The organism is Chlorobaculum sp. MV4-Y (assembly GCF_025244685.1).
Lineage (GTDB): Bacteria > Bacteroidota > Chlorobiia > Chlorobiales > Chlorobiaceae > Chlorobaculum.
Window position 1 is genome coordinate 1,785,542 of record NZ_CP104202.1, and the last position, 115,343, is coordinate 1,900,884.

Here is a 115,343-nt window from a genome sequence, read left to right on the forward strand (position 1 = left end):
GCTGGGTGAAAACATCAGGATCGAAGAGTTCAGCGCATCCTCGTCCATGTGGCAACCGGAAGAGCTGAACATTGTGTATCTCGGTCACCAGGAGTCCGACTCCCACGCCAACCCGACCGGGCAGAAACGAGCACGCTATTTCCTCGACGATGACGGCCAGCTCAGCAACGATTTTTCGCACATCCAGATCGTCAAAAAACCGGCACTCTATCTCTATCCCGTCAGAACTGCGAAAATCGAGGTGCGCCTGTCGCCGGAAGGCAAGCTCATCCGGACGATTCCCGACTACAACAACCGCTGGCGCGTCACGGTACAGAAAGACGGCATGATCGACAGCGGTTATCACTATCTCTTCTACGAGGTAGCGCTCGACAAAAAGATCGAACTGCCCCGCCACGGCTGGTCGGTCCGATATGATAATCTCAGCGGCTGGTTCGACACAAATCTGCGCGAGATGGGACTCAACCAGGCGGAAGCCGAGGATATGAAAGAGTACTGGCTCAAAAATCTTCCGGAAAGCCCGTGTTACACTATCAAGCTGATTGAGCCTGACGTCGTGAACAAGCGTCTCGGCCTGAAGATACAACCGAAACCGGACAGCCTGCTCAGGGTTCTGCTCAATTTCACTCCAACCGAAAACCCGAAAAAATCAAGGCGCCAAAGCTCACCGGCTTCCGCAGAAAGGGCTTCACTGCCGTCGAATGGGGAGGTATTCTCGACGATGGACACATGGCTGACAAAGTGCACTGACCGGCATTGTCCTTGATCCGTAGCTGCCGCGACGGCTCCATGGATATTTCGACATCAGGACAGCGGAAGGATCGCTATATTGCGGAACGAATGTGCAACGCCAGAACTGGCCGCGCCGTTACTGACAGGTAATTTTTGAGCTGAATGTTATGGGTTCGATACTGAGCTGTACCAATCTGAAGAAGGTTTACAACAAACGCGAGGTGGTCAAAAGCGCGACTCTTGAGGTGAAACAGGGCGAGATTGTAGGTCTGCTCGGCCCGAACGGTGCGGGCAAGACCACCACGTTTTACATGATTGTCGGCCTGGTCAAACCCGATGCGGGACAAGTGCTGCTTGACCAGGAGAATATTACCGACCTGCCGATGTACAAGCGGGCGCGCAAAGGCATCGGCTACCTGCCGCAGGAAGCGTCGGTGTTCCGCAAACTGACCGTCGAGGAGAACATCCTCGGCGTGCTCGAATTCACCTCGCTCTCCAAAGCCGAGCGGCACGAAAAGGCCGAGCAGATGCTCGAAGACCTGAACATCGCCAATATCCGCAAAAGCATGGGCTACGCACTTTCGGGCGGCGAAAGGCGCCGGACGGAGATCGCCCGCGCGCTGGCGCTCGACCCGCGCTTCATCCTGCTCGACGAGCCGTTCGCAGGCGTCGATCCGATTGCCGTCGAGGACATCCAGCAGATCGTCGAAGGGCTGGTGAAGCGCAACATCGGTGTGCTCATCACCGACCACAACGTGCACGAAACGCTCTCGATTACCGACCATGCCTACCTGCTCTTCGACGGTAGCATCTTCATGCACGGCACGCCTGAAGAGATCGCCGAAAACACCGAAGCCCGCAAGGTCTATCTCGGCGAAAAATTCTCGCTCGACCGCTACTAAGCGGCAAGAAAACAAACATGTCAACGCACGGACTGTTTATTCTGAAACTATGAGGGATACCCAAAAGTTGTAGTAAAGACTTGCCGTTTTTTTCATGCCGCTCAGATGTATAACGCTCGTTTATTGCCGGAGGCAATGATCCGATGAATATTCTTCTTCTCTATCCCGAGTTTCCAGACACATTCTGGAGCTTCAAGCACGCTCTCAAGTTCGTCAAAAAAAAGGCATCGCTTCCGCCGCTCGGCCTGCTGACCGTGGCGTCCATGCTTCCACCCGCCTGGCAGCGGCGGCTGGTCGATCTCAACGTTCGCAAGCTTCTCGGCGAAGACCTTGCATGGGCTGATATCGTTTTCATCAGCGCTATGGCGGTGCAACAGGATTCCGCTCGCGAGGTGATCGCGCGCTGCAAGGCTGCCGGATTGCCGGTGGTAGCCGGTGGCCCGCTCTTCACCACCGGTTATGCCGAATTTCCCGAGGTTGACTATTTCGTGCTGAACGAGGCGGAGCTCACCCTTCCACGCTTCATCGCCGATCTCGAAAACGGAGTTCCGGAGCGCTACTACACCGCCAATGAGTTCCCGGCGCTTGATTGCACGCCGGTACCGGAGTGGACGCTGCTCGATATGAAACAGTACGCATCAATGGCCATCCAGTTTTCGCGCGGCTGCCCATACCGCTGCGATTTCTGCAACGTCACGACCCTGTTCGGCCACAAAATCCGCACCAAAACCAGCTCACAGATCATCGCCGAGCTGGAGGGACTTCGACGACACGGCTGGCAGGATAGCGTTTTTTTCGTGGACGACAACTTCATCGCCCACCGCGCCTACCTCAAAAAAGAGCTGCTTCCAGCGCTGATCGAATGGCGAAAGTCGAAAGGCGTGACCAACAAGTTCTACACGGAGTGCTCAATCAATCTGGCCGATGATGCCGAACTGATGGAGCTGATGGTAAACGCGGGCTTCAACCAGGTGTTCATCGGCATCGAAACGCCGGAAGTCACCGCTTTACAGGCCTGCGGCAAACAGCACAACACCTCGCGCGACATGCTCGACAACGTCCGCAGAATCCAGAATGCAGGCATCGAGGTGCAGGGAGGCTTCATCGTGGGCTTCGACAGCGACACGCCATCGATCTTCCAGAAACAGATCGAGTTCATCCAGAAAAGCGGCATAGTCACCGCGATGGTCGGAATTTTGCAGGCCCTGCCTGGCACAAAGCTTTATGAGCGACTGAAAAACGAGGGACGCCTGCTGCCCCATTCGAGTGGCGACAATGCGGACAGCAACACCAATATCGTACCGATGATGGACCCCGAAATCCTGCGCAAGGGGTACAGGGAGATGATGAACCACCTCTATGCTCCGAAATACTACTACCAGCGCATCCGCACGCTGCTGGAGGAGTACCGGGTGCCACAACTGAAAAGTCGTTTCAGGATGAGCCAGTTCATGGCTTTCATGCGTTCGACAGTAATGCTTGGCGTTATTGGCAGAGAACGTTTCCAGTACTGGAAAATGCTCGCCTGGACGGCCGTCAACCGTCAGCAGGCACTACCGCTGGCTGTAACGCTTGCCATCTATGGCCACCATTTCCGGAAGGTCTGCGCCCTGCATCTAAAAGAGCGGCAACATAGAAGTATATGAACTTCAAATCATCACGGATTTGTATGTTTACACAATAAAGAGTAATATCAGGTTTCTGGACAACGGTTGGGCCAGAGGCTTTCAAGTGATTTGTGCTTTTGATTATTTGGCAGCTTTTCTCTTTCTATCAAAGCACTAAGACCTTTAAAAAGCATGAACATCTACATCGGCAATCTCGACTATAACGTCACCGAAGCAGACCTGAGCGGCGCATTTGGCGAATTCGGTACGGTTTCCAAAGCAAACGTCATCATCGACAAGTTCACCGGCCGTTCAAAAGGATTCGGATTCGTTGAAATGCCTGACGACGCAGAGGCAAACGAAGCGATTTCCCAGCTGAACGAAAGCAGCCTCAACGGCAGAAAAATCAGGGTTAACGAAGCAAAGCCGCGTGAAGAGCGCCCGGCTGCCCGCCCCAGGTACTGAGCACTGACCGGAATACAAGCCAAAAGCTGCTGTCGAAAACAGCAGCTTTTTTATTGCCCTGCGATTCCCGACCCGTGATGTCTTGCCGAGGGAAGAGCTCGTGCGTATCTTGCTCGAGACACTTTCAACCATCCCCTCCATCATGATCGCCGAGCCGTTTCTTTTCCACTCCGAAGGCGGGTTTATCCGCATTCCCATATGGGGCCACATCCCGCTGAGCGCGCCGCTCAAGAAAATTCTCGCCCACCCGTCGTTTTTGCGGCTCAAGGGCATCCGGCAGCTTTCGTTCGCCCAGCAGGTCTACCCCGGCGCGAACCACACGCGCTTCGAACACTCGATCGGCGTCTATCACCTGATGAAGATGATTTTGCAGCGCATGGTGAGCAATCCCCTGACGCTCGAATTGCAAAGCGAGCAGTTGCAGTTCGACGACGAGACCTGCCGCACGCTACTGGCCACTTGCCTGTTGCATGATATAGGGCACTATCCCCACGCCCATGTACTTGAGGAGATCACCCCGGCAGGCGACAACTCCGCCGTGTTCACGCACCACGAATCGCTGACCGGCCAGTTTCTGAACGAGGAGCATCGCAACACCCCCTCCATCGCGGCTATCCTGCACAACGACTGGCAAGTCGATCCCGGCGTCGTGACGGAGATCATCGCGGGCAAGACGGCGCACCGGCTCGGCAAGCTGGTGAGCGGCACGCTCGATCCCGACAAGATGGACTACCTCATGCGTGACGCGCACCACTGCAACATTCCGTACGGCAGTATCGACATCGAGCGGCTCATCGAATCGTTTGTGCCCGACCCGGAACGCCAGCGCCTCGCGATCACCGAAAAAGGGATCGCGCCGCTCGAAAGCCTGCTGTTTGCCAAGTACATGATGATGCGCAACGTTTACTGGCACCACACGAGCCGCACCTTCTCGACCATGCTCCGGCGGTTCCTGCAGGATATCGCCGACGAGAGCGCCCTGCCAGCGGAGACCTTGCGCGAACTCTTCTATTTCAACTCCGACGACCGGGTACTTTTCGAGCTTGAGCGGGCAATTCGCGGGCTTGGCTTGCCAGCCTCAGAGCTGCTCGACGCAATTCTGGAGCGTCGCGTTTACAAACGCGCCATGACCATCCGGCCCTATCACGAACCATCAATGGAGATCGATCCGGTATGGTTCGCCTACAACACCAGCCACCGCCGCCGCAAAGAGAAAGAGCTGGAAATCTGCGCCATGCTTGCAAAAAAAACCGGCAAAAGACTTGCGGGCCACGAAGTGCTGATCGATGCGCCGCCATCGAAGGATGTGTTCGACTACGCGGACTTCCGCGAACTGCGCATCTGGCCGACCAAAAGCGAGCACCGGCACCTGGTGCAGCCCACGGACTCGAACGGATACGTCCGGTTCGAGGATTTCCGGGAATCGGTGTTTGGCTCCAACTTCATCCTCTCGTTCGAACATTACACCAAGAAGTTCAGGATACTGTGCCGTCACGACCTCGTCGATACGCTCTCCAGCCTCGAAGAGGAGGTGGTGGAAATCCTGCAGCGCTGATTTTTGTTATATTTCTTTTTTACAACGAAATCCCGAGATCATGGAAAATCAGGACAAATACTACAAGGGACTCTTTTTCGGAGCCGTGCTCGGCGCCGCAGTCGGCACCATCATGGGTCTCCTCTTTGCTCCGCGCAAAGGCGAGGACACCCAGATGATCATCAGCGGCAAGCTCAAACGCGCCATTGACCGCGCAACGGAATTGTACGAAGGTTCGGAACGCGATGCGGCGTACAGCAACGAGGCAAAGCACCGCTCACAGGAGATTATCGACAGCGCCCGTGACGAGGCCCGCAAGATTCTCGATGAGGCCAACACCATCATCCGCGACATTCGCGGCAACCAGGCCAAAGCGCAGGAGAACTGAGCCATGCTGACTTTCACTGGAGCAGCAGGTGGCGAAACCGGCAATGTGTTGCTTTTGCACGCATTCCCGGTTTCGTCGCAGATGTGGGAGCCGCAGCTTGCGCCGCTGGCCGAGTCGGGCTACCGGGTAATCGCCCCCGTCGTGTACGGCTTCGAGTCAACGCCGTCGCGCCCCGGATGGAGCATGGATGATTACGCCCGCGACCTCGCCCGCCTCATCGAGGCGCTTGGCTGGAAGAGCGCGACCATCGTCGGCCTCTCGATGGGCGGCTATCAGGCAATGGCTTTCTACCGGCTCTACCCCGAGCTGACCGCTTCGCTGGTGCTCTGCGACACACGCGCCAACGCCGACACACCCGAAGCCTTCTCCGTTCGGCAGGAGTTCAGGAAAGCGGTGATGGAAAAAGGAGCGGAAGAGGCCGCGGCGAGAATGCTACCGAACTTTTTTGCGAAGGAGACTTACGAAACGAACCCGTCGCTCGTCGAAAAAACGCGAGCGAGCATTGTCAGACAGAGCCCGGAGGACATCAGCGAAGCGATGCGAGCCATCGCCGAGCGCGAGGATTCAACGGAGCTACTGACCGAAATCACCTGCCCAACGCTCATCATCTGCGGCATGGAGGACACCGTCACCACGCCGGAGACCGCCGCCGGAATGCACGCCCTCATCCCCGGCTCAAAGCTCGAACTGATCCCCGAAGCAGGCCACCTCTCAAACCTCGACCAACCCGCGATGTTCAACGGAATATTGCTGGAACATTTGCGGAGTTTGTAAACAGTAAACCCCCAACCGGTGTGAACTGGTTGGGGGTTTGTTCTTTGATTTTTGTGACGCTCTTTTCGCCGCCTGTTCTCTGCTGCCGTAGCTTGGCGGTCAACATATGTGCAGACAACCTTTTCACGCTAATAAAAACTTATTTTTTATAACGGCCGAGTGTATGTGCCGTAAGGGATAGCGGAGCAGTTTCCTGTCCACCGGCACGAAAGTTTGAGCGGGATACAACGCTTGAATACCCACTGAAACCCTTATGGCATATACACTTTGTTGTGCGTTCGGTGTTCTTGTTTTGTCTCGATTGTCTGCCAGTTGTGCGCAGGAACAGACACACTCTTTGCCAAGTTTTGGCTTGTGTGTTGGCTTGTGCGACTTGGCAATGTGTGTGGCTGTTGAGTTGGCTCATTTTCTCGACATTATTATATCAACTTCTCCTGGCTTCATTGTCTTGTCCCCGAAGAGTTTTGTTTGAGTTTTTGTGTCCTTTGTCAAAGGTTTTTCGACAATCTTAACTGAATGATTTGGGAAATGCCTTTTCAGTATTTCAATTGTAGAGTTGAAAGTAAATTCTCTCTTGTCTGTCCGAACATAAACAGTGCTTTCTCTTTTCATCATTTTGGCACAAAGTCCAAAAACTTTGTCCAGTAAGTCATAATATTCTTGTTTATTTACAAATCGACCTTTATGCTTATCTTTTAGTGATTGAGGATTTTCTGAGCCACCTAAAAGCCACAGTCGCAACCACTGGTCTGCGTGATAGTCAGTAATCGAGTAATAGGGTGGTGAAGTAAACAGCAAAGAAAACTTTATATCATTGTTTATTGCTCTTTCTGCAATGTTTATTAATTTATTTGAACTATCACCGAACACAATGGCACTCTCAGAAACTTTTGGTTTACCTTTCTCGTAACGCCATTCGATTTTTTTGAGAATGAAATCACAGGGGTTTATTTCAGGCGGTGTGGTCATATTGTTTTTCTTCCACCATTGCACAGAGTAATTCATCCCCATTGATTTAGTCATTCTCATTTGATTGGAAAGTCCTTCGCCAATTTTTGCGTGTAGGTAAATCAGAAGTATTGACATCAAAGTCGCATCAACTTTATTGTTTCTCCAATCTAAATGAGTTCGGGCGGCTAACAGGAATTTAAGAACTTCGTCACAGTAACAAATGCGATAAAATTCGGGCATTTTTTGGATTGCTCGGTTGTAATAGTTTCTCTTACTGTAAATTTCAAGTAGACGGTCAATGACTTCTTCTTTTTCTGCTGGTTGCAGTTTTACAGTTCCATACAACCAACCCACAGGGTTAATTTCTAATCCTAAACTATTTCTTCCTAAAACGCCACCAGCATATATACTACTGCATCTACCCGCAAAAGGGTCAATTATATAATCACCATTCTTTGAGTATTTCTCAACTACATCAAATGCAAATTCCAAAGGAAACATTGCATAGTATGGTCCAAACCTTGCCCAACGTGCTTCGGCAGTTTCAAAACCTTTCAATATTTTTTCCTTTGCTATCATTCTTTTGATTTCTCTCTTATTTCTCTTGCTATGTCTTCAAAAATTCGCTTGCCTAAGTTCAAAGGAATTGCTGTTTCTGCGTGTGCTGAAACTAACGGAGAAACAGAATTCGGGTATCTGCTTGAAACAAGTTGGTCTAGTAAATTCATAACATCTGCTAATCTTGTAAATTGGTCAGGATTTGCTGTATCAAGATTTCTTTGATACTCGTTGAAACAAGCTACGACAGGAACAATTTTTTGACCTGATGCCGCTTTGTAGAAAAGTTTTCTTCCAAAATAAGTGTCTTGACCGTAAGGTTTGATACTCTCAGAAAAAATGATATTTCGTTTTATGTAGCCGTCATTTAAGAGTAAGGCAGATTGTTTTGGAAATTTATCAGTTACGCCATCTTTGGTAGTGTCTATATCAATGAAGTGATTGAAGAATGTTCCTGATTTTTCAATTCCAATGATTAAAAGGTCTTGACCATTTATTTTCCGTTGAAGGTCATTCAGCCGAGTTAATTCGTGACTTATAACTTTTGTTAACCATGATGAAGTGCTAAATACAGCTAAAGGTCCATCCATTATAAAAGCAACTCTGCGAAGTGTTGCTAACCAACCTTTGCGTTCAAATGCTCTTAGAATGTGAACAAGCCAAAGTTTTTCAAGAGTGGACATTATTTGCCCAAACATTTCACCATTGCTCCCGCCTGGGTTCATAAGTTCGTGTAAACGCAAAGCATCAGTTGAGAAAAGCGGCTCGCCTGAATGAGGACAAGTATATTCCCCAAAGTCATAAGTCATTTCTTCTTCAACTCCTTCAATTGGGCTTCTTGGTAAATTTCTTTCTTGAAAATGTTCACGTTTTATTCTAAAAAGATGCTCGTAGGTGTCAAGCAAACTTTCCCCATCTGAAAAAATGGTGTTGCTGCGTAACTCTTCAAATAAAGCTCTCCGTAAGGAAGACTTAGCATTTTTTTCTGTATCGAGAATTACATTACAACCGGGAAAAACGCTTTCAATGGTTGATGCTTTTTCGGTTTCACGAAATTTCTTTGGTTCAACAAATTCCTTTTTTTCTAACTCTCCAATTAATTTCAAGTCAATTAAAACGGAAGCAATGGTAATGTAACCAAATTCAGCACCAGGAAATCCGTTTTCTGCTTTTGCCGCTAAATTGCTTCCATCAATTGCAAGAACTAAATCAGGTTGTAAGGTACTTTCGGTCAAATCAGATTTTTTGACTATTGAACCTTCAAAGTCTTCTGTTTCTTCTTCCTGTTGCCTTATTTTAAGTCGGTTTTGAAGTGATTTGACTTTTTCACTATCAAGTAACCGTCTTAAAGGCTCGTAACTGGCAAATTCCCCTTCAAAACTCATATGATAGTGTGTTAAACTTCAAACCTGTCCACTTGAACAGGAATGACAAATAGGTTACTTAAAGTTTTTACTCTTAAAAACCCTTTATCTTGGGCTCGTCTTATGGATGGTTCAAAGTCTGCAAAGTCGTAATACTTGCAAAGTTCTTTTGTCTCATCGGTATTGTTCAAATGGCTAATAAACCAATTGGCAGTGTTTTTAAGAATGTTCTTTTGAATGCTGCTTACTTCTTGCGTGGCGTATACCATTCCGATGCGATATTTAGAACCTTCTTTTGCAGTCCTTACCCAAATGTCTGATAAATCTAAATCATTACCTGCAGGCAAAATATTGTGGGCTTCTTCAACATAAACTAAAATTTCAGGAATGTTTGTTTCGCCTTGAACAAATTTTCTTTGATTTTCTTTGAAAATCTTTGTCATTATTCTGGTCGCAGAAGATTTGTTGAGTTCGGGTTCTCCACTTGATTGGTCAATTATTACCAATTTACCTTGAACAAGGTGGTTGTAAATATCTTCTGCATAATCACTTGTTGTGTCGGCACTATGTTGTTCTGCCGCTTTGCCGATTTTTCTAGTTCCGTTGGGATATTGAAAAATGCCAATGATTTTTTTCAAATCTTCATCAGCCCATCTGTCGCCTGAGCCATTAGGACGACTTACATAAGCATTTTCAAATGTCGTGTAATTACTGCTGCTGTCTCGAATGAATTTATCTAATGCTTCAAAAGCGTTAGCAAGTTGACCCCAAGCAGGATTTGGGTTTGAGAATACTTGTGCTGCTGAAACATATTCAGGGGTTGGCGGATTATTATTTCTTCCCGTTTGAAGGGCGGTAATCAAGTCTTGATTAAAAAGACCCCTTGTGCTTGCCCTTAAACTTGGTGGAACTTGAAAACCTGCTCTGGCTAATACTGAACGATAGGCTAATAATCGTCTGTTATAACGTGTAGTTGCACTTCGGTCATTTGGGTCAGGTTCATCAAAGCTTACTTGGCAGAATTGTTTGATGTAATTAGTGCTATCTTCTGATAGGATGCTATCAATTATACTTTTTCCAATCTGCGTATTACTTGTTTCAAAGAAGTTTAGAAGCATTAAGGTTCTTTCAGGGTCATTTGGATGTCTTGTAATTCCATAGGTAATAACTTCGTTTGCCTTTACACCATTTGGCAAAAGTTGCCAAACATTTTTAAGAGCGGAATTATTGTCCTGAACATTTTCATTTGCATACTCACCATTTGGGTCAAAAATAATTTGCCCTATTCGTAGCGGTCTGTCATTAGGATTTTCATTTTTTCTTAATTCAAATACTGATTTGGCGATAATTTTAGTGGTGTTTGATTTACCCGTTCTTGTCATACCGAACAATGCAGATTTTTGAGATAGCAAGTCCGCAGGATATATATAAACTGGAACATCATCTACTTGCTGATATTTACGATTTGTTGAAGCATAGCGAACAAATCCAAGTTTCACTCTCTCTGTGTTTCCGTATTTCTCTGTGTGAGCCTGAATACTTGTAGGGTCTGCGTAATTTACGATTTGTTCAAGTGCTTTTCCGTTTGGCTTATAAACTTTCAAGCCCCTGTTTGGGTAGTAATTAGAAATATCGCTACCAAATTTCAGATTAAGAGGGGCGTCACCATTATGACCGTTTTCTTCAAGAAAGAATGTTCCAATAATTCGGCATTGAACACCAGCAAATCCAAGAATGTTTTTTGTTCGCAAGTCCATTGAACCTGCATCATCCCAATGTTTTTCAGTTTCTCCGCTTATTCTTTGAGCCGTTTCAACTCTAATTCTTTCTGCTTCTTTGTCTTGTGGTAAAGTTGCTGCATCCATTACTCGTAAAAGAACAAATGAAGCATCTTCCTTTTTAAAGTCAATATCTGTTTTACTTGGGTCAACTCGTGTCGCAATTAGAAAACTTAAACTTGGTATTCCACCAACTTTCTCTCTGTAAAAGTCGTGAATGATTACTCTTGCTGTCTCATAGTTGATAGAGTAAATGTCACCAACATACTGGTCTGCTTGAATAAGCTTTTGAAACCATTGTTGGCTTTCAACTTGTTTGTCGTTTTCTCGTCTTGAGTTAAGTCCCTGTTCTATACTCATATTGTCAAATTATTAGTTGTCAAATTTATTAATTTCTGTCGGTGCGTTGGCAAAAAAATGGCTCTTTTGGTTTTTTGAGTTTTGGCTCGTGTGTCGGCAAAAACCAAATGTGCCATTTGCGTGTCGGCTGTCTTTTTTACACTGACGCACAACGTTTTGCGGCTTTGCGTAGTGGCGGATTTCGGAGCACAAAACTGTCAACATACCACAAAAGCTGATGCGAGGTAGAATGTTCAATTAACCACTGAACCCGCCATTACGCAAAACCGCTGTTGGGTGCTGGCCTTCTATCTTTGTCAGAACATTTTGATTTGTTCACCGTGTTCAAATTCAAATTCTTTATGTCCGTCTAATACTTCTAATGCTTCTCTAACTTTTAAAGCAATTTTCTTTGCAAATATCACGGGAACTGCGTTTCCAATTTGGAGTTGTAATTCTCTTTTGTTGTTTCCGTAAAAAATCCAATCATCTGGAAAAGTCTGCAATCTCGCATATTCCCTTGCTGTAAAAGGTCTGATTTTACTTGCTTTTATTCTCCAAAGTTTTGCAGTCGACTCAGGGTTTCTTACATACATTGCATTGTCTCTGTCCTTGTCAATTCTTTCTGCTACAACATTGCCAATAGCCCAACCCCAAACGGTTGCTGTGTCAATTGCTGGAAAAGGAGAGTCAAAATCTCTGATTGGGTTTCCTTCTGATGCCGTTCTACTAAGTCTAACAGGAATTACAATTTCAGATTCGTCATATGGTAGCCCTGTTTCTGTATGAGCATAGCTTTTAAAGCCCCATTCAGGATTATGATTTGGTAATTCAATGTTTAAATTTTGTCCTAGTTCGTATATGAATTTCCTTATTCCTGTTTCCTTTTCTGCTCTTGGAAATTTGAAGTGTTTTAATGTGTCATCCTTGTAAGCGATAAAAACAAAACGTCTTCTTGTTTGAGGAACTCCGTGTTCTGAAACTCTAAAAAAATCAAATTCTGTAGTATACCCGATTGAAGCAAGTTCATCTGAAATCTGTTGTGCAAAAGGTTTGCCTGTTTCAGGGTGGGTCATTGTCCTAAGATTAAGAACATTTTCCATTACAATCACTCTGGGTTGCATTATACTCGCAATCCTGACAACTTCACGGTATAAAGTATTTCTTTCGTCATTTTCATCCCTGTTGCCACCAAGTGAAAATCCTTGACAAGGAAACCCTGCTAATAAAACATCTAGGCCACTCTTAAATGAGGGAGTATATTCTCGAACGTCTCCATGTATTATATCCCAATTTGGTCTGTTAGATTGTAAAGTATTGACTGCATAATCTAAAATTTCATTTGATTCTGTATGTTCAAACCCTGCTAACTCAAAACCTAAGTCAAGTCCACCCGCACCTGTAAAAAGGCCGAGAAACGTATAGTTTGTTTTGGTTTCCTTCTTTAACTGATTCATTGCTTATTTGGTTAAAGGTGGAATAATAGGAATGGAGGCTGTTCTCTCTTTTGGAGAACGCAGTTTGCAAGCATCAAAAATATCTGTGAGTGTGGCTAAACTCCCTTTTGACTTACCTGCTGATTTTGTTTCATCTTTCAGATAATAGTAAAATGAATTGCCGTATTTATCGGTTCTGATGATTTGTTCGCTAACAAAATCAGTAGATTTTATTTTTTCTAAATCAGACTTTTTTGCAACGAGAATTTGTCGAAGGTGAAATTCAGATATTTTGGAATTTAATGGATTTGGGTAGGTGTACATTTTTCTGTGTCGTACCGAACCTTCTCCATAAGGGCCGTGATTATATTCTGTGTAGTTTGAATATTTTGACTCTTTATGCAATTCAAAATCATAGTTCAAAAAGTCTCCGTCTATCAGTATCAGAGTAACTATGTTTTTGCTGTCATTGTCAAGAAGTGCGAAAAGGTAAAAGCAAGGAATTATTATTGTTTCTGCACCAACTTTGATTAGTGTCGAGCCACAAGGCAAACTACTATTGTAGTCAATTGTCAAGCCCCTTGAATCGCTTCCGTTAGGTTTTTGGATTAATTTTTTAATTTCTAAACCAACAACTGTCCCTGATTTCGTATCTCTAACAACTAAGTCAGGGGTTGTCAATGAGCCTGAATGGTAAATTTCAAAAGATTTTGGTAATGCCTTTTTTATTTCTGCTTCAATCCAATTGTCAAATGGGTCGTCTTGAACTGTCCCAACTATTGACTTTGCTCTCATATCAACAGGGATTCCGTTGCTCCCAATTTTGGAAATCAACTCTCGGTATATTCGTAAAATTATTTCTAGTTCTGTCATATTTCTTTAATGGTCAAAGTTACAAAATTCAGGTCTGCTATCTCCATTTTAGCCCTGTCATTTTACTTGGTGGTCGTCTTTTAGGCTTGCACCCAACTTGCTTATCTGCGCTACTCTATAGCGCCTTACATGCCATATTAGACAAATAAGCGCGACAAAGTAGCGTGTTATTGTCCGGCGTGGTCTTGTTACAGTTATTACAAATCATCGAATGGACTTTTAATCTGCTGTAAACTTTTTTTGCTGACATGGGTATAGATTTCGGTGGTCTTGCTGCTTTTGTGCCCCAGAAGTTCCTGAATATACCTGAGGTCGGTTCCCGATTCCAGCAGATGAGTGGCATAACTGTGCCGTAACCAGTGCAGCGTTACCGGTTTTGTAATGGAAGCTTTTTTCAATGCATGTTTCAATACCTGTTCAAGACTTCTTGCGCTGTATTGGGTATCGGGAAATTGCCCTTCGAAAAGCCATTGCTTTGGTTTGCAGGCCTTATAGTATTCACGCAACATTCCAATCACTTTGTTTGAAATTGGCGCTACCCTGTCTTTGTGGCCCTTGGCATCTTTTATGATGAGAAGGCCACGTTTGGAATCCACATGTTCGGGTCTAAGGTTCAGCAGCTCACTGCGCCTGAGTCCACAGGCGTAGATCAGGCTGAGCATTGTTCGGTGTTTCAGATTTGTGGGCGCTTCCAGAATCTCTTTTACCTCTTCTTTGCTCAGCACATTCGGCAGTTTGTGCTGTGAACGAGGACGTTGCAGTTTTTCTGGCCAGAGCGTTGCGTCATGTATAACTCTGAAAAAAAGCTTTGCTGCATTAACTACCTGGTTTTGATATGCATAACTTAATCCATTGGGCAAGATGTATTCGTTGACAAAACGCACCATATCCTCGCTGGTTATCTCGTTGGCTTGTTTCGGACTGATGAATCTCAGGAATACTTCGAGAACCTGCAGGTAGGTTTTGACGGTAGAATCGCTATAGCGCTTGTGCAGCAGCCACTGCCTGAACGTATGAAGCTCTTGAAGCAATTGCGGCGAAAGCGTGGCCTGTATTATGGTCTTTTGCTGAGCAGATGTGGTTCTGTTGCCTCGGGTTGCCAGGTGCTTTTCTCTGAAAGCAGAATAATCTACCCAAGCTTTGCCCTTGAACTGCTTGAGCATCAGATCGATCACCTCGTCCGATTCAGGAATATACCAACGGTTACAACTGCTACTCCAGCGTACGCCCTTTAACTGCTTCACCTCAGCAGTCAGGGCTTCATCGTATGGAAACTCAAGCACCACCCGCTTTTCACCCCTGTGCTCAAAGGGCGTAATCCGTATGACGGTGCTTGCATGAGGCATTTGCTGTGGGGGAAAGGTGATGCTACCTTATTATTCAGCCAACACATTTTATTAAAATAAATAAAATGTACTGACACGCAAACAAATGCGGGAAACTTGCCACAGGATTTCCCTCTTCATCCCACCTCCAGAAACGCGAAAAAACCCCGACCGCTTTGCACCAGCCGAGGTTTCACGTTGTTGCTCCGGCAGTGATGCTCATAAAAGTCACCGAAACAAGAAATTAGGCTAAAGCCCTGAATTATTTTGCCTTATCCATCAACCCCGGACTAAAGTCCGGGGCAACTGAAGAAAATGTAAGCATTGAATGTCCGTCGGGCTGAAGCCTTCCTGAATACGAAACCTACTGCCTCAGCGACTCGATCAGGCTGAAGAAGTTCGGGAACGACACGCCTGCCACTTCGCGATCCGAGAGGCGTAGCGACGCGCCTGCGGCTTCGGCGGCAATGGCAAAGCTCATGGCGATGCGGTGGTCATCGAAGCACTCGATCTCCACCTCTTCGCGGTTGACCGTCGGGCGCCCCTTGACCACGAAGCCGTCAGGATACTGCTCGCACTCGAAGCCGAGGCGCTCCAGATTCACGACCAGCGCGTCGATGCGGTCGCTCTCCTTGGTGCGCAGTTCGGCAGCGTTGTGCAGCTCGAACTCGCCCGAGGCGAATGCCGAAAGCACGGCGAGCATCGGCAGTTCGTCGATCACGCCCGCCACGACGCCGTGATCGCTGATGCGCAGCGGCTTCAAGCCGGAGCAGCTCCGGACGGCGATGTCACCCACCGGCTCGCCGCCCTCCGAGCGCACATTCTCGATGCCGAGACCCGCACCCGCCTCCTGAAGCACATCAATGTAGGCCACGCGCGTCGGGTTGAGGCAGACGTCGCGCAGCACGACTTCCGAGCGCTTGCCGAGCAGGCCGAGCGCGATCATAAAGCAGGCCGCCGACGGATCGGCAGGCACGCTGAATGGCTTGGCGGCAATCGGCTTGCGCCCGTCGATAATGATCTCGCGGACGCCGTCGGGGCGGTCGATGGTTTCGAGGCCAAGCATCAACTCGGTGTGGTCGCGCGAACGGATCGGCTCGATGATCTTCGACTGGCCGTCGGCGTGCAGCGCCGCGAAGGCCACGAGCGACTTCACCTGCGCGGAAGGCACCGGGAGATGGTACTCGATCGTCTTCAGCGCTTTGGAGCCGTGGATGACGACCGGCGCGGTTCCGGCGTCGGAGAGCGAAATCTTCGCACCCATCTGGCGCAGCGGGTCGGCGACGCGCTTCATCGGACGCTTCATCAGCGAAGCGTCGCCCACCAGCTCACTCCGGAAAGGCTGCGCGGCAAGAATACCCGCCATCATGCGCATGGTGCTGCCGGAGTTGTTGCACATCAGCGGCACGGAAGGCTCGCGGAAGCTCCACAGGCCATTTGACTTGATCACGACATGGCGGACGATCCGCCAGTCACCGCCGGAAAGCTCCTCCTGTCGAATGGAAATACCGGCATCCCTCAGCACCGACAGGGTTGACTGGTTGTCGTATCCACCCGAAAAGTTGGAAATCTCGGTCGTGCCTTCGGCGAGCGCGCCGATAAGCGCGGCGCGATGCGAAATCGATTTGTCCGGCGGAAGGGTCGTCACCTCGCCCTGAAAAATGCTCATTGCTGGCTGTTTTTGAGTTCGATAAAAAAAGCAGCCCCAAGGGAGCTGCTTTTCAATACTGAATTCCTGAAAAATCAGGAGTTGCGCTCTTCGTTCGCGCGCTGTGCGCGACGCTTGCTTCTTGAACGCTTCAGACGGTTGTCGATTGAAGGCTTCACGAAGTACGCCTTTTTACGAAACTCCTTCAGAACACCTGCTCTCTCGTATTTCTTTTTGAAACGTTTGAGCATCTTGTCAATCGATTCATTTTCATTTACCTGAACGCTGACCAATGAAATTCACCCCCTTACCTGTGATTCGACTCTTAACGCCGTAATTTGAGTTTGATAATATCCGTAACCGACTCGATGCTTTTCGGCTTGCCCTGGTTGAGCTGCACGTTTTCGAGAAGCTGCTTCCGGCCGCTTTTGCAAAATTCCACGATGATGACATGCGCGCCGCTTCCGGTCACCTGCTTTTCACGAACCACCCCCACTTCATCAAGGGATTTGTGATACAATGCATCCCCCTGCGCATAGATTCCATGAGGAGTATAGAGCTGGCAATCCTCGGGCTTCAGCTCGTTGGGACTCAGATCCTTGTCGATCTGTATCTGCCACTCATTGAGAAGATGCACCTGGTTGCAGGAGGTGCACCGGATCCAGTACTGGTTCTCGGCGGCCGAAGCCTCCTCTTCCGCGACCGGATTCTTCTCCTTCGACTTTTTATCGGACAATCCGAAAAGCGGATCCTCATCCTTGGGCTTGTCGCTCGGCTTCCATTCGCCGACAAACACCTGCACGGTGACACAGCCACAGCCGTCGCAAAAGCCAGGCTTGATCTTGCCTTCGAGTATGTACTGCCTTTTTCTTGACTCTACCTTCATAAATGTCGCTGTTGTTGGAGTGCATATCCCTGCACTCTGTCATGCGTTTGCACAAGGTTCGGAAGTACTTTCCTGAACAGGTTCCGGGGACGTTACCCGATTCAGGCCATCGATCGTGCCTCATGCCCAAGGAAATGTGGCTTCAGCAGGCAGGCATGCCGGAACCATAGCTGATGATAGTTCCGTAAAACTCTCTGCTCAGGAGTGCTTAGATAAGTAAATCACCCAAAAAAACAACCATATAATTCAAGCAGACTTCACTTGTGAGTCAGCACGTCGATAAGGTCTGATTTGTTAATCAGTTGCAGGCGACCATCGCTGAGGCTGATAAGCACGCCGGATGCATTTGCCTGTAATTTTTCCGACAGCTCGGAAATGGTTGCATCGGGCTGGCAGACCGGGAACGGCTTTTCCATGAAGGCAACCACCTTGGCGTTCATGGCCGAATCGTTCTCGATGAGAATGGAGAGAATCCTGTTTTCACTGATGCTGCCGATGGGGGCGCCGAACGAAACAATGGGCATCTGGGAGACGTCATTCTGCTTCATTGTTTCGAAAACCTCGGCAAGCGTCTGCTCGGGCTGGGCGAAAATGAGGTCTTTGCGGGCCTTGCGCTGGAGGATGTCGTCCGCCGTGATCTGGTCGAGCGCGGTTTTGGCTTTGCGGTAAAATCCCTGACGCCGCATCCAGTCGTCGTTGTACATGCGCGACAGGTCATAGCCGCCGAAATCGGTCATCATCACCACCACCAGCGCGTCATCGCCGTACGACTCGCCCTCGCGAAGAGCGGCGGCCATCGCCGCGCCGGAGGCTCCGCCCGCGAAGACCACTTCGGCACGCAGCAGCTCACGCCCGCAGTTGAAGGCGTCGGCATCGCTCACCTGCACGATCCGGTCGATCACCTCGGGGTCCCAGAAGGAGGTCGGCTTCACCGCGCCAATATCTTCGAGCTGAAACGCCGATGGACAGCCCTGGCTTTTGCCGCCGTGAAGATCGCCGTAAACCGAACCCACCGGCTCGACGCCGATGATCTGAACCTCCGGATTGACCGACTTGAAGTAGCGTCCGATCCCTGAGATCATCGCACCGGAGGCCATAGGCACGAAGATGTGCGTCACCTTGCCCTCGGTCTGCCGGAAGATCTCAGGCCCAGTACCATCCTGATGCACCTGACGGCTGACCGGATTTTGGTACATGTTGGCGAACCAGGCGTTTGGCAGCGTGCGGACGAGGTTCTCGGCTACATCGACGCAGCTTTGCAGATCGCCGGGCAGCGCCTCGGACGGGGTGAGCACCAGCTCCGCGCCCAGCGCCCGAAGTACCTCCTGCTTCTCGCGGCAGATGCTCTCCGGCGCGGCAAGCAACACTTTGTAGCCCCGGCTGACGGCGGCCATCGCCAGAGCAATGCCGCTGCTGCCAAAGGTCCAGTCCACGAGCGTCATGCCGGGATGAATCGCCCCACGCTCCTCGGCATCACGCACGATGGCCCCCGAAACCCGGCAATAGTGCGAAAAGCAGGGGTTCATGTATTCGAGCTTCGCCATGAACCGTGCACGCTTCTGCCGGGTAAGCTGCTTCATGAGAACCAGCGGAGTGTTGTCCGAGATGTCAAAAATGTCGTTGGTCATGGCGCTCGATACTCTGATAATGGTTTTTTCGTGAATAATAATACATATAACAATAATTGTCCATTTCCGTCAGTTGATCGCCATTGTTTTGAAAATCATGGGCAAAAAGCGTTTTTTAGAGCATGTCCGGCTTCCGGCCTGAACCTCAACCATAAAAACCCTTGTGAGCGCCAGTCACGAACAGAACTCCGCCGCCGCACCGAACGACCCTAACCTCTCGGAAGCGCTCATTTCACTCGGCAATCTCCGCCACAACCTCGCCTGCATCCGAGCCATCACCGGGCCGCAATGCCGTGTCATGGGCATCGTCAAGGCCAACGCTTATGGCCATGGTGCCACGAAGGTCACTGCGACGCTTGAAGAGGAGGGGGTGCGGGATTTCGGCGTAGCCAACATTTACGAAGCGATCGAGCTTCGTCAGGAGCACCTGATGCTGCCGGACTCGCGCATCCTCGCTTTCGCCTCGCCTCTCACCAGACATATCGATCTGTATCTGCAACACGGCGTGGAAATGACCATCTGCGACCACGAAACTGCCCGAACGGCCGAATCGATTGCCGCCGCGAGCGGTGGACGGCTCCGGGTACAGCTCAAGGTCGATACCGGTATGGGGCGGCTCGGCGTCACCCCCGAAGAAGCAGCGGGACTGCTGGAACTGATCGAGGCCTGCCCGAACCTTGAGCTGACCGGCATCTACACCCACTTCGCTGAAAACGACAAGCCTGAAGGATTCACGGCCCGGCAACTCGAACGTTTCCTGCAGGTAACCGGTGCTTACGAGCACCGAACGGGCAAAACCGTGACGAAGCACGCTGCAAACAGCGGAGCCATTATCTCGATGCCCGACGCACGGCTCGACATGGTGCGCCCCGGCATTCTGCTCTATGGCTGCCACCCGGCTGACGCCGCACCGTCGCCCGTGCCCGTCAGGCCGGTGATGCAGTTCCAGAGCCGGGTGATCTTCGTCAAAAAGGTACCCGCAGGCACGGCTGTCAGCTACAACCGCACGTGGAGCGCGCCTGAAGCAACACGAATCGCGACGATCTCCGCCGGATATGCCGACGGCTTCCACCGCGCGCTTTCCAACCGGACGCGGGTGAGCATCGGCGGAAAAAGCTTCCCACAAGTCGGCACGGTCACAATGGACCAGACAATGATCGATCTCGGTAGCGACCGCTCGGTCAAGGTCGGCGACACGGCGGTGCTCTTCGGCTGGGATGGCCCGACGGCTGGCGAACAGGCCATTGCCGCCGGAACGATCAGCTACGAACTGCTCTGCTCCGTCTCGCGCCGGGTGCGAAGGATTTTTGTGTGAACAACATCGCGCTTGCGATGAGCTGAAAATACCCCTTACAACAACAGAACTTTCAACCCCTATGAAAATTCTGGACAACCTCGCCGTGAAACTCGGCGTCACCAGGGCGGAGATGACCGCCGTCACGCTGCTCACCTTTTTCCTGCTGCTCGGCGGAGCGCTGAAGTACAGCGGCTCGGTGCAGGATGCCGACAAGGCGATCGCGAAAGCCGAAACGGCCCGCTACTCCGAAGCCGAGGTGGACAGCCTGCTCGCGCTGGCCATGAAGCCCGACGATGCGGTGGCCGCCGAACCGCCCGGCGTTGCCGCGAACGACGCGGAGCCGGAAGAGTCCGCGACAAAATCGTCGGCAAGGCGTACATCGAAAAAACAGTTTTCCGGAACTATCGTCTTCCGCACGGCGTCGGCCTCACAACTCCAGATGATCCCAGGCGTTGGCCCGGTGATGGCCAAGCGCCTTATCGAGTTCCGAAAACAGAATGGGGGAAAAGTCGAACATTTTAACGATTTTCTGAAAGTCAAAGGAGTCGGAAAGAAGAAGCTCGAACTCCTCCAAAAGCATCTTACCCTCAACTGATGAGCCGAAGCCAGACAGCCTGTGCGTTCGACGCGAGCAGCACCACCATAACGCGAGTCAAATCGACCGGTCACGGCTCGTTTACGATGACCATGTGCCGCACCATCAATGGAGGGCTTGACGATCTGGGCGGCCCGAGAGGCTCCAGGCTCGCCGGAAAGCTCCTCTCAGCGCTCAAAGAGTGGCGAAACGAACCGATCGCTCTCAGCTTTTCCCCCGCAGGACTCATGACCCTCCCTGCCTGGTTCCCGTCCGGAAGCTCTGCCGAATACTGCGACAGCCTGTGCAAGATCGAGGCAGGCTATTTCCTCGACGAGGCCGATAAATGGCAGTGGCACAATATGGCGCTGGAGCCAGGCCCTGACCAGCCCTCCGGACTGGATCGGCGGATGCTGCTCTTCTATCCGGTCAAACCGGCGCAATTCATTGAAAACGAGCTGTTGAAGCATGGTAACGTTGGCTGGCGGGGAGTGCATGTCGAAGCAGTGGCCCGGCTCTCCGGCGTGACAGGCGAAACGCTGGCTGTGCTGGAACTCGAAGAGCACTACGCGGCGCTGTACATTTCGACGAACGGTAAAATCAGCTATTTCCAGTACTGGCCGGTGAAGGATGGAAGTGAACGGGAGTACTTTGCCGTCACGGAGCTGACCTCCGCCCCCCTCAACGGAGCGCCCGTCAGAGTAACCGGCTCGGCGGCGAGCGCAAAAGTCATCGAACGCATCAGCCGCGAAACCTCGCGGGCCATAGAGCCCCTTGAGCTGCACCCTTGGGTATCAGCGGAAAAAGGAGCCAACAAAGGGAAATCACCGACTGCCACCATCCGCGCCGTCAGCACAGCAATTCTGGCGCTGAACAGCGCCGCAAACTGAGGGGTTCACACTCTTCTTTCCATTGCCATCCCTGCTTTTCTTGCCGTCCTTTTTGTCCCTTTCACGTTCTGCCCCTCACTTGTAGAGGCAGGCCTTGCGCCTGCCCTTCCCCGACTACACAATTCATCGGAAAAAGAAAGGGCAGCCACAAGAGCCGCCCCTACAATGAATTCACGCCCTAAAGCAAATCCTCACAGATTCCCCACCAGCAGCTCGGCGATCTGCACGGCGTTGGTGGCGGCGCCTTTGCGGAGGTTGTCGGCGACGATCCAGAGGTTCAGCGTGCGCGGGTGCCAGTAGTCCGGGCGCAGGCGGCCCACGAACACCTCGTCACGCTCGTAGGCGGTCATCGGCATCGGATAGAGGCGGGCCGAAGGGTCGTCCTGCATAACGATGCCCGGCGAGCCAGCGAGCAAGGCGCGCACCTCGTCGATGTCGAAGTCGCTCTTCAGCTCGACGTTCAGCGATTCGCCGTGGCCGCCGTAAACCGGAATGCGCACGGTGGTCGGCGAGACCTGGATGGTGTCGTCGTCCATGATCTTCTTGGTCTCGTTGACCATCTTCATCTCCTCCTTCGTGTAACCGTTCTCGGTGAAGGCGTCGATCTGCGGCACGGCGTTGAAGGCGATCTGGTGAAAGTGGGTGAACTCGTCGGGGATGTTGCCCGCCAGCTCGCTTTCGAGCGCGTCGCGCCCGGCCTTGCCTTTACCGGTCACCGACTGGTAGGTCGAAACCACCACGCGCCTGATGCCATAGGCGTCGTAGAGCGGCTTGAGCGCCACCACCATCTGGATGGTCGAGCAGTTGGGATTGGCGATGATCGAGGCCGCCTTGCCTTCACGGTCAAAGATCGATTCGGGATTGACCTCCGGCACGACGAGCGGAATGCCCTCGTCCATGCGGAAGGCCGAGGAGTTGTCGATCACGATCGCGCCTGCCTCGGCGGCCACGGGTGCCCACTCCTTGCTGGCCGATGCGCCCGCCGAAAAGAGTGCAATGTCAACGCCCTGGAAAATCTCCGCCGACGGCACTTCGGTGACGAATTCGCGCCCATTGAAGGTGATCACTTCGCCCCGGCTGCGCGGCGAGGCGAGCGGCACCAGCTCGCTGACCGGAAAATTGCGCTCTTCGAGCACCTTGATCATGGTTCTGCCAACCAGGCCGGTTGCGCCAAGGACGGCTACTCGATAGCCTGCTTCACTGCTCATAAACGTAAGAATGGATGATGGTTTAGTAATTCAGAATCAGTCTGGGCGAATGATCGTTCAAATTTTCACCTCCCTCCTTCAGCAGCCCCTCGCGGTCAAGCGCTTCGCACGTTGCCTCGAACTCGCGGAGCAGCTCGACGATCACCGCCGGATCGGGTTCGCGCACCAGCAGGTTGCGAACTTTCGAGACACCGGGAAGTCCTTTAAGATACGTGGAATAGTGCCGACGCATTTCGAGCACGCCATGTTTCTCGCCCTTGTACTCCAGCGACAGGCGTAAATGCTCGCGCGCGGCTTCGATACGGTCGCGGTATGACGGAGCTGGAAGATGCACGCCCTCTTTGACCAGACTTTTCGCCTGCGCGAAGATGAAGGGATTGCCGATCGAAGCGCGCCCGATCATGATGCCGTCCGCGCCGGTTTCGGCGAACATCGCCACGGCGTCGTCCGCGCTCCAGACGTCGCCGTTGGCGATCAGCGGAATCGAGCACGCCTGCTTCGCTTTGGCGATACGCCCCCAGTCGGCCCGCCCCTTGTACATGTCGCTGCGCGTGCGCCCGTGCACCGCGACCGCCTGGATGCCAGCATCTTCGAGCCGCCTAACGGTGTCGGTGATATTGATCGAGTCGTGATCCCACCCGATGCGCGTTTTCGCTGTCACCGGCAGGCTGACGGCATTGACCACCGCCGAAGCGATCTCCGAAAGCTTCTCCGGCTCCTTCAGCAAGGCCGCGCCCGCGCCGCGCCCGGCCACCTTTTTCACCGGGCAACCAAAGTTGATGTCGAGATAGTCCGGCTCGTAGGTTTCGGCAATCGCCGCCGCCTCAACCATCGACTCGACCGTGCTGCCGAAAATCTGCACCGCGACCGGCCGTTCGTGGGCGTCCACGGTGAGCTTGCGGATCGACTTCTCCGCGCCGCGCCGGAGCGCTTCGGCACTGATGAATTCGGTGTAGACGATGTCCGCCCCGTGCTGCTTGCAGAGCTGCCGGAAGGCCCGGTCGGTCACATCCTCCATGGGCGCGAGGATAACGGGACGGTCGATGTCGATCTGTCCGATGCGCATGGCGCTTTGTCCCATTTATGCGGTTGGCATTCCGGTAAGCGTATCGCGAACCTGCTGGCGAATCGTGTTGCGCAGCGTCTCGTCCTCCTTCAGCAGCTTCTTGACATTCTCGCGCCCCTGACCGAGCTTTTCAGTGCCATAACTGAACCACGCACCTGATTTCTTGATGATGCCGAACTCGACAGCCAGATCGATGAGCTCACCCAGCACCGAGATGCCTTCACCATAGAGAATGTCGAACTCGGCAGTCTTGAAGGGCGGAGCGACCTTGTTCTTGACCACCTTGACCTTGGTACGGTTGCCAACCAACTCTTCGCCATCCTTGATCTGCGCAATCTTGCGGATGTCGAGCCGGACTGATGAGTAGAACTTCAGCGCCTTGCCTCCAGTGGTGGTCTCGGGGCTGCCGTACATCACGCCGATCTTGTCGCGTAGCTGATTGATGAAGATGCAGACGCTGCTCGACTTTGAGATCGCCCCGGTCAGCTTGCGCAGTGCCTGGCTCATGAGGCGGGCCTGAAGTCCGACGACGCTGTCACCCATCTCGCCTTCGAGTTCGGCCTGCGGCACAAGCGCCGCTACCGAGTCGATAACGATGATGTCAACCGCACCGCTGCGCACGAGCGTCTCGACGATGGAAAGCGCCTGCTCACCCGACTCGGGCTGACTGACCAGCAGGGCATTGATATCGACGCCGAGCTTGCGGGCGTAGGTCGGATCGAAAGCGTGCTCCGCATCGACCAGCGCCGCGATACCACCTGCTTTCTGCGCTTCGGCAATGGCATGCAGGGCGAGCGTGGTCTTGCCGGAGGATTCCGGGCCATAGATTTCGGTCACGCGGCCTCGCGGAAATCCGCCAACGCCTAGCGCATAGTCGAGCGCCATCGAACCGGTGGAAATCACCTGCACGTGCATGATGGCCGAGTCGTCGCCAAGACGCATGATTGCACCTTTCCCGAACTGCTTCTCGAGTGTCTCTATCGCGAGATTAAGCTGTTTGAGCCTGGCCGGATCGACGGCCGTCGGCTGTTGCTGCGGTGTTGTCTCTTTTTCCATAGGGGTATGCTCTGAATTTGTAAAAGTATGGCCCTGGTTTACTGCATAATGGCGCTTCGAAGCGTCTCCTCGAATGGGCGGTACGACATGCCAAGCTCGTGCACCGAACGCTGGTTGCTGTAGCGGGACGAATGCGCGGCCTGCCTGAGACTCTCGATGCTGATGAACGACGGACGCTGCGTCAGGAGCGACCAGAGTTCACCCCCGGCTCCAGCCGCCATTCCGGCCACTCCGCCGACCTTGTACGGTTTACCGCTCCGGCTGCCGGGCATCGCGGCGATCCGCTCGAACAGCTCGCGGAACGAGAGATTCTCGCCAACGATGATATAGCGCTCCCCCGCTTTTCCCTTCTGCCATGCGGCAATATGGGCGTCGGCCACGTCACGCACATCGACAAATCCTGTCGCGCCGTCGGGGCAGAGCGGGAGGCGGCCCTCGTAGATCATCCGGAGCACCTCGTTGGAACTGCTGCCGGGCATTCCCTGTTCGAGACTCTTGCCAATCACCACGCCGGGATTGACCATCACCACATCGAGCCCTTCGGCCACGCCGCGGCGGCATTCGAGCTCGGCCAGGTGCTTGGACTCCATGTACACGTTGTGACGCTGCCACTCGGTGAAGACGGTCTGCTCGTTGGACTCCGGAGCGCCGTCGTCTTTGTCTGACGAACCGACAGCGGCAATCGAGCTGGTGACGACCAGCCGCTTCACGCCCGCCTCCAGACAGGCATCGACAACGTGGCGGGTGCCGAGTACGTTGGTATCGTACAGCCGGTTGCGGAAATTTCTGGTGTAGGCAATCAGGCCTGCGCAGTGGAAAACTACCTCCGCGCCTTTGACCGCCTCGTTGACAGCGACCGGATCGTGCATGTCAGCCCGGACGATCTCGACCGGTAAATTGCGGAGAAACGATGCGTCCGATCCCTCCCGAACGGTAACCCGGCAGCGGACAGAGTCGCCGAGCCGTGCGATCATATCGACGAGAAGCCGCGCCCCTATGTAGCCGGTTGCACCGGTGATGAGAATCGGTATACTTGACATGAAAAAATGACGTGTCTGCAAAACCTTCCGTTTGGTCTTCCGTCCGCTTGTGGCGGCCCGGGAGATACCGCGGAACCGGCTGGAGCGCAATCCGTGCAGATGCGGCCCAGAGCCAATTTGTGCTTAATAATAAGAAGAATAACTTACATTGCACCCAAATCCATCCGCAATCGTGAGAAAAAATATCGTATCGCCCTCTATCGGCAACGCCACGCCCCCTGCAGAACGCCTCTCGACCGGCATTGTTGAAACTGGAACCCTGCCCAACGGCCTGCACATCGTCAGCAATCAGGTGCCCTGGATTCACAGCGTCACGCTCGGCTTGTGGATCAACGCCGGTTCGCGCGAAGATCCCGAGGGATTCGAGGGTATGGCCCATTTCATCGAACACGCACTTTTCAAAGGCACGCAAAAGCGTGACTACGTCGAGATTGCCCGCAGCATCGAAGAGACCGGTGGCTATATCGACGCCTGGACAACCAAGGAGCAGACCTGCCTCTGCGTCAGGTGCCTCCGGGAGCATCTGCATCTTGCTTTCGATCTGCTCGCCGATCTCTGCTGCAATCCGGTTTTTCCGCCCGACGAGATCGAGAAGGAAAAAGAGGTGGTGCTCGAAGAGATCGCCAGCGTGAACGACACCCCGGAAGAGCTGATCTTCGAGGATTTCGACCGCCGCACCTTTCCCCGGCATCCTCTCGGCACAGCGATCCTCGGCACCGAAGAGAGCGTCGAAAGGCTCACCGACGAGCAGATAAGAGACTTCATGCACCGCCACTACGTGCCGTCGAAGATGCTCGTCACCGCCATCGGCAACATCGATCACGATGAAGTGACCGGGCTGGCGGACTTGTTTTTGGGCCACCTGAAGGACTCGCCGCACGAAGATTCAGCGCGGCGGCTGTTCGATCTGTCAGCATACAAGCCATTTACAAAAACGCTGAAAAAAAGTGTCTTCCAGTCACAGATTCTACTCGGCGCGATCTTTCCGCGAGATGACCGGCACTTCTGGGGCCTCATGGTGCTGAACGCCATGCTGTCGAGCGGCATGAGTTCGATCCTGAACCTCGAACTGCGCGAGAAGCGCGGACTGGTCTATCAGGCCTACTCTTCGGTCTCTTTCTACGACGAGGTCACTGAATTCAATGTTTATGCGGGCACCGACAAGGGCAAAACCTCGAAAACCCTTGACACCATGGGCGAGCTTCTGACTGGTAACGTATTGAAAGAACCCGATCCGTCTGAACTCGTTGCGGCCAAGGCGAAGATGCTCGGTTCGATGATTCTCGGCATGGAAAAGATGACCCGGCGCATGTCGCACATAGCGCAGGATATGTTCTATTTCGGGCGATACCTTTCCCCTTCCGAAAAGGCCGGAATGATCGAAGGGGTAACGGCTGAAGAGGTGGCGCTGGCTGCCGCCGCACTCGGCATTCCCGAGCAGCTCTCGACTCTGGTCTACAAGCCCGGCGGCAGGTAACTTTCAACACTTGCCGGATCGGGGGGGGGGGGCACCACATTTAACTGAGTACAGAAAAAGCCGCTGAACGATCCGTTTTAAAAAGGCCTGAAAAAATAGTATAATTCAAGCTTTAAAATTTCAGGGATACTCTCTGTACCGATCCGCGCTTTCCGGCTCACCGGAAACGGAGAGACCCGCAACTTAACCGGTCACGAAGAGCCTTGCAAAAGAATATCACGAATGTCAGCGAAATCGCGCAGGAACTTGAAATTATTCTGACTGCTGAAGAGTACCAGCCCGAATATGACCAGCAGCTCGAAGAAGCGCGCAAGTCCGTCAGAATCAAAGGGTTCAGGCAGGGGCACGTGCCCGCGGGTATGCTCAAGCGCATTATCGGCCCCTCCATCGAGGCCGAGGTTGCCGAGAAGATGGCCTCGAAGCATTTCGCCGCCATCGCCGAGGAGGAGAAGATCAACCCCGCCAGCCGCGCCCAGATCGAGAGCTACAACTACGAGGATGGCAAACTGACCATCAAAATTTCCTACGAAATCCACCCCGAATTCGAGTTAAAGGATTTCAGCGACTACACCTTCACACAGGCCGAATACACCGTCTCCGACGAGGATGTCGATCGTGAAATCAAACTGATCCTTCGCGGCCACGGCACCATGGTGACCAGCGAAGAGGCTGCCGCCGAGGGCGACACGGTCATCGGCGACGTCACCAAGCTTGATGCCGAAGGCGCTCCCATCGAAGGCTCGAAGAACGAAAACCACCACTTCAACCTCGAATACCTCCCGGCTGACAACCCGTTCCGCATGGCCCTCGAAGGCAAAAAGGCTGGCGATGTGGCCGATGTCACCATCGAGCCAAAGGAAGAGGGCAGCGAAGCGAACCGCTTCCGCATCGAAATCAAAGAGGTCAAACACCTCGAACTGCCCGAACTGGACGACGAATTGGTCAAAGAAATCAGCCAGCAGCGCTTCGAGAAGGTCGAGGACTTCAGAAACGACGTCCGTTTGCAGCTCCAGGCCCATTTCTCGGATAAATCCGAGCATGATCTGCTTGAAGCCATTTCGTCAAAGCTCATCGAAGAGCATCCGGTGCCGACGCCGAGCGCCATGGTGGCCCAGTTCCAGAATATGCTGCTCGAAAACGCCAAGCGCCAGGTTGGCGGCCAGTTCCCCAAAGGCCTTGACGAGAGAGAGTTCTTCAACACGATGAAGCCGAATGCTGAAAAGCACGCCCGCTGGCTCCTGGTCAGCCAGAAGATCGCCAAAGAGAACAATCTTGAGGTGACTGACGAGGATATCAAGGCATTTGCCGAAAAAGAGGCAGAAAAGGAACCGTCACTGACCGTGGATCAGCGTCTCAACACCTACATGTCCTCCGAGTTCAAGGACTACATCATCGACACGATCCTGAAAGAGAAAATCTACGATGTGATCAAATCGAAGGTGACCATCACCAAAGAGGCCACGCCGGTTCCGGTGCACAACTGAGGTGATCGAGAAATAAGGCTCTCTGAAGCAAAAAGGCTCATCGACTGATGGGCCTTTTTTTATGTGCAACGGGGAATTTGCCGGATGCTCAGCGCGGCTCAAAGAGCGCCATCGCCACTGCGGAGTGGCGGTCATGGGAAATTGAAATACTGACTCTACCGGAAAAGGCGGGCTCGTGAACGCTCACGCGGGGCTTGCCCCTCTCGTCGTTCAACACCTCGATGGAGTGCCAGGTCAGTCCTTTGGCGATGCCGGTACCAAGGGCTTTCGAAACAGCCTCCTTGGCAGCGAACCGTCCAGCAAGGCTCACCACGGGATCGGGTTTGGAAAGGCACTGGGCCATCTCGGCTGAGGTCAGAATTTTCTTCATGAAGGCCTCGCCGAAACGGTCATAACTCGAACGGATACGAGCTATCTCGACGATGTCAACCCCGATCTCCATCGATGGGGTCAGGCACGCTCGATCTTCATGGACATATCGAGCGCCTTGACGCTATGGGTCAGCTCGCCGATAGAGATGAAATCGACGCCGGTCATGGCGACTTCGGAAACGTTGTGCAGACCGATGTTTCCCGACGCTTCAAGCAGAATGTTTCCAAAACCGTTCGCCTTGACCCAGCGCACCGCCTCGGCCAGGTCATCGACCATGAAGTTGTCGAGCAGAATCATGTCCGGGCGGCTGGCGCAGGCGCGAACCAGCTCGGAGATGCTGCGGACTTCGGTTTCGATCTTCACTGAAACCCCCTGCTCTGTGCAGTACGACTTTGCCCGTTTGACAGCCTCTTCCACACTTCCGGCAGCGTCGATGTGATTGTCCTTGATCAGGATCATGTCGAAAAGCCCGAAGCGGTGATTGGTGCCCCCCCAATCCGGACGGCATCCTTGTCGTAATAACGCAGAGCTGGCGCTGTCTTCCGGGTATCGAGGATAGAGGCGTTGGTGTGGCTGATCCGTTCGACATACATGTTCGTGCGGGTGGCAATGCCGGACATGCGCTGCATGAAATTGAGCGCCGTACGCTCACCGACGAGAATCGAAGCGATGCGCCCCTTGACTTCAAGAATCCGCTCTCCCGGATAAACCCGCTTGCCATCCTTGACGTACGCCGTGAATGCAAGCGCGGCATCCAATGACTGGAACACCTGTCTGGCGACCTCAACTCCGGCAATGATTCCTTCAGATTTGACTTCGATGTAACCAAGACCAAGCTGGTTCTGATCGACAGTCGCCTCGGTGGTGATATCCCCCTGGTAACGGTCCTCTTCGAGTGCAAGTTGCATGGCCTTCAACCTGCATGTCTCAAAAAACTCCCTGAACGCATGATTGGTTCTTTTTTCTGCCATAACTGCCAAATAAAAAAGAGGTTAGAGGAATCCACAAGACGCTCTGAGAACGTTAAATCTTGCTTATACAAGGTAATACTTTTTTGGTATTCACAATGTCTCACGGTACAAACCGGTGCCATTTATACCGGCTGTCAGGGACCGTTTTGCAATGAAGTTGCGAATAGGTTACATTCTTGCAGAATCCTCCTGAATGCTGATCTCTCGCCACACGACCATGAAGCTTCATCATCGTTCCTGTGTCAGGCTTGTCAACGCCGTTTTTTACGCCCGGCACGGTGTCCACGAAGAGGAACGCCGTCTCGGCGGACGGTATGAGGTCGATGCCGAACTTTTTTTTGACAGCACTGAGGCCACAGCTACCGATGATCTCTCGAAAACCATCGATTACGGGCAGGCATATACCATCATCAGCGAGGTTATGATTGCTGGAGAACCGGCGGCACTCATCGAGACGCTGGCCGCAAGAGCCGCGGCAAGACTGATTGAGGAGCTAGCCCTCGCGGAGAAAGTCACGGTGAAGGTGCGCAAGCGAGCTTTACCCCTTGGCGGGCTGTGTGATTACGCTGAAGCTGAACATGTCATTGAAAGGCTCTAAGCGATGGAGCCAGTTACCGCCTATATCGGCATCGGTTCGAATGTCGGAGACCGGCTCGACTACCTTCAGCAGGCCGTTGAACGCCTTGCGCAGTTGCCAGGCACGAGGGTGAGCGGAGCCTCACGGGTGTATATGACCGAGCCGTTCGGTGATCCCGACCAGGAACGCTATTTCAATGCCGTGATTGCAGTGCAGACATCGCTCGCTCCGGCCGACCTTCGCACCCGCTGCAAGGCAATCGAGCATGAACTGGGCCGCCCAGACCGGTACCAGCGCTGGAGTCCGAGAACCATCGATCTCGATATTCTGCTCTACGGCGACCGCTGCATCGAAAGTGATCTGCTCGTTATTCCCCATGCCGAGATGCACCACCGGAAATTTGTCCTCGTACCATTGCTCGACATCGCCAATCCGGTTCACCCCCACCTGCGCCACTCCATCGCCGAGCTGCTGAAAAGCTGCGACGATCACTCGGTTCCTGTAAGGCTGGTGGAGAAATTAAAGATCAGTCCGACCTGATTGATCTCCCAATAAAAAAAGCGGGCCACCGTGAAGTAGCCCGCTCTTGTATTAAAACCTCGATTTTCGCTCAGTTCGCGAAGGTGATATTCAGCGTACCCTGCTCGAAATCGGCACCTTCAGTCTTGCGGCCTACCAGCACGTTGGGCAGCACGATGCTCTTGCGGAAGTTGTTGATATCGACCAGCAGCTCGTCGCCCTTGATGTTCACCGCGAGCTTGTCCACCTCGACGTTCGGCAGATAGAGGCTGAGCACGTACTTGCCGTTGATCTTTTCGAGCGTCTGCGTCTTGTCGTTGGAGTAGAGCACCTCCATCGGATTGCGACCGCTGAACAGCTCCTGGCTCAGTTCATACAGCCTGTCGGTGCTGATCACCTCCTTGGAGGCCTGCATCGCCTTGAAAATCGGCACCGGATAGAAGCAGTTGTCGATCACGCGGAGATACTTGGCCTGCTGATCGATCAGGGACTGGAGGTACGGATCGCTGGAGTTCGAAGGGAGCACCTTGTTGACGACCGCCGCATCGAGCTTGTAACCAAACAGGTTGAGATAGGTCTGCACGCGCAGCGCTTCCTTGATGACCATGTTCTCGGGGTTGAGCACTACCCTGAAGGTCGTGATGCTCTTGTCCTGCAACATGCCGTGAAGCTCCTTCATGTGCCCGTTGACCTCGGGCATGAGCTTGAAAATGTTCTTTTTTGGCATGAATTTGGTGAGCAGTGGCGCAGCGAAGCCAATCGCCTTTGAATGCCAGCCGCCGATCTTTTCAGAATACCAGCCGTAGGACTCGGGCATACCGAGCAGACGCATCGTTTCGCCAGTCGGCGCGGCATCGACCACGACCGAATCGTAAAGGCCTGACTTGGCGGCTTTCCAGATGTAGCGAAGGCTGATCATCTCCTCCATACCCGGCACGATGGCCAGCTCCTCTGCGACGACTTCGTTCGCGCCGTCGTGCATGAGAATCGAGGAGAAGTAAGAGTACAGCTCGGTCCAGTTTTCCCGGATCTCTGCAAGAACGTTCACCTCCATGGCAAAGAGATTTTTCTCGATCTCCAGAGGAGTCGAACTCAACTCGACGCCAAACGCATCGGCCAGGCTATGGGCGACATCGGTGCTCATGATCAGCACGCGCTTGCCACTGCGAGCGATCGCTGTCGCTGTGGAAGCAGATACGGTGGTCTTGCCCACTCCGCCTTTGCCCAGATAAAAGATGATTCTCATGGTGTTGAAAAACTATAGTGTAAACTGACTGTAAACTGAATGCTTGCGTCCCTCAGGCTTATCGCCGTCAGACTTATCTGCCGCGCCGTTTGCCGCGACTGGCTTTCCCGGAAGAATGCCGAGGCTGTTCAGGCTTTTTCTCGATAACCGGCTCACTGGCCGGCTCCTTGATCGGCTCACTGACCACTCTACGAACCGGAATGTCGGATTCGATGGTCATATATTCTTGTGATACACCGGAACCTTCCACCTCCTCTATTTCACCAAGAGCTGAAAAGATAACCTCTTCAGAGATATCGATCTCTTCTTCCAGTTCAGCCTCGATTTGGGTCGTTTTCTGAGCAGGCACCTCCAGTTGAGGCTCAGGCTCAAGCATGGACTCAATTTCCAACTCAGGTGATACCTCCAGCTCCGGCTCAGGTTCTGCCTTGATCTGGATTTTCTTCTTCACCGGTACTTCCGGTTCAGGTTCAGACTCAGGTTCGAATTCCATCTCTGGCTCTAACACAGCCAACTCTTCCGGCTCCAAATCCACCTCAAGCTCAAGCGATACCACCGGCGTCGGCTCGGATTCAGGCTCAATCTCAACGTCAGGATCAAGCGGCGCCAGCAGTTCCGACTCAGTTTCAGTTTTGATCTGAATCTTTTTTCTGATTGACTCTTCTGGCTCAGCTTCAACTACAAGTTCGCTCTCTTGCTCTGGCTCGACGTCCGCCTTGATCTGGATTTTCTTTCTCCGGAGAGGCTCGGGCTCAGACTGCTCTTTACTGGAAACGCTTCCCGGAACTTCGCCAGACAACGCAGATTTAACCGCACCGCGTGATGCTTCGTCGTAACCCATCAGTTTCCGGGCAATATCCGCCTCCGCGCCACCGCCCTCTTCGGCTTTGATCACGAGCTTCTTGCGACGAATCCCGGAACCATTTTCGGTGCTTACGGCTGGTGATGCTTCGACTGGAGCGGGTGACGGTACATCACGCTCGGACTCGTCGTAACTCATCAGCTTCCGGGCGATCTCGTTGTCATCCTCCATCTTGATTGAAAGCTTCTTTCGACGCCCACCCGATTCCGCGCCTGAATCGCTGTCATCCGGAACGCTGCTGCGGGAAACCGGTGGACGACTTTCGCGGGAAGTGATCGGCTCGTCATTGCCTGCAAATAAATCGGCGCCAGCATGATTGTCATCATCTTTGATGCTGATCTTCTTGCGGCGGATCGTCGAACCGTCCTCATCCGGATCCTCCTCGACAAACGGCGATTTCCGCTCTTTCGAGACGCTGCGCTCCTCTTGGGCTGGTTCGTGCGCCGGTGGCCTCGAACTCTTTTTGCCACCGCCGCTGCCGAAACCGGTCATCTTGATGATCTTGCTGAGAGAACCAAGCACCCCATCGTTGGCCACTGCCGTTTTGATGGCGTTCATAACAAAACGCTCGGCCATAGGATTTCCGGCGATATTGGAGAGAAGCTCGTTCAGGGCGGTCAGCACCGTGGCCATGTCTCCAGGCACATGCTGCAAATCTTTCATCACCTGGTCACGCATCTTGAACGGAGCATCGCCGACCATATTCTTGATCTGTTCGGCAATCCGTTTCAGAGAGGCGGGATCGGTTGGCAGCATCGACTCCAGACCGCGCATGGCATCCTGCGGTCCCATGGAACGCGGACGCGCGCCGCCAGTCACCGGAGGCTGGTACGGCGGATAAGGCATTTGCGGTTGCTCATAACCAGCGGACGCACGATACTGTTCGAGCAGATCCTGCCCATAGCCAATACCGGCGTCGGGTGTCGGAGCCTGGGGAGTATCGAGTTGAAGCACGAGCTGTCTCGGAGGGCATATAGTCCTTGCTGCCTGAAAAATTCGGCCCGCGGTATCTTGGGGAATTTCCTGACGGTAATTGATACCGAGATAATCCTCGATGATCGATTCGATGAGAGTCTGAAGCTTGACGATGGTATCGGCCTCACGAATCTCGACCATGTCGAAAATCACGTAGATCGGCTCCTTGCCTTCACGACGGATCTTGAGATTCACGGTCGCGAATGCGCTGTCCTTGTTGCGACTGTTGACAGAAACAGCACCAAGGCTGAACCGGTCAAGAAAGTCCTTCGAAGCTCCTCGCGCCCAGAGGTAGAGGGCCTTGTCGGTATAGATCAGATAATCCTGATACACGATGTTACCCACCCGTTCCTGGTGAGACTCGTAAAACACTCCGTCAAAAAAAGCGATGGGAGTTTCACCCTCGCCTATCAACCGCTTCTGGAAAAACTCGGAGAGATCTTCCAGTTCTGTCTGTCCTGAGATATAGAGAGAAATATTAGCCATTTACCGCTTCCGGTCACGTTACCTGTAATACCCGTTCATCATCGATGGAATACCGAACAATTAAAATATGAAAACAAAAATAAATTACGTAACAAAGAGACAGAAAAGCAGGGCATGGCGGTCAGCGCCAGCCTGCGGCAGAAAACGCGGAAAACGGCAACAAAGAAGGAATTGCAAAGGAGGGCTTGTAAACAAAAAAAGCAGTGACGGCGCAAAACCTGTCACTGCTTCTTAAAATCGGCTGAACGGTTTGCTTATTTGGCAAACTTCGATTCAACTTCTTTGGTAGGAACGGCATAACCGGATACCTCGGGGGAAGAACCACGAAGGCTGCCACCGCCACCCATTGAACCATAGGCATTGCGGTTGATCCTCATGGTACCTTTGCCCAGCGAATCAAAAAGCATACCGACGGTTTCCCAGTGACCTTCGACCATAACCTCGAAAATACGGCCTGCGGCGGCTAAAATGTCGGTAAAGACACCTCCTCCACTCATAACTCCTCCTTTTGGAATTTAATTGACGGAAAAAACAAAAATGAAAATCGAAACTTTAAGACAAAAATAATCGAATAAACGAAAAAACACAAATAAAAGATTTTATGGGCCCATCGCCGCTGTGCCTTGGCGATGGTCACCGAGGGAAAACGGCCTTACTTGTTCCCGGTTGTTTTCTGGAATGAGCCAGCAATGTTCTTAACTGCCTCAGACGCCGAAACCCCTACATCGCCAACCGCTTTTGCCGCGTTGCTGGTCGCGTTTTCGACATTTTTCACTGCATCGTTGTACAGCTCACCAGCCGAACGGGACACGTCCTTCACGGTAATCGCAACGCGATCGATGGTTTCCCCAACAACTCCGCCCGAACCGCCAAGAATATTGCTGATACCAGATGCATCGACCAAAGAACCGACTGTTCCCGTAACCGTTTCGACAACGCTGCCCGCCACCTCAAGACCGCCAACGATGGCGCTCTGACCGGTCAGGAGCAGACTTTCCGCAAGAAAGGTCAGCCTGTCGGTAAAATCAAGTTCCTTGAAGTCCTTGCGAAGTTTCTGATACGATTCTGACATTGTAATTCTCCTTTTTACCGGAGCCTGTACAGCCCCCGGCTACTGGTTTTATGGTGAAATTTACAGTCGCTCAAAGCTAATAAAAAAATCAGCCATGCTCAAACACAAGCAAGCCATGCGTCATGCCTTGTTATACTCCCTCGTGCGGTGATGTTGCCCCTGCTTTTCGAGATCAAACGGAATATGAAGCCACTTGTCCTTGAAAACGGCATCGCCGGGCTCCAGACCAGTCAGACTGACCGGCAGAGTGATGATCTTGCGCTGGTTACCGATCTGCACGAACAACTCATCACCGGTCACCCACACGTCGATATCGACAGGGTTGGCGAACATGAGTTTGAGCTGAACTTCATACACATCTCCTTGGCGGACAAACTTGATCGGCGGCTCGTCATACATCATACCAGATGGATCGGTATCGCCGTAGATGTCATGCGCAAAGACCTCAAGCGACTTCACGCCGACAATCTCCTGATCGTACATTTTCAGCTTTTTGACTGGCAGCGGAGAGAACCCCTCCTCGATCTCACCGAGATATTTCTGCTGGATACCTTTCCACTTTTCGAGATAACCGCTGTTCTCCTGCGCGTCGAGAAGTTTGTTGACCAGCACCATATCGACCTTGAAACCGTAGAGATTCAGGTAGGTCAGCGCACGCATGGTCTCCTTGATTGACATCTTCTCGGCATTCATCACCAGTCTGACGGTCGACTTGACGTTGTCGGTCAAAATCTCGCGGATATCTTCGAGCTCGTCGAACACCTGATCGACCGACTCGATGGCATCTTCCGGAGGAATGTAGTAGGCAATCTTGTCCGACATCTTGGAAAGCGGCTTGCTGAGCGGGCGGACAATGTATTTGTTGACGTTCTTGACCGCCTTCATGCCCCACGAAAGAGTATCGGGCAATGAGAGCAGGCGAAGGGTTTCACCGGTCGGCGCCGTATCGAGCACGAGCGCATCATAGAGACCGGCGGATTTGTAACGTTTGATGCGGAGCAGAGAGAAAAGCTCCTCCATGCCAGGAAGAATCGTCATTTCATCTGCCATGACGCCGGAAACGCCCTGGGCCATGAAAACGCGGGTGTAGTACTTCTGTACAGAATGCCAGTTCTGCTTGAGGTCAACATAAGGGTTCACCTCGATGGCGTGAAGGTTTTCCTTGATCTTGGTCGGCTCGGCGCCAAGCTGAATGTTGAATGAATCGGAAAGGCTGTGGGCGGGATCGGTGGAAAGCACGAGGGTGCGATGACCCATTTCGGAAAGACGAACTGCCGTGGCGGCTGAGACGCTTGTCTTGCCCACACCACCCTTACCAGTGAAAGTTAATATTCGCATGAACCAGGCATTGGAAGTTTATTGTACAGCCAAGATTGTAAAGATATACTTCTGGCATCATTATGCAAAGGAACATTCACCACATCGCGCATGCAGAGCCGTACCACACTGCGACACAGCAACGCATTCCCGAACTTCTTAAAGTTATTATATGATTGTTTTTCAAACGTTTATTCTGATTAAGACAAGCGTTTACCAAGGATACTCATTTGCAAAATCCCGGCAGGGACTCTTAATTATTGTCAGATACTTTTCAAAAGCGGGACAGCTATAGACCAAAATCGTCCCGCTCGTCTGAAAATCGCAATCCGGAACACTCTCGCCCATGCTTAAAACCAGCACAATTTCCGACGTCAGAACCCGTATTTCAGCCATCAGGCCTGCTGGAGCTGACGTCTCGATCCTGTCGATGCCTTGCCCAGAAATCGCCGCTACAGCCCGGCCTGGAAACTTCGTCAACATCAAGGTCAGTGCTGGCGATCAACCCCTGCTCAGGCGTCCTTTCTGCATCCATAACGTGCAGGGCGGCACCATTGATGTCATGGTGAAAAACGTCGGCCGCGGCACGTCACTGCTTTGCGAGGCATCGTGCGGTGAAAGCCTGCTGGTGCTTGGCCCGCTCGGCAATTCGTTCGGCGTCAACACCGGTGATTTTGATTCCGCACTGTTAGTCTCCGGCGGCATCGGTACCGCTCCGATGCTCTTTCTCGAAAAAACGCTGGCCGCAGCTGGCATTCCATTCCATCACCTGGTGGGTGGCCGGAGCCGTTCCGATCTTCTGACCACCGGCCTTTCCAACGTCAGCACCTCGACCGACGACGGCTCCGAAGGATTCCACGGTAATGTGGTGCAACTGCTTGAAAAGCATCTGGCTGAACGGACAAATACCGGGCGTGTCAAGGTTTTCGCCTGCGGCCCCAACCCAATGCTCAAAGCGCTCGCCCTCTTCTGCCGTGATCGCGCCATTCCGTGCGAGCTGTCGCTCGAATCGATCATGGGTTGCGGCGTCGGTATCTGCTACGGCTGCATGATCGAACTCAGCAACGCCGACGGGGATAAGGAGAGCATTCTGCTTTGCCGCGAAGGTCCGGTCATCAACGGGAGCCGCTTTACCGCCTGACTTGAACAATAACGAATAATCATGTAGCTTGTTGGGCAAAACCAACAACAAGAGAATTGCATAAATCCCGCACAACACTATGGCAAGAGGTTTGAACAAAGTAATGCTGATCGGTCATCTCGGCAACGATCCCGAACGCCGCGAAACCGCATCGGGCCAGTCCGTCGTCAATTTCACCCTTGCAACCAGCGAAGGCTTCAAGGACAGCAGCGGCAACTTCCAGGAGCGCACGGAATGGCACCGGATCGTCGCATGGGGCAAGCTGGCAGACATTTGCAGCCAGTACCTCAAGAAAGGACGCCAGGTCTATATCGAAGGACGCCTGCAAACGCGCTCATGGGATGACAACAAGACTGGCGAAAAAAAATACGTCACCGAAATCGTATGCACCGATATGCAGATGCTCGGAGCGAAAGATTCCGGTGGCGGCACGAACGACGCTTCTTATTCGCAGGATCGCCCATCTTACTCGCGTCCGTCGAGGCCAGAGCCTTCGTCCGGCAATTACGGCGCAAGCCCATTATCTGGCGGAGCGCAGGAGTTCGAAAAAGACGACTTACCCTTCTGACCAGAATTTCCGGCACTGACCCCGCATGGCTGACCTGAAAAAACAGATTACCTCAGGAAAAATCGCTCCCGTCTATTTTTTTTATGGTCCGGAAAGCTGGCTCAAGGAGGAGATTGAAACACAACTGAAGGCGGCCATTTTCCCCTCGGAAAATGAAGCCGCCCTCAATACGCTTATCCTGTACGGCCCCGACCTCTCACTTGGCCAGATCGTTTCAGCGGCCTCCGAATACCCGATGTTCACCGAAAAAAAGCTGGTAATCGTCCGCCAGTTCGACAAGCTGAAAAAGGTAACCGGCAAAATGGAAAGCCAGCGACAGGAGGAGTCGCTCCTGAGCTATCTTTCCGATCCACCTTCATTTACCGTGCTGGTGCTCGATGCAGACGAGATCGAAAAAAAGGAGCTTGAAAAAGCCCCGTACAAGCATCTCAAGGCGTTCCGGCATGACTTCGGAGCCATTAAAAATGCTGATCTCTTCGCCGCCGAACGGGCCAAAGAGGCCGGATGGGAGTTCGAGCCAGACGCGCTGAAAACCTTCTCGGCCTACATCGAACCATCATCCCGGCTGATCTGCCAGGAGATCGAGAAACTCACGCTCTACGCGTCAAACAAACGCCCCGACCGCCGCATCACCCTCGACGACGTCTGCGACTGCGTGGGCATTTCGCGTAAGTACAACGTTTTCGAACTTGAAAAAGCGCTGGTTGGCAAAAATCTCCGGCAATGCAGCGGCATTGCGTTGATGATTATGGAGCAGGAGGGGCAGAAAGAGGGGCTCATGAACATCGTGCGCTACCTGACCACCTTCTTCCTGCGGATATGGAAGCTCCAGGCGCCTGGCGCACAGCAGCTCTCCCTTCAGGAAACGGCGGCGATGCTCGGCATGTATGGACGCCAGGAGTATTTCGCCAAAAACTTTATCGGCTACGCCCGCCAGTTCAGCACCACCGAAACCGAAAAAGCCATTCTCGCCCTGCGTGACGCCGACGCCGCACTCAAAGGCATCATTCCCTCTCCCGACGACAAATTCACCCTGCTCAAGCTGATGCAGCAACTCTTCAGTTGAGGAAAAAAGCTGTGGCTTGAGTGAACAGCATTTCTCTACAGCCACCCCTGTTGCTTGTACCATACCAACGTTTCAGCAACACCCTTTTCCAGTGAAATGCCCGCGGTAAACCCGAGTTCCCGCTCCGCTTTTTCCGGGCTGCATACCCAGTAATCCTGCACCAGTTCATTGGCTTTGTCCTGGTTGATCAGAGCCGGACGACCGGTCAGTTTCGCAACGCTGCCGAGCACCGCGCCCAGACCGAACACCAGCGGCTTCGGCAGGTTTATGCGAAGCAGTCGCCTAAAGCCGAGCACCGGACGGGCAGCCGCAACCACCTCATCCCAGGCGTAGCCACGAGGCGAGGTGATGAAGTAGTCCTGACCAACCGCTGCCTCCGAATCAAGCGCGAGCAAAATCCCGTGAATCAGATCATCGACATGAATCATGCTGAAGCGCTGCCGTTTCCCGGGACCTGCCGAGAGCAGATACCCTTTTTTCATCATGGTGAAGACTTCGAGAATATCGCGATCTCCCGGCCCGTAGACGGCAGGCGGGCGGACGATGGTGAGCGGAACGCTTCCGGCGTGCCGCCGCGCCGCCTCTTCGCCGAGCAGCTTGCTGCGCCCGTAGGCGCTCACCGGGCTGGGTCGGTCGCTCTCCCGGACGCCCGGCGAGGGCGACGATGCCGGCCCCATAGCGGCAAGCGACGAGACCAGCAAAAAACGACGAAGTCCCGGATTGTGACGTTTCACCGCTTCGAGCAGGTTTTCGACCGGCGTCACGTTACCCTCGGCAAACCCGGCTTCATCGACCGCTTTAGTCACGCCGGCAAGGTGGATGATCGATGCCACGCCAGAAACGGCTCTGCCGAGAGCCTCCCGATCGCCATAAGCCGCGCGAACCTCTTCTACGTCCTTGCGATATCCCGGCAGCGATGCACTGCGGCTTTCGGGTCTCAGCAGTACCCGCACTCGCTGACCCTGCCTAACGAGAGTATCGACCATTCTCGAACCGATAAAACCGGTCGAACCTGTAACCAGAATCACTCCATCCATAAACATTATCCTCTTTTATCCAGTGATTGCCGTCCTTTACTGCCCGTGCACACCAACAGACAACGCCCTGATGAGCAGACAAAAAACACAGCCCCGTTTATCGAAAAAATGAAATTTTTAATACATTTCTGTTTCATAGCAGAATCCGCAATACTGCTCAAGCCTTGCTAACACGATTTGCGGAAGAGCTCCATCATCAATTTCAAGTGCCTGGCAAAAACGTGGAAGTAAAACCGCAAACTGTGGAAAAAACGAAAGATATATTCAAAAAGTGTGTGGATTTCACCCTTGCCGACGAAGTCAAAGCACTGGGAGTATATCCTTTTTTCCACCCTATAGATGACTCTGAAGGACCGGTAGTCTCTTTCGAAGGCCGAAAATTCGTGATGGCCGGCTCGAACAACTATCTTGGCCTGACCAACGATCCGAGCGTCAAGCAGGCATCAATCGACGCCATCAAGAAATACGGCACAAGCTGTTCCGGTTCGCGCTACATGACCGGCACCGTCAGGCTCCATATCGAACTTGAAGAGCAGCTTGCCGACTTTTTCGAAAAAGAGCGCTGCCTGCTTTTCAGCACCGGCTACCAGACCGGCCAGGGCATCATTCCAACCATCGTGCAGCGCGGCGAGTACATCGTCGCTGACCGCGACAATCATGCGAGCCTAGTAGCGGCATCGATCATGGCGATAGGCGGTGGCGCAAACCAGGTTCGCTACAGGCACAACGATATGGCTGACCTCGAGCGGGTGCTCAAGAACATTCCCGAAAACGCGGGCAGACTGATCGTCTCGGACGGCGTTTTCTCTGTCTCCGGCGAAATCGTCGATCTGCCGCAGCTTGTCGCTCTTGCAAAAAAATACAATGCCCGGATCGTCATCGACGACGCTCACGCCGCTGGCGTCATCGGCAAGGGCGGTCGTGGCACGCCATCCGAATTCGGACTGGTTGACGAAGTTGATCTCATCATGGGCACCTTCTCCAAAACCTTCGGCTCGCTTGGAGGTTACGTTGTCGGTGAGCGCTCGGTGATCAACTACATCAAACACAATGCGTCATCGCTCATCTTCAGCGCCTCGCCGACGCCAGCCAGCGTGGCTGCCGTACTGGCAACACTGAAAATCATCAGGGAACAACCGCAACTGACCGAGCGCCTGATTGCCAATACCGACTACGTCCGCCAGGGACTGCTGAAAGCCGGATTCACGCTTATGCCATCTCGTACGGCGATCGTGACCGTACTGATTGCCGACCAGATGAAAACCCTCGTTTTCTGGAAAAAGCTCTTCGATGCCGGAGTCTATGTCAACGCCTTCATCCGTCCGGGAGTCATGCCCGGTCACGAAGCGCTCAGAACCAGCTTCATGGCCACCCATGAAAAAGAGCACCTCGACAAAGTCATCACCGAATTTGCAACCATAGGACGGGAACTCGGCGTGATATAAGCCGTTAAGCGGATTCACAGAATTTATGCGACAAAGCCCTGCAAAATCTGCGGGGCTTTTTTTCTGCAAACGGACGGTCAGCAAAGCAACATGCTTTGGAGTTTGCGTTAATTCACCATAAATTTACAACATTCTGCACGTTTCTCAACATGATGCGATGATGCGTACGATCAGATACACCGATACCCTCCCTTTTGTGCCGATGAGCAACAGCGGGTCGCAACAGTCAACCACTGCCCGCTGTAATTCCGTGTTTTCCAACGATCACTCAACACCAACAACCCAACACGCACAATCATGAAAAAGCAGCAGGCAAAAAAGGATTCTGGCATGAAAAGGCTCGCGCTTTCGGTGACTTTTCTTGCTTCGTCGCTGGCTCCACTGACAACCTATGGCGCTGATGGTGTTCTGAGAGGACGCGTCACGGACAAGGCAGACGGTGAAGGCGTCGTCGGTGCCGCGGTATCGATCGCCGGCACCAACATCGCAACCGCCACGGACATTGACGGAAACTTTGTGCTCCGGAACGTTCCGGCATCGAAACAGCAGAAAGTCACCGTAACCAGCATCGGTTACGCCCCCACCACCCAGGTCATCACCCTCGGCGACGGCCAGACCGCCACGCTGAACTTCACCCTCGGCCAAACCACCATCATGGCTTCTGAAGTGGTTGTTGGCGCCGCTCTTTACAAACAGGACAGACTCGATGTGCCGGTTACCGCTAACGTAGTCACCAAAGAGCAGATCAAGGAAAAACCAAACCCGACGCTCGATGAGGTCGTTCAAGATGTTCCCGGTGTTGTCGTGAGTCGCGCCGGCGGAACATCAACCTCGACACTGCAGATCCGTGGCTCAAACACATATAATGGTGGCGGTATCGGGACAAGGGTCAATGCGTTCTATGACGGTTTCCCGATTAACAATCCTGAAAGCGGCGAAATCGTCTGGCAGTCGGTCAACATGAACGCCGCCGACAAGGTCGAGGTGCTCAAGGGCGCAGCAGCCACGCTCTACGGCTCCGGCGCGATGGGCGGTGTGGTGAACGTCACGGGTCACATGCCCGAAACCATGGAGATCAAAGCGGGAAGCAGCATCGGATTTTACGACAAGACGCCGTCGAGTGATGAGAGCGAATATCGTAAAGGCTTCACACCGGTATTCTGGAATACCTACGCTGGATTCGGAAACAAGAGCGGCAAATGGACTTACGATTTTCTTTATTCGCACAGTGACGACGACGGCTACCGTCAGAACGCATGGAACTACATGAACGACGTCAAGTTCAAGGCACGGTACGACATCGATTCAAGGCAATACATCCAACTCAGTTCGTTCTACAATGCGACAGTCGGCGGTTATGCCTATCAGTGGGCCTATAACAACAATGTCGCGTTTAATCCAATGACCACCCCTCCTTTCACCATTACACAATCGCCCATTCCCAACAGATCATATGATGTCTTTGTAACATTTTCCGGTGTCACATCTTTTGACCCTGATGGGCCTTTGAATCCTAGCCCGTCTATCACGCTCTATAACCCATTGTATGACGTATATCAAGATGATCTTATCAATCGCAAAAACGGATTGATTGGCCTGAACTATGTCAATATGCTCAGCGATAAACTCTCGCTTGATACGCGCCTGTATTACACGTATAACGCCACTCGTATTGAGTACAACCGGACAGATGCCGACCAGATTTATCCTACAGGAGGGGGTTATCTTACATCACTACTATATGGCGCACCTGTTTCCGCTTATGACAATCCGGCTCTCCCTAGCATCAAAATTCCCGGTCAGTTCAATGAAACAGATGACAACAGGTATGGCGCGGGGGTCAAACTTGACTGGCGCGCAAACGATGCCCATCGATTGCTTTTCGGTGTTGATGGCAACATCGTCGACACCCGGACAACACAGGTGGCTGTCGAGTATCCGGTAAAAGGAGAATTCCACGACATCCAGGAAAAGAACTTCGCTGCGTTCCTCCAGGACGAGTGGAAAATGACTGATAGGCTCACTGCCTTGATGTCTCTTCGTTATGACTGGAGCGGCATCAACAAGGATGAAGTCCAGTTGAAAGATCTCTCTTGGATCCCACTCAACAATAAAAGTGTTGATGCCTTGAGCCCCAGGGTGGCCCTCAACTACAGGGTGGCTGATGACATGGCTCTTCGCGCGTCATGGGGCCGTAGCTTCCGTGCACCGTCGTTATTTGAGCGTTTTGTTCATGAGGCAGGCTTCCTGACTGTTGAACCAAATCCAGACCTTGACAAGGAAACCATGACAGCATGGGAGGCTGGTATTTTCAAGCAGTTCAGCGATAAAGTCTCATTTGACATCGCCGGGTTTATCAACAACTATGATAACCTTATCGAGTCGCGACCTACCGCTGTCCCATTAACCTACATGTATGGCAACATAACCAAAGCTCGCATCTGGGGTATTGAGACAAACCTGAACTACAGACCAAACACAGACTGGAACCTGAGCGTGGGCTATACCTACATGAATGCAAAAAACCGTTCGTTCGATGCATCAAAGGCCACCGCTACAGAACTGAACAACCCGGATCCGGAATGGCTGCCCTATCGGCCTGAGCATACCGCATCGGCCAGCGTGACATGGAAAGCCACAAAAAAGCTGACACTGAACGTCAATGGGCGTTATGTTGGTAAGTACAAAGCTGTTACCTTTTATACAAACCCCGAGGGCGAAAACTATCCCGGCGATTTCGTGGTGTTCAATGCTGGCCTGAAATATCAGTTCAACAAGAACATCAGCGCCACACTGGCCTGCAACAACATTAACAACACGCAGTACGAAGAGGCCGAGTGGTTCCGCGCGCCGAACCGCAGCTTCGTTGCTGGCATCGACCTGACGTACTGATCGGTCATCTCATCGAAATGCCGTCAACCCCGGCACAAAAGCAGAAAGGCTGTCATTGTGGCAGCCTTTCTGTTTTTTCTTCTCGTAACCATTAACATCACCAGCAGATAAAGCCAATCTGAAAGAAACCCGACGGGCATCGATTTTCTTTATTTTTCGACCCGATCACATTTTTACCATTCCTGATTGCTCCAGAGCTTATCCCGGTTTTCACTGACTGCCGTACTCATCACAAACAACTGGCACCGGCAGCCCCTGCATCCTTAACCTTTTTCATTTAGCAACTATCCGGGAACGATCCGAAACTGTTTACCATTATCAGGGTGAATGTTGGATCAACTGGTGAATAATATGGCACAAGCCTGCTGTTTCGCCTGTCGAGCCCGGCAAAAAGCCCCGGACGTGTTTTTAGCCTGTTATATCAAAGCGGGATTTATTACATTACGTGGCCTGAAATACCTCAATCAAAGCACATCTCAGTTATCTATGGGCGACAAAATCCGAATTGCCGCGGTTGTCGGAATGGAACAATGCAACCAGCGCGTATGGCGGGAAGTGAAAGAGTTGGTTGGCCAGCACGCCGAGCTGACCCAGTGGACCGATCAGGATCTCGAACACCAGAACCCGGAGGCAGGCAAGGCGATCCGCGAAGCCGACTGCATCTTCACCACCCTGATACAGTTCAAGAATCAGGCAGACTGGCTTCAGGAGCAGATCAACGACTCGAAGGTCAAGACGATCTTCGCCTACGAGTCGATGCCCGAAGTAATGCATATGACCAAGGTCGGAAATTACGTTGTTTCCGAAGACGGCAGCGGAATGCCCGACATCGTCAAAAAGGTCGCCAAAATGCTCGTCAAAGGCCGCGATGAAGACGCCCTCTACGGCTATATGAAGCTTCTGAAGATCATGCGCACCATGCTGCCGCTGATTCCGAAGAAGGCCAAGGACTTCAAGAACTGGATGCAGGTTTACACCTACTGGATGCATCCGACCGCTGAAAACCTGGCATCGATGTTCAATTACATCATGGCAGAATACTTCGATGTGAACGTAAAAGCTGAAAAAGTTCAGGAGGTTCCGACGATGGGATTCTACCATCCCGATGCGCCGGAGTACATGAAAGACCTGAACCACTACGAAAAGTGGCTGCATAAAAAGAATCGCGACGCCAAGTCCCGCAACAATATCGCGATGCTCTTCTTCCGCAAACACCTCTTGCAGGAGAAGGAGTACATCGACAACACCATCCGCGCCATCGAAGCCAAGGACCTCAACCCCCTGCCGGTGTTCGTGATGGGCGTCGAGGGCCACGTCGCTGCCCGCGAGTGGTTCACCCACACCAAGATTGACATGCTCATCAACATGATGGGCTTCGGCTTTGTCGGCGGACCTGCCGGCGCAACCACGCCGGGCGCTTCTGCTGCCGCGCGCGAGGAGATTCTCGGCAAGCTCAACGCGCCGTACGTCGTCTCCCAGCCGCTCTTCATCCAAGACATCAACTCGTGGAAAACGCAGGGTGTCGTGCCGTTGCAGTCGGCCATGACCTATGCCCTTCCGGAGATGGACGGCGCGGTCTGCCCCGTTGTGCTTGGCGCGATCAAGGATGGCCGCCTGCACACCGTGCCCGACCGCCTCGAACGCCTCGCCACGCTCGCCAAGAAATTCTCCGAGTTGCGCCACACCGCGAACCGCGACAAGAAGGTGGCGTTCGTGGTCTACGACTATCCACCCGGCATGGGTCGTAAAGCCAGCGCCGCGCTGCTTGACGTGCCGAAGAGCATCTACAAGATGTTGCAGCGCCTCCAGAGCGAGGGCTACAATGTCGGCGAACTGCCTGAGTCCCCGGAAGCGCTGCTCGCCATGCTCGACAAAGCGACCGATTACGAAATTCAGGCGCACGAACCGGATTGCTTCGCCATCGACCGTGCGACCTTCAACGCCATCACCACCGACCGCGAGCGCGAACGCATCGAGGCCCGTTGGGGCGGCTTCCCCGGCGAGATTGCCCCGGTCGGCGTTGACAAGATGTTCCTCGGCGGCCTCACGCTCGGCAACGTCTTTATCGGCGTCCAGCCGCGCCTTGGCATCCAGGGCGACCCGATGCGCCTGCTCTTCGACAAGGAGAACACGCCGCACCACCAGTACATCGCCTTCTACCGCTGGATCAGCCGCGAATTCGGCGCGCACGCCCTCGTGCATGTCGGAATGCACGGCACAGTCGAGTGGATGCCCGGCCTTCAGCTCGGCGTCACCGGTGACTGCTGGCCAGACGCGTTGCTCGGCGAAGTGCCGCACTTCTACATCTACCCGGTCAACAACCCGAGCGAGGCAAACATCGCCAAGCGCCGCGGCTACGCGACCATGATTTCGCACAACATTCCCCCGCTCTCCCGCGCCGGTCTCTACAAAGAGCTGCCGACCTTCAAGGATATGCTCAACGACTACCGCGAGCGCGGCCTCGAAAAAATCGTCGATGTCGAAACCGAGATGGCCATCCTCGAAAAGGCCGAAAACCTCAACCTGACCGACGACTGCCCGAGACTCGAAGGCGAACCGTTCAGCGACTACATCAGCCGCCTGTACATCTATCTGCTCGAACTCGAAACCAAGCTCATCTCGAACGCGCTGCACGTGTTCGGCGAAACTCCGGAGATGGCCACCCAGGTCACCACGATCTCCGAGTACCTGAAGGTTCGCGGCAACGAACGCTCGCTGCCATCGGTCATCATGCAGGCAATTGGCGAAAGCGAAACCTGGGGCGACTATGCCACACTGGCCACCAAAGCCCGCAAAGGCGATCCGAAAGCACTCAAGGTAAGAGAGAAGGTTGACGACATCACCAGAGAGTTCATTGAGCAGACCATCTTCGGCAATTCGAATGCCGCAAACGTCTTCAGCGTGCTCACAGGCGGCGCGAAGGCCAACGAAGAGATGGCCGCCGCCATCAACTCCGCCCTTCAGGAAGGTGCTGCTCTCAAGCAAGGGCTTCAAGATAACAGCCACGAAATGCAGAGCCTGGTGCGCGCCCTGAACGGCGAGTACCTGCCTTCAGGCCCCGGCGGCGACCTGGTGCGCGACGGTGCGTCCGTCTTGCCGACCGGCCGCAACATCCACGCCATCGACCCATGGAGAATCCCGTCGGAGCTGGCCTTCAAGCGCGGCAAGCAGATCGCCGACACGATCATCCAGAAGCATCGCGACGAGAACAACGGCGAGTATCCCGAAACCATCGCGCAGGTGCTCTGGGGTTTAGACACCATCAAGAGCAAGGGCGAAGCCGTGGCGGTCATCATCTCGCTCATGGGCGCGGAACCGGCCTATGACGCGCAGAACAAGATCAGCCACTACCGCCTCATTCCGCTCGAAAAGCTCGGACGCCCGAGAATCGACGTCCTGATCCAGATCAGCTCGATCTTCCGCGACACCTTCGGCGTGCTGGTCGATCACCTCGACAGGCTGGTCAAGGACGCCGCCAAGGCGATCGAACCCGCCGAGATGAACCACATCAAGAAGCATGTCGATGAGGCCCTCGCCCAAGGCAAGGACTTTGAAAGCGCCACCTCGCGCCTCTTCACCCAGGCTCCCGGCACCTACGGATCGCAGATCGACGAGCTGGTCGAGGACTCCGCTTGGGAGTCCGAGGAGGATCTCGACAACATGTTCGTCAAGCGCACCGGCTTTGCCTACGGCGGCAACCGCTACGGCGACGAACAGTCAGACATTCTCAAGAATCTGCTCGGCACCGTCGATCGCGTCGTGCAGCAGGTGGACTCGGCGGAGTACGGCATTTCCGACATTGACCGCTACTTCTCCTCATCGGGCGCGCTTCAGCTTTCGGCTCGCCGCCGCAACCCGAAAGGCGACAACGTCAAGCTGAACTATGTCGAGACCTACACGGCCGACATCAAGGTTGATGACGCTGAAAAAGCGCTCAAAGTGGAGTTCCGCACCAAGCTGCTCAACCCGAAATGGTTCGAGGGCATGCTGGCGCAGGGCCACAGCGGCGCGACCGAAATCAGCAACCGCTTCACCTACATGCTCGGCTGGGACGCCGTCACCAAGGGCGTTGACGACTGGGTGTACAAGGAGGCCGCCGAAACCTACGCCTTCGATCCGGCCATGCGCGACAAGCTGATGAAGCTCAACCCGAAAGCCTTCAAGAACATCGTCGGCAGAATGCTCGAAGCGAGCGGCCGCGGCATGTGGTCAGCCGATCCCGACACCATCGAGAAGCTTCAGGAGATCTACTCCGATCTGGAAGACCGTCTCGAAGGCATTGAGGTTTGACGTATCTGAACATCGATTAAAAAAGAAGGGCGCTAAAACAGTAGCCCTTCTTTTTTTGCCCTCACCTTGTCGAATAAAATATATTACGTCTGGGACACAGCGAAAAGGCGAGAAACACCCGATTGACAGGTGCAGGCGCCTTCACTTTCAAGACTTTGTTTCATATATTAATAGTGCTTAAAAGCATATCATCCTTCTGTAATCAGTCGGCATTCCGAACGAAAGACTGCACTCACCGGTATGGCGTAGCAGCAACAAACTATTGCGCAGACCAGGTCAGTAGCGCGCTCATAGAATCAGTATATGCATACCCGAAAACATAGCGTCGGTAGCAGTATTCTCCGCGCTCTTGAGATAGCGCTGTTTTTTGCAATCTCGGTGCTCGGATACAGCCTGCTGCTCAAAGCATCCTCATTCAACGCCAAATCGAAAAACCGTGACCGCGAATCGATCGTTGTCCAGAACGCTGTCGATCTGAACGGACGGCACCGCGAACTAAAGGTACTCTCCGGCACACTGCTCTTGCCGCACGATACAAAAGTCGCTCTGCCGAACAGAAGCGCCTTTGCCGGCCAGGCTGTTGCTGCCATCCATCCATTGCCGCATCTCATCCTTGCTGTCAAAGAACTTACGCTCCGCTATCGCAACGGCAACAACAGAATATCCCGCCCCTACAACCTTCTCGAACAGAATCCTGTCCTGCTGAATTAGCCCCGGAACACGGTGCAGCACCAACGCTTTGCCAAATGGCAGTCGCAGCTGCTGCATTCATCAGCGTGTGGTGCGACATCAGCCATATTTTGGTGTCAGTCTTATGCCGCTTGTCAAACTACATCTTGATTGATACGCCATATGACCGAAAAATGGTTTTTCGGGAAAGTTCTTATGAATGCAGGGTAACGGGATCTGATTTATGCGATTTCTGTTCATCACCATGGAGCCGACCAACAACAGCGTGCTCAAGTCGGCGGCAGCCGAGCTGAACCGCGAGTTTGGTCTCGATCTCGATGTTTCCATCTTCAACCTCGGCCTGAACCATGGCCGCCATACCTGGGAGAAGCTCGAACGGGAAATTCCCGGAGCTGATTTCATCTTCGGCTCAATGCTCTTCAGCGAGGAGATTGTCCGCCCGCTTGAAGAGCTGCTCGCAACCGCCGCCTGCCCGGTCTGCATGATTACGAGCAATCCGGCGCTCATCAACCAGACGAGAGTCGGCAAGTTCTCGCTCCAGAAAAACGCTGAGGAGGAGAAGCAGCAAAGCATCTTCAAGCAGCTCGCCTCGAAGCTCAAACCGGCGAACAGCAGCTCCGAAAGCCAGCGGCAGCTCTCGCTGGTGCGCAACGTCGGCAAGCTGATGAAGCACATCCCCGGCAAGGCGCGCGACATCCACACCTTCATCTCGGCACACCAGTTCTGGCTCAACGGATCGAAGGAGAACATGCGGCGATTCCTCTGCCTGCTCATCGACCGGTACATTCCGGGCTACAAGGGCAAGCTTCCGCAGAACGACCCGATCTTCTATCCCGACACCGCTCTGTACCATCCCGATGCGGGCAAGCCTTTTTCTACGACCTTTGAACTCAGGGAGTGGCAGGAGAAGCACCAGCCTGCAAAAGGTGCGGGCCGGGTGGCAATTCTGGTCATGCGCGCCACGCTGCTCTCCGAGAACATGCAACACATCATCAACCTGCTCCGCGAGCTCGAATCGCGTGACGTGCAGTGCTGCATCGCCTACAGCGGCGGTCTCGATTTCCGCCCGGCACTCGAAGGCTTTTTCGATCCCGCCAGCAGCGAATCAATGTCCATCGATCTTATTATCAACGCCACAGGATTCTCGCTCGTGGGCGGCCCGGCCGAGACCCGGTCGGCGGAGGCGGTCGGCATTCTGAAAAAGATCGGCGTGCCCTGCCTCAACCTGATTCCGCTCGCCTTCCAGCCAATCAGCCAGTGGAAAGAGAACAACCTCGGCCTCACGCCGTTGCAGACCGCGTTGTGCGTGGCCGTACCGGAGCTCGACGGTGCCATCGAACCGCACGTCTTCGCGGGACTCGAAGAAGGAAGCGACCGCACCCTGCCGCTCAAATCCGAGACCCGCGCCCTGGCTGACCGGATCACACGGCTGATAAGGCTGCGCAAAAAGTCGAATACGGAGAAAAAGCTTGCCATCGTACTCTTCAACTTCCCGCCAAACCTCGGCAACGCAGGCACGGCTGCCTTCCTCGATGTGTTCGAGAGCTTGCTGCAGTTGATGCACAAGCTGAAAAACGAAGGATACGACATCGACCTCCCGGCGTCGATCGATGATCTGCGCAACAAGCTGCTCGAAGGCAACCGGCTGGTCTTCGGCACGGACGGCAACGTGGCGGCGCACTACCCGGTCGAAGAGTACCGGAAGGCGTTTCCGGCCTACGAGCGGATCGAGCCGTTCTGGGGCGACGCGCCGGGCGAGCTGCTCAACGACGGCAGCCGCTTCCACATTCTCGGCGCGATGTTCGGTAATCTCTTCGTCGGCCAGCAGCCCTCGTTCGGCTACGAGCGCGACCCGATGCGCCTGCTCATGGCCAAGGACGCCGCGCCGAACCATGCCTTCGCGGCATTCTACACCTGGCTCGACCGCGAGTTCGGCGCGGACGCGCTCTTGCACTTCGGCACACACGGAGCGCTGGAGTTCATGTCGGGCAAGCAGGTCGGCCTGTCGCAGGAGTGCTGGCCGAAGCGGCTGATCGGTGGACTGCCGCACTTCTACTGTTACTGCGTCAACAACCCGAGCGAAGCAGCGATAGCCAAGCGCCGAGGCTTCGCGACGCTCGTCAGCTACATGGCTCCACCGCTCGAACACGCCGGGCTCTACAAAGGGATGCGCCAGCTCCGTGAGCTGGTCGGCGCTTGGCGCAGCCGTCCTACCGCCGAAGCACTGGAACAGATTCGCGAGATGGCCAGAACACTTGACCTCGACTGCCCGTCTGAAACGATAAGCGACGAGGAGTACGTCACCTGGCTCAACAACGAGCTTTACCTCATCGAGGAGCGCATGATTCCACTCGGCCTGCACGTGCTTGGCCAGGCGCCATCAGCCGAAAGCCTCGTGGACAACCTTGCACTGCTGGTCAGCCACTCCCGCCCTGAACTCGATAACCGCTCGCTGCCAGAGCTGGTCTGCGCCGGTCTGCGCCTTGACTACGACAGACTGATCGAGCACCACGAGGAGGAGATGCAGCTACGCGAATCGTGGCAGAAGGTCACCTCGGTCTGCCACGAAGCGGTCAAGCGTTTCGTCGGCAAACTTCCGGAGACGCTTCCCGGAGGCGTCAGCACCGCCGCCTTCCTCGAAGGAACGCTCCCCGTCCGCATGAACGAGGCAAACACGTGGCTCCAGAAATCGGCGGCCATCAAACCCCGGCAGCTCGACAAGCTCTGGCACTTCCTGAACGGCATTCTTGCCGCCATGCTCGAAAACCGCGAGATCGAAGCAGTCACGCAGGCGCTTGCCGGAGCCTACATCCCGCCATCGCCGGGCAACGACCTGGTGCGCAACCCGGCCATCGTGCCAACGGGACGCAACATCCACAGCCTCGATCCCTACAGCATTCCGACGCCCTTCGCAACAAAGGCTGGCCAGCGTTCAGCCGAAGAGCTGGTGGAGCAATATCGACGCGAAACCGGCGAGCTTCCGGAGTCGATTGCGCTCATCCTCTGGGGCACCGACAACCTGAAGAGCGACGGCGAAGGCGTGGCACAGGCGCTTGCGCTCGTCGGCGCGAGGACCAAAACCGACGAACTCGGCAAGATCGGGGACGTGGAGCTGATCCCGCTCGAAAAGCTCGGACGGCCACGCATCGACATCGTCGTGACGGTCAGCGGCATTTTCCGCGACCTGCTCTCCCACCAGGTGCGCCTGCTCGACCGCGCCGTGCGTCTGGCGGCAGCGGCGGAAGAGCCGGAGTCGATGAACTTCGTCCGCAAGCACGTGCTCCAGCAGGCTGCTGAACTCGGGATCTCCACGGACGAAGCGGCAGGCAGAATCTACTCCAACGCCCCCGGCAGCTATGGCTCGAACGTCAATCACCTCGTCGAAAGCAGCACCTGGGAGGAGGATGTGCAGCTCGCCGACGCCTTCGTCAACCGCAAGAGCTTCGCGTTCTCGCCGGAGGGCGACTGGCAGGAAAGTCCTGAAATCCTCCGATCCGCCCTGAAAAATGTTACATTGACCTTTCAAAATATCGACAGTTTCGAGATCGGATTGTCTGATATTGACCACTATTATGAGTATCTTGGCGGCGTCTCGAAATCGGTCGAACTGCTCGGCGGCGCGAAGCCGAAGGTCATGGTCGGCGACAACGACGGATTCGGCAAGGGCCAGAAAATCCGCTCGCTGGAGAGCATGGTCGCCCTCGAAGCCCGCACCAAGCTCCTGAACCCGAAGTGGTACGAGGCCATGATCAAACATGGCTACGAAGGGGTGCGAGAGATCGAGGCGCACCTGACCAACACCTACGGGTGGAGCGCGACAGCCTCGGCGGTCAAAAACTGGACCTACCAGCAGTTCACGGAGACCTTCCTGCTGGACCGCGAAATGCTGGAGCACATTTCGGCACTCAACCCCAACGCCACCATGTCGATGACCCGACGGCTGCTCGAAGCCAGTTCGAGAGGCTTCTGGGAGGCCGACGAAGGCACAATCGAACAGTTGCAGGAGCTGTACGAAGAACTTGAAACAAAAATCGAAGGCGCTCACAACCCGGAGGTTTGACCGGGCGCGAGCAACAACCAACATCAACCACGAAACAGCACCATGAGCAGCCCATCATTCAACGTCGAAGAACACAAAAAGATGCTTCAGTCCTATTTCAATGGCCAGGGCTTCCAGCGCTGGGCATCGATTTACGGCGACGACAAGCTCTCCACCGTCCGCTCCACCGTGCGGCAGGGCCACGCGGTCATGATGGACAAGGCGTTTGAATGGCTCCAGAAAACCGGCCTGCCCAAAGGCTCTAAAATTCTCGATGCCGGATGCGGCACCGGCCTGTTCACCATCCGCCTCGCCAAGAGCGGCTACCGCGTCAAGGCAGCTGACATCGCCGAGCAGATGGTCAACAAAACCCGCGAGGATGCCGAAAAAGCTGGTGTAGCTGACAACGTCGAGTTTGAAGTAAATTCCATCGAGTCGGTGTCGGGTACGTTCGACGCCGTCGTCTGTTTTGACGTACTGATCCACTACCCGGCGGAAGGATTCGCCCATGCATTCAGCAACCTGGCGGGCCTCACCAAAGGGCCGATCATCTTCACCTACGCCCCGTTCAACAACATCCTCGCCTTCCAGCACTGGATCGGTGGCTTCTTCCCGAAAAAAGAGCGCCGCACCACCATCCAGATGATCAAGGACAGGGAGATGCAGCGGGTGCTCGGCGAACTCGGTCTCAAGATTGTCAGCCAGCAGAAGATAAGCTTCGGCTTCTATCACACGATGCTGATGCATGTTGATCGTCGCTGAGCGAATTAAGACCGTGCAAAGCCCGTTAAGGGGCACGGATGCTGAATTCAGCGCAGGAATTTTAGGGAATAAGTTGTAAATTAAAAGTTCAAGAAATTTTTTACCGCGTGCGCGGTGTTGCATGATAAGCGTGTAACGACATGCCGATACAACAGAAATCGTACACAACAACCTATCCGGAGGGTGGAAACAGATGAAGATTCTGATGATTCAGCCGAATTATCACTCAGGCGGCGCCGAAATTGCAGGCAACTGGACGCCAAGCTGGGTTGCCTACATCGGCGGAGCTTTGAAGCAGGCTGGCTTCAATCAGGTAAAATTTGTGGATGCAATGGCCGACGACTTGCCGGACGAGACCATTGAGGAGATCATCCGCAAAAACCAGCCGGATGTGGTAATGACCACCAATATCACCCCGTCGATCTTCAAGGCGCAGGACATCATGAAGATCGCCAAGAAGGTCAACAAGAATATCCGCACCATCATGGGCGGCATTCACTCCACCTTCATGTACCCGCAAGTGCTCACCGAGGCGCCAGAGACCGATTACGTCGTTCGCGGCGAAGGTGAAGAGGTGACCGTCAACCTCATGAAGGCAATCGCGGCAGGCAACGACAAAGAGACCCGTGGCGACATCACCGGTATCGCCTACATCGATGAAAAAGGTGAAGTGTTCGCCACGGCCGCCCACCCGGTCATCGAAGACCTCGATACGCTGTCGCCAGACTGGAGCCTCTACGACTGGGACAAGTACATCTACACCCCTCTGAACTGCCGTCTGGCCGTTCCGAACTTCGCCAGAGGCTGCCCCTTCACCTGCACCTTCTGCTCGCAGTGGCAGTTCTGGCGCCGGTACCGCGCCCGTAGCCCGAAGAATTTCGTCGATGAGATCGAAATTCTGGTCAAGAAATACAACGTGGGCTTCTTCATCCTTGCCGACGAAGAGCCAACCATCAACAAGCAGAAGTTCGTTTCGCTCTGCCAGGAACTCATCGACCGCAAGCTCGACGTCACCTGGGGCATCAACACCCGCGTGACCGACATCATGCGCGACGAAGACCTGCTGCCGTTCTACCGCAAGGCCGGTCTGGTTCACGTCTCGCTCGGCACCGAGGCTGCCAGCCAGATGAACCTGAACCGTTTCCGCAAGGAGACCACCATCGAGGAGAACAAGTACGCCATCAAGCTGCTCCAGAAGAACGGCATCGTGGCCGAAGCGCAGTTCGTGATGGGCCTCGAGCACGAAACCCCGGAGACCATCGAAGAGACCTACCAGCTTTGCAAGGACTGGGATCCGGACATGGCCAACTGGACGATCTACACTCCGTGGCCCTTCTCCGACCTCTTCAAGGAGCTTGGCGACCGCGTCGAAGTGCGCGACTACTCGCGCTACAACTTCGTTTCGCCGATCATCAAGCCCGACAACATGGAGCGCGAGGATGTGCTCAAGGGCGTGCTGAAATCGTACGGACGCTTCTATGCCCGCAAGACCTTCTTCAGCTACCCGTGGATCAAGGATCCGTATGTGCGCAAGTACATGCTCGGCTGCCTGAAGGCTTTCGCGCAGACCACGCTCACCAAGCGTTTCTACGACATCGACCGCGTCAAGACCAAGAACCGCAAGATCGAGATCGACCTTGGCTTCGACCAGTCGAGAATCCTGACGCAGGCCGAGGCGAAGAACCTGAAAGAGCTGAGGCCCGAAATGGTTGCCGACATGAGCTTCGGCCTCAAGGAAGCCGGCTATCAGCGCGAACACCAGGAGCACAACTGGGACGAGTTCGACGAATCAACGATCAAAGATCGTACATCCAGCACCGTCCGCAACTGCTGATCGAAAGCGGCAACATCAACAAAAACCCTCCGAACTCCGGGGGGTTTTTTATTTTTCTGATTCTCCCCTCTCTCAATCATACCGGAACGAACAGGCGACAGAAAGAAATTTCATAGTGGTAAGTGATATACTCAAGACCTTCACGACTTTTTTCAACAAACACTACCTGATCATGAAAAAGCGACTATTGGGAACGACGGATATGGAGATCACGCCGGTCGGGTTCGGCTGCTGGGCTATCGGCGGATCGAACTGGGCCTATGGATGGGGCTCCCAGAGCGACCGTGATGCTGTAGAGGCGATTGAGAAAGCTGTGGAGCTTGGCATCAACTGGATCGACACGGCGGCGGTTTACGGTCTCGGACATGCCGAAGAGCTTGTCGGCAAAGCGTTGCGAGGCCTCGAAAAAAAGCCCTTCGTCTTCACCAAGTGCGGCCTTGTCTGGGACGACGCCCGCGCCATCAGCAACAACCTCAAGGCTGACTCGATCCGCCGGGAGTGCGAGGCAAGTCTGCAACGCCTTGGAACCGACCACATCGATCTGTACCAGATTCACTGGCCGAATCCGGAGACGGAGATCGAGGATGCGTGGCAGGAGATGACGCAGCTTCAGGAGGAGGGGCTTGTGCGGCACATCGGCGTCTCGAATTTCAACGTCCCGCAGATGGAGCGAGCCGCCGCAATCGCCCCGATCGCTTCGCTGCAACCGCCCTACTCGATGCTGCGGCGAGCAATCGAAACTGAGATTCTGCCTTACTGCGAGCAGCACCAGATCGGCGTCATCGTCTATTCGCCGATGCTTTCGGGAATGCTCACCGGCGCGATGACGCGCGAACGGGCACTGAACCTTCCGGCGGACGACTGGCGGCGCAACAACAAAGAGTTCCAGGAGCCACGCCTCTCCGCCAATCTCGAACTGGTCGAACTGCTGCGGCGCATCGGCAAGCGGCATGACGCCTCTCCGGGCGAGGTCGCCATCGCCTGGACGCTCCGCCATCCGGCGGTCACGGCGGCGATTGTCGGCGGGCGCACCGCGGCGCAGGTCGAGGGCACGGCAGGAGCCGCCAGCCTCGCGCTTTCGGAACGCGAGATCGTAGAAATTGAAGCCTTTCTCGCTTCCATGCCCACATAAACGCACAAAAAACAGCTACGCCAACCTCACAGGAGAAGCTATGAGTGGCATTTACGAAAGCAAACTGCGAGCGCTGCTCGAATCGGCGGGCATCGCCGTCGGGGGCAGGAATCCGTGGGACATCACCGTCCACAACCCCCGCTTCTACAAGCGCGTCGTCACCGAGTCGCATCTTGGCATCGGCGAATCGTACATGGACGGCTGGTGGGATTGCCCGGCGCTCGACCAGTTCTTCTACCGCATTCTTCGCTCACGGCTCGACACGAAGGTTTCGCAAGCAAGCCGCGCCCTCGGCAACATCCTCGGCGTTCTGGTCAACCTGCAAAAACCCTCGCGCGCCTTCACCGTCGGCGAAGTGCACTACAACGTGGGCAACGATCTGTACGAGGCGATGCTCGACAAGCGTATGCTCTACAGTTGCGGCTACTGGAAAGAGGCCCGCGACCTCGACGAAGCGCAGGAGAACAAGCTTCGCCTCATCTTCAACAAGCTCGACCTCGCGCCCGGCATGCGGGTGCTCGATATCGGCTGCGGCTGGGGCGGCGCGGCGCGCTTCGCGGCGGAGCACTACGGCGTGAGCGTCACCGGCGTCACGGTTTCGAGCGAGCAGAAGAAGATGGCCGACGAGCTACGAAACAACCTCCCGGTCGAGGTGCGGCTCGTCGATTACCGCCAGCTCGACGGCAGCTTCGACCGGATTTACTCCATCGGCATGTTCGAGCATGTCGGCGTAAAAAACTACCGGCGCTTTTTCGAGATCACCCGCAACTGCCTCAAGCCTGACGGCCTGTTCCTCCTGCACACCATCGGCAGCAAGCGCTCCTCGACCCACACCGACAAGTGGACGCACAAGTACATCTTTCCCAACTCCATGCTCCCGTCGGCCCGGCAGATCACCACCGCCGCCGAGGGGCAGCATCTCATCGAAGACTGGCACGCCTTCGGCAACGACTATGACCACACCCTCATGGCCTGGCACCGGAACTTCGAAGAGCACTGGCCACGTCTTCGCCACGCTTACGACGAACGATTCTACCGCATGTGGCGCTACTACCTGCTCAGCGCCGCCGGATCGTTCCGCGCCCGAAACGTCCAGCTCTGGCAAATCCTCTTTTCCAACAACGGGATCACGGGCGATTATTACGTGCCGAGAGAGCACAAAAAAGTCTTGGTGAAAAACTGACGGACACGAGCAAATAGCCATCGTCTGGCCATAAAAAAACCCCGCATCGAAGACGCGAGGCTGGGAAGAAATCTGATTTCTGGTGGATCAACTGACGGCGATCTCTTTACTCTTTTTCTCTTCCGGCTCCTTTTTCGGGACGACGATCTTGAGTACGCCATTGTCGTAGTTGGCCGTAATGTTGTCGGCATCCACGTTATCGCCGATGGTGAAGCTTCTCGACAGGCTTCCCCATGAGCGTTCGACGCGGTGGTAGTTCTTCTTTTTCTCCTCCTCTTCCTGAGTGCGTTCAGCACAGATACTGATGACGTCATCCGCCATCGTCACCTTCACATCCTCCTTCTTCACACCCGGAATATCGGCTGAGATATAGATAGCCTTTTCATCTTCACTGATATCCACCTTGAAGGTCGGGGCGATCATCGAGCCCATCGAACTGATGAACGGCGTCATCTTTTCGTTGAACACATCTTCAAACATCTTCAGGGGGTCCCTTCCATAAAGCTTCAGGTTCATGGTTCAGCTCCGTTTATCGGTTCATAAAAATGTTTGACAACTACAAGTGAATACGTCTCATGTAAACACATTTCCACCCGCAAAAATTCCTTTCCACCTCTTCGAGGAACCACTTCAAAATGATGTGACCAATCCGGAGCGAAAATGAAATCTCACCTTTTTGCCTTGCGTGTATTTTTTTCGCACAGGAGAATTCATATTTCGGAGAACCGATTTTTTACATTCAATTTATCACCCCAACCCACACACGCCAGCAGTTCCGGCTCATTGTGGCCCAGTTGACCGTTTCGTGTTTTGCATGAAAACGCCGTTCAAACCTCACGACCTGACCGCCATGCGATACCCCAAATCCAACAGAAAGCCGGAGGCTCCGGCTGAACATCCGCCACTGCCGCTCGAAAGCTGCCTGGCCAAATCGCGAAAAATGGATGCCCTGCGCTCCATTGCCGGGCGAACGGTGTTCGACCACTGCCGCATCGCGGGCGAAGTGGCGCGGGAGCTGATCGCCCGCTCGCCCACCTTTCTGCGCGAGCCGTTCTTCCCCAGCGGCTCCGCGCTCGTCGCCGCCTGCCACGACCTCGGCAAAGTCTGCCCAACCTTCCAGCAAAAAATCCACTCGGCGATTGAAAACCCCGATCCCGCAATTCTCGCCGTACTGCGCGGCGCAGATCCGTCGCTCGAAAGCCAATGGGACGGACACGCGGGCGTGAGTCAGTGCGCTCTCGAAGCGCTGAAAGCAGGCAAAGCCGTCGCCGCGATTGCCGGGTGCCACCACGGCTACGCGCCGAACATCGGCGGACGAGCCGCCGATGCGGAGCAGTTCGGCGGCCCGGCGTGGCAAGACCTGCGGGCGCGGCTTTTGGCGTTGCTCATGGAGGCGACGGGCGAGCGGTTCCCAGAAATCCGCGATCCGCTGCACGCCCGCGTGCTGGCCGGGCTGACCTCCGTGGCGGACTGGATCAGCTCCGGCGCGGCCTTCGACGACCCCGGCGAGCCGTGGCAGGAGCGCGTCGCCGCCGCCGTCGATACCGCCGGATTCACGCCGCCGCGCCTCGCGCCGGGGCTGTCGTTCCGGGAGATTTTCGACTTCGAGGCGCGCCCAATCCAGCGCAGCCTGATCGAGGCGGCCTGTTGCCCCGGCGTCTATATCCTCGAAGCGCCGATGGGCATCGGCAAAACCGAAGCCGCGCTCTACGCCGCCTATGCCCTCGTTTCGGCTGGAGCGGCACGCGGCATCTACTTCGCCTTGCCGACGCAACTGACCTCCAACCGCATCCACGAGCGGGTCGAGCGCTTCCTCGAACGGGTGCTCGAACCGGACTCTCCCCACCGGGCCGCGCTGCTCCTGCACGGCAACGCCTGGTTGCGGGAGTTCGACCTCGGCGCAGACGCCGCTCCCGGCTGCTCGTGGTTCAGCTCCGCCAAGCGCGGGCTGCTCGCCCCCTTCGCCGTCGGCACCGTCGATCAGGCGCTGATGGCCTCGATGAATGTCAAGCACGGCTTCGTGCGCGCCTTCGGCATCGCGGGCAAGGTGGTCATTCTCGACGAAGTCCACAGCTACGACGCCTACACCGGCACGATTCTCGACCGGCTGGTCGAGGAGTTGCGAAAGCTGCGTTGCACGGTCATCATCCTCAGCGCCACGCTCACCGGCGAGCGCCGGAGCGCCTTGCTCGGCGCGGCCCGAAGCGCGGAGGCGGCCTACCCGCTCATCACCGCCTTGCCCGCCGATGCGCCGGAGCCGCTGGAGGTCGCGCCGGAGACGCCCGCCGGAAACCGCGTCGCCATCCGCCAGACACTCGACTGCGAGGAGGCGCTCGGCGAAGCGCTCGACCGTGCGGATTCCGGCCAGCAGGTGCTCTGGATCGAAAACACCGTCAGCGAAGCGCAGGAGGCGTTAAAACGTCTCGCCGACCGCTGTGCGAGCATGGGAATCGAGTGCGGCCTGCTTCACTCTCGCTTCATCCACCGCGACCGCGAGGCGCTCGAAAAAATCTGGGTGACGCGCTACGGCGCTGATGGCGCGCAAGCGCGGCGCGAGCGGGGGCGGGTTCTCGTCGGCACGCAGGTGCTGGAGCAGTCCTCGACATCGACGCCGACTTCCTCGTCACGCGCCTCTGCCCCACCGACATGCTCTTGCAGCGCATCGGGCGCTTGTGGCGGCACAGCTTCCACCAGCGCCCCGCCGGAGCAAGGTGCGAGGCGTGGATCGTCAGCGCGGAATTTGAGGCCGCCGAGCAGAATCCCGGCGAAGCGTTCGGCAACAGCGCGAAGGTCTATAGCCCCTACGTGCTCTTGCGCACGCTTCAGGCGTGGAGCGGCGTCCAGACGCTTTCGCTGCCGGGCGACATTCGCGGCCTGCTCGAACGCACCTACGAAGCGAAGCCGGAGAGCGAGGCGATGGCAAAGCACAAAGCCGACCTCCAGCGGCGAAAGGAGATACTCGAAAACTTTGCGCTACAGAGCGTCTCGTTGGACCTCCTCGAAAAGCCCGACACCAATGTTGCCACCCGCTACAGCGACATCGACAGCGTCGAGCTGCTCCTGCTGCAATCGGTCAGCCACAACCATGCGGCGGGCGAAACCACGGCGACGCTGCTCGACGGCGAAAAGCTGACCCTGCCACACGAATTCGCCGCTGGGCGAAAACGGGAGCAGCGCCAGCTCGCCGCCCGGCTCGCCACGCAAACGCTTCAGGTGGCCGATTACTCCGCTCCCGCCGACCCCGGACGCAAAGCGCTCTCGTGGCTCAAGCCCTACTTCTACCTCGGCGACCCGTCGAAGAGCGAAAGCCTGTTGCGCGTCGCCATCGTGGGCGAGGACGGCCAACTGAAGCTGCCCGGCGGCGGCGCGGCGTCCGGCGAATACGAACTGAGTTACAACCCCCGTTTGGGCTACCAGTACAAAAAACGATAACCCCCATCAACACAGCCATGCAAAACCGCTTCAACCTGATCGACGAGCCGTGGATTCCGGCCGTCGGCAAAGGATTCACGAGCCTCGGCGACATTTTCAGCGATCCCGATATTCCCGCGCTCGGCGGCAACCCCGTGCAGAAAATCGCCCTCACCAAGCTCCTGCTCGCCATCGGCCAGGCCGCCTGCACACCGGAAACCACGGAGGAACTCGAACAGCTCGACGCCGAAACCTTCCGCACCGCCTGCCGCGCCTATCTCGAAAAGTGGCGCGAGAGCTTCTGGCTCTTCGGCGAAAAGCCGTTTTTGCAGATGCCTGCCGTCCGGAGGCTGATCGAGGAGCGCAAACAGACCGAGCTGAAAGCCGCACCCGCCGCTCCGGCGAAGAAAAAAGAGGCCGCTGAAAAACTGGCCGAAGAGAACGCCTTGCCCCGCCCAATCGGCACAGGCTTCTACCCCGACCTGCCAGCGGAGAACAACACGATTCTGAGCCAGTTCCAGATGCTCGAAACCACCGATCCCGCCGAAATGGCGCTCTTCATCGTCACGCTGATGAACTTCGCCTTTGGCGGCAAGCGGATCGAAAAGAACCTCGCGCCGCTCAGCCACGGCTTCACGGGTAAATCAATCTCGGCAAAATCGGGGCCAAGTATCGGAAACTACGCCGGATACCTGCACTCGTTCCTCACCGGCCCAACGCTGACGGACACCGTGCTGCTTAACCTGCTGTCGCGGGAGCAGATCAGCACCAACCCGTACTGGAAATCGGGTCTCGGCTCGCCGCCGTGGGAGCGGATGCCGGAGGGGGAAGATTGCCCCGCCGCCAACCATCTGAAGAATTCTTACATGGCGACCCTGCTCTCGCTTTCGCGCTTCGTGCTGCTCGACGGCGAGGGCGTCTATTACGTCGAGGGACTGCAATATCCAAGCCATAAAGAGGGGTGGCGCGAACCGAGCATGACGATCAACGATCAGGAAAAGCAGCCGAAAGTGCTTTGGGTCGATCCCGATAAACGCCCGTGGCGCGAACTGCCGTCGATGCTCGCCTTCCTCGAAAGCGGCGAAAACAAGGGATTCGAGTGCCAGTTCATCAAGTACGGACTCGAACGGGCAAAGCAGCGTCACCAGCAGATCGGCATCTGGTCTGGCGGACTTCGCGTCAGCGCGAACTCAGGCGACCAGTCGGTTAAACAGGACAACGATTTCGTCGAATCCCTCTTCCTGTTCAACTCCGAGGCGATCGATAAAAACTGGTACGACCGGTTCAGGCAGGAGATGGCGTCGCTCGACCAGCTTTCCAAAAGAGTCTATGCGGCGACAAGGAGCTATTTCGCCAAACAGAACATGGACGGCGGCGACCTGGCCTCGAACGCTTCGGGCCTCTTCTGGCAGCTCTGCGAGCGGCGCTTTCAGGAGCTGGTCGATGCCTGCTATGAGCCAGACAAACTTCCCGCCATCCTCAAAGCGATTGACTCGCTCGCCTTGCAGTCGTACGACGCTTTCTGCCCGAAGGAGACGGCGCGGCAGATCGATGCGTGGGCGGAGTGCCGCCCGAACCTTTCGAAGCATTTCATCAACAACTGACAAAACCAATAACTATGGACAACGAAAAGAAAACCGGCAGGCCGGAAAAGTTCGTGGAGTTCGTGATCGGGCTGTGCCAGAAGGACAAGGGAGCCGCCGCCGCGCTTCGCCGCGCGGACAATCCGGCGACCGAGTACCAGAGCTGGGAGTACCTCGCACGATTTTCCGTCGATCTCGAAAAACCGTTCGAGCGCATTCCCTACGCCACCATCGCCGCCGCCATCGCGCGGGCCAAAGCGGAGCACAACGGCTCGGCGGGCATCGGCAAGGCTATCGCCTTTTGCTACGAAGATCGGAGCAAGAGCGATCAGGCCAAAGCGCGGCTCCGGCGGCTGCTCGCCTGCGATTCGGTGACGGAGGCTTGCCGGATTCTGCGCCCGCTCTTCAGCCTGATCGACTCGAAAGCGCCGGTAACGCTCGACTACGCAAAGCTGCTCGACCAGCTCCTCTGGTTCAATAGCAACAGCAATCGCATCAAAACAGCCTGGGCGACCGATTTCTACCGCCACGCCGGCGAAACCGCAAACGAGGAGGTGAGCGCATGATTGCAACCATTCTCACCCTCAGCCGCAAGGACGTCAATGCCTTGCGCATTACGGACGATTATTCCCTGCACCGCGTCGTCTATAGCCTGTTCGAAGACGTGCGCTCGGAGGCCGAAAAGCAGTCGAGCGTTCCCAGCGGCTTCCTCTTCGCCGACAAGGGGGGCGACGCCAAAGGCAGGCGAATCCTCATTCTGTCGGACAGGCCGCCGCTGCAACCAGCGCACGGAACGCTGTCTGCGTCGTGGACGATTCCCGACGAGTTCCTCCAGCACCGCTTCTACAAGTTCGAGGTCACGCTCAACCCCACGCGCAAGGAACCCAAAAGCGAGGGAAGAAAAAACAGCCGGTGCATCCCCATCAAAACCCGCGAGGAGGTGGCGGCATGGTTCGGCGGCAAGTCGCTCGCGTCGTGGGGATTCAGCGTCGATCCGGCGCGGCTCGACGTGCGAATGCTGCCGGTGATGCAGTTCAGCAAGCAGGACGACCGGCCCGTTACCCACGGAGCGGCCCGCGTGTCGGGAATGCTGCGGGTCGAAAATCGCGACCTCTTTATTGACAGCTTCAACAAAGGCATTGGCCGGGGCCGGGCATTCGGCTTCGGGCTGTTGCAGATCGAACCTCTCAAAGACGATTCAAACCACTAAACCCCATACCACCATGAACACCATGAAAAACAATCCATTCAAGGGCCAGCGCATCGAGTTCCACATCCTCCAGTCCTTTCCGGTCACCTGCCTGAACCGCGACGACGTTGGCGCCCCGAAAACCGCAATGGTCGGCGGCTCGACCCGCGCCCGCGTCAGCTCGCAGTGCTGGAAGCGCCAGGTGCGCCTCGAAATGCACGAACTCGGCGTCAAGCTTGGCGTCAGAAGCAAAAAGGTCTCCGACTACGTAGCCAAAGCCTGCGTCGCACTCGGCGCGGATGAGGAAGCGGCGAAGGCGTGCGGAGAGAAGATTGCCGCCGCGTTCAGCAACGACACGCTCTTCTTTTTCAGCGAATCGGAGGCGAACGCCTACGCGCAGTACGCCGCCGAGAAGGAGTTCGACGCCGCAAAGCTCAACGACAAGGAGCTGGCAAAACTCTCGAAAAAAACCCTCGATCCGGCCAAAGATGGCCTCGACATCGCGCTGTTCGGGCGGATGGTGGCGCAGGCTGCCGATTTGAACATCGAGGCCGCCGCGTCGTTCGCTCATGCCATTTCGACCCACAAGGTGAGCAACGAGGTCGAGTTCTTCACCGCGCTCGACGACCTTGCCGAAGAGCCGGGTTCGGCGCACATGGGCAGCCTTGAATTCAACTCCGCCACCTACTACCGCTACGTCAGCCTCGACCTCGGCCAGCTTTGGGACAACCTCGGCGGCGCGGGCATTGCCGACGCGGTGGAGGCGTTCACCAAAGCGCTCTTCGTGGCCGTGCCGAGCGCCCGGCAGACGACGCAGTCGGGCGCGTCGCCGTGGGAGTTCGCGAAAGTCTTCATCCGCAAGGGCCAGCGCCTTCAGGTTCCGTTCGAGACCGCCGTCAGGGCGAAGGATGGCGGATTTCTCCAGCCGAGCATCGAGGCGCTGTCCGACTATCTCACAAAAAAGGAGAAGCTTGCCGGGTCGCTCTTCGGCAAGGAAAAAGAGTTCGACTTCGGCGAGGACGAGTCGTTCTCCATCGACACGCTGGTCGGCGAAATCCGCAACTTTATCGAAGCGAAATCATGAGCAATCCATTCATTCTGTTATGGCTCGAAGCGCCCCTCCAGTCGTGGGGCGCTGACTCGCGCTTCGGGCGGCGCGACACGCTCGACTTCCCCACGAAGTCGGGCTTGCTCGGCCTCTTGTGCTGCGCCCTCGGCGCGGGCGGCGAGCAGCGGGAACTGCTCGACGAAATGGCCCCGCTCCGCCAGACGGTGATCGCGTTCCAGCGCGAACGCGGCGAGCGCCCGCCGCTCTTGCGCGACTTCCAGATGGTCGGCAGCGGGTATGACGAAAAAGACGACTGGGAAAAGATGCTGATTCCAAGAAAACGGGACGGTGGCATCGCAGTGGGCGGCGGCACGAAGATGACCTACCGCTACTATTTGCAGGAGGCGACGTTCGCCGCCGCAGTGGAGGTTCCGGCGGCGCGGGCCACGGAGTTCGCCGAAGCGCTTCAGGCTCCCGTGTGGGACATCTATTTCGGCAGAAAGTGCTGCGCGCCGACCGACCTGGTGTTCCGGGGTTGCTTTGAGTCCGAGGCGGAGGCTTTCGTCAAAGCGGCATCCATCGCCGCTGAAAAGCATCTTGCCGAAGCGTTCCGCGTTCGCGACTACGCGGCGGGTGACGAAAGCGCGGGCGAGGTCGTGGCGCTGAACGACGTGCCGGTGCAGTTCGGCACACGAAAAAAGTACCGTGAACGGCGAGTAACCATTATCCACGAAAGCAATGAAGAGTAATGAACTCATCAACGAAGGGAATCCTGCGCGGCTTTTAATAAAAGTGACGCGGGATACCCTTCCGCAGGTCAAGGAAAAGTATCCGTTTCTTTATCTTGAGAAGGGACGGATGGAGATCGACGACAGCAGCGTGAAGTGGATCGACTGCGACTGCAACGTCGTTCGCCTGCCAGTGGCCATGCTGAACTGCATTTTGCTTGGCCCCGGCACGACGGTGACGCACGAGGCGGTCAAGGTGATGGCCGCCGCCAATTGCGGCATCTGCTGGGTGGGCGACGACAGCATGATGTTTTTCGCCAGCGGGCAGACGCCAACCAGCAACACGAGGAACATGCACCATCAGATGATGCTGGCCGCCACTCCGGCAAAATCGCTCGAAGTCGCGCGGCGGATGTTCGCCTACCGCTTTCCCGACGCTGATCTTGAGAAAAAAACGGTGCCGCAGATGATGGGCATGGAGGGGCTGCGGGTGCGGAAGTTTTACGAAGAGATGGCCGTGAAGTACAAGGTGGGCTGGAAGGGGCGGCGGTTCGAGCCGGGAAAATTCGAGATGAGCGACACGACCAACAAGATTCTCACGGCGGCAAACGCGGCCCTGTACAGCATCATTATGTCGGCGGTGCACAGCATGGGCTATTCGCCGCACATCGGGTTCATTCACGCGGGCAGTCCGCTGCCGTTCATTTACGACCTGGCCGATCTGTACAAACAGCACGTCTCCATCGAGCTGGCTTTTTCGCTGACCGCCGCAATGGCCGGGTATTACGACCGGTACAAGATCGCCACGGAGTTCCGGCGGCGGGTGATCGAAATCGACCTGCTCGGCAAAATCGGGCCGGATATTGAAACCATTCTCGGAAAAAAGCAATGCTCGTTGTAATCGCCAATGACCTGCCCCCGGCTGTGCGTGGCCGGATGAAGCTCTGGTTCATCGAACCCAGGGCGAACGTTTTTGTGTCGGGCGTGAGGGACAGCCTGGCCAGAAAGGTGGTGGACTATCTGCACGAGCACTGCCCGCCGAAAAGCGGCCTGATGATTTTCAACAGCTCGAACGGGTGCCCCGGCTACGAGATTTTCGGCATGGGCGACACGCGCAAAGCCATAACGGAAATCTCCGGCCTACCGCTCGTGATTGAAAAATCCGCCGCCTCGCCACCAGAAAACCCAAACAGCTTGACGCCAGACGTCCCAAAACCCCAGTAAAACCCAGTGTCTTCCCCACGCCCGTGGGGGTGTTTCCATTACAAGTGCTTGTTTTTTTGTGATTTTTTGTCTTCCCCACGCCCGTGGGGGTGTTTCCAAGAGAGCCGCTTTCCAAGCACTCATGCGCACCGTCTTCCCCACGCCCGTGGGGGTGTTTCTATCAGAGCAGCCGTGCATTTCGAGCCATCGGGTCTTCCCCACGCCCGTGGGGGTGTTTCTATTCTAATTTGATTGGCAGGTCGGTCCCGTTGGTCTTCCCCACGCCCGTGGGGGTGTTTCCCCGTCTGCGTTGCTGTAAGTCAAGAAGATCCTGGTCTTCCCCACGCCCGTGGGGGTGTTTCTGCCCAAACGCTTGCTGCATAAATCTTATTTGGTCTTCCCCACGCCCGTGGGGGTGTTTCTGTAGGTATCAAGTTTTTCGGCACTTGGATACAGTCTTCCCCACGCCCGTGGGGGTGTTTCGTTGCAAGAGGTGGACAGTGTGGACGGAAGAGGCGACGGGGCGGGGTTGCTCCGTTCGCGTGAAAAAAAGGGCGACTCCGGTAGATCGGAATCGCCCTCAAAAAAAACATCACAACCTATCGCGCAATCACAATCTCGTGCCGATGCCGAGCAGATCGGCGATGTTGGCTTTGGGGTCGATGACCGGGCGGATGGCGGGGGTGGCGCTGGTCATGATGGTCGTCACGCCGGGGCCGTGGCCCGCTTCGCGGCAGTCGCTGTGCACCACCACGCCGATGGTGACGGCACCCTTGCGATAAGCTCGCCCGTAGCGGTTGTCCTGGTCGAGCAACGCCACGAAGTCGCCGAAGCGGATGCGATCGATGCCGAACTCACGGACAGCGTCAGAATCGCTGGTAACGATGTCGTAGTCGCCCTTGGCCACGTGCGCCGAGCCGATGCCGGAGCCCATGCAATAAGCCGGAACCAGCGTCGTCACCGGCACTTCGAGCACGCCGTCCTCGGCAACATTGATCTTCATTTTCGCCAGCAGCGTCGGATCGAGGTTGAAGAGAGAAACATCCGGAAAGTCGGTCAGCTTGAGTCCCTGCCCTTTCGAGCGCACCATGATGGTGTCGCCGTAGGCCATCTTCTCTTTAACTTCGCGCGGAAAATCGACGATGATGTGCTCCGAACCACCGTGATGACCGATCACCACACCGCTCTCGCCCTTTGCTTCGCCGGAGACGATGGTGGCCGTGTTGCCCACGCAGCTCAGCATCTGAACGGTAACGTTCGGGTGCTCAAAAGGCTTGTGCGTGTCGGCGGTGCAGCTCACGCCGGGTTCGATGTGGTCGCCCTCCCAGCCGAAGGCCGGATCACCGACCTGGAGGTTGAGGGTGATGCCGCCAATCGAGGGCAGAATGAAGGGCGTGCCCAGGTGATCGACCTCCCAGCTGCCGCGGGTTCGCGGCTGGCCGGGCTGGCACTGAAGCAGGATTTCGACAAGGCGGTTTTCGTTGGTTGCAAGCATGGCGTAATCAAGAGTTTGATGATGAAAAAACACGGCAGCGGAGCGCATTTGCCGCGGCGAAAATGGCCTCCGGCGCAGCAGTCAGCCGTGGTTTAACGATGAAGAAAAGTAAAGCCACAAGACCACATCAGAAAAAAATCCCACAAAAAGAGAACTTTTTCCCGGATTAGCACAAATATGACGTACTGACGACGTACTGAGTTTTCCTTTCCGGGCTTTTTTTCTGACATTGACTGTTCAGATTGTTGCGAGGTGTTCTACCCTTCGGGTTTCGTGAACTTATGCAGTAACTATGTCCAGTCCACAGTTTCGCCATTTTCTTTTGCGGTTGCGCCGTTCGGCCCTTTTTCGAAGTCGTCCCCTTCTGCTCGCGTCATCAACGGCGCTGCTCGTCACCCTCTTTTTTTCAGTCAGCCTCATCATTTTAGCAACACCCCGGCAGGCATCGCCCGAACACCGGTCAGCTTCATCGGTTCAGACGTTCTTCAAATCCATCGGTCTCACTGGCGACGACGAGCTTGGCATGAATAACGAGTCCGACAAGGTGACGCTCGACGAGGGCGAAAACGATCCCGCCAGCAAGATCGAAAAGAGAACCCTCAAAAAAGGAGAATCCGTCTACACCATTCTCACCGCTGCCGGACTGACCCCTTCCGAAGTGCAGCAACTGACCGCCCAGCTCAAGGGAACCCCGGCGTTCAAGGGGCTGAAGGCCGGAAAAACCTATGAGTTCGAAACCGGCAGAGACGGAAAGTTCGTCCGCTTCTCCTTGCAGTCGAGCCCCTACGAAACGCTGCATATCGTCAGGGATGAACAGACCGGCAGGCTGAGCGCCGAACGGGAAGCCATCGAGTACGACACCCGGGTCGCCACGCTCGAAGGAACCCTCAGCTCTTCTCTCGCCAGCGAGCTGCGCAGCCGGAACCGCTCTTCGCTCAATCCGAAACTCAGAAAAATCCTCTCCGCAAAACTCAATTTCAGAAAAGACATCCAGGCCGGAGCGACCTACCGGATTCTTTTCCAGGAGCAATGGAGCGGCACGGATTTCATTGGCACCGGCGATATTCTCGCCGTCGAGATCAATTCGAAAGGCCGGAAATTCAACGCCTACCAGTTCACCAATGCCAAGGGCGACACGGCGTATTACGATGAAAAAGGGCGCGCCATCATGCAGGGACGAACCATGTTCATCCAGCCCTGCCGCTTCAGCCGTGTTTCGAGCGGATTCGGCTACCGCACCCACCCCGTGACCGGCAGACGCCAGTACCACGGCGGCGTCGATCTGGCCGCGCCGACCGGCACGCCGGTGAAGACCGTGGCCGACGGACGCATCATCTTTTGCGGACACAAGGGCAACGCGGGCAACATGATCACCATCGCCCATGCCGGGCAGGTTCATACGATGTATCTGCACCTGAGCCGTTACGCATCGGGCAGCCGCTACGGTAAACAAGTGAAGCAGGGCGACATCATCGGCTACGTGGGTTCGACCGGCCGCTCGACGGGGCCGCACCTCGATTTCAGGATCGTTAGAAATGGCCATTTGCAGAATCCGCTGGTTGCGCTGAAGCAGACCGCGCCACGCCGCTCGCTTTCGCCAGCGGAACTGCACAGCTTTATGGCCAGGGTGCAAACCTATCAGCAGCATCTCAGCACCGACCGACCCGTCATGGTGGCCGATGCCGGCAATTCCGGCGAGCCGGTACTCTGACACTTCAGAGACATTTTATCAAAAAGCCTCCGGAATGCTGATCAGTATTTCGGGGGTTTCTTTGTTTCGGTCGGGAACGTACAGAAAAACTTCGACAAGCGGCTTAAAATTTACAATGAACAATATCCGTTATAGAGACACAACAACATTGGTTCGCATTAACAACTTTACTGAAGCGATGAGTTCCGTTCATTTTTCTTTGAATGCTTTTTTTATAACATTTACTAAAGGTTTTTGTGATGTGCCCTACCCTTCATGTTTTATGAATTTATGCACTCACTATGTCTGATGAGCATTTTCAACACGTTCTGTTGAGGTTAAAGCGTTCGGAGCTTTTCCAAAAACTCTCGCACTTGCGGGCCTCATCAGAGGCATCGCTTTTTATTGCCCTGTTTTCAGTTACGTTCTTTTCGGTCAGTTTATTCCTTTTCACAACATCCAGACAGGTATCCTCTGAACATCCGTCAAACTCGCTGGTTCAAACAATCCTCAAATCCATCGGCCTTGCCAGCGACACCGAGCCGGACACGAACAACGGAGACCAAAACGATCCATCTCAGATGACCAGGCAAAACGCCCCTGGCAAAGAAGAGTCCGGCTACACCATTCTCACCGCTCCCGGGCTGACGCCAGCCGAGGTCCAGCAGATGACCGAACAACTCGAAAAACTGACCCCCCGGCAGGAAACCATCGGTCACGATACCCGCATCGTCTCCATCAAAGGCACGATCCAATCTTCGATGGCAAATGAGCTGCACAAACGGCACCGCTCTTCGCTCAACCCAAAACTCAATGAAATCCTCGATGCAAAATTCGATTTTGCAAAAGACATCAGGGCTGGAGCAACCTACCGGATTCTTTTCCAGGAACAGTGGAACGGCAGCCAATTCATCGGCACAGGAGATATTCTTGCCGTTGAAATAAGTTCGAAAGGACGGAACTTCAACGCTTACCTCTTCACCAACGACACGGGTGAAACCGCGTATTACGATGAGAACGGGTGGGCCATGTTACAGGTGCGAACCATGTTTATCCAGCCTTGCCGTTACAGCCGCATTTCAAGCGGATTCGGCTATCGCATCCATCCGATAACCGGCCGGAGCGAATTCCATGCAGGCATTGATCTCGTTGCGCCAATTGGCACACCGGTCTTTGCTGTCGCAGATGGGCGTATCGTTTTCAGCGGATGGCACGGCTATTCGGGCAATATGATTGCCATCGCCCATGATGCAGCAAGAATCCAGACAATGTATCTGCACCTGAGCGGTTTTTCCCCGGCCGTCCGTTACGGCAACACAGTAAAACAGGGCGACATCATCGGCTATGTCGGCTCGACCGGCAACTCGACGGGGCCGCACCTCGATTTCAGAATCGTGAAAAACGGACAATGGCAGAATCCGCTGTTGACGCTCCAGCAACCCATGCTGTGGCGCTCGCTGTCTTCGATTGAATTTCAACACTTCATGGCCAAAGTGCAAACCTACCACGAGCAGCTCGGCAAACAAACACCGGACATGGTTGGCCAATACCGGCAAACACCGCGAAACGTTGCGTTTAACTGAGGAACGTGCGTAATGCTAAAAGCCTCCGGGGTTCTGATAGAACGGTACTCCGGAGGCCTTTCGCTTGCAACATTTTAGAGCGGCTCACTCTTCTTCGCTCACCTCTTTTCTGGACGCCTTGAGCTCAGCTCTTTTCGCCTTCTCTTCAAGACGCTTGTCCGCAGCGCTTTTTGGCGGCTTCGTCGCTTTGCGCATCTTTTGTTCGACCAGGGCCTTGGTCAAGATGCCCCGGAACCGCTCGATGGCATCCTGCCGGTTCCGCTCCTGCGTACGGTAACGCTGGGCCCGGATGATGATCACCCCCTCCCGCGTTATCCGGCGGTCATTGAGCTGCATCAGCCGCTCTTTCAGATCCGACGGCAGGGACGACGCGGCGATGTCGAAGCGCAGATGCACCGCCGTCTCGACCGAGTTGACATTCTGCCCGCCCGCACCCTGCGAGCGCATAAAGGTCATTTCAAGCTGCTCTTCGTCAACCGAAACGCCTCTCGCGATCTTGATCATAGGAATGCCTCCTTTTGACTTGAAAGTTATGACAGGGCTGCCAGCTCCGGTGACGCAAGAGTTTCTGGCCAGCTGTGGGAAAAAATACTTTCGATGCCAGCACCGGCGCACGGACGGATGTTGATCTCGCGGTCGTCGAGCAACAGAAATCCGGACGACCCATGTACATGCAGGAACGCCTCTGGTGAGCGCTTGAGATAACCGTGCTCGTAGGGGAAAAAACAGCGCGCCATGATCACTGCCGCACCCTCTTCGCCGTCACGCGAAACCGCCCGGCAGAAACGTCAAGCAGCACATTACCAATATCGAGAAGAATAATGCCCATACGAGAGGATTGTCATGATCGATCTCCGAAACAGGCGAAAAGGAGTGCCGCCGTCAGCCGACCCGAGGTTTGTGACAGATATGTTAACCAAACGGCGGAAAAGAGACAATGACAAAAAAACTCTTCCTGCGACAAAGCCTCACCCGTGGAACTCTTTGCACCTCTGCCGCGTCATCGTAAGGACACCTGCACTGACGGCAAACACCACATTCCACAGGAGGGGAAAAGCTATGGCCAACAACGAACTGAAGCATCCGGCAAATGCGCCCGGTCCGTTCTACGTCACCAGCCCGGACGATCCCGATGGAGAGGGGTGCAATGGCTGCGCCATCTGCTACAACGCAGCTCCGGACTTCTTTGCCGAAGATGCGGAAGGGTACGCCTATGTAGCGCAGCAACCGCAATCAGATGCCGATATTGCTCTTTGCCGCGAACAGATAGCTGCCTGCCCGACAAACTCCATCGGCGAAAACGGCTGACGCTTCAAGCCTTCAAATTCTTCTCTTACCCACACCCGGACGCCTATAAACAAAACTGCCGGGCATCAACCCGGCAGATGCGCGAAACTCCCGAAGCTTTAGACGACGCCCCAGAGCTTGATCTTGAAGTCATCGCTTCCGCTGGCGATCACCTTGCCATCCGGCGAAAAGGCGACCGACTGAACCTCGTGTGTGTGACCGCGATAGGTGTGCACGAGTGTTCCTTTCTCCACGTTCCAGAGCCGGACCGACTCGTCGTTCGCGGCGCTGGCAATGAGCGTGCCGGCGGGATTGAAGCAGAGGGCGCGTACACCATCCTCATGACCTTCGAGCACCTTGAGCATCTGGCCGGTGGCCGCATCGAGCACCTTCACTTTGGCGTCGCGTCCGCAGAGCGCGATCTTGCTGCCGTCCGGGCTGAAGGAGACGAAGTGCGAAAGCGTGTCGCCGGTCGGGTAGTTGGCGATGTTCTTGCCGGTTTCGAGATCCCAGATTTTCACTACCGGCTCCTCGCCACAACTGACAAGCTTTTTGCCGTCAGCGCTAAAGGCAACGCACTCGATGTAGGATTTGTGCCCGAAGAGGGTTTTCACCTCGTTGCCGGTTTCGGTGTCCCAGAACTTGATGGTGGTGTCGCGCGAGCAGCTCGCCACCGTCTTGCCGTCGGGGCTGAAAGCGATCATGCGCACCTCGGTGTCGTGCCCCTTGCAAACGTGCAGGCACTGGCCGGTCGCCACGTCCCAGATGCGCACCGTGCTGTCGATGCTGCCACTGGCCACCTTGTCGCCCTTGGGGCTGTAATCGACGCACTTGACCCAGGTGGTATGACCCGACATGGTATGAATCGCCTGGCCGGTTGCCACATCCCACAGCTTTACCTTTTCATCGAAGCTGCCGCTGACGAGTTTCTTTCCATCGGGGCTGAAGCGCACGCCAAGCACCCGGTCTTCGTGACCGGCGAGGGTCTTGATGAGCGCCGCGTCTTCACGCACCTGAGGCCGTTTCAGTTCCACCTCTTTTTTGCCGAATATCTTCGATAGGAAACCCATGAGTGTAAATCGTTTGATGGTTGCCGGGCGCAGACATGACGATGCCGGAAAACGCCTGAAAAAATTGTTCGCTAATTTAAAAAATTTTATCCGTAACACCCACCCGTGCGCACGCCAAGCCGCTAACTGCCGCGACCGAAAAGCGGGTAGCTTCGCCCCTTCCACTTAGGCCCCTTGCCAAACACGCTCAGGCGGAACGAGTTAAAGGCGATCAGGAGCAGCATCACCTGCGAAAGTGCGTGGAGCAGCGCCGACCACAATGGCTGGCGGAACCTTGCGGCGATCATGAAGCGGATGACGAGCGCCACCGTCACCTGCGCCAGCGGCAGCCAGAAGAGGGCGAGCGAGCGGTCGCCATGCAGCGCCGAGAAGAGGAGAAAGGCGTACGGCGCGAGGTATAGGAGCGCGACAAGCACCATCAGCACTACGAAGCCAGGAATACTGTTGCCGAGTCCGGCGAAGAGATTCTTGGAAAATCCTTGCCACACCTCGCCGAAGCCCCGGTACATCCGGCAGCTCACCGCGTCGGTTCCGTCGAAAGCCGCCACCTTGCCGCCCGAACGCTTGACCGCCTTGCAGAGCCACACATCCTCGACGATGTTGTTGCAAACTGAACGATGCCCGCCGATCCGCTCATAGGCGTCGCGCCGGAAGAGGATGAACTGGCCGATGGCGTAGCAGAAGGCCGAAGAGCGACTTTTCCAGACCATCGAGATAGGCAGATAGCTGAAAAGGATGTGATAGACCAGCGGCACAATCAACTTCTCCCAGAAGCTCTCCATCTCTTGCGCCGGAGTCAGCGAAAGCATCCCTGCGCTTCGCCGGCGCATCGCCTCGACCACCCGCCCGAGCGCGTCGGGCTGGTGGCGCGTGTCGGCGTCGGTGAAAAGCAGTAGCTCGCCCGTCGCCGCTTCACCAAGCTGCTGGCAGGCCCACGCCTTGCCGTGCCAGCCCGCCGGAAGCTCGCGACCTTCGAGAAGGCGCAGCTTCCCGCCAAGCGGCGTAGCGGCAATCCGGCGGAGCGCCTCAAGCGTGCCATCACTGGAGTGGTCGTCGAGCACGATCACCTCAAAATCCGGATAGCGCTGTGCCAGCAGCGAAGCGACACACGCCTCGATGTTCAGTTCCTCATTGCGCGCAGGCACCAGAAGCGAAACCCTCGGCGTGGACGCGCCATCATCCGGTGCACCGGGAAGTCGCGGCAGATCGCCAAGGTTCTTCAGCACGATGCCAAGAAACACTAGCAAAGAGCCAAGAATGAAGAGTTGATAGATCAGCATGGTAATAAAAAGGCCGCGCTTGGCGGCCTTGCAGTTTTAACTGTGGCGTAGCAGGTTCCCATCATCCCATCCTCTTCGTCCCTGCCGTCCCTGATGCTCTCAGTCGATCAGCTTGTTGATGTTATACTCGAAAATACCCTCTGCGCCCGCACGTTTCAGCTCGGGAATCAGGTGGCGCACGATCTTTTCGGAGACGATCACTTCGAGCGCAACCCACTCCTTGTCGGCCAGGTCGGAAACGGTTGGCTGGCGAAGGGCGGGAATGACCGCCATGATCGCCTCAAGCCCGGCTTTCGGCGCGTTCATCTTGAGGCCAACCTTGCCCTGCGCGCTGATCGCGCCTTGCAGCAGCATGGCCATGTTCTCGATCTTTTCGCGCTTCCACGGGTCTTCCCACGCCGCTTTGTTAGCGATGAGCTTGGTATTGGACTGAAGCACCGTTTCGACGATGCGCAGCTTGTTGGCCCGCAGCGACGAGCCGGTCTCGGTCACCTCGACGATGGCGTCGGCCAGCTCCGGCGGTTTGACCTCGGTCGCCCCCCAGCTGAACTCAACCGAGGCGTTCACGCCGTTTTCGGCCAGATACTTCTTCGTGATGTTCACCACCTCGGTGGCGATGTGCTTGCCTTCGAGGTCCTTGACGGACTTGATCGGCGAGCTTTCCGGCACGGCAAGCACCCAGCGCACGGGCCGCATCGAGGCTTTCGAATAGACCAGATCGGCCACCTCGACCACATCGGCATCGGTCTCGATGATCCAGTCTTTGCCGGTCAGTCCGGCGTCGAACGCGCCCTGTGCGACGTAACGGGCCATCTCCTGCGCGCGAATCAGGATCGCCTCCAGCTCGTCATCATCAATCGAGGGAAAGTAGGAGCGGCTCTGGACGGAAAAATGAAAACCAGCATTGGCGAAAAGTTCGAGAGTCGAATCCTGAAGGCTGCCCTTCGGCAGACCCAGCTTGAGAACCTTGTTGTTGTTCATGTGATAAAAGAGAATCTGATAGTTGACTTAAAGCTTTTCGAGCCGGAACTGCCCCTGTTCATAGACTCCGTATTGATACCGCCCTTCGATCCACGAGCCGAGATTGACGTAGGTGCTGCCCGATTCATGAACCACCTGCACGCGCTCCGAGTGGTTATGACCGCAGACAAAATAATCAAAATCACGCTCTTGAGCCAAAGCGGCGGCAAAATCGGGAAGGCGCGTCGATTCGGCGCGCATATCGACTTTTTTGTGCTTGCGGCTGAGCAGGGAGAAATGCTTCATGAGCGCCGTCGCGAGGTCGGAGTGAAAGGCCGTCAGAAGGCCGAGGTTGAAGCGGTTGCGGATAAAACGGGCGAAGAGCTTGTAACCGAGATCGCCCTCGCCGAGGCCGTCGCCATGTGCGAGCAGAAACAGCTTGCCGTCGTGATGCACCTCCTGCAATCCGTAGCAGGTTTTGACGCCAAGCTCGTCGTCGAAAAAACTGCCGAGATAAAAGTCGTGGTTTCCGGCAAACCAGGTGACGCTGACGCCGCTCCGGACAAGCCCCGAGAGCATACAGAAAAACCGGGTGAACCCTTTGGGAACGACGTGGCGGAACTCCATCCAGTAATCGAGAATGTCGCCGAGAAGGTAGAGCGCCCCGCCCTGTTCGCGGATGAGCGAAAAAAGTTTTTCAAGGCGTTCGAGCTTCTCCTGTTCCGCCTGGGGCTCTTGCAGGCCGAGATGAAGATCGCTGAGAAAATAGAGTCCAGGCATCGCGTAGAGTGAGCAGGTTCAGAGCACCGCGGAAAGCGCGATGACCGCCACAGGAATGAGAATGTTGTCCACCTCTTTCGGGCTGACCCCCTCGATGATGGTCGCAACGACAACGATCATGGCGATTTTCACGGGATCGTACGCTGCCGGCACGATCAGCCAAACAAAAAAAAGGCCGGCGGCAAGGCTGCCCGCAAGAAAGGCGAGGCTCCCCTCGAGGCTTCGCTCGCTGAGCACCCTGTACTTCATCTTGCCCATCCTCGTGCCGACGATGGGAGCCAGACCGTCGCCCCAGCCAAGCACGGCCATCGCCAGCACGCCCGCGAACTGCTTGTAGTAGAGGGTGCCGCAGATCATGGCGACGACCACGAAATAGAGCGTACCCTTGAGCAGTTCGCGCTTGTCGCCCGTGCGGGTCATGGTTTTGACCGCCTGGTCATCATCGGCGGCGAAAAGTCCTTTCTGGATGAGCAGCACCGTCCAGACGGCGAAGACCGTGATGTTCAGGTAGTGCGACCAGTCACCGTCACGGAAAAGAGGTAAAAAGATAATGACCGAACCCGCGCAAATGTGGGTGATCTTGCGGCTGATGTCCCGCGGCAAACCGTGGTTGGTCACGAGCCAGTCCATGAGAGGCGGCACGCTGAAGACGTATGCAAACGTAAGCAGCATGACCAGAACATTGTGCCAAACGACAGGAAAATTGAAAAAGGTAGAGGCTATGGCTGTCATGGCGCCTCCGGATGGTGAAAGTTATAAGGAAGATGACCTGAAAAACGGATGTTCGTGCGGGGTATCGTCATCGTTTTTTCGTCCGGCATTCATCGGAACCGGCAGGCAGAACGAGTAATCGCAATCTGCCTGCCACCTTCGGAAAGATCACATGTACTTTGCGCCCACCAGGGCGGCGGCAAACATCTGGTTGGTCAGGAACAGAATGTTGTTGACCACCTGGAACCGCAGGAATGCGTTGTGCTCCTGCACTTCACTCTTGCCGATGGCGTTGCCGAAGCCGTCATCAACCGCATGCTGCACAAGTGTAATACCCGATTTGGGGTCGCGATAAATCGGGATCTGAATGATGATGTTCAGTACCAGTCCTGCAATGATAAAGTACATCAGAGTCGTAAAACCCCACATGAAGACACGCCAGGCGAAGATTGCGAACACCAGATCGATGATGATGAAGGCAACCAGGAAGGTGTTCTTCGCGCCGATCATGACGGTCAGGGACTTCATGCCCCCCTTGGCATCACCCTCCTGCGACTTGAAGTCGTTCATGACGATGAGCGCCACGGCCATGAAGAAGTTGAGTCCGGCAAGCCAGAGCACCTCGGGGCGAATATCGCTGAAGAGCGCATTGGCCGAAAGATAGGTGATGAAGCCATAGGAAAAGCCGACCGCCGGACCGGAAAAGAAGATGTTTTTCTTGAGCTTGAAGGGGGGCGCGGAGTAGAGATAACCAATGACGAGGCCGGCCAGGAGCGAACCGACGAAAATCATGCCGCGCTGGCCGCCGATGCTCGTGCCAATCCAGCTGCTCAGCGCCACAGCGATCACCAGCACGATGCTCCAGTTCCAGATTGCCTCTTTTTCCGAAAGCCTTCCCGACGGAATGGGGCGGGTCGGCTCGTTGACCCGGTCGAGTTCGAGATCGTAGTAGTCGTTCACCGACTGGCTGAAGCCGGTTCCAAGGGGGCCGTAGAGCAAAAAGAGCGCCGCGAGCAGCAGGTAGTCGTGCACGGTGGGCTGCATCGCTCCGGATGCCATGACTCCCCCGGCGAGGCAGGGAAAAACGCTGATCCAGGTAACGGGGTCGAGCAGTTCGAGATGAGCTTTTACTTTATCGACAAATCCTTGGCTTGCAACTGACATGACTGATGAGGTAGTGGAAACGGCTCCAGGCCGGTTGAAAATGACTGTGTTGGGTCTTCGGCGAGGAGATATTCCGCACCATGATGCGCCCATATGTTGCGTAAATTTACGAATCCCGCAGAAATAATAACATCATATCGGGAACAATTATGAAGGAAGCAAATAGCAGACGTTCAGAGAGACGGCGGTACTACCAACGAAACCGCTTCCCCAGAGAGGGTGGCTGAAGTCGCACCGGTGATTTTCACGAAAAGCGTATCGCCCGGATTGAACTCGCCACGGCTGAAGACCACTGCGCGATTTTCAAAGGTACGGCCCATGAGTTGCGACGATGAGCGCTTGCTCTCGGCTTCGGCGAGCACCTCGACCGTCTTACCGATCTCGCGCCGGAAAATCTCGCGCGACATGGCGTTTTGCAGCTCGATGATCTCCTGAAGTCTCGCCTTTTTGACCGTGTCCGGCACGTCGTCCGGCAGGTTCCGCGCGGCCCAGGTGCCCGGGCGTACCGAGTAGTGGAACATGAACGCCGTGTCGTAACCGACCGCCTCCATCAGCGAAAGAGTCTCGCGATGATCCTTTTCGGTTTCGGTGCAGAATCCTGCAATCAGGTCGGTAGTGATGGCCACGTCCGGAATGTGGCTGCGGATCATGGCGATCCGGTCGAGATACTCCTCACGGGTATGGCCACGCTTCATCAGGTCGAGCATTCGCGACGAACCGGACTGCACGGGAAGATGGATGTGGTTGCAGAGATTCGGGCGCGCAGCAATGACCTTGACGAGTGCTTCAGAGATGTCCTTGGGATGCGAGGTGGTGAAGCGGATGCGCATCGACGGCACGGCGAGGCTCACGCCTTCGAGCAGCCCGGCGAAGTCGAGCTCCTTTTCGGCGTCGCGCCATGAGTTGACGTTCTGGCCGAGCAGCGTCACCTCGCGGAATCCCGCATTTTCCAGTGCAGCCACCTCGGCCACCACGCGTTCGAAGCTGACACTGCGCTCGCGCCCCCGCGTCACCGGCACCACGCAGAAGGCGCAGTGGTTGTTGCAGCCGCGCATCACCGGCAGAAACGCGCCGATCGTACTGGCGCGAACCGGCTCGATACCCGCGTAGGTCTCCGTCTGGTCGTAGTCAAGAAGAGCGGGTCTCGCCGCCGCCTCGCGCACGCCTGCGACAAGACCGGCAAGCTCGCGATAGTTGTCCGGCCCGACGATGAAATCGACAAAGGGATAGTCGCTGAACACCCGTTCACGTTCGAACTGCGGCACGCATCCGAGCACACCGATCACCAGTTCCTTGCACCGCCGCTTGCGCCCCTTGAGGTGCGTCAGGATATTTCCGAGCCGCTCCTCGGCATTCTCACGCACCGCACAGGAGTTGAGCAGCACGATATCGGCGACCGTCTCATCCGCCGCCGGAACAAACCCTTCAGCCTGAAGCAGCGCCGTGACGATCTCCGAGTCCGCCTGGTTCATCTGACAGCCGAAGGTGTGAATATAAAATGATGATGGCATACGGCTCATTCGTTGACGCATAGTGCTTGCTCGATCTCGACTACCAGAACGGAGCGAGGCGCAACCTCGTGATTCGTCCGGCGAACCGGAGTCGTCGCGAAGCGCGCCCTGCCGCTTCCTTCCCTTGAACTGAAATCCCCCCGGCGGAGACCGTCAGGCTCCGAAATGGATATGGATGTACTTCTGGAGTTCGCTTTCGGCATCCTCCTTGCACAGCCCGCAGACCGTGCTGATCTTGGTGTGCTCCTGAAGCTCGTAGAAGGTGCGTGCGCCTTCGAGCACCGCCTCCTCGATGTCGTGATCGGTCACGTTCATGCACTGGCAAACCGTGCGGGCCTGCACCTTCTGGACGCGGTCGTTCATGCCGTTACGAATGAAATAGTCGTTGATCGCCGCCCTGAGCGCCTTGTCGCCCAGCACCGAGCAGTGAATCTTGTTCTCCGGCAATCCGCCCAGCTCCTTGGCGACCTCTTTCGGCGAAATGTTGAACGCCTCGTCAAGCGTCATGCCCTTGACCATTTCGGACAAAATCGAAGTGCTGGCGATAGCGCTGGCACAGCCGTAGGTTTTCCACTGGCAATCGGCGATCTTTTCGGTCTCCTTGTCCACCTTGATGGCCACCATCATCTGGTCACCACACTGGAGGTTGCCCTCCATACCGACGCCATCGAATGCGCTGGTGTCGGTACCCTGAAGAATATTTTTCGGACTCTCGAAATGCTCCTTGAGTTTCTCCGTATATGCCCATTCACCTGACTGAAGCATTAGTCTCTCCTTTTACTTTGATATAAGCTGTTGACATGTTTCTGATTCTTTCTATGATGCCCGGTAGAACGTCGAGCATGTATTCGACCTCATCGACGGTGGTCGATCGGCCCATGCTGATGCGGATCGAGCCGTGCGCGCGCTCGGCATCGACGCCCGTAGCGAGCAGCACATGCGACGGATCGAGCGAACCCGAAGCACACGCCGACCCGGTCGAAACCGCGATTCCTGCAAGGTCGAGGTAGAGTAAAATCGATTCGCCCTCTGCGCCGGGAAACGACACGTTGAGCGTGTTCGGCATAGAGTCGGTCGGGTGGCCGTTGAAAAGCGCATCGTCGATCCGGGCCGAGATGCCTTCACGCAGCATTTCACGGAAACCGAGCAACCGTTCCGCCTCAGCCGCCATCTCGATCTTGCGCATATCGACCGCCATCGCCAGGCCCATGATGCCGAGCGTGTTTTCGGTGCCCGCACGACGCCCCCGCTCCTGGTGGCCTCCGCGGATGAAGGGACAGTACGGCGTGCCCTTACGGACGTACAACGCGCCAATCCCTTTCGGGCCGTAAATCTTGTGACCAGAGATGGTCAGGAAATCAACGCCAAGATCGTTCACATCGACCGGCACCTTTCCGAACGCCTGCACGGCGTCGGTGTGCATCAACGCTCCGTACTGGTGAGCAAGCACGCTGATCGCTGCAATGTCCTGAATCGTGCCGATCTCGTTGTTGGCCATCATGACCGAAACAAGGCCAACGCCACCCGACTTCAGAAACTCTTCGAGCTGCCCGAGGTCGATCTTGCCATAAGCGTCCACATCAAGATAGCTCACATCGACGCCGCGATGAACAAGGCATTGAGAGGTCTCCAGCACGCACGGATGCTCGATGCGGCTGGTCACGATTTTCGGTCTCATGCCCGGAAAACACTGGCCGGTGCCACACGCAAACAGCGACAGCACGGTATTGTTACCCTCCGAGCCACTTCCGGTGAAAACGATCTCGCTCTCGTCAGCCCCCATGAAAGCCGCCACTCGATGACGCGCATCCTCGACATTGGCGCGGGCCTCGCGACCAAACGCATGCATACTCGAAGGATTGCCAAACATCTCCATGGCCGCCACCAGCTCCTTCTTCACCTCGGGATGCAGAGGCGTGGTGGCATTATGATCGAAGTAAATCTGTCTTGATGGCATAACTGGTTTCTGAATTTCAATGATTTTTGCCGCAAGCAGGACAAAGATAAGGTTATTACCGATGAACACCCATGCAGAAAGATAAGGTTCCCGGCATCAAACAAATATGGACTAAAATAGTCTTGCTTTATTTGAAAAGCAAACGGTGAGAGAGAAAAATGGAGTTTCCGGGGATGGGACAGACTGAAGCAGAAATGAAGCCACAAGGCGGTTCCTTGACTGAACCCGCCTCAGAACCGTCCAAAAAAGAACAGAAGCATCAGGGTAATGAGAATGACAGCGGCCGCAGTTGCGCCCACGATCAACCAACGACGCTTTTTACCTTGTGACTTGGACACAAACCCATTCGGACCGTCAGTAACTAACTGGGCTGGAGGCGGTACCGAAAAGTTCGAGGCAGAAATACCCAGTTCACTCCGACACGCATCGAGCAAAGCATCGTCGCCGACACCAAGTTCCGCGGCATACTTCTTGAGATAGGAGTGAACGTAAAGAGGCGGCAAAAAGCTAAAATCACCCTCTTCGATTTTTTCGATATGGGTGCTGCGAATCTTGATCAGGCGAGCGATTTCATCGACAGAGAGGGCTCTCTGAACGCGCGCTTGCCTGAGCGCCCGGACAAGCCGTTCAAGTGAACTCCTGTCCAAAGTCTCATCGGGCATTGGAAGGGAATGGTTTTTTGTGATAAAAACACCACTGATTTATTTTTAAATCTATAAAAAAATAGTGTTTTGCCCCAAAGTAATAATCAGCACACCGCAGAGATTCAGCTGTGAAATGCGGCAAAAAGCACTACTGCCTGTTACGAAATGACAACAAACCACAAGGCGCTCCTGCTTAATCCACGCGACGAATGCTATACCAGCATTACATCATTATATCAGCCCCTTAGAGGGAAAAATCATTCGGCACCGTAAGGGCCGAGCCATAGCCAGGCTTGAGTACCCATCGGACCGGCATGCTGTACAGCTTTTTTCAGAATATCCGAACCCGATGCTCCGGATTCGGATGCCTTTTTCAGGAGTTGTTTCAGGCTGACATGCTCATTTTCCTGCATCGGTTTCCAGGAAAGAAACAGCTGGTCTCCCGGATGAAACAGCTTGTAAATCGCGGCCTTCTCAGGACTTGACGCATCGAAAAACACAATATCACCTTGTGGTTTAACGGCTACATACAAAAGCGATTCGCCAGCAGAAAAAAGCCATGAAACCTGATGATCAGTGCCGAGCATAGGGCCCCGACCAAGCAAGTGAAACGGCTCCGCAGTTCGTGAAACGAAGATAATGTGCCGGTAATCAGAGAGGCGATCACCCATCGATTGTAGAAGCGTGTCGCTCAACCACCGGCGATCATCATCGTCGGCAAGTATCGCCTCGAGATTCGGGCTGGCAGAGGCCAGCCGCTGCCGCAGCGTGGCAAAGCGGTCCCTGACCTGCGCTCCCGGCACTTTCGCGGTGACAATCTGCAACTCCCTGCTGCTGACCAGCATCGAGGTCGAAAGCGAGTCCCTGACAAAAAATCTGATCAGCGCCTCGTCTGAGCGAAGGTGTTTCTGAAGCGTGCGTAAGGTGAGAAGCCGGGGCTGCAACCGCTCGGAAACCGCGCTGTCAACTTTGGACGCCTCCGCTATCAGCTCGATCAGCCGCCCCTGCTTCTCCCTGATAGCCTTGTCAACAACAGGAGCAAGCGCAAAACCCGTCCCATCTTCAAGTATGTTGATCTTTCGCTGGAGCAATCCTGAAATATCCCTGGTCAGTTCAATGATCTCGTTTTGCACAGCTTCATGGCCCGGCGGCAAACGGAATCCGGCAATACCTGCATGTACCAGACGCCGCTGCTCCAGGTAGTCAGCCATGGCGCTGGCGTCGAAAAGCTCGATGTACCGTCTTTCAGCAGCCAGAAGATCGCCAAGCTCACCAGCCGCCTCCCGCTCAAGGGTGACATAGTCGGTAGCCGTGGCGGGTATACCGTAATGCTGACAGGCAGCAAGCCCGAGCCGGTATGCTTCGATCCGCTCGGCGGGAGGAAGCTCGACAGAACGGCCAAGCATGAAGAGCGCCGCAACTTTCGCAAATGGCATGTTTCTCTGCCCAAAATATTCGATGACGCTGCGATACGTATCAGGTTTACGGACAATGATGTTGTTGGATTCATACTGGAGGATGGCCACAAGCCTGGGATAACCGGCCTCTTGTGCAATGGCCAGCGCGCGAAACAACAGATAGCTGGCGTTCGGACGCTGCTTTTCCATTTGCTGGAGACTCTTGGCTGCAATACGCAACGCCTTGATCTTCACCTCCGGAGACGCATTCATCTTTGTCACCCGGCCTGAAATCATGGCGATCTTTCCTGCCAGATTGTCCGGCGTATCGAGACCGGCTACTCTACCCGTCAGGGCACAATCGAGAATCCCGGAAAGACCCGATATTTTGATGGCATTATCATCTGAAGTCGAAAGTCTCGTATAGATACGCAAGGCATCAATGATCTTTCCTGCCCTGAACAAAAGACGCGCCTCATCAAAGAGCTGCCATGCATCAGGATTTCTGAGCGAAGCCATGACCGATGCTGCCTGACCGTACATGCCAAGCTCGGCATACATTCTTCCCGTATCGAGCGCTACAGCGGTGTGCAGCGAATCAGGCAGGGTTTTGCCGCCATGCCGCCGGATAGCATCCCAAGTGCGGAATGCACCGGAGTAACGCCCGGTAAGAAACTCGATCCGGCTCTTCCGGCAAAGCGCATCCAGAGCCTTCTGACTGAACCCATTCAGGGTATCTGCGGCCAGTGCCCGATCGTAGCGGTCAAGTGCATCCGGATACTTCTTGAGCCGATAGAAGCGAGCCGCCTCTTCGTACAGGGAAGCAGTATCCGCGTCCTGCCCCTGATGGCTGCACGAAAAAAGCGGTAGCACAAAGCAGAGCGACAAGAGGCTGCGCAGGCACAACGATCGAACAGTTTTCATAGCGAACCGGAAGAGTAATGATGTGTTATTTTGATTTTACACAGAAATTCGCCGCCGGGCAAGCATCATCGCTCTGACAATGGCAACGCCTTTCAATGAAACGTTCAAAACACCAAACCGGTTATGTGAAGGTATTGCTGTATCTTGAGATATATCAAAGCATAACATGCCGGGTCACTGAACCTTAACTTATGAGTCCCCAAAGCGCAGAAGCGATCATCATCATCCTGCTGATCCTCTTCGAAGGAGTCCTCTCTCTGGCGGAGTTCGCCATCATCTCTTCGAGCCCGGCCCGCCTGCGCGAGCTGCGGGAAGCGGGATGCCCATCGGCAACGGTCGCACTGAAACTTCAGGACAATGCTGCCAGATTCCTCTCATCCATCAAAGTAACCACCACCCTGATCACCACCCTGACGAGCGTTTTGGGCGGACTTTTTTTTGCCGAACCACTCGCGGCGCTGTTCAGCCGTCTCGCCATACTTGAGCCCTACCGCCATCCTCTTGCGCTCACGGTCGTCATTGCATCACTCGCTTACCTGACTCACGTGATCGGCGGACTGCTTCCGAAAAAATTCGCCCTCCGCCATCCCGAGTCTATCGCGGTAAAAATCTCCGGATTCATCGACAAACTCTGCGCAATCACCTTTCCGGCAGCGTTTCTCGCCGACGCTTCGGCATCCATGCTGCTCCGGACACTCGGCATGGAGGCAGACGAAAAGCCCCAGATCAGCGACGAAGATGTGATGCTCATGATCCGGCAGGGCACCAAGAAGGGGGTGTTTGAATCGGTCGAGTACGAGATGATTTCGAGAATTTTCCGCATGAGCGACAAGCGGGCCAGCGCCATCATGACGCCACGCAGCGCGATCGAGTGGCTCGACCTGGAAAGACCTGACGAGGAGCTGGTCGCGCGGATCAAGGCCAGCGGCCGCTCGCGCTTTCCGGTGGCGAAGGGAAGCCTCGACGAACTTCAGGGCGTCGTCAGGTCGCTCGACCTGGTCAACTTCAGCCTCTCGTCGAAAGGCGGCAGCATTCGGGAAGCAATAAGGGCATCAATGAAGCCACCGCTCTTCGTGCCCGAATCGGTACCAGCCTTCCATGTGCTTGAACTTTTCAAGAAAAACCGCGCGCAACTGGCGCTGGTGATCGACGAACACGGCTCGGTACAGGGAGCCATCACCCTCACCGACGTACTCGAAAGCATCGTCGGCGACGTGCCGGCGGACGATGTCGAGGGCGACCAGAAACGCATCGTGCGCAGAAGCGAGCGCACCTGGCTGGTCGATGGCATGGTGCCGGTCGATGAGTTTCTCGCGGCCTTCAACCTCGAAGCCGACAAATTCTTCGACGAGGGCGAACCCCGTTACGACACGATGGGCGGCTTCATGATGACCCGCCTCGGCGAGGTGCCCTCGGTCTCCGACTCCGTCCGATGGAACGACCTCACCTTCAAGGTGATCAAAATGAACGGAAAGCGGGTCGGGCGCATTCTTGTTGAACAGGAGGCAAAAAACGCCGATAAAAAATAACCAAACCATAGAAAGCAATGATCAAAGAAGGTAAAATCGCCCCGGATTTCACGCTTCCCGACAGCGAGGGCAAAATGGTTTCCCTGTCGGAGTTCAAAGGCCGCAAAGTGCTCCTGATCTTTTACCCTGGCGACGATACGCCGGTCTGCACAGCGCAGCTCTGCGACTACCGCAACAACGTCACGGCCTTCACCAGCAGGGGAATCGAGGTGATCGGCATCAGCGGCGACAGCCCGGAGTCGCACAAGCAGTTTGCCGAAAAGCACGAACTCCCCTTCCTGCTCCTGAGCGACCAGCAGCGCACGGTCGCCAAAGCGTATGACGCACTCGGCTTTCTCGGCATGGCGCAACGCGCCTATGTGCTCATCGACGAACAGGGCACGGTGCTGCTCTCATACAGCGACTTTCTGCCGGTCACCTACCAGCCGATGAAAGATCTGCTCGCCCGCATCGACGCATCGTAACGATTGATGCGACACGCTGAGGTTGCCCGAATCCAAATCTTTTTTCGTATCTTCGCGGGCAAACTTTTCAGAACAAAATGCAGACCCGAATAATGGAACGTACCCTTACCATACTGAAACCCGATTGCGTGCGCAAGCAGCTTATCGGCGCTGTCACCGACATGATCGAGCGCGCCGGTTTCCGCATCGTGGCGATGAAGAAAACCCGCCTCACCAAAGAGACCGCCGGCGCATTTTACGCCGTGCACAAGGAGCGCCCCTTCTACGGCGAGCTGGTCGATTTCATGTCGTCCGGCCCGTGCGTGCCGATGATCCTCGAAAAAGAGAACGCCGTGGCTGACTTCCGCACGCTGATCGGCGCAACCGATCCGGCGCAGGCCGACGAGGGCACCGTCCGCAAGCTCTATGCCGACAGCAAGGGCGAAAACATCATTCACGGCTCCGACTCCGCCGAGAACGCCGCCATCGAAGGCGCCTTCTTTTTCTCCGCCGAAGAGGTGGTCAGGGTTGACTGATTGGAATCAGGAGTGACCGGACTTCATAAAAAAGAGCGGCCTGAATTCATCATCGGGCCGCTCTTTTTTGTTTTACTCACACGCTGCCTTGTCACGACCTCAGGGCGCTGATCCATCGCTTCCCGCAGCCGGCCTGCCACCCGAACGCCGTTCGATCAGCGACTCGCTAAAGGTCTCACCGTAAATGTCCCACACCGTCACGAACAGCGCCGCAATGACCGGGCCAATGATGAATCCGGGCAGGCCAAACATGCCGATGCCGCCGAGTGTGCCGAAAAAGATGAACAGCTCGTGCATGCTGGTGTCGCGCCCGACCAGAATCGGACGGAGGACATTGTCAATCTGGCCGACGATGATACTGCAAAAGAGAAAGAGGCCGATCGCCTGCGTATAGTTACCCGACAAGGCCAGGATAATGACTGCCGGAACCCAGATAATGGGCGAACCGATAAGTGGCAAAAGCGACAGTGTCGCCATGATCGCTCCCCAGAACACCGCCTGGTTGATGCCAGCCACATAAAAAGCAAAACCGGCCAGAGTCCCCTGAATGACGCCAATGATGAGCGAGCCTTTCAGCGAGGCTCTTGTAACCGACACGAAACGGTCAAAAAGGCGCTTCTGATCACTCTCGTTCAAGGGAAGGTAGTACTTGATGCGCTCCAGAAGCTCGTGACCGTCCCGGAGCAGAAAGAACATGGTGTACCAGAAGATGATAAAAAGCACCAGATCGTAGATCGCCGTCCAGGTGATCGCCGAAAAACTGCTGAGAACCGACGAGCCGAGATTGCCGAGAATTTCGGCAGCTTTTTCAAGAATCAGGTCGCTATAGCTCTCGATATCCTTGTAGAAAGGCAAGCTCGAAAGCATGTGCATGAACCCTTCGGGGTCGCGAAGCTGTTCGCGAATCAGCGGAATGGCCGTGCTGCTCAAAGAAAGGGCCTGCAGAATTACCACGGTGAAAACAACTGCCAGCGGCAGGAAAACCATGAGGAAAACGATGAAAATGGTCATCGAGGCGCTCAGGCTCCGATGGCCCTTGAAAAGGGTGATAAACCGGCTGAACAGCGGGTAGGCCAGTCCCGTAAAAATACTGGCAAGCAGAATCGTCACCAGAAACTGCCGGATCATCGTCAGAAAGAGCGCGGAAATCAACAGCGTCGCAACCAGAACGGCGATCTTGTTGAATTGCGGTGTGTTCATCCGTGTCATGGCAGTCGGGCAACCTCCATCGTTAGAAAATTTCCCTTCAATTTAACCTGCCCGGCGCATCACTGCAAAAAGTGATTTGAGCGCAGCAGTATCGGTCAAAGACGCTTTGAGGGATCGGCTTCCGCCAGCAGCCTGGCCCGGACAAGGGCAACGGCGAAGATTCCGGCGGTCTCGGCCCGCAGCACCGACTCTCCGAAGGAGACTGGCGTGAAGCCGGCCTCGACAGCATCGGCGACTTCTGCATCGGTAAAGCCCCCCTCGCCGCCAACGAGGAAGAGTATCTTTTTCCCGGCTGGCTCGAATGCTGGAAAGCCCTTTTCGCTTTCGTGGGCGATCAGACACAGATCGTAGCCGTCGAGGCGGAGCGCTTCGCGGAAAGCGAGCGGATGTGAAAGTTCGGGAAGATGAAAGCGACGGCTCTGGCGGGCGGCGGACAGCACAATGCCACGCCAGCGTTCAATCTTCCGTTCGATCTTTCCGGAATCGGGCGTCGAAACAGTACGCTTCGTGATCATTGGCACGATGCGGGTGACACCCAGTTCGGTTGCCTTTTCGAGGAAGAGATCGAAGCGCTGCGGCAGCTTCAGGAGTGACAGGGCCACGGTGACCTGCGTTTCCGGCGGCGGCACCGTACGCGGGTTGCGGATCGCGCCTTCGATCGAGTGCTTGCCAATGGCTTCGACCACCAGCTCCGCCGTGAAGCCCGAGCCGTCGGTCACAGGCACCACGTCGCCCGGCTGGCAGCGCAACACACGGGCGAGATGGTGGAACTCTTCGCCGTCGATCACTGCACGAGCATGTTCAAGATCGAGCTGGTGCGGCAAAACGTAAAACAGATCCATCTCCGGCTACTCCTTTTCGGTAAGGGCAACGGTCGCAAAAGCCACCTCGACAGCACCCGCTGCTTTCAGTGCTTCCGCAGCAGCCACCATCGTCGCGCCGGTCGTAAGCACATCGTCCACCAGCAGCACTCTTTCAGTACAGCGTTCGCGTCCTGGACGAAAAGCTCCCGCCATGTTCTCGCGCCGTGCCTTTATACCAAGTCCGGTCTGCGTGTCGGTATAGACGCAACGCTCGAGGCTCCGCGTCGAAACGGGCAGAGCGAGCAGACCAGCCATGCCGCGGGCAAGCGCTTCGGCCTGGTTGTACGTGCGCTCGATGCGCTTGAGATGATGCAGCGGCACCGGCACGATCGCGTCGAACCCGACCGGAGCACTCCCCTGACGGATAAGCTCTCCGAGCCGCTTGCCGAACAGTTCGCCCAAGGGAAACAATCCGCCATATTTCATGGCATGCATCGCCTCGTGCAGACTTCCGCTGCTGCGGTAAGGGTAGAGGCACCATGCCGCGGATGGAACCGCCTTCTCGCCAAAGTGCGCACGCACCGTGCTTTTGAGCGCCGCGCCTCCGGCAAGCACAGACGGAAACGGCTTGAAATCATTGAAGCATCCGGCGCAGATGTGCTCCTCGCCCTCACCGAGCGGCTTCTGGCAGAGGGTGCAGACCTCGGGAAAGAGCAGGTGCACCAGCCCCTCAAGCATCGCGATTCGAGGATTGAACGGAGTTGAAACAGAGCGCCGCCGCGCCGTAGATTCCGGCCTTGTTGCCAAGCCGCGCCGGAACGATCTCCAGCCCGTCGTGCATCGAGGGCAGGGTTGAGCGATGCAGTTGCATCATGGCCGGCTTGAAAATCAGCTCGCCAGCGGCAGCAATACCTCCACCGATCACAAACTTGCGGATATCCATCAGGGCGGTGATGTTGGCCAGCCCGACGCCGAGAATGGTGCCAATCCGCTCCCACGTGCGCAGAGCAGCGGCATCACCTTCCTTGGCAGCCTGTTCGAGATGGCGGGGAGAGAGGCGGGAAAAATCGCGGCTGCACAGTTCATTGAGACGCGGTGAACGCGATGCCCCCATCTCCGGGCTGCACGCCAGCTCGACGATGCGTTCCTTGCCGATCAGCCCCTCGATGGTACCCCGAATGCCTGCGTGGACACGCTCACCCTCGAAATCGATGATCATGAAACCAATCTCTCCCGCCGTACCAGTGGGGCCGCGATAGAGCTTCCGGTCGAGAATGATGCCGCCGCCCACACCAGTACCGAGCGTCACCAGCATGAAGTCGCGGAAAGCGTTGCCGCCGCCAAAAATCGCTTCACCGTAGGCGGCTGCGTTGGCGTCGTTCTCGATGATGACGGGCGAAAAGAGGCCGTAGGCCTGTTCGAGACGCATCTGCAGCTGATCGCGCAGATCGTAACGCCCCCAGCCAGGCAGATTCGGCGGATAGGAGAGCGTGCCCTTCTCGGCATCGACCGCACCCGGAGCGCCAAGGCCGATCCCTGCAAAAAAGCCGGTGTCAAGCATCTCGGCAGCTCGTTGGTAAATCGCGTCGGCCATGAACGCCAGTTGCCGAACGACGCCCTCAGGGCCGGCGGCGGCATCGGTCGGCTGGGTATCCTCGAAGAGAATCCCTTCAGACTCACCGACGACAGCCACCTTGATGTTCGTCCCGCCGAGATCGATGCCAAGCGCCCATGATGGCATATCCGTAACTGCTTATGAATTGAAGGGCTTGAGAAACTTCCGGTTGTACACTCCCGATGCGAAGAAGTCGAGGATTTCAACCACTTCCGGAGTCGGCGGAAGATCGCGGCGCACGGTTTCGAGCGCCGTGGAGAGCAGCAGGCCCGACTGGAAAATGACGCGGTAGGCGTCCCTGATGTTGCTGAGCTGTTCGGAGGTGAAACCACGCCGCTTCAGGCCGATGACATTGAGTCCCTCGTACCGGAACGAGGCATGCCCGCCAGCCATGACAAAGGGTGGGACATCAAGCGCCGCACGGGAGATGCCGCCAACCATCGCGTACCGCCCGATCCTGACGAACTGATGCACCCCGGCCAGACCACCGACCACCACGTAATCGCCAACGTTGCAGTGGCCACCAAACTGCACCGAGTTGGCAATCACCACATGGTTGCCGATCACGCAGTCGTGTCCCGCGTGGACGTAAGCCATGATGAGATTGTCGGAACCAACCACGGTCTTGCCACTGGCCTTGGTGCCGCGGTTCAGGGTCACACACTCGCGGATGACCGTCCGGTCGCCGATGTGAAGATAGGTCTTCTCCCCGGCGTATTTGAGATCCTGAGGTGCGGTCGAAAGCACCGCGCCGGTCGAAATCCGGCACTCGTTACCGATGCGCGCCCCGTCGGCGATATGGACATGAGGCCCGATGACCGTGCCATCGCCGATGACGACATCATCTTCGATCACGGTGTAAGGGCCGACCTCGACACCTTCGCCGAGCACGGCTCCGGAGCCGATGACCGCTGTAGCATGAATATTGCTCATTGAAAAAACAAACTATTGCTTGAGTGAATCCAGACGCCTCTGCAATCCGGGAAGCTCCATTTCGAGTTCCTTCATAATGCCATCTGCCTCGTGAACCTTTCCTGCTGCGCGATAAGCCTGTGCCAGGGCAAAGTACAGTTCGGGATACTGTCCAACGCTGGTACGGGCCGCCAACATTTTAAGATAGTGAATATAAGGATATGCTTTTTCGTTTGCACCGCCTGCGGCATACATAGCGGCCACCGATCCGGCAAGCTTCGGCGTAACCGGGTAGCGGCTCAACGGAAAGAGCCGGGCGTAGCGGTCGAGCACGTCGAGCGCGAGCCGCCCCGATCGCACGGTTTTGCGAGCGCCGGAAGCGCCAGGAACCATCACCGGTGCGTCCGGCGAAGCGGAGAGCATCAGTGCGAGGCGCGCGAAAAGCGGCGGATAGTTGCCGAGCAGGTTCCGCGAAGTCTCGTCGATGTTGACGGCGAGGTTGCCGGTGTTGCGATAGCGGTAGACGTTGAACAGATTGCCGTAGAGCGTGCCGGGATCGGCGAAGCTCAGGGCCGATTCGCTTTTCAGTGGCACAACGCGATAAACCAGCCCGTCGAGACGCAGATTGCGGTCGAGGCCGGTCATTTCGGCGGGATCGACGGTCAGCGCGAAGTAGATCGGGCGCTTGCCGAAATTGTCAACTACGATGGCGTAAACAGCAATGTCCTGCGGGCGGAGGAATCCCTGGCCCTGATACGTCAGCGCGGGTTTGATCGTCCAGCGCAGCGAGTCGGAGGGCGCGCCCGGCAGGGCGACGCCGGAACGTTGGGCGTCATCGTAGAGCTTTCGCGCCTCGCGTCCCGCCGGAACAGCCACCTCAACCGAATCGACCGGCACGTAGGAGATGTTGGCAAGGTCGTCGTCGCGCATTTCGATATTGACCGGTTTGGCACCCCGCGGGCTGTCGTGCTTGAGTTGCAGCAGGTACCAGCCGGTATTGGCCAGACTGAGATTGACCACCCGGACATCGGTTCTGATCCGTTCCACCTCCTGCAAATACCAGAGCGGAAAGGTGTCGTTATCGCCGTTGGTAAAGAGGATGGCGTCCTTGTCGCAACTCTGCAAAATGTTCCACGCCCAGTCCCACGGCACGTAATTGCCAGAGCGGTCGTGCGTGCGGTAGTTGGCCATGAGCATCCGCCCGTCGATCGAGAGGAGGCCGGAAACCGCCACCGCGATGGCCAGCCAGACGGCGTGCGTTGGCGTCAGTGACTTCAGGCGGCTGGAAATCCAGGCAAAGAGGCGCTCGATGCCAATACCAATCCAGAGCGAGAAGGCGAAAAAGCTGCCGACGTAGCTGTAGTCGCGCTCGCGAGGCTGAGGCTCCGGCTGGTTGAGATAGACGACGAGGATCACGCCGGTCATCAGAAAGAGCACCGCCACCGGCAACGCCATCTTCCAGTTTTTCCGGAAATGACACCACGCCCCGAACAGTCCCGCGAGGAACGGAACTCCCCACAGCTGTCCCCAATCGACCACCGCCCCCTCGACATCGGAGGAGCGACCGATAAACTGCCAGCCGAAATAGCGCAGGTACATGTGATCGAGCTGATAGCGCCAGAAGTAGTCCCACTCGCTGGAGTACTTCTGGTAGAAATACTGATAGACCGGTTCGGGCGACCAGCGGCGCGGCCAGAGCGGCCACTCGCCGTACTGCTCGCGGTTGACGTAGGAGAAAAAGGCCTGAAGCGTCGAGGGGTTATTCTCGTTGATCGGCGGACCGGCATGGGCACGCACAAAAATCAGCAGGTAAGAGGTGTAGCCGAGGATGAGCAAGAGCACCGAGAGCAAGGCGAGATTCATCAACGGAATGCGTTTCCAGTGGCTGTACCAGATTCCGGAAAGCAACAGCGCGACAACGGCGAGCAGTCCCCACCAAGAGGTGGTGACGAGCAGCACCGGTATGCCCTTGATGATCAGCTTGTAGATCAGGAAAAACAGCCCGAGACTGAAAAGCGTCATCAGGCTGAACGATTTCAGATCGACGGTATATTTCTTGAAATAGTAGATCAGCACCAGTGCGAAGAGCGCGAGCAGGCAAAGCAGGTGCACGCCGATGGAGAGACCGATCAGGTACATCACGCCAAGCAGCCACCGCTCGCTGCCGGGCATGGGTTCTTCGTCGTACCAGCAAAGCATCATCCAGAAGATGGTGGCCGTCAACAGCGACGAAGCCGCCCAGAGACCGGTTTCCGTGGCGTTGAACCAGAAGCTGTCAGAAAAGGCGAGCGCCAGAGCACCCACCGCCGCGCCTGCGTAAGCAGCGATCTGTTCATGCAAGCTCCAACCGTCCGGCTTCGAGTCGCGATAGAGCGCAATCAACCGGACGATGATCAGGTAGGTCAGCATGATGGTCGCCGAGCTGATCAGCGTACTGAAAAAGTTGATGCGCGCGCCGATATCGTGGAAAAACGGAAGCAGCGAAAAGAGGTGACCCACCAAGAGGTAAAGCGGAGCGCCGGGGGGATGCGGAATACCGAGAGTGCAGGAGGTGGCGATCACCTCGCCGCAGTCCCAGAACGAGAAGGTCGGGGCCATCGTGGAGAGATAGACCGCTTCGGCGACAAGAAATATACCGGCGGCGATGATCCGGTTCGCGTTTCTGTGACTCATTCGGGACTGGTTGTTAGACGATTCGTATCAGCCAGGCGGTCACTCCGAAAGCAGTTCGGCGGCAACCAGATCGGCGAAAAGAAAACCCGCTTTGGTGAGCAACACCGCGCCGCTTTCAAGTTCGATCCACCCTTTTTCCTGTAACCCGGAAAGCACGGCATCGAGATGCTGATGCCCTAATTTATGCCCTTTTCGCAAAAACCCAACAGCGAGCGGTTTGCGGATTCGCAGGGAGAGAAAAACCTGTTCGTCGAAGCGCTGCGCTTCGGTCAGCGTCTCGCGGAAATCGACCGCTCCGGCGGGATCGGCAAGGTAGCGCGTCAGGCTGCTCACGTTCGAAAAGCGCGTCTCAATGTCGCCATCGACAAGAAAGCTGTGTGCCGCCGGGCCGAAACCGAGGTACGGCTCGCGCATCCAGCTCGCGAGGTTGTAGCGCGAGTGGTGCCCTTCGAGCGCGAAGTTGGAAATTTCGTAGTGGCGATACCTCGCGCCGCCAAGCATCGGCGCGGCCATCCGGTACATCGCCGCCTGCGTCTCCTCGCCGGGCAGGTCGCGGAGGCCTTTGCGCACATCGCGCCACAACCGGGTCTTCTCTTCGAGGGTAAGCATGTAAACCGAAATGTGCTGCGGACGAAGGTCGAGCGCCGTGCGAAGGTCGCTCTCCCATTCGGCCAAGGCCTCGCCTTCCGCGCCGCAGATCAGGTCAATGCTAACCGACGGAAAGCGTTCGAGCGCTTCGGCAACCGTGCGGCGGGCGTCGGCAGCCAAATGCACCCGTCTGAGGGCCTGGAGCTTGCGATCTGAAAAGGACTGCACGCCGATGGAGAGGCGGTTGACACCGACAGATTTCAGCGCATCAAGCGAGGCGGGCGAAAGATCTTCGGGATTGGCTTCGAGCGTGATTTCGGTTTCAGCGGAGATTCGGGCAAAACCGGAAACCTGCGACAGCCAAGCATCGATGAAGGAGGGCGAAACCAGCGACGGTGTGCCGCCACCGAAATGGATCGCCTTGATCGCCTGACCTTCGATCAGCGAGGCTTTTGAAACCGTCTCCACAGCAAGCGCCTCGAAAAAGCGCTCGGTGAAACCGGGTTTGGTGACAAGAAAAAAATCGCAGTAGGGGCAGCGCTCCCGGCAAAAGGGAATGTGCACGTAGAGGCAGATCATCAATGCACCTCAACGGGATGCCTGTCCCAAAATGTAGCCAGTCACGGCCTGATAGAGGTCGTCGGCGACATGATCCGGAAAAATCTGGTGCTGCTCGCAAAGCGACTCCTCGTTGTGACCGGTTCTGACGAGGATCGTCTTCAGCCCGGCCCGCTGTCCGCACTCGACGTCGATCAGCTTGTCACCGATGAAAAACGAGGCGCCACGATCCACCTCGATGCCCTCCTCACGCATGTCGGCGATGGCCTGCTCCACCATGCGGGGCGAGGGTTTACGGTGATCGATGAAGCGGTCGTACTCGGGATGCGGATAGTTGGGATGCGCCGGGCAGTAGTAGCAGCGGTCGTAGGAGGTCTGGCGCGCGGCCAGCAGTTCGTTGAGGTAGTCGTTCACATCCTCGACATCCCGAGGAGTCACAATGCCACGGGCGATGCCCGCCTGGTTGGTGATAAGCACGATCCGGAACCCCGCATCGCGCGCAATCGCGATGGCCTCGTCAGCCCGGTCGATCAGGATAAGCTCTTCGCGGCTCGAGACGTAGCTGCCGATGTCGCGGTTGATCGTTCCATCCCGGTCAAGAAAAAGCACCTTCGCAAACTCCATCACACCACCTCAGCCCAGCAGATTGCGGTAGAGTTCGGCGTACTGCCCCGCCGACGTGCTCCATGAAAAAATCGCGCCCCATGCATTCAAGCATCAGCGCGCTCCAGCGCTCCTTGTCAGCAAACATCGCCAGCGCCTCATGAAGTTTCGCCATCAGGGCATCGGAAGTGTAGTCGGTGAAAATGAAGCCCGTCCCCTTGTCGCCGGAGACCTCCTCGATGGTGTCCACGATGCCGCCGCCTGCGTAGGCGACCGGCACGGTTCCGTAGTTCATGGCAAACATCTGCATCATGCCGCACGCTTCGATACGGGAGGTCATAAGCAGAATGTCAAGTCCGGCGATCATCTGGTGGTAAAACGCATCGGTAAACTCGGACTGGAAGGCCATCTTTCCCTCGTTTTGCTCTGCGGCCTCTTTGAGCACCTGGTCGAACTCCTTGTAACCCGAGCCGAACACGATGAGCTGAATGTCAAGTTCGAGAAGCTTTGCAAGGCTTTCCCGGACAAGTTCCGCACCCTGGTATTGATCGAAGCTTCCGATCACGCCGACAACCGGCGTCTCTTCGGAAAATGGCAGGCCAACCTCTTCAAGCAGCACCTTCTTGTCTTCGAGCTTCATCTCGGGCTGTTCAGCGCTGTAGCGTTTCTTGATGAGCTTGTCGGAGGAGGGGTTCCACTGGCGGGTGTCCATGCCGTTGAGAATGCCGTAGAAACGGTCGCCGCAAGCCTTCAGCGGCTTGTCCAACCCGAACGAAAGCTCCGGATCACCCGCGATCTGGCGGGCGTAACGATCCGACGTGGTAGTAACCAGATCGGCGTGTTTGATGCCGGTAACCAGCAGGTTGACCTCACCGCCATCCATTTCGAGCGCGTCACACACCTCTGCATCGAGATGCTTCTGGAACGCCTTCGACGGGAAAATGCCCTGGCGGTAAACGTTATGAATGGTCTGCACGACCTTCACCTTTTTGAAGAAGTCATGCTTTGCATATCGCGTTTTGGCGAGCAGCGCCACCAGCCCTGCATGCCAGTCGTGGCAATGGATAATGTCGGGCTGCCAGCCGAGGCGCACGAGCGTCTCCATGACGCCGACGCTGAAAAAGATGATTCGTTCAGCGCTGCCCTTGTGGTCGCCTCCGAGCGGAATGTCGGAGAAAAGTCCGTAGCGCTTGAAATATTTCTCGTTATAGAGAAAATAGGTTTGAATCTTGCTTGACGGGAGGGCGGTAACCTTTATATGCAGCATATCGGTCTTGTCCTTGAGAGGAACTTCGATGTCCGACAGCCTGAGCACATCATGCAAACGGAATTTCCGGTCGTTGATGATACCGTATTTGGGCATCATAATGCGCGCCTCGAATCCTTCCTCTTCGAGCGCCTGGGGAAATGATGCCATGTAGTCGGCCAGAGAACTGAGCCTTACAAAAGGAGAACCCTCGCCAGAGACATAAAGAACCTTGAAATTTCTTCTGGCCATCTATCTCAAACTCTGTCTGATTTTTTTCTCAAATCGCTTTCATAGAATACCTTCAGTTTTTAATTTAAGAATTTTCATGCTGAGAAACAATTTAGCAGCTTTCAACTCTGAAGGGAGCACGTCATTGAAAGAATTTCCCGGCCTGAAAATTCTGGCGACCATTCTGATTCCCCTGTTATTCAGCGCCTGCGCCGTTGACCGCCCCCCAACAGGCGGGCCACCAGATCGTTCGTCGCTCAGCGTGACCAGCTCCCTGCCCACGACAGCCTCGATCAATACTTCACCGGAGAAAATCCGCATCGGCTTTACCCACTATGTTAGCAGAGCCGATCTTTTGAAATCGATTTTTTTCTCCCCGCGCATTGATGATTATGAGGTGACGATGCACGGCAAAGAGGCCGACATCCGGCTATACTCGCCGTTGCAACAAAACCGCACCTACACACTCACCCTGCGCGCCCCACTGAAAAGCCTGGACGGAAACCACCAACTCGACCGGAGCTGGGTGCTCGCCTTTTCAACCGGCCCGGTTATCGATCAGGGGACGATCGAAGGACAGGTATGGACAAACCGTCTGGCCCCGGCCCGAGACGTCTCGGTGATGGCCTATACACCTTCGTCGTCAAGCCGCTTGCAGGAAGCAAGACCAGACTACATCACCCAGACGGGACCGTCTGGCGAGTTCCGTTTTCAGCATCTCGCTCCAGGCAGTTACCGTATTGTGGCTACAACCGGCGAGGTCGGCAATGTGACGTTCGATCACAAGGAGGAGACATTCGCCGTCACCTCAAGCCCAACGGTGCATACCGGCATGGCTGGAGTTGCAATGCGGTTCGCGCCGGACGCACGGTCGGCAAACACTCTGAGCTCTTGCCGCACGCTCAACAACCGGGAAATCGAGATCACCTTCAAAAACACCATTCCCGCAAGAAGCTTCAACCTGTCTGCAATACGGATCGAGAATACCGCCACCGGTGCCATTCTACCTGTGCTTGGCTATTTTTCGCCTTCAAAAAGCAGTGAGGACAACACGTTCCGCCTCCTGACCGGACCAATGGAGGGGCGCACCTGGTATCGTCTCCGATTCTCGCCCGGCGAAAACACAGGCCAGACTTCAGAACTGAAATTCTCCGGTGATCCCCGCACGGAACGCTACCCGGAACTGTCGGCCAGCATCGTACCGGCTGACGGAGCAAACAACGTCATCACCGAAACGATCCGTCCTGAATCGGGCTCATCGATTGAGTTGCAATGTAATCTGCCGGTGGTCGAATCATCGGTCAAGCCAGCCGTAACGCTTTCTTTGTCCGAAAAAGGCCGGCAGATGCCGGTGCCATTCACCATCTCACGAATCGACAGCCGAACGTTCGCCATTGTGGCTTCAGAGGGATTCCAGCACAGCAAGGACTACCTGGTGCAGGTCAGACCTGGTATGCTCAAGGGGCTTGTCGGCGAACCATCAAAAACAGCATTGGTGAAGTCGCGCTTCAGCACCGCCGGCCCAGAAGCGTATGGAGAAATCAGCGGCTCTGGAAGGGCAATCGTTCCAGCGGTTGTTGTCGAAGCCCGTCGCAGCGGCTGTGAGAGTGGCCAGCGTATGGTGGCCAAGACAAACGCTTATGGCACATTCAGTTTCAGTTTCCACGATCTTCCGGCAGGCGAGTACACCATTTCCGGATTCATTCCATCGGCCACCGGAACAGTTTCGCCCATGACGAAATGGAACAGCGGATCGCTTACCCCGTTTGTGCCGTCCGATCCCTTTACGGCTCTGACCGTAACGATCAGGGGTGGCTGGACAACCGAAAATGTCAGGCTCGATATTCCCTCGATCCGGCAATCCGGCCTTGACAGAACCGAATCGCCCGAGAAACCATAACTGCAATCAACGCACAAACAAGACCTCTATTTTTTCAATGAGCAGCAGCCCATCACGAATCGGACCGAACTCCATCATACAGACCGTCGGCGCCCTTGAAACCGCCTATGGGAAAAACGAAACCGAGAAACTTCTGAAAAAGATTGGTCAGGGCTACCTGATCAACAACCTGCCATCGGAGATGGTCGAAGAGTCCAAATTCCACTCGCTGGTCACCGCCCTGCAAAAAGAGATCGGCGAAACGGCCACCGCGGGAATCCTCAAGGAGTCGGGCGAACGCACCGCGAAATACCTGCTCAAGGTGAGAATTCCCGGCCTGTTCCAGACGATTGTGAAGCTGCTTCCGGCGGGCCTGGCTTTCAAGGTGTTCCTCTTCGCCATCAGCAAAAATGCCTGGACCTTCGCCGGAAGCGGTGAGTTCAGTTACGGCTCCAAGCCGTCGCCAAACGTCATGGTCAAAGTCACCTTCCCGTCGCATCCGGTGGTGGGCAACTTCTACCTCGGCACCTTCACCGCCCTGCTCCGCGAACTGGTCAACCCGCAAACCGAGATCAAGGCAGACATCCGCCAAGAGGGCGGCGCGATTCGCTGCAACTACCTCTGCCGCATCTGAACACATTCCCGGATTGCAGCAAAAGGCAAGGGGGCGGGCGGTCTCCTTGCTTTTTGCGCAAACGCCTCAAAATCAACGCCCCGAGACAACACAACCGATCACCCCTGGCCGATCCAGTCGAAACAGTCGTTCCGCTGTTCACGGCCACGGCAATACCGGACGAACTTGAAGGCGAGATCCTTTTTCTGCCGCTCGCACAATGAGTCAAGGGACGACTCGGTCATCCGCTCCCCATCGGCAAACATGGGAATACATTTTCGGCAAAGCCTCACCGCCCAGCAATCGGAGCAGCGCGAGCCAAGCAGTCCGGAGTAGCGCCGCAGATACTCGCTGATCCGCTCGTCATCGAATCCCGTCGCAACCGAGCCGATCGGGAATGCCGTGTTGACCCGCTCGCACATGTGCAACGCCCCGCCGGTATCGACGTAGCAGCGCTTGCCCGGCGTGCATTGCCCACCGGTCGTGACGAAGCGGCCGGGAGCGCTCATCGGGCGATGGTGAATCTTTTTGACGGAAGCTTCGCACACCGCCCGCGCAAACGGAGCGGGACGCTCGCCCCGCAGGCACGAGCCGATGAAGTCGTCCCAGACCGTCGTGAAATCGAACGCGGTGTCATCAGGCGAGGCGAAGAGCGGTGCGCCATCACCGCCTGAACGCAAACGAACCGTCGAGACTTTGGGAATCTTCTCTCCGAACAGATCGACGTGCTCCTTCATGAAACCCGCGATTTCTGCCAGAGGATTCGGCGGCGCAATGATGATCGAATAGTTGACCTGCCGGTCGAAGTACCCGGGATGCCGCGACCTGAAGCGCCGGAGATTATCGAGCACTATCGCGAAGGTGGGATTGCCGTGAATATCGTGGCGATACCGGTCATGCACCGCCTCCGGGCCATCGATGCTGACAAAGGTTTCGGCATCCAGTCCGGCCAGGAAATCGCACGCCTCGTCGTTCAACAGCGAGCCATTGGTGGTTAGCGCCAAAATCACCCGGCTCCCCTCGGGCCTTTGACGCCCGGCATGATCGGCAATAGCTCTGAGTAGAGGAAGCTCTAACAGCGGCTCGCCGCCGTAAAATCCGATTCTGTACTCTTTCCGGGGAAACCCGAAGTACCACTCCACGGCGGCGAGCGCCGTTTCGATGGAGATCGTCTTGCCGGAATGGCCTCGCGAATCGGCGTAGGCTCCAGAGTAGTAGCAGTAGTCGCACCTGAAATTGCACGCCTCGGTCACGCCGAGCACCACCATTTCAGGGCCGCTCTGCTTCAGCCCGGCAATGGCGCTGGCAATGAGTTCCGGATCGAATACCACAACATCGTGAGGCGTTTCAGGAATCAGCCCGGCCCGGATCGCGGCGGCTTGTTGCCGCTCGTCCCACTCGCCGGAAACATACCCGCGAAAAAGGTCACGCGAAACCTCGACGATGCGGTTCGACCAGCCGGAATAGAGATAACGGCCTGTTTCGGTCTCTATCGGGAGGAGAAGCATGAGCGTGAGTACATGAGGATGGGGAAAACGGAATTGAAGGCCGGTGGCGCGACCTCATCGACCGGTCGCGCCACCGGAGGAAAATGAATCGATCCGGACACAGGCCTTCACATGGTCGCTCTCATGTTGGCCGTGCTGGCGGTGCCGCCGACGCATTCATCGTCGCATGACTCCGTGGGGGCATCGGCATCACGCTCGACCTCGACACCCGGAAATACCTCTTTCAACTCTTCCATGATACCCTCCTGAAGTTACGATTGAGTGAAAAAGCAAACAGCATGCAACGGGCGGCTTGTCCCGCCGCAACGATCAATATACACCGAGCGGACGAGCGTCGAAAACCGGACAACCGACGACGAGCGCCGCGAAGCTCAACTTCCGTAAAGCCGCATCAGCTCCGGCTCGTAGAAGAAAAAGTCCTCGCCGAACGCAGGGGTGAGATCATCGATCCACGAAGCACTTTCGTCGAACTCAGCGAGGAAGGTTTTGTTGGTCCATTCGGGATTGCGGCTTTGGGTGAACTTGAGCACGAACATCGTTTTGTCGTCGATCTCGGCGACATCCTCCACAATCACCTTACCGGGAAAGCAGGAGTGCGGCCAAGCCCCGACATCTGCTGGTAGGCACCGTTGTAGATGTCGAGCGCCTCGGCAAGCGGCTCCTCGAAGTAGCGCTTCGTACCGGTGTCGCGCTCGACAAACATGTGGAGTAGGGAATGAATACTGACGTGCCCCCGTCTATAAGACCACTTCTTTTTGGTAAAAATCCGTTTGCTGAACCATCAATTCTTCCGGTATCAGCCTTCCTGAAGAGCTGTGCAGGCGGATCGAATTGTCATCCTCCTGCCATTGCCCGATGATCTCTCGAATAGAGGTGTTGTTGACCGGTTTGCCCGGACGATTGAACACCAGTTTAACTCCATGACGATGCGCCCATGCATCAAGAGCTTTCCCGATGAATGCAGGGGCGTTATCGAATTTTCGACGCTTCCGCTCATCGGCCAACTCCCGTAATCGCTGGCGAAGCGGTTCATGGGTATCCGGTTTGGGTTTGTCATGCCAACTTGTACGGCTCAGCCCAATCAGCATACAGAGCTTTCTAAAACGCCGCCCGAAGTGTTCATGCAAGTGCCTGACAGCGTTGCGCTTGGCTTCACTGACCGTCATGCTGCCGTACTTCGATTTCCAGTTGTCAATCGTCGCATCGCTGAGGCCGTGTTGACGATAAAGATCCTTGACCGGTATGCCGGAATCGGCTTCCTTTAAGGTGCTGATGATCTGTTCTGTACTGTAATGCCTGGTTTTCATGCGTGGAACCTCCTTGGTTGATTTGAATCATTTTTTCCACAACCAAGTGCTCCCGCTTTTTCAGGCTTACGTCCATATCACGCAATGATGTTGATTCCATACCGGTTTGGTTTGCATGAAAGCGTGTATGTCAGTTCCAATGAAAACACTGAGGACCTTTTGTGTATCGATATGTGTTTTCTACAACCAAAGTCAACCCCGAACGTCACTCGCCAGTTCAAAGCCGCCCGATGATCGAAAGTAATTTCAGCCACCAGACCATCCAGACGGCTTCAACAATATTTTTCCTGGTCATTTTCGATTTACCTACGCTTCTGTCAACAAAAATGATCGGCACCTCACGGATAACGAGACCTTTTTTCCATACCCGGAAATCGATCTCGATCTGGAAAGAGTAGCCTTGTGAATGCACCCGATCAAGCGCTATGACTCGAAGTGCATTGGCGCTGATGCACTTGAATCCGCTGGTTGGATCAGATACCGGCATACCGGTGATCCATCTGCTGTAAATACTGGCTGACTTGGAAAGGATGAGCCTCGACAGCGGCCAGTTGACCACATTGACCGTGTTGTTCATGTACCTTGATCCAATAACCATATCCGCGCCATCCATGGCTTTGATCAGTGATGCAATCGAGGCCGGATCATGCGAAAAATCGGCATCCATTTCAATGACGCGCCCATACCCACGTTCGAGCGCATAGCGAAATCCCATGAGATAGGCCGTGCCAAGCCCCAATTTCGACGGTCTTGACAAAAGCATGACACGCGGCTCATTTTTCATGATCGCCTTGACAATATCAGCTGTACCATCCGGAGAACTGTCATCGATAACGAGAAGCTCAAGACCCTCTGGATAACGATCGAGAATATCCTCAACAAGAGGTCTTATGTTTTCCGCTTCATTGTAAGTCGGTATGATGATCAGTGTCTTCAAGATGATCGCTCCGTTCTTTCTGCTCTGTACTGCCTGATCGTGCACGCTGCTGTGAGTTAACGGGAATTGGGCTTGAGTCAAATAAAAAAAGCATTGCCTTTTTGCAAAGCAATGCTTTTTGATTTCTGTGCGTTTCGGAATGCCTTTCCTGACTATCTGACTTCGCGATGGAAACGGTGCAGGAAGCGAAGGTCAAAATCAAGCCTTTCCGGAGGCGTATAGGAAAAATCAAGGACTTCACCGTCAGGCAGAACTTCGATCAGTGCACCCGATGGGCACTCATCTCCCGAGAAACATGCCGAGCATGAAATGCAGGCTACCTGATCGATATAGCATCTGAAGCCGCCTTCCTGAACATCACCATAGAATTTGTATCCGATGGCATTGACCTTTGGCGGACATTTGTCCAGACACAAGCCACAGCCGACGCAGAGGTTCTCGATAATGAAGTAATGCTTCTTGGCTCTCGGAGCAACTTTGGCTACCGGAGCACCCGGTGCAGCTTTTGCTGCGGGAGCACCTTTGGGTGCCGGCGCGCCTTTAGCAGCCGGTGCCGCCGGTTTCGGAGGCGGCGCCGCTTTCGGCTTGACATATGGAAGCGCAGACTCCTGACGAACACCGGAACGCCCGAGAGTCACCCCCAGCGAAGCAAGCCTTGGCTTACCCGATGGTTTTGCGGCGGGGGCGCCAGCTTTTGCCGCTGGTGCTCCTGCCTTCGGCGCAGCTTGTACTTTAGGCGCGGCTGGAGCACCGGCTTTCGGAGCTGCAGGAGCGCCTTTCGGCGGCACTTTTGCGCCCGGTGCAGGTTCCTGGTTTTTATTTTCAACAGGTTCGGCCATACAAACCCCCCTCTCTAAAATTGTTTTACGTGGTAAACGTTATTGCTCAAGATGGCCGAAGGGGCAAAAGCCCCTTCATACCGAATGTTACGCAATCATTTTCATCAGCGTATCGACCAGCTGGGCCAGCATCTGCTGTCCAGACACCGCCGCATGGCTGACGGGAGGAGGCAGCGGCGAATTGGTCTGATAGAAACCGTTGGCAAGGAACAGGAAGACAAGCATAAAGGTACCGCCAAAGTACAGGAAGGTACCGGCAAGCTTCGAGTCCGAAATGGTCAGAACCGGGAATCGGAAGTTCACGTCCCTGTTGAGGAACTTCTTGCCCAGCCAGCGGATAGTACGGGTCTGGATGTCAGCACCTTCAAGACGCGAACCACGATCCTCGAACCAGACAGCAAAGCTGATGAACCACACCAGGTGACCAATCATAAGAATGGTCGAGAGGTGCGAGCTGGAGAAGATCGTCACGGTCTCAGTCCAGAAGTAGTAGAAGATACCCGAGGTGTAGTGATGATGCAGGTGGGCAATCGAATCCCAAGCCTTTGCATCAGCAGCAGGCACACCGTACATCATCGACGCGATCCATGCGCCATCGATGTACCAGCAGACTGCGGACAGACCTTTGATACCCCAAAGCATGGCAAACCAGAGCTGGTCCTGAATGGAGACACCGCAGGTACCACCATAGACCGGACCAAGGCAAGGGAAGGAGTAGGAGTTCTTCTTCAGACCCAGGTCATCCCACAGCGGAGAGGTATGGGCAAAGAAGGCGATACGAACCAGAGCGATCAGCGAGAAGAGCGAACCGGCTGTGATAACGTGAGCCATCACCCAGTCGTTGATACTCGGATCGGCGAACATCCACTGGAAGATCGGCAGCGGCTTGAGCCAGTAGAACGACATCGTGATGTTGGTGCCGAAGATGTTCAGCTCACAGATGGTGTTCCAGACAATAACAGCATAAACTGAAAGCATGGTCGAGAAACAAAGCGCCATGACGGTACCGAGAATCTTGACCTGAACTTCCTGATCGCGCCCCTTGGTGATCCAGATCGACTTGATCTGGTTGTAGATACCATTGAGCTGGATCTTGAGCAGATACTGGCCGCCATGATACACACCCGCGAAGACATAGAGCACGCCGCAGATGATGTGGTTAAAGGTAATCAGGTTGATCACAACCCTCGACATACCGAACGACTCGCCGTTCTTGGGAAGAATAGCGTAAGCCGGGAAATCCGCGAACTCCTTGGCACCGGAGATCACCTTGCCGCCCTGCTCAACAAAGTTAAAGCTGACGCGGTTGAACGGCTCGCCATAGAGATAGAACACGAGCTTGTCGAGTTCCTTGTAATATGGAGCGAACGACGGTTGCTGGAACGCGACGAAAGCGATAACACCAAGAGCGATGTTGATGTAGCCGATAGCGGTGAGGTGAACCGAGAAGGCGGCTTTCATGTCATCGTTGAGGTGAATGGCAGCATTCGGAGGGTTGTTCCACCAGTAAATGCCGAGAGCGAAGAAGATCACGGCAAAGACGAACGACATGAAAGTCTCGGAGTTGATCGTCTGGAAATCCGGAATCGGAGCGAAACCGAGAATAGCCCACATTACGATTCCCCAGCCAAGGAAGAGGAGCGACATGTAGACGGCATGTGGCCCGAGAGCCTCTTTGTACGACTTTGCACTGGTGCCACTGAAAACCACATCACCGAACTTGCCGAGGAAACGGAAATCGCGGAAGTTACCGCAGCGGCCAGTGAAGGGGTTAGTCAAATTGTGCGTCCAGTGACGCCATCCTCCAAAAATGAGCACTGAACCGGCAAGGAAATGATAGCCAGCCCAGAGCAGAAGTTTGGTGCCCGCCCATTCGAGGTCGGCAGTCTTGGTGCTGTAAGTATCAATACCGAGAGAGACCATCCTTGGCTTGATGGTCAGGTAGAACCAGTTGTCGTGGAAACCCGGAGCGCCCCAGGGAAAAACCTGGATTCCCGAGATGTAGTAGATCGCCATGATGAAGCCCAGAACACCGAGCAAGGCAAGATGGCCGCCAACCACCTGCTCATCATCGATCTTTTCGGTATCAAAGATCTGGTACCACTTCGTTGAGCGTGTTTCTGTTCGCTGGAACAGAAAACGTCTCATCTTGGCGGCATCCTGTTCTTTAATGACCGATGCTCCGCCTGGCGCGCCATTTGCCTTTGGAGCCGGTGCGTTCCCCTTGGGAGGAGGCACTGTCCCCTTTGGCTTAACCCCTGCGGGTTTCACTTGTTCAGCCATTGTATGTTCTCCTTTGTTTGGACGTATTTTCAGGTTGAAGAAACCGAAAAAACCGGCAACCTCTCTATCGTATATGCAGCCAACGCTCTGTCACGGCAAGAAAACCGGTGACTGATAATTGACATAGAGAGCTTCCCGGAAAAAACATTTTTGCAGTCTGGCTCAAGAAAAAGTACCCTGCAACAGTAGCAAATAAAATAAGAAAATTTATTTAATAATAAAGTTTTTTGCCCGTTGGTCTTATGGTTGGCAGTATTTAAAAAGTAAGCATAGACAGCATCATTTCCCGTATTTGTACCAGACATAACCGTGATATTTTACTGAAAACTGACATTCAAAAAAAGAACCATGCACATTGATTTCACCAAAATGTCGGGAGCCGGCAACGACTTCATCGTCATCGACAATCGTCAGGGAGTTTTTAACCTGACCCATGAGCAGGTACACGCCATGTGCACCCGAAGAACCGGCATCGGGGCTGACGGCCTGATCCTCATCGAAGCCTCCAAAACAGCTGACTTCAGGATGAACTACCACAATGCTGATGGCTTTCCGGGGACGATGTGTGGTAACGGCGGACGATGCGCAGTCTGGTTTGCGCACCTCATCGGCATCCAGCCAGCAGGGAAACACTACCGTTTCGAAGCAGGCCCGAGCACATACAAAGCTGAAGTGACTGGCGACGAGTCGGTCAGACTGCACATGCTTCCGCCATCGGACTTCAGGGACGGATTGCAGGCTGGCGCCTGGAGCTGCCATTTCGTCGATACCGGCTCACCGCATGCGATCGCTTACGTCAACAACCTTGACCAGCTCGATGTATTTACCGAAGGCAGAAACATCCGCCACAACAAGGAGCTGTTCCCTGATGGCGCCAACGTCAACTTCCTTGAAATCACCGCTCCGGACGCGCTCAGCATCAGAACGTTCGAGCGTGGCGTCGAGGATGAAACCCTCGCCTGCGGCACCGGCACCGTAGCCGCTGCCCTGATGAGCTTCCGCCTGGGCAAGGTTACATCGTCGCCTGTCAGGGTAAAAGTCAGAAGCGGGGAAACACTGATAGTGGGATTCAATGAAATGATGGACGAGATATACCTTGAAGGCCCAGCCCGAGCAGTTTACCGGGGAACTATCACGCTGTAAGTCCGTCTTATAGTTGGTTTGTCGGCGGTGGGCTATCTTGCCTGAACGTACAAACTCCGTCAACCATGCATGTGGCAAACTTCTATCATGTGGCCCCAGACGGGGTGCTTCAGTGCAACCTCTGCCGTCACTACTGCCGCATCAGACCGAGGCGGACTGGCTTGTGCCGGGTGAGGAAAAACATCGACGGCAGTCTGTTCGCTCTCACCTATGGCCGGGCAGCTTCGCAAGCCGCCGATCCGGTGGAGAAAAAGCCACTCTACCATTTCATGCCGGGCACCATGACCTGGTCGTTCGGCACGCCCGGCTGCAACTTCAGATGCGCCAACTGCCAGAACCGGGAGATCAGCCAGACGATCCCCGACGAATCGACCCCGCTGACAACGCCGGAAGAGATTGTCCGCAACGCCATGAACGCCGGATGCTCTTCGATCTCCTGCACCTACACCGAACCGACCATCTTCGCCGAATATGCGCTCGACGTCATGCAACTTGCGCGGCAGACAGGTCTCCGAAACATTTGGGTCAGCAACGGCTATCTGTCGCCGTTGTGCCTCAAAACTGTCACCCCCTGGCTCGATGCGATCAACGTTGATCTGAAATCAATGGACGACGCCTTTTACCGGCGCACCTGCGGCGCTCGACTCGATCCCGTACTCGACAGCCTTCGGCAAATACGCCGAAGCGGTATTCACCTCGAAATCACTACTCTCGTCATTCCGGGCCATTCAAGCGATCCGGCCATGCTCGAACGGCTCGCCGGATTCATCGCGCACGACCTCGGAACCGACGTGCCCTGGCATATCATCCCGTTTTATCCGGAGATTTCATGGAAAATGCAGGATACTCCGCCAACTCCGGTTGAGGCGATTGAAAAAGCGTTTGAGATCGGGCGAAAAGCCGGATTGTCATTTATCTATGCGGGCAACGCACATAGCGATAGCTTTTGCGACCAATGCAGCGCCAGACTGCTCGGAAGAAAAGCGAACCCTTTTGGTGACGACCGGATAGAGCGATTCAACACTGGCGGCCGATGCCCTGTATGCCATGCCCGGTCACCGATACGCGATTGACCGGACAACCTTTCGTGAATCCTGATTTTTTCAACCTGTCGAACACTCTTCTCATGCAGCCATCGAACGATCATCCCCAGCAAGCCACGGAACCCTTCGTGATTGACTCTTGCACAAACGCCGGTTCACCCAAAGAAAATCCCTTCGACATCGCCCGCCGCCAGCTCGATGCCGCCGCTGAAATCATCGGTCTTGACGCCGAAGTGCTCGAACTGTTGCGATGGCCGATGCGCGAGATGCATGTCACCATTCCGGTCAAGATGGATGACGGCTCGGTACGCGCGTTTCACGGCTTTCGCGTGCAGTATAACGACGCTCGCGGGCCGAACAAGGGCGGAATACGCTTCCATCCAGACGAAACCATCGACACGGTGCGGGCGCTGGCGGCGTGGATGACCTGGAAAACCGCCGTGCTCGACATTCCGCTCGGCGGCGCGAAGGGCGGCGTGATCTGCAACCCGAAAGCGATGTCGCCCGGCGAACTCGAACGGCTGTCGCGCAGCTACATCCGGCAGGTCGGTCGTCTGCTCGGCCTCGAAAAGGATGTGCCCGCGCCAGATGTCTACACCACACCGCAGATCATGGCCTGGATGGCCGACGAATATTCATTCATGCAGGGGCACAACGACTTCGGCGTCATCACCGGCAAGCCGCTGGCGCTCGGCGGATCGCTCGGGCGCGGCGACGCCACGGCGCGGGGCGGCATCATCTGCATCCGCGAAGCCGCCAGGATGCTCGGCATCGAGCTGCCGGGAAAAGCCGCCGCCATCAACGGTTACGGTAACGCCGGAACGTTCGCGCACAAGCTCGCCGTCGAGCTGCTCGGCATGAAGGTGGTGGCCGTCTCGGATTCGAAAGGAGCCATCTTTAACCCGGATGGCCTCGAACATACCGCCCTCATGGAGTACAAAAAGCGAACCGGTTCGGTCGCCGACTTTCCCGGCTCGACGCCGCTGACCGACGCCGGGCTGCTCGAGCTCGATGTGACCGTGCTCATACCGGCAGCCCTCGAAGATGAAATTTCCTGCCGCAACGCGCGGAACATCCGGGCGAAAATCGTCGCCGAACTGGCCAACGGCCCGACCACCCCAGAGGCCGACAAAATTCTGCACGAACGCGGCATCTACCTCATTCCCGACCTGCTCTGCAATGCCGGCGGCGTGACTGTTTCGTATTTCGAGATGGTGCAAAACGCGAGCGGATGGTACTGGGAGGAGGAGGCGGTGCATCGCCAGCTCGAAAAAAGATGGCTGCCGCGATCAAAGCGGTGCAGCAGGCCGCCGAGCAATATGGCGTCGATAACCGCACGGCGGCCATGATCGTGGCGATTCGCCGCGTGGCCGAGGCGATGAAGCTGCGCGGCTGGGTATAACGCTCAGAGTGTGCATCGCGAGTGCCGGACGATCTGTTCGGCACTTCGCAGACGGAGCGCGTCGCTCATGCCACCTGTCCCTGCGTCTGTTCCTGAACAAGCCAGGCGATCAGGTCTTCTATGGCAAGCACCGGAAATCCGCGCAGATGCGAAAATGCGATAGCCTCTTCAAGATTGGCCATCGCGCCATCGGGGTTGGTCAGCTCGCAGAGCAGCACCCCGCCCTGAGAATTCGCTTCAGGGAAAAGCCCGAAGCAGCGGCAAGATAGCAACGAATTCAAACGCGCCAAAACCTGCGCAGCGGCTCTGGAAAAAGAGATGAACTTTTTAACCACGAGACGGCTTTAGTTGCTTGTCGATCGGCCTCATGGACGGGAGCACCGGTCGGCAAGAGACCGAAATTCCTGTATCAAAAAACGTAAACAATTCAAGGAGATAAAGTTATGCAGAAATGGGTTTGTGTTCCCTGCGGCTATGAATACGATCCGGCAGACGGCGATCCGGAAAGCGGTATCGAGCCCGGAACGGCTTTCGAAGATCTTCCGGAAGACTGGGTCTGCCCCGTGTGCGGCGTAGACAAGTCTTTCTTCGAACCGGTGTCCTGATCCCTTACCGATTCCCGCTTCAGTCCGGCAAACTCTTTATTTGCCGGACTGGGTGTTTTCAGACGTATCCTCAGCAGCCGGTTCCGGCGTTGATTCCTGCTTGATGCTGTCAGGTTGCGAAGCCTGCTGGATCAGCTGTTCCGGTACGCCGACCACGATTGAATCCGGCGGCTGGGTGACCGGCGTATCTGGCGCGCTCATCACCTCCCTGTAATCCGGCAGCACCAGACCCCGCCGCAGCATGATGGCGTAAATGTGTTTCGCGCGGTCTTTTACAAAACGCGACGAGCCGTCAGGCGGATACACAACCGGATTGGGAAGTGCGGCCGCCAACCTCGCTGACTGGCTGGCCGTCAGTTGTGACGCCCTGACACCGTAATAGTGCCGGGCAGCCTCATCGATGCCAAAAATCCCGTCTCCCCACTCCGCCACATTGACGTACAGCTCAAGAATCCGGCGCTTCGAGAGCGTCTGTTCTATCCGCCAGGTCAGAATCGCCTCCTTCATCTTTCTCAACGGATTTTTCGACGGAGAAAGATACAAGTTCTTGGCAAGCTGCTGGCTGATGGTGCTGGCTCCAAATTTGAACTCACCAGCCTTGATATTCTTTTCAATCGCCCCCTCCATAGCCTCGAAATCGAACCCCTCATGATGCCAGAAGTTGTTGTCCTCAGAAATGAGCACCGCCTTGATCAGAGACGGGGATACCTTCTTCAGCGGCACCCAGCGCTGTTTAATAGTTTTATCGCGACCTTCACTGCGCCACTCGGCCTCTCGATACTCCATAAAGGCGGTTTTTCCGGGATTGGTATGCGCCAATCGGGAAACATCGGGGATAAAAAAATATCTGCCTACATCGACAACCAGCAAAAGCAGGATAAACAGAATGGCGTTTCTGAGCAATTTCATGGAGATATCGGCGGTTCCGCGTTTTTGATGACTCGTTTCCTCCCTGAGTATAAGGTTTTACAGCTGCAGAAAAAACGGGTTAGGCGCTCAACCGCCACCATGCCGGTTTTTTCTTTTTTAACTAACTTTAAACGGTGCAACGAAAAAACGTTGACCGCATTTGAAACCTATGATTATGGATAAGCCATGAAGCACTCAAAAAAAACTCTCGGTATCGCCCTTGCCGTCAGCATTGGCGTACTGGCAACTGCAACACTTCCGGCCACCGCTTCGGCGGCTGTGGACGGCAAGGTTGTCTTTGACAAGAATTGCAGCGTTTGCCACTCGATCGCCCCACCGCCAAAATCGGCTCCCCCCATTCTGCCCATCTCCGCCCGCTACCATCAGCGTTTTTCATCGCGCGCCGAAGGCATCAAATACATGGCTGACTTCATAAAGTCACCGTCAAAAAAGAAAGTGCTTGCCGACCAGCAGGCAATTACGCGTTTCGGCCTCATGCCGCCAATACAGCTCAGTGCCGCAGAGCTGAACGCCGTGGCCGCGTGGGTTTGGAATCAG

100 protein-coding genes, 4 pseudogenes and 1 CRISPR repeat array (2 of these 105 running past the window's edge) are annotated in these 115,343 nt (G+C 55.5%); of the genes and pseudogenes, 49 read left to right on the forward strand and 55 right to left on the reverse strand.

Annotated features, from left to right (window positions below; translation table 11 throughout):
• From NY406_RS08855 to NY406_RS08885, 7 genes are all read left to right on the forward strand, one after another.
• On the forward strand, positions 1 to 766 hold the 3' portion of the coding sequence (locus NY406_RS08855) for a hypothetical protein (protein ID WP_260533752.1). It extends 383 nt beyond the left edge of the window; 766 of the gene's 1,149 nt are visible here — the last part of the coding sequence; its start codon lies beyond the left edge, outside the window; the stop codon is at positions 764 to 766.
• 133 nt (positions 767 to 899) lie between these two features.
• The gene (gene lptB, locus NY406_RS08860) at positions 900 to 1,634 is read left to right on the forward strand and encodes an LPS export ABC transporter ATP-binding protein (protein WP_260533754.1); all 735 of its coding nucleotides are present in this window, start codon (positions 900 to 902) and stop codon (positions 1,632 to 1,634) included.
• Between the two features lie 143 nt (positions 1,635 to 1,777).
• Complete coding sequence (locus NY406_RS08865; RefSeq protein ID WP_260533756.1) at positions 1,778 to 3,280, forward strand: B12-binding domain-containing radical SAM protein; 1,503 nt, start codon at positions 1,778 to 1,780, stop codon at positions 3,278 to 3,280.
• A gap of 153 nt (positions 3,281 to 3,433) precedes the next feature.
• On the forward strand, positions 3,434 to 3,706 hold the full coding sequence (locus NY406_RS08870; RefSeq protein WP_164927115.1) for an RNA recognition motif domain-containing protein: 273 nt from the start codon (positions 3,434 to 3,436) through the stop codon (positions 3,704 to 3,706).
• Positions 3,707 to 3,848: 142 nt separating this feature from the next.
• Positions 3,849 to 5,261, forward strand: coding sequence for an HD domain-containing protein (locus tag NY406_RS08875; protein WP_260633782.1), 1,413 nt, complete (start codon positions 3,849 to 3,851; stop codon positions 5,259 to 5,261).
• Positions 5,262 to 5,301: 40 nt separating this feature from the next.
• Positions 5,302 to 5,628, forward strand: coding sequence for a YtxH domain-containing protein (locus tag NY406_RS08880; RefSeq protein WP_260533758.1), 327 nt, complete (start codon positions 5,302 to 5,304; stop codon positions 5,626 to 5,628).
• A gap of 3 nt (positions 5,629 to 5,631) precedes the next feature.
• Positions 5,632 to 6,402, forward strand: a complete 771-nt coding sequence (locus NY406_RS08885) for an alpha/beta fold hydrolase (RefSeq protein WP_260533760.1) — start codon at positions 5,632 to 5,634, stop codon at positions 6,400 to 6,402.
• Positions 6,403 to 6,804: 402 nt separating this feature from the next.
• On the opposite strand, the gene NY406_RS08890 is transcribed toward NY406_RS08885, so the two are convergent.
• From NY406_RS08890 to NY406_RS08935, 10 genes are all read right to left on the reverse strand, one after another.
• Entirely contained in the window at positions 6,805 to 7,932 is a 1,128-nt protein-coding gene (locus NY406_RS08890) for a DNA methyltransferase (protein WP_260533762.1), read from the reverse strand.
• Positions 7,929 to 9,296 carry a DNA double-strand break repair nuclease NurA gene (locus tag NY406_RS08895; protein WP_260533764.1) on the reverse strand — a complete coding sequence of 456 codons (1,368 nt, stop codon included), beginning with the start codon at positions 9,294 to 9,296 and terminating at the stop codon, positions 7,929 to 7,931. Before NY406_RS08895 ends, NY406_RS08890 begins: the two co-directional genes overlap by 4 nt.
• An 11-nt stretch (positions 9,297 to 9,307) precedes the next feature.
• A complete protein-coding gene (locus tag NY406_RS08900) occupies positions 9,308 to 11,413 on the reverse strand; it encodes a helicase HerA domain-containing protein (protein ID WP_260533766.1) in 2,106 nt (701 codons plus the stop codon).
• A gap of 296 nt (positions 11,414 to 11,709) precedes the next feature.
• The gene (locus NY406_RS08905) at positions 11,710 to 12,849 is read right to left on the reverse strand and encodes a DNA cytosine methyltransferase (protein WP_260533767.1); all 1,140 of its coding nucleotides are present in this window, start codon (positions 12,847 to 12,849) and stop codon (positions 11,710 to 11,712) included.
• Between the two features lie 3 nt (positions 12,850 to 12,852).
• A complete protein-coding gene (locus NY406_RS08910; protein ID WP_260533769.1) occupies positions 12,853 to 13,701 on the reverse strand; it encodes a hypothetical protein in 849 nt (282 codons plus the stop codon).
• 197 nt (positions 13,702 to 13,898) lie between these two features.
• Entirely contained in the window at positions 13,899 to 14,984 is a 1,086-nt protein-coding gene (locus NY406_RS08915) for a tyrosine-type recombinase/integrase (protein ID WP_260533771.1), read from the reverse strand.
• Between the two features lie 406 nt (positions 14,985 to 15,390).
• The gene (gene aroA / locus NY406_RS08920; RefSeq protein ID WP_260533773.1) at positions 15,391 to 16,695 is read right to left on the reverse strand and encodes a 3-phosphoshikimate 1-carboxyvinyltransferase; all 1,305 of its coding nucleotides are present in this window, start codon (positions 16,693 to 16,695) and stop codon (positions 15,391 to 15,393) included.
• Positions 16,696 to 16,769: 74 nt separating this feature from the next.
• Positions 16,770 to 16,967 (reverse strand): 30S ribosomal protein S21, encoded by a 198-nt coding sequence (gene rpsU / locus NY406_RS08925; RefSeq protein WP_260533775.1) that lies wholly within the window; start codon positions 16,965 to 16,967, stop codon positions 16,770 to 16,772.
• A 32-nt stretch (positions 16,968 to 16,999) separates the two neighbouring features.
• Positions 17,000 to 17,560 (reverse strand): hypothetical protein, encoded by a 561-nt coding sequence (locus NY406_RS08930; protein WP_260533777.1) that lies wholly within the window; start codon positions 17,558 to 17,560, stop codon positions 17,000 to 17,002.
• Positions 17,561 to 17,817: 257 nt separating this feature from the next.
• Entirely contained in the window at positions 17,818 to 19,188 is a 1,371-nt protein-coding gene (locus tag NY406_RS08935; RefSeq protein WP_260533779.1) for a cystathionine beta-synthase, read from the reverse strand.
• Between the two features lie 163 nt (positions 19,189 to 19,351).
• Here NY406_RS08935 and alr point away from each other — a divergent pair, with 163 nt between their 5' ends.
• From alr to NY406_RS08950, 3 genes are all read left to right on the forward strand, one after another.
• Positions 19,352 to 20,503 carry an alanine racemase gene (gene alr / locus NY406_RS08940; protein WP_260533781.1) on the forward strand — a complete coding sequence of 384 codons (1,152 nt, stop codon included), beginning with the start codon at positions 19,352 to 19,354 and terminating at the stop codon, positions 20,501 to 20,503.
• A 61-nt stretch (positions 20,504 to 20,564) separates the two neighbouring features.
• Positions 20,565 to 21,080, forward strand: a complete 516-nt coding sequence (locus tag NY406_RS08945) for a ComEA family DNA-binding protein (RefSeq protein ID WP_260533783.1) — start codon at positions 20,565 to 20,567, stop codon at positions 21,078 to 21,080.
• Positions 21,080 to 21,949 (forward strand): hypothetical protein, encoded by an 870-nt coding sequence (locus NY406_RS08950; protein WP_260533785.1) that lies wholly within the window; start codon positions 21,080 to 21,082, stop codon positions 21,947 to 21,949. Before NY406_RS08945 ends, NY406_RS08950 begins: the two co-directional genes overlap by 1 nt.
• A 191-nt stretch (positions 21,950 to 22,140) precedes the next feature.
• Here NY406_RS08950 and NY406_RS08955 read toward each other — a convergent pair whose 3' ends face one another.
• Genes NY406_RS08955 through NY406_RS08970 form a run of 4 tightly spaced genes read right to left on the reverse strand, consistent with a single transcriptional unit; the run spans position 22,141 to position 26,319 of the window.
• Entirely contained in the window at positions 22,141 to 23,157 is a 1,017-nt protein-coding gene (locus NY406_RS08955) for an aspartate-semialdehyde dehydrogenase (protein WP_260533787.1), read from the reverse strand.
• 22 nt (positions 23,158 to 23,179) lie between these two features.
• On the reverse strand, positions 23,180 to 24,223 hold the full coding sequence (gene dusB, locus NY406_RS08960; RefSeq protein ID WP_260633783.1) for a tRNA dihydrouridine synthase DusB: 1,044 nt from the start codon (positions 24,221 to 24,223) through the stop codon (positions 23,180 to 23,182).
• Between the two features lie 15 nt (positions 24,224 to 24,238).
• Positions 24,239 to 25,279, reverse strand: a complete 1,041-nt coding sequence (gene recA, locus NY406_RS08965; protein WP_260533789.1) for a recombinase RecA — start codon at positions 25,277 to 25,279, stop codon at positions 24,239 to 24,241.
• A gap of 38 nt (positions 25,280 to 25,317) precedes the next feature.
• Positions 25,318 to 26,319, reverse strand: a complete 1,002-nt coding sequence (locus tag NY406_RS08970) for an SDR family oxidoreductase (RefSeq protein WP_260533791.1) — start codon at positions 26,317 to 26,319, stop codon at positions 25,318 to 25,320.
• A gap of 172 nt (positions 26,320 to 26,491) precedes the next feature.
• Between NY406_RS08970 and NY406_RS08975 the strand changes: the two genes are divergently transcribed.
• On the forward strand, positions 26,492 to 27,796 hold the full coding sequence (locus tag NY406_RS08975; RefSeq protein ID WP_260533793.1) for a M16 family metallopeptidase: 1,305 nt from the start codon (positions 26,492 to 26,494) through the stop codon (positions 27,794 to 27,796).
• A gap of 203 nt (positions 27,797 to 27,999) precedes the next feature.
• Positions 28,000 to 29,280 carry a trigger factor gene (gene tig, locus NY406_RS08980; protein WP_260533795.1) on the forward strand — a complete coding sequence of 427 codons (1,281 nt, stop codon included), beginning with the start codon at positions 28,000 to 28,002 and terminating at the stop codon, positions 29,278 to 29,280.
• A gap of 88 nt (positions 29,281 to 29,368) precedes the next feature.
• Here the strand turns inward: tig and acpS are convergent, their stop codons facing one another.
• A complete protein-coding gene (gene acpS / locus NY406_RS08985; RefSeq protein ID WP_260533797.1) occupies positions 29,369 to 29,722 on the reverse strand; it encodes a holo-ACP synthase in 354 nt (117 codons plus the stop codon).
• 8 nt (positions 29,723 to 29,730) lie between these two features.
• Positions 29,731 to 30,623: pseudogene (gene nadC, locus NY406_RS08990) on the reverse strand (carboxylating nicotinate-nucleotide diphosphorylase).
• A gap of 193 nt (positions 30,624 to 30,816) precedes the next feature.
• On the opposite strand from nadC, the gene folB reads away from it, so the two are divergent.
• Both folB and folK read left to right on the forward strand, forming a co-directional pair.
• Positions 30,817 to 31,221 carry a dihydroneopterin aldolase gene (gene folB, locus NY406_RS08995; RefSeq protein ID WP_317618648.1) on the forward strand — a complete coding sequence of 135 codons (405 nt, stop codon included), beginning with the start codon at positions 30,817 to 30,819 and terminating at the stop codon, positions 31,219 to 31,221.
• A 3-nt stretch (positions 31,222 to 31,224) separates the two neighbouring features.
• Positions 31,225 to 31,740, forward strand: a complete 516-nt coding sequence (gene folK, locus NY406_RS09000; RefSeq protein WP_260533799.1) for a 2-amino-4-hydroxy-6-hydroxymethyldihydropteridine diphosphokinase — start codon at positions 31,225 to 31,227, stop codon at positions 31,738 to 31,740.
• Between the two features lie 70 nt (positions 31,741 to 31,810).
• Here folK and NY406_RS09005 read toward each other — a convergent pair whose 3' ends face one another.
• From NY406_RS09005 to NY406_RS09025, 5 genes are all read right to left on the reverse strand, one after another.
• Positions 31,811 to 32,965 (reverse strand): ArsA family ATPase, encoded by a 1,155-nt coding sequence (locus NY406_RS09005; protein WP_260533801.1) that lies wholly within the window; start codon positions 32,963 to 32,965, stop codon positions 31,811 to 31,813.
• Positions 32,966 to 33,038: 73 nt separating this feature from the next.
• Entirely contained in the window at positions 33,039 to 35,288 is a 2,250-nt protein-coding gene (locus NY406_RS09010; protein WP_260533803.1) for a hypothetical protein, read from the reverse strand.
• A gap of 254 nt (positions 35,289 to 35,542) precedes the next feature.
• Positions 35,543 to 35,785, reverse strand: coding sequence for a bacteriochlorophyll c-binding family protein (locus NY406_RS09015; protein WP_129050093.1), 243 nt, complete (start codon positions 35,783 to 35,785; stop codon positions 35,543 to 35,545).
• A 155-nt stretch (positions 35,786 to 35,940) separates the two neighbouring features.
• Positions 35,941 to 36,360, reverse strand: a complete 420-nt coding sequence (locus tag NY406_RS09020) for a chlorosome protein C (protein ID WP_260533806.1) — start codon at positions 36,358 to 36,360, stop codon at positions 35,941 to 35,943.
• Positions 36,361 to 36,480: 120 nt separating this feature from the next.
• A complete protein-coding gene (locus NY406_RS09025; protein ID WP_260533808.1) occupies positions 36,481 to 37,698 on the reverse strand; it encodes a TRC40/GET3/ArsA family transport-energizing ATPase in 1,218 nt (405 codons plus the stop codon).
• A 325-nt stretch (positions 37,699 to 38,023) separates the two neighbouring features.
• Here NY406_RS09025 and NY406_RS09030 point away from each other — a divergent pair, with 325 nt between their 5' ends.
• From NY406_RS09030 to holA, 3 genes are all read left to right on the forward strand, one after another.
• Positions 38,024 to 38,818 (forward strand): dihydroorotate dehydrogenase electron transfer subunit, encoded by a 795-nt coding sequence (locus NY406_RS09030; protein WP_260533810.1) that lies wholly within the window; start codon positions 38,024 to 38,026, stop codon positions 38,816 to 38,818.
• 79 nt (positions 38,819 to 38,897) lie between these two features.
• A complete protein-coding gene (locus NY406_RS09035; protein WP_260533812.1) occupies positions 38,898 to 39,386 on the forward strand; it encodes a single-stranded DNA-binding protein in 489 nt (162 codons plus the stop codon).
• 25 nt (positions 39,387 to 39,411) lie between these two features.
• On the forward strand, positions 39,412 to 40,452 hold the full coding sequence (gene holA / locus NY406_RS09040; protein WP_260533814.1) for a DNA polymerase III subunit delta: 1,041 nt from the start codon (positions 39,412 to 39,414) through the stop codon (positions 40,450 to 40,452).
• A gap of 35 nt (positions 40,453 to 40,487) precedes the next feature.
• Here the strand turns inward: holA and NY406_RS09045 are convergent, their stop codons facing one another.
• Positions 40,488 to 41,489 (reverse strand): NAD-dependent epimerase/dehydratase family protein, encoded by a 1,002-nt coding sequence (locus NY406_RS09045; protein WP_260533816.1) that lies wholly within the window; start codon positions 41,487 to 41,489, stop codon positions 40,488 to 40,490.
• Positions 41,490 to 41,731: 242 nt separating this feature from the next.
• Between NY406_RS09045 and NY406_RS09050 the strand changes: the two genes are divergently transcribed.
• The 9 genes from NY406_RS09050 (at position 41,732) to cfa (ending at position 59,756) form a co-directional block, all read left to right on the forward strand.
• A complete protein-coding gene (locus NY406_RS09050; protein WP_260533818.1) occupies positions 41,732 to 42,934 on the forward strand; it encodes an aminotransferase class I/II-fold pyridoxal phosphate-dependent enzyme in 1,203 nt (400 codons plus the stop codon).
• Between the two features lie 297 nt (positions 42,935 to 43,231).
• Positions 43,232 to 45,826, forward strand: coding sequence for a TonB-dependent receptor (locus NY406_RS09055; RefSeq protein ID WP_260533820.1), 2,595 nt, complete (start codon positions 43,232 to 43,234; stop codon positions 45,824 to 45,826).
• A 486-nt stretch (positions 45,827 to 46,312) separates the two neighbouring features.
• Positions 46,313 to 50,116, forward strand: coding sequence for a magnesium chelatase subunit H (bchH, locus tag NY406_RS09060; RefSeq protein WP_260533822.1), 3,804 nt, complete (start codon positions 46,313 to 46,315; stop codon positions 50,114 to 50,116).
• Positions 50,117 to 50,419: 303 nt separating this feature from the next.
• Positions 50,420 to 50,827, forward strand: a complete 408-nt coding sequence (locus NY406_RS09065) for a hypothetical protein (protein WP_260533824.1) — start codon at positions 50,420 to 50,422, stop codon at positions 50,825 to 50,827.
• Between the two features lie 202 nt (positions 50,828 to 51,029).
• Entirely contained in the window at positions 51,030 to 54,866 is a 3,837-nt protein-coding gene (locus tag NY406_RS09070) for a magnesium chelatase subunit H (protein ID WP_260533826.1), read from the forward strand.
• A gap of 42 nt (positions 54,867 to 54,908) precedes the next feature.
• A complete protein-coding gene (bchM, locus tag NY406_RS09075) occupies positions 54,909 to 55,607 on the forward strand; it encodes a magnesium protoporphyrin IX methyltransferase (protein WP_260533828.1) in 699 nt (232 codons plus the stop codon).
• A 193-nt stretch (positions 55,608 to 55,800) separates the two neighbouring features.
• Positions 55,801 to 57,441 carry a magnesium-protoporphyrin IX monomethyl ester anaerobic oxidative cyclase gene (gene bchE / locus NY406_RS09080; protein WP_260533830.1) on the forward strand — a complete coding sequence of 547 codons (1,641 nt, stop codon included), beginning with the start codon at positions 55,801 to 55,803 and terminating at the stop codon, positions 57,439 to 57,441.
• A gap of 172 nt (positions 57,442 to 57,613) precedes the next feature.
• On the forward strand, positions 57,614 to 58,573 hold the full coding sequence (locus NY406_RS09085) for an aldo/keto reductase (protein WP_260633785.1): 960 nt from the start codon (positions 57,614 to 57,616) through the stop codon (positions 58,571 to 58,573).
• 40 nt (positions 58,574 to 58,613) lie between these two features.
• Positions 58,614 to 59,756: a cyclopropane fatty acyl phospholipid synthase gene (gene cfa / locus NY406_RS09090; protein WP_260533832.1), complete on the forward strand. Its 1,143-nt coding sequence runs from the start codon at positions 58,614 to 58,616 to the stop codon at positions 59,754 to 59,756.
• 87 nt (positions 59,757 to 59,843) lie between these two features.
• Here the strand turns inward: cfa and NY406_RS09095 are convergent, their stop codons facing one another.
• Positions 59,844 to 60,272 (reverse strand): Hsp20/alpha crystallin family protein, encoded by a 429-nt coding sequence (locus NY406_RS09095; RefSeq protein ID WP_260533834.1) that lies wholly within the window; start codon positions 60,270 to 60,272, stop codon positions 59,844 to 59,846.
• Positions 60,273 to 60,696: 424 nt separating this feature from the next.
• Between NY406_RS09095 and cas3 the strand changes: the two are divergent.
• The 9 genes and pseudogenes from cas3 to cas2e all read left to right on the forward strand — a co-directional run.
• Positions 60,697 to 62,381: pseudogene (gene cas3, locus NY406_RS09100) on the forward strand (CRISPR-associated helicase Cas3'); the annotation flags it as partial.
• A 363-nt stretch (positions 62,382 to 62,744) separates the two neighbouring features.
• Positions 62,745 to 63,188 (forward strand): hypothetical protein, encoded by a 444-nt coding sequence (locus NY406_RS11335; RefSeq protein ID WP_411267112.1) that lies wholly within the window; start codon positions 62,745 to 62,747, stop codon positions 63,186 to 63,188.
• A 17-nt stretch (positions 63,189 to 63,205) separates the two neighbouring features.
• The gene (gene casA / locus NY406_RS09105) at positions 63,206 to 64,771 is read left to right on the forward strand and encodes a type I-E CRISPR-associated protein Cse1/CasA (protein WP_260533838.1); all 1,566 of its coding nucleotides are present in this window, start codon (positions 63,206 to 63,208) and stop codon (positions 64,769 to 64,771) included.
• Positions 64,772 to 64,785: 14 nt separating this feature from the next.
• Positions 64,786 to 65,316, forward strand: a complete 531-nt coding sequence (gene casB, locus NY406_RS09110) for a type I-E CRISPR-associated protein Cse2/CasB (RefSeq protein WP_260533840.1) — start codon at positions 64,786 to 64,788, stop codon at positions 65,314 to 65,316.
• On the forward strand, positions 65,313 to 65,960 hold the full coding sequence (gene cas6e, locus NY406_RS09115; protein ID WP_260533842.1) for a type I-E CRISPR-associated protein Cas6/Cse3/CasE: 648 nt from the start codon (positions 65,313 to 65,315) through the stop codon (positions 65,958 to 65,960). Before casB ends, cas6e begins: the two co-directional genes overlap by 4 nt.
• A gap of 22 nt (positions 65,961 to 65,982) precedes the next feature.
• The gene (gene cas7e / locus NY406_RS09120; RefSeq protein ID WP_411267106.1) at positions 65,983 to 67,023 is read left to right on the forward strand and encodes a type I-E CRISPR-associated protein Cas7/Cse4/CasC; all 1,041 of its coding nucleotides are present in this window, start codon (positions 65,983 to 65,985) and stop codon (positions 67,021 to 67,023) included.
• Complete coding sequence (gene cas5e, locus NY406_RS09125; protein WP_260533846.1) at positions 67,020 to 67,736, forward strand: type I-E CRISPR-associated protein Cas5/CasD; 717 nt, start codon at positions 67,020 to 67,022, stop codon at positions 67,734 to 67,736. The genes cas7e and cas5e overlap by 4 nt, the downstream gene beginning before the upstream one ends.
• On the forward strand, positions 67,726 to 68,616 hold the full coding sequence (gene cas1e / locus NY406_RS09130) for a type I-E CRISPR-associated endonuclease Cas1e (protein WP_260533848.1): 891 nt from the start codon (positions 67,726 to 67,728) through the stop codon (positions 68,614 to 68,616). The genes cas5e and cas1e overlap by 11 nt, the downstream gene beginning before the upstream one ends.
• The gene (cas2e, locus tag NY406_RS09135) at positions 68,604 to 68,939 is read left to right on the forward strand and encodes a type I-E CRISPR-associated endoribonuclease Cas2e (RefSeq protein ID WP_139455967.1); all 336 of its coding nucleotides are present in this window, start codon (positions 68,604 to 68,606) and stop codon (positions 68,937 to 68,939) included. The genes cas1e and cas2e overlap by 13 nt, the downstream gene beginning before the upstream one ends.
• A gap of 8 nt (positions 68,940 to 68,947) precedes the next feature.
• Positions 68,948 to 69,401: direct repeats of the CRISPR family, unit length 28 nt; unit sequence GTCTTCCCCACGCCCGTGGGGGTGTTTC.
• Positions 69,402 to 69,528: 127 nt separating this feature from the next.
• Here cas2e and NY406_RS09140 read toward each other — a convergent pair.
• Entirely contained in the window at positions 69,529 to 70,413 is an 885-nt protein-coding gene (locus NY406_RS09140; protein ID WP_260533850.1) for a DUF4438 domain-containing protein, read from the reverse strand.
• Here NY406_RS09140 and NY406_RS09145 point away from each other — a divergent pair.
• The 3 genes from NY406_RS09145 to NY406_RS09155 all read left to right on the forward strand — a co-directional run bounded on the left by NY406_RS09145 (position 70,404) and on the right by NY406_RS09155 (position 73,686).
• The gene (locus NY406_RS09145) at positions 70,404 to 70,583 is read left to right on the forward strand and encodes a hypothetical protein (RefSeq protein WP_260533852.1); all 180 of its coding nucleotides are present in this window, start codon (positions 70,404 to 70,406) and stop codon (positions 70,581 to 70,583) included. The two genes, NY406_RS09140 and NY406_RS09145, sit on opposite strands and share 10 nt — an antisense overlap.
• Positions 70,584 to 70,705: 122 nt before the next feature.
• Entirely contained in the window at positions 70,706 to 72,124 is a 1,419-nt protein-coding gene (locus NY406_RS09150) for a M23 family metallopeptidase (protein WP_260533854.1), read from the forward strand.
• Positions 72,125 to 72,684: 560 nt separating this feature from the next.
• Positions 72,685 to 73,686, forward strand: a complete 1,002-nt coding sequence (locus NY406_RS09155; protein WP_260533856.1) for a M23 family metallopeptidase — start codon at positions 72,685 to 72,687, stop codon at positions 73,684 to 73,686.
• An 84-nt stretch (positions 73,687 to 73,770) separates the two neighbouring features.
• Here NY406_RS09155 and arfB read toward each other — a convergent pair whose 3' ends face one another.
• Together arfB and NY406_RS09165 are read right to left on the reverse strand one after the other, a co-directional pair.
• Entirely contained in the window at positions 73,771 to 74,190 is a 420-nt protein-coding gene (gene arfB / locus NY406_RS09160; RefSeq protein WP_260533858.1) for an alternative ribosome rescue aminoacyl-tRNA hydrolase ArfB, read from the reverse strand.
• Between the two features lie 26 nt (positions 74,191 to 74,216).
• Positions 74,217 to 74,423, reverse strand: a complete 207-nt coding sequence (locus NY406_RS09165) for a hypothetical protein (RefSeq protein WP_260533860.1) — start codon at positions 74,421 to 74,423, stop codon at positions 74,217 to 74,219.
• Between the two features lie 322 nt (positions 74,424 to 74,745).
• On the opposite strand from NY406_RS09165, the gene NY406_RS09170 reads away from it, so the two are divergent.
• Positions 74,746 to 74,994 (forward strand): ferredoxin, encoded by a 249-nt coding sequence (locus NY406_RS09170; RefSeq protein ID WP_260533862.1) that lies wholly within the window; start codon positions 74,746 to 74,748, stop codon positions 74,992 to 74,994.
• A gap of 98 nt (positions 74,995 to 75,092) precedes the next feature.
• Here NY406_RS09170 and NY406_RS09175 read toward each other — a convergent pair whose 3' ends face one another.
• The 11 genes from NY406_RS09175 to NY406_RS09225 all read right to left on the reverse strand — a co-directional run bounded on the left by NY406_RS09175 (position 75,093) and on the right by NY406_RS09225 (position 87,371).
• Complete coding sequence (locus tag NY406_RS09175) at positions 75,093 to 76,043, reverse strand: WD40 repeat domain-containing protein (RefSeq protein WP_260533863.1); 951 nt, start codon at positions 76,041 to 76,043, stop codon at positions 75,093 to 75,095.
• 122 nt (positions 76,044 to 76,165) lie between these two features.
• Complete coding sequence (locus tag NY406_RS09180) at positions 76,166 to 77,323, reverse strand: glycosyltransferase (RefSeq protein WP_260533865.1); 1,158 nt, start codon at positions 77,321 to 77,323, stop codon at positions 76,166 to 76,168.
• Positions 77,324 to 77,422: 99 nt separating this feature from the next.
• Positions 77,423 to 78,304 carry an ATP phosphoribosyltransferase gene (gene hisG / locus NY406_RS09185; RefSeq protein WP_260533866.1) on the reverse strand — a complete coding sequence of 294 codons (882 nt, stop codon included), beginning with the start codon at positions 78,302 to 78,304 and terminating at the stop codon, positions 77,423 to 77,425.
• Between the two features lie 27 nt (positions 78,305 to 78,331).
• Positions 78,332 to 79,063, reverse strand: coding sequence for a UDP-2,3-diacylglucosamine diphosphatase (locus NY406_RS09190; protein WP_260533867.1), 732 nt, complete (start codon positions 79,061 to 79,063; stop codon positions 78,332 to 78,334).
• A gap of 18 nt (positions 79,064 to 79,081) precedes the next feature.
• Positions 79,082 to 79,795 carry a diacylglycerol/polyprenol kinase family protein gene (locus tag NY406_RS09195; RefSeq protein ID WP_260533869.1) on the reverse strand — a complete coding sequence of 238 codons (714 nt, stop codon included), beginning with the start codon at positions 79,793 to 79,795 and terminating at the stop codon, positions 79,082 to 79,084.
• A gap of 147 nt (positions 79,796 to 79,942) precedes the next feature.
• Positions 79,943 to 80,938 (reverse strand): UbiA family prenyltransferase, encoded by a 996-nt coding sequence (locus NY406_RS09200; RefSeq protein WP_260533871.1) that lies wholly within the window; start codon positions 80,936 to 80,938, stop codon positions 79,943 to 79,945.
• Positions 80,939 to 81,111: 173 nt separating this feature from the next.
• Entirely contained in the window at positions 81,112 to 82,449 is a 1,338-nt protein-coding gene (gene miaB / locus NY406_RS09205) for a tRNA (N6-isopentenyl adenosine(37)-C2)-methylthiotransferase MiaB (protein WP_260533873.1), read from the reverse strand.
• A gap of 153 nt (positions 82,450 to 82,602) precedes the next feature.
• Complete coding sequence (locus NY406_RS09210) at positions 82,603 to 83,214, reverse strand: iron-sulfur cluster assembly scaffold protein (RefSeq protein WP_260533875.1); 612 nt, start codon at positions 83,212 to 83,214, stop codon at positions 82,603 to 82,605.
• A complete protein-coding gene (locus NY406_RS09215) occupies positions 83,198 to 84,406 on the reverse strand; it encodes a cysteine desulfurase family protein (RefSeq protein WP_260533877.1) in 1,209 nt (402 codons plus the stop codon). Before NY406_RS09215 ends, NY406_RS09210 begins: the two co-directional genes overlap by 17 nt.
• A gap of 230 nt (positions 84,407 to 84,636) precedes the next feature.
• Complete coding sequence (locus NY406_RS09220) at positions 84,637 to 85,068, reverse strand: helix-turn-helix domain-containing protein (RefSeq protein ID WP_260533879.1); 432 nt, start codon at positions 85,066 to 85,068, stop codon at positions 84,637 to 84,639.
• A 239-nt stretch (positions 85,069 to 85,307) separates the two neighbouring features.
• Complete coding sequence (locus tag NY406_RS09225; protein WP_260533881.1) at positions 85,308 to 87,371, reverse strand: tetratricopeptide repeat protein; 2,064 nt, start codon at positions 87,369 to 87,371, stop codon at positions 85,308 to 85,310.
• A gap of 191 nt (positions 87,372 to 87,562) precedes the next feature.
• Here NY406_RS09225 and NY406_RS09230 point away from each other — a divergent pair, with 191 nt between their 5' ends.
• From NY406_RS09230 to NY406_RS09240, 3 genes are all read left to right on the forward strand, one after another.
• On the forward strand, positions 87,563 to 88,900 hold the full coding sequence (locus NY406_RS09230; protein WP_260533883.1) for a hemolysin family protein: 1,338 nt from the start codon (positions 87,563 to 87,565) through the stop codon (positions 88,898 to 88,900).
• 17 nt (positions 88,901 to 88,917) lie between these two features.
• Positions 88,918 to 89,364 (forward strand): peroxiredoxin, encoded by a 447-nt coding sequence (locus NY406_RS09235; protein WP_260533885.1) that lies wholly within the window; start codon positions 88,918 to 88,920, stop codon positions 89,362 to 89,364.
• Between the two features lie 92 nt (positions 89,365 to 89,456).
• Positions 89,457 to 89,879: a nucleoside-diphosphate kinase gene (locus NY406_RS09240; RefSeq protein ID WP_260533887.1), complete on the forward strand. Its 423-nt coding sequence runs from the start codon at positions 89,457 to 89,459 to the stop codon at positions 89,877 to 89,879.
• A 99-nt stretch (positions 89,880 to 89,978) separates the two neighbouring features.
• On the opposite strand, the gene NY406_RS09245 is transcribed toward NY406_RS09240, so the two are convergent.
• The 9 genes and pseudogenes from NY406_RS09245 to NY406_RS09285 form a co-directional block, all read right to left on the reverse strand.
• Positions 89,979 to 91,079, reverse strand: coding sequence for an AI-2E family transporter (locus NY406_RS09245; RefSeq protein ID WP_260633786.1), 1,101 nt, complete (start codon positions 91,077 to 91,079; stop codon positions 89,979 to 89,981).
• Positions 91,080 to 91,183: 104 nt separating this feature from the next.
• A complete protein-coding gene (locus tag NY406_RS09250) occupies positions 91,184 to 91,930 on the reverse strand; it encodes a 16S rRNA (uracil(1498)-N(3))-methyltransferase (RefSeq protein WP_260533889.1) in 747 nt (248 codons plus the stop codon).
• Positions 91,931 to 91,936: 6 nt separating this feature from the next.
• Positions 91,937 to 92,629, reverse strand: a complete 693-nt coding sequence (locus NY406_RS09255) for a ComF family protein (RefSeq protein ID WP_260533891.1) — start codon at positions 92,627 to 92,629, stop codon at positions 91,937 to 91,939.
• Positions 92,622 to 93,632 (reverse strand): ROK family protein, encoded by a 1,011-nt coding sequence (locus NY406_RS09260; protein ID WP_260533893.1) that lies wholly within the window; start codon positions 93,630 to 93,632, stop codon positions 92,622 to 92,624. The genes NY406_RS09255 and NY406_RS09260 overlap by 8 nt, the downstream gene beginning before the upstream one ends.
• 12 nt (positions 93,633 to 93,644) lie before the next feature.
• The gene (gene lpxA, locus NY406_RS09265; protein WP_260533895.1) at positions 93,645 to 94,439 is read right to left on the reverse strand and encodes an acyl-ACP--UDP-N-acetylglucosamine O-acyltransferase; all 795 of its coding nucleotides are present in this window, start codon (positions 94,437 to 94,439) and stop codon (positions 93,645 to 93,647) included.
• A gap of 12 nt (positions 94,440 to 94,451) precedes the next feature.
• Positions 94,452 to 97,091: a DUF2723 domain-containing protein gene (locus NY406_RS09270; RefSeq protein WP_260533897.1), complete on the reverse strand. Its 2,640-nt coding sequence runs from the start codon at positions 97,089 to 97,091 to the stop codon at positions 94,452 to 94,454.
• A 39-nt stretch (positions 97,092 to 97,130) separates the two neighbouring features.
• Positions 97,131 to 98,258, reverse strand: a complete 1,128-nt coding sequence (gene hemW / locus NY406_RS09275; protein ID WP_260533899.1) for a radical SAM family heme chaperone HemW — start codon at positions 98,256 to 98,258, stop codon at positions 97,131 to 97,133.
• A gap of 9 nt (positions 98,259 to 98,267) precedes the next feature.
• Positions 98,268 to 98,861: a D-glycero-alpha-D-manno-heptose-1,7-bisphosphate 7-phosphatase gene (locus tag NY406_RS09280; protein ID WP_260533901.1), complete on the reverse strand. Its 594-nt coding sequence runs from the start codon at positions 98,859 to 98,861 to the stop codon at positions 98,268 to 98,270.
• A 9-nt stretch (positions 98,862 to 98,870) separates the two neighbouring features.
• Positions 98,871 to 100,338: pseudogene (locus NY406_RS09285) on the reverse strand (starch synthase).
• 124 nt (positions 100,339 to 100,462) lie between these two features.
• On the opposite strand from NY406_RS09285, the gene NY406_RS09290 reads away from it, so the two are divergent.
• Both NY406_RS09290 and bchJ read left to right on the forward strand, forming a co-directional pair.
• Complete coding sequence (locus tag NY406_RS09290) at positions 100,463 to 102,217, forward strand: Ig-like domain-containing protein (RefSeq protein ID WP_260533902.1); 1,755 nt, start codon at positions 100,463 to 100,465, stop codon at positions 102,215 to 102,217.
• A 37-nt stretch (positions 102,218 to 102,254) separates the two neighbouring features.
• On the forward strand, positions 102,255 to 102,830 hold the full coding sequence (gene bchJ, locus NY406_RS09295) for a bacteriochlorophyll 4-vinyl reductase (RefSeq protein WP_260533903.1): 576 nt from the start codon (positions 102,255 to 102,257) through the stop codon (positions 102,828 to 102,830).
• A 98-nt stretch (positions 102,831 to 102,928) separates the two neighbouring features.
• Here the strand turns inward: bchJ and NY406_RS09300 are convergent, their stop codons facing one another.
• The 7 genes from NY406_RS09300 to NY406_RS09330 all read right to left on the reverse strand — a co-directional run bounded on the left by NY406_RS09300 (position 102,929) and on the right by NY406_RS09330 (position 109,683).
• The gene (locus NY406_RS09300; RefSeq protein ID WP_260533904.1) at positions 102,929 to 104,317 is read right to left on the reverse strand and encodes a radical SAM protein; all 1,389 of its coding nucleotides are present in this window, start codon (positions 104,315 to 104,317) and stop codon (positions 102,929 to 102,931) included.
• A 371-nt stretch (positions 104,318 to 104,688) separates the two neighbouring features.
• Complete coding sequence (locus tag NY406_RS09305; RefSeq protein WP_260533905.1) at positions 104,689 to 104,892, reverse strand: hypothetical protein; 204 nt, start codon at positions 104,890 to 104,892, stop codon at positions 104,689 to 104,691.
• Positions 104,889 to 105,020 (reverse strand): hypothetical protein, encoded by a 132-nt coding sequence (locus NY406_RS09310; protein ID WP_260533906.1) that lies wholly within the window; start codon positions 105,018 to 105,020, stop codon positions 104,889 to 104,891. The genes NY406_RS09305 and NY406_RS09310 overlap by 4 nt, the downstream gene beginning before the upstream one ends.
• Positions 105,021 to 105,054: 34 nt before the next feature.
• Positions 105,055 to 105,624 (reverse strand): transposase, encoded by a 570-nt coding sequence (locus tag NY406_RS09315; protein WP_260533907.1) that lies wholly within the window; start codon positions 105,622 to 105,624, stop codon positions 105,055 to 105,057.
• Positions 105,625 to 105,841: 217 nt separating this feature from the next.
• Positions 105,842 to 106,564, reverse strand: coding sequence for a polyprenol monophosphomannose synthase (locus NY406_RS09320; RefSeq protein WP_260633787.1), 723 nt, complete (start codon positions 106,562 to 106,564; stop codon positions 105,842 to 105,844).
• Between the two features lie 149 nt (positions 106,565 to 106,713).
• Entirely contained in the window at positions 106,714 to 107,400 is a 687-nt protein-coding gene (locus NY406_RS09325) for an indolepyruvate ferredoxin oxidoreductase subunit alpha (protein ID WP_260533908.1), read from the reverse strand.
• 87 nt (positions 107,401 to 107,487) lie between these two features.
• Positions 107,488 to 109,683, reverse strand: a complete 2,196-nt coding sequence (locus NY406_RS09330) for a photosystem I reaction center subunit IX (RefSeq protein WP_260533909.1) — start codon at positions 109,681 to 109,683, stop codon at positions 107,488 to 107,490.
• Positions 109,684 to 110,031: 348 nt separating this feature from the next.
• Here NY406_RS09330 and dapF point away from each other — a divergent pair, with 348 nt between their 5' ends.
• The 3 genes and pseudogenes from dapF to NY406_RS09345 all read left to right on the forward strand — a co-directional run bounded on the left by dapF (position 110,032) and on the right by NY406_RS09345 (position 113,271).
• Entirely contained in the window at positions 110,032 to 110,826 is a 795-nt protein-coding gene (gene dapF / locus NY406_RS09335; protein WP_260533910.1) for a diaminopimelate epimerase, read from the forward strand.
• A gap of 65 nt (positions 110,827 to 110,891) precedes the next feature.
• The gene (gene amrS, locus NY406_RS09340; protein WP_260533911.1) at positions 110,892 to 111,899 is read left to right on the forward strand and encodes an AmmeMemoRadiSam system radical SAM enzyme; all 1,008 of its coding nucleotides are present in this window, start codon (positions 110,892 to 110,894) and stop codon (positions 111,897 to 111,899) included.
• Between the two features lie 53 nt (positions 111,900 to 111,952).
• Positions 111,953 to 113,271: pseudogene (locus tag NY406_RS09345) on the forward strand (Glu/Leu/Phe/Val family dehydrogenase).
• 65 nt (positions 113,272 to 113,336) lie between these two features.
• On the opposite strand, the gene NY406_RS09350 reads toward NY406_RS09345, so the two are convergent.
• Positions 113,337 to 113,489, reverse strand: coding sequence for a hypothetical protein (locus tag NY406_RS09350; RefSeq protein ID WP_260533913.1), 153 nt, complete (start codon positions 113,487 to 113,489; stop codon positions 113,337 to 113,339).
• 225 nt (positions 113,490 to 113,714) lie between these two features.
• On the opposite strand from NY406_RS09350, the gene rd reads away from it, so the two are divergent.
• A complete protein-coding gene (rd, locus tag NY406_RS09355; protein WP_260533914.1) occupies positions 113,715 to 113,876 on the forward strand; it encodes a rubredoxin in 162 nt (53 codons plus the stop codon).
• A 36-nt stretch (positions 113,877 to 113,912) separates the two neighbouring features.
• On the opposite strand, the gene mtgA is transcribed toward rd, so the two are convergent.
• Positions 113,913 to 114,785 (reverse strand): monofunctional biosynthetic peptidoglycan transglycosylase, encoded by an 873-nt coding sequence (gene mtgA / locus NY406_RS09360; protein WP_260533915.1) that lies wholly within the window; start codon positions 114,783 to 114,785, stop codon positions 113,913 to 113,915.
• Positions 114,786 to 114,971: 186 nt separating this feature from the next.
• Between mtgA and NY406_RS09365 the strand changes: the two genes are divergently transcribed.
• Positions 114,972 to 115,343, forward strand: the 5' portion of a protein-coding gene (locus tag NY406_RS09365; protein ID WP_260533916.1) for a c-type cytochrome. 63 nt of this gene lie beyond the right edge of the window; only the first 372 of its 435 coding nucleotides appear in the window; it begins with the start codon at positions 114,972 to 114,974; its stop codon lies beyond the right edge, outside the window.

Bases quoted from the DNA above. Each gene is read 5' to 3' on its own strand.
- hemW (WP_260533899.1), bottom strand. From the start codon at position 98,258: ATGATCTGCCTCTACGTGCACATTCCCTTTTGCCGGGAGCGCTGCCCC.
- NY406_RS09195 (WP_260533869.1), bottom strand. From the start codon at position 79,795: ATGACAGCCATAGCCTCTACCTTTTTCAATTTTCCTGTCGTTTGGCAC.
- miaB (WP_260533873.1), bottom strand. From the start codon at position 82,449: ATGCCATCATCATTTTATATTCACACCTTCGGCTGTCAGATGAACCAG.
- NY406_RS09300 (WP_260533904.1), bottom strand. From the start codon at position 104,317: ATGCTTCTCCTCCCGATAGAGACCGAAACAGGCCGTTATCTCTATTCC.
- bchH (WP_260533822.1), top strand. From the start codon at position 46,313: ATGGGCGACAAAATCCGAATTGCCGCGGTTGTCGGAATGGAACAATGC.
- NY406_RS08885 (WP_260533760.1), top strand. From the start codon at position 5,632: ATGCTGACTTTCACTGGAGCAGCAGGTGGCGAAACCGGCAATGTGTTG.
- NY406_RS09240 (WP_260533887.1), top strand. From the start codon at position 89,457: ATGGAACGTACCCTTACCATACTGAAACCCGATTGCGTGCGCAAGCAG.
- NY406_RS09035 (WP_260533812.1), top strand. From the start codon at position 38,898: ATGGCAAGAGGTTTGAACAAAGTAATGCTGATCGGTCATCTCGGCAAC.
- NY406_RS08910 (WP_260533769.1), bottom strand. From the start codon at position 13,701: ATGACAGAACTAGAAATAATTTTACGAATATACCGAGAGTTGATTTCC.
- NY406_RS09220 (WP_260533879.1), bottom strand. From the start codon at position 85,068: ATGCCCGATGAGACTTTGGACAGGAGTTCACTTGAACGGCTTGTCCGG.
- NY406_RS09055 (WP_260533820.1), top strand. From the start codon at position 43,232: ATGAAAAAGCAGCAGGCAAAAAAGGATTCTGGCATGAAAAGGCTCGCG.
- cas6e (WP_260533842.1), top strand. From the start codon at position 65,313: ATGATTGCAACCATTCTCACCCTCAGCCGCAAGGACGTCAATGCCTTG.
- NY406_RS08890 (WP_260533762.1), bottom strand. From the start codon at position 7,932: ATGATAGCAAAGGAAAAAATATTGAAAGGTTTTGAAACTGCCGAAGCA.
- NY406_RS08935 (WP_260533779.1), bottom strand. From the start codon at position 19,188: ATGACCAACGACATTTTTGACATCTCGGACAACACTCCGCTGGTTCTC.
- NY406_RS08900 (WP_260533766.1), bottom strand. From the start codon at position 11,413: ATGAGTATAGAACAGGGACTTAACTCAAGACGAGAAAACGACAAACAA.
- NY406_RS09310 (WP_260533906.1), bottom strand. From the start codon at position 105,020: ATGTTTGTCGAGCGCGACACCGGTACGAAGCGCTACTTCGAGGAGCCG.
- NY406_RS08970 (WP_260533791.1), bottom strand. From the start codon at position 26,319: ATGTCAAGTATACCGATTCTCATCACCGGTGCAACCGGCTACATAGGG.
- rd (WP_260533914.1), top strand. From the start codon at position 113,715: ATGCAGAAATGGGTTTGTGTTCCCTGCGGCTATGAATACGATCCGGCA.
- NY406_RS09225 (WP_260533881.1), bottom strand. From the start codon at position 87,371: ATGAAAACTGTTCGATCGTTGTGCCTGCGCAGCCTCTTGTCGCTCTGC.
- NY406_RS09235 (WP_260533885.1), top strand. From the start codon at position 88,918: ATGATCAAAGAAGGTAAAATCGCCCCGGATTTCACGCTTCCCGACAGC.
- casA (WP_260533838.1), top strand. From the start codon at position 63,206: ATGCAAAACCGCTTCAACCTGATCGACGAGCCGTGGATTCCGGCCGTC.
- recA (WP_260533789.1), bottom strand. From the start codon at position 25,279: ATGGAAAAAGAGACAACACCGCAGCAACAGCCGACGGCCGTCGATCCG.
- lpxA (WP_260533895.1), bottom strand. From the start codon at position 94,439: ATGAGCAATATTCATGCTACAGCGGTCATCGGCTCCGGAGCCGTGCTC.
- bchM (WP_260533828.1), top strand. From the start codon at position 54,909: ATGAGCAGCCCATCATTCAACGTCGAAGAACACAAAAAGATGCTTCAG.
- NY406_RS08955 (WP_260533787.1), bottom strand. From the start codon at position 23,157: ATGAGCAGTGAAGCAGGCTATCGAGTAGCCGTCCTTGGCGCAACCGGC.
- NY406_RS08870 (WP_164927115.1), top strand. From the start codon at position 3,434: ATGAACATCTACATCGGCAATCTCGACTATAACGTCACCGAAGCAGAC.
- casB (WP_260533840.1), top strand. From the start codon at position 64,786: ATGGACAACGAAAAGAAAACCGGCAGGCCGGAAAAGTTCGTGGAGTTC.
- cas5e (WP_260533846.1), top strand. From the start codon at position 67,020: ATGAGCAATCCATTCATTCTGTTATGGCTCGAAGCGCCCCTCCAGTCG.
- NY406_RS09330 (WP_260533909.1), bottom strand. From the start codon at position 109,683: ATGGCTGAACAAGTGAAACCCGCAGGGGTTAAGCCAAAGGGGACAGTG.
- NY406_RS08930 (WP_260533777.1), bottom strand. From the start codon at position 17,560: ATGAAGGTAGAGTCAAGAAAAAGGCAGTACATACTCGAAGGCAAGATC.
- NY406_RS09030 (WP_260533810.1), top strand. From the start codon at position 38,024: ATGCTTAAAACCAGCACAATTTCCGACGTCAGAACCCGTATTTCAGCC.
- NY406_RS09280 (WP_260533901.1), bottom strand. From the start codon at position 98,861: ATGGAGTTTGCGAAGGTGCTTTTTCTTGACCGGGATGGAACGATCAAC.
- amrS (WP_260533911.1), top strand. From the start codon at position 110,892: ATGCATGTGGCAAACTTCTATCATGTGGCCCCAGACGGGGTGCTTCAG.
- NY406_RS09155 (WP_260533856.1), top strand. From the start codon at position 72,685: ATGACCAGGCAAAACGCCCCTGGCAAAGAAGAGTCCGGCTACACCATT.
- cfa (WP_260533832.1), top strand. From the start codon at position 58,614: ATGAGTGGCATTTACGAAAGCAAACTGCGAGCGCTGCTCGAATCGGCG.
- cas1e (WP_260533848.1), top strand. From the start codon at position 67,726: ATGAAGAGTAATGAACTCATCAACGAAGGGAATCCTGCGCGGCTTTTA.
- NY406_RS08880 (WP_260533758.1), top strand. From the start codon at position 5,302: ATGGAAAATCAGGACAAATACTACAAGGGACTCTTTTTCGGAGCCGTG.
- NY406_RS09250 (WP_260533889.1), bottom strand. From the start codon at position 91,930: ATGGATCTGTTTTACGTTTTGCCGCACCAGCTCGATCTTGAACATGCT.
- NY406_RS09175 (WP_260533863.1), bottom strand. From the start codon at position 76,043: ATGGGTTTCCTATCGAAGATATTCGGCAAAAAAGAGGTGGAACTGAAA.
- NY406_RS09165 (WP_260533860.1), bottom strand. From the start codon at position 74,423: ATGGCGCGCTGTTTTTTCCCCTACGAGCACGGTTATCTCAAGCGCTCA.
- NY406_RS09025 (WP_260533808.1), bottom strand. From the start codon at position 37,698: ATGCGAATATTAACTTTCACTGGTAAGGGTGGTGTGGGCAAGACAAGC.
- cas7e (WP_411267106.1), top strand. From the start codon at position 65,983: ATGAAAAACAATCCATTCAAGGGCCAGCGCATCGAGTTCCACATCCTC.
- bchE (WP_260533830.1), top strand. From the start codon at position 55,801: ATGAAGATTCTGATGATTCAGCCGAATTATCACTCAGGCGGCGCCGAA.
- NY406_RS09325 (WP_260533908.1), bottom strand. From the start codon at position 107,400: ATGGCCGAACCTGTTGAAAATAAAAACCAGGAACCTGCACCGGGCGCA.
- NY406_RS09255 (WP_260533891.1), bottom strand. From the start codon at position 92,629: ATGCTTGAGGGGCTGGTGCACCTGCTCTTTCCCGAGGTCTGCACCCTC.
- NY406_RS09170 (WP_260533862.1), top strand. From the start codon at position 74,746: ATGGCCAACAACGAACTGAAGCATCCGGCAAATGCGCCCGGTCCGTTC.
- NY406_RS09070 (WP_260533826.1), top strand. From the start codon at position 51,030: ATGCGATTTCTGTTCATCACCATGGAGCCGACCAACAACAGCGTGCTC.
- NY406_RS08875 (WP_260633782.1), top strand. From the start codon at position 3,849: ATGATCGCCGAGCCGTTTCTTTTCCACTCCGAAGGCGGGTTTATCCGC.
- NY406_RS09200 (WP_260533871.1), bottom strand. From the start codon at position 80,938: ATGTCAGTTGCAAGCCAAGGATTTGTCGATAAAGTAAAAGCTCATCTC.
- NY406_RS09140 (WP_260533850.1), bottom strand. From the start codon at position 70,413: ATGCTTGCAACCAACGAAAACCGCCTTGTCGAAATCCTGCTTCAGTGC.
- folK (WP_260533799.1), top strand. From the start codon at position 31,225: ATGGAGCCAGTTACCGCCTATATCGGCATCGGTTCGAATGTCGGAGAC.
- hisG (WP_260533866.1), bottom strand. From the start codon at position 78,304: ATGAACAACAACAAGGTTCTCAAGCTGGGTCTGCCGAAGGGCAGCCTT.
- NY406_RS08950 (WP_260533785.1), top strand. From the start codon at position 21,080: ATGAGCCGAAGCCAGACAGCCTGTGCGTTCGACGCGAGCAGCACCACC.
- NY406_RS08945 (WP_260533783.1), top strand. From the start codon at position 20,565: ATGAAAATTCTGGACAACCTCGCCGTGAAACTCGGCGTCACCAGGGCG.
- NY406_RS09095 (WP_260533834.1), bottom strand. From the start codon at position 60,272: ATGAACCTGAAGCTTTATGGAAGGGACCCCCTGAAGATGTTTGAAGAT.
- arfB (WP_260533858.1), bottom strand. From the start codon at position 74,190: ATGATCAAGATCGCGAGAGGCGTTTCGGTTGACGAAGAGCAGCTTGAA.
- NY406_RS09150 (WP_260533854.1), top strand. From the start codon at position 70,706: ATGTCCAGTCCACAGTTTCGCCATTTTCTTTTGCGGTTGCGCCGTTCG.
- aroA (WP_260533773.1), bottom strand. From the start codon at position 16,695: ATGAGCATTTTTCAGGGCGAGGTGACGACCCTTCCGCCGGACAAATCG.
- NY406_RS09215 (WP_260533877.1), bottom strand. From the start codon at position 84,406: ATGCCATCAAGACAGATTTACTTCGATCATAATGCCACCACGCCTCTG.
- NY406_RS08905 (WP_260533767.1), bottom strand. From the start codon at position 12,849: ATGAATCAGTTAAAGAAGGAAACCAAAACAAACTATACGTTTCTCGGC.
- NY406_RS09005 (WP_260533801.1), bottom strand. From the start codon at position 32,965: ATGAGAATCATCTTTTATCTGGGCAAAGGCGGAGTGGGCAAGACCACC.
- NY406_RS09020 (WP_260533806.1), bottom strand. From the start codon at position 36,360: ATGTCAGAATCGTATCAGAAACTTCGCAAGGACTTCAAGGAACTTGAT.
- acpS (WP_260533797.1), bottom strand. From the start codon at position 29,722: ATGGAGATCGGGGTTGACATCGTCGAGATAGCTCGTATCCGTTCGAGT.
- mtgA (WP_260533915.1), bottom strand. From the start codon at position 114,785: ATGAAATTGCTCAGAAACGCCATTCTGTTTATCCTGCTTTTGCTGGTT.
- dapF (WP_260533910.1), top strand. From the start codon at position 110,032: ATGCACATTGATTTCACCAAAATGTCGGGAGCCGGCAACGACTTCATC.
- dusB (WP_260633783.1), bottom strand. From the start codon at position 24,223: ATGCGCATCGGACAGATCGACATCGACCGTCCCGTTATCCTCGCGCCC.
- NY406_RS09315 (WP_260533907.1), bottom strand. From the start codon at position 105,624: ATGAAAACCAGGCATTACAGTACAGAACAGATCATCAGCACCTTAAAG.
- NY406_RS09085 (WP_260633785.1), top strand. From the start codon at position 57,614: ATGAAAAAGCGACTATTGGGAACGACGGATATGGAGATCACGCCGGTC.
- NY406_RS09210 (WP_260533875.1), bottom strand. From the start codon at position 83,214: ATGCTTCAGTCAGGTGAATGGGCATATACGGAGAAACTCAAGGAGCAT.
- NY406_RS09015 (WP_129050093.1), bottom strand. From the start codon at position 35,785: ATGAGTGGAGGAGGTGTCTTTACCGACATTTTAGCCGCCGCAGGCCGT.
- NY406_RS09260 (WP_260533893.1), bottom strand. From the start codon at position 93,632: ATGCCATCATGGGCGCTTGGCATCGATCTCGGCGGGACGAACATCAAG.
- holA (WP_260533814.1), top strand. From the start codon at position 39,412: ATGGCTGACCTGAAAAAACAGATTACCTCAGGAAAAATCGCTCCCGTC.
- bchJ (WP_260533903.1), top strand. From the start codon at position 102,255: ATGAGCAGCAGCCCATCACGAATCGGACCGAACTCCATCATACAGACC.
- NY406_RS09045 (WP_260533816.1), bottom strand. From the start codon at position 41,489: ATGGATGGAGTGATTCTGGTTACAGGTTCGACCGGTTTTATCGGTTCG.
- NY406_RS09190 (WP_260533867.1), bottom strand. From the start codon at position 79,063: ATGCCTGGACTCTATTTTCTCAGCGATCTTCATCTCGGCCTGCAAGAG.
- NY406_RS09180 (WP_260533865.1), bottom strand. From the start codon at position 77,323: ATGCTGATCTATCAACTCTTCATTCTTGGCTCTTTGCTAGTGTTTCTT.
- NY406_RS09230 (WP_260533883.1), top strand. From the start codon at position 87,563: ATGAGTCCCCAAAGCGCAGAAGCGATCATCATCATCCTGCTGATCCTC.
- NY406_RS09245 (WP_260633786.1), bottom strand. From the start codon at position 91,079: ATGAACACACCGCAATTCAACAAGATCGCCGTTCTGGTTGCGACGCTG.
- NY406_RS08865 (WP_260533756.1), top strand. From the start codon at position 1,778: ATGAATATTCTTCTTCTCTATCCCGAGTTTCCAGACACATTCTGGAGC.
- folB (WP_317618648.1), top strand. From the start codon at position 30,817: ATGCTGATCTCTCGCCACACGACCATGAAGCTTCATCATCGTTCCTGT.
- cas2e (WP_139455967.1), top strand. From the start codon at position 68,604: ATGCTCGTTGTAATCGCCAATGACCTGCCCCCGGCTGTGCGTGGCCGG.
- lptB (WP_260533754.1), top strand. From the start codon at position 900: ATGGGTTCGATACTGAGCTGTACCAATCTGAAGAAGGTTTACAACAAA.
- NY406_RS09010 (WP_260533803.1), bottom strand. From the start codon at position 35,288: ATGGCTAATATTTCTCTCTATATCTCAGGACAGACAGAACTGGAAGAT.
- NY406_RS08895 (WP_260533764.1), bottom strand. From the start codon at position 9,296: ATGAGTTTTGAAGGGGAATTTGCCAGTTACGAGCCTTTAAGACGGTTA.
- NY406_RS09065 (WP_260533824.1), top strand. From the start codon at position 50,420: ATGCATACCCGAAAACATAGCGTCGGTAGCAGTATTCTCCGCGCTCTT.
- NY406_RS09270 (WP_260533897.1), bottom strand. From the start codon at position 97,091: ATGAGTCACAGAAACGCGAACCGGATCATCGCCGCCGGTATATTTCTT.